The 110,578-nt window shown below is 72.7% G+C and carries 101 protein-coding genes and 2 pseudogenes (1 of these 103 cut by a window edge); 56 read left to right on the top strand and 47 right to left on the bottom strand.

Going from position 1 to position 110,578, the window contains the following annotated elements:
- The 7 genes from VFE82_RS09590 to VFE82_RS09620 all read left to right on the top strand — a co-directional run.
- Positions 1-547 (top strand): tripartite tricarboxylate transporter permease (locus VFE82_RS09590; RefSeq protein WP_325000082.1); only part of this gene is annotated, 547 nt, incomplete at its 5' end.
- A gap of 368 nt (positions 548-915) precedes the next feature.
- Positions 916-1,377 carry a cache domain-containing protein gene (locus VFE82_RS09595; RefSeq protein ID WP_325000083.1) on the top strand — a complete coding sequence of 154 codons (462 nt, stop codon included), beginning with the start codon at positions 916-918 and terminating at the stop codon, positions 1,375-1,377.
- Positions 1,378-1,411: 34 nt separating this feature from the next.
- Positions 1,412-2,971 carry a methyl-accepting chemotaxis protein gene (locus tag VFE82_RS09600; RefSeq protein WP_325000084.1) on the top strand — a complete coding sequence of 520 codons (1,560 nt, stop codon included), beginning with the start codon at positions 1,412-1,414 and terminating at the stop codon, positions 2,969-2,971.
- Positions 2,972-3,133: 162 nt separating this feature from the next.
- Positions 3,134-3,811 carry a response regulator transcription factor gene (locus VFE82_RS09605; protein ID WP_325000085.1) on the top strand — a complete coding sequence of 226 codons (678 nt, stop codon included), beginning with the start codon at positions 3,134-3,136 and terminating at the stop codon, positions 3,809-3,811.
- On the top strand, positions 3,798-5,204 hold the full coding sequence (locus VFE82_RS09610; protein WP_325000086.1) for a sensor histidine kinase: 1,407 nt from the start codon (positions 3,798-3,800) through the stop codon (positions 5,202-5,204). The genes VFE82_RS09605 and VFE82_RS09610 overlap by 14 nt, the downstream gene beginning before the upstream one ends.
- A gap of 98 nt (positions 5,205-5,302) precedes the next feature.
- Positions 5,303-6,007 (top strand): TerC family protein, encoded by a 705-nt coding sequence (locus tag VFE82_RS09615; protein ID WP_325000087.1) that lies wholly within the window; start codon positions 5,303-5,305, stop codon positions 6,005-6,007.
- Positions 6,008-6,026: 19 nt separating this feature from the next.
- Positions 6,027-6,458 (top strand): universal stress protein, encoded by a 432-nt coding sequence (locus tag VFE82_RS09620; RefSeq protein WP_325000088.1) that lies wholly within the window; start codon positions 6,027-6,029, stop codon positions 6,456-6,458.
- 61 nt (positions 6,459-6,519) lie between these two features.
- Here VFE82_RS09620 and VFE82_RS09625 read toward each other — a convergent pair whose 3' ends face one another.
- The 6 genes from VFE82_RS09625 to VFE82_RS09650 form a co-directional block, all read right to left on the bottom strand.
- Positions 6,520-7,572 carry an aldo/keto reductase gene (locus VFE82_RS09625; RefSeq protein WP_325000089.1) on the bottom strand — a complete coding sequence of 351 codons (1,053 nt, stop codon included), beginning with the start codon at positions 7,570-7,572 and terminating at the stop codon, positions 6,520-6,522.
- Between the two features lie 120 nt (positions 7,573-7,692).
- Positions 7,693-8,940, bottom strand: coding sequence for a hypothetical protein (locus tag VFE82_RS09630; protein WP_325000090.1), 1,248 nt, complete (start codon positions 8,938-8,940; stop codon positions 7,693-7,695).
- A gap of 136 nt (positions 8,941-9,076) precedes the next feature.
- Positions 9,077-9,553 carry a Mut7-C RNAse domain-containing protein gene (locus VFE82_RS09635; protein WP_325000091.1) on the bottom strand — a complete coding sequence of 159 codons (477 nt, stop codon included), beginning with the start codon at positions 9,551-9,553 and terminating at the stop codon, positions 9,077-9,079.
- A gap of 19 nt (positions 9,554-9,572) precedes the next feature.
- On the bottom strand, positions 9,573-10,541 hold the full coding sequence (locus VFE82_RS09640; RefSeq protein WP_325000092.1) for a tripartite tricarboxylate transporter substrate binding protein: 969 nt from the start codon (positions 10,539-10,541) through the stop codon (positions 9,573-9,575).
- 66 nt (positions 10,542-10,607) lie between these two features.
- Positions 10,608-11,678 (bottom strand): tartrate dehydrogenase, encoded by a 1,071-nt coding sequence (locus VFE82_RS09645; protein WP_325000093.1) that lies wholly within the window; start codon positions 11,676-11,678, stop codon positions 10,608-10,610.
- Between the two features lie 115 nt (positions 11,679-11,793).
- The gene (locus VFE82_RS09650; protein WP_325000094.1) at positions 11,794-12,903 is read right to left on the bottom strand and encodes a hypothetical protein; all 1,110 of its coding nucleotides are present in this window, start codon (positions 12,901-12,903) and stop codon (positions 11,794-11,796) included.
- A gap of 80 nt (positions 12,904-12,983) precedes the next feature.
- Between VFE82_RS09650 and VFE82_RS09655 the strand changes: the two genes are divergently transcribed.
- The 7 genes from VFE82_RS09655 to VFE82_RS09685 all read left to right on the top strand — a co-directional run bounded on the left by VFE82_RS09655 (position 12,984) and on the right by VFE82_RS09685 (position 18,809).
- Positions 12,984-13,910 carry a LysR family transcriptional regulator gene (locus VFE82_RS09655; RefSeq protein ID WP_325000095.1) on the top strand — a complete coding sequence of 309 codons (927 nt, stop codon included), beginning with the start codon at positions 12,984-12,986 and terminating at the stop codon, positions 13,908-13,910.
- Positions 13,911-13,941: 31 nt separating this feature from the next.
- Complete coding sequence (locus tag VFE82_RS09660; RefSeq protein WP_325000096.1) at positions 13,942-15,108, top strand: mandelate racemase/muconate lactonizing enzyme family protein; 1,167 nt, start codon at positions 13,942-13,944, stop codon at positions 15,106-15,108.
- Positions 15,105-15,494, top strand: coding sequence for a hypothetical protein (locus VFE82_RS09665; protein ID WP_325000097.1), 390 nt, complete (start codon positions 15,105-15,107; stop codon positions 15,492-15,494). The genes VFE82_RS09660 and VFE82_RS09665 overlap by 4 nt, the downstream gene beginning before the upstream one ends.
- Before the next feature lie 15 nt (positions 15,495-15,509).
- Complete coding sequence (locus VFE82_RS09670) at positions 15,510-16,907, top strand: hypothetical protein (protein WP_325000098.1); 1,398 nt, start codon at positions 15,510-15,512, stop codon at positions 16,905-16,907.
- 197 nt (positions 16,908-17,104) lie between these two features.
- Positions 17,105-17,446 carry a four-helix bundle copper-binding protein gene (locus tag VFE82_RS09675; protein WP_325000099.1) on the top strand — a complete coding sequence of 114 codons (342 nt, stop codon included), beginning with the start codon at positions 17,105-17,107 and terminating at the stop codon, positions 17,444-17,446.
- Positions 17,443-17,736 (top strand): hypothetical protein, encoded by a 294-nt coding sequence (locus tag VFE82_RS09680; RefSeq protein ID WP_325000100.1) that lies wholly within the window; start codon positions 17,443-17,445, stop codon positions 17,734-17,736. Before VFE82_RS09675 ends, VFE82_RS09680 begins: the two co-directional genes overlap by 4 nt.
- Positions 17,737-17,834: 98 nt before the next feature.
- On the top strand, positions 17,835-18,809 hold the full coding sequence (locus VFE82_RS09685) for a tripartite tricarboxylate transporter substrate binding protein (RefSeq protein ID WP_325000101.1): 975 nt from the start codon (positions 17,835-17,837) through the stop codon (positions 18,807-18,809).
- A gap of 19 nt (positions 18,810-18,828) precedes the next feature.
- Here VFE82_RS09685 and VFE82_RS09690 read toward each other — a convergent pair whose 3' ends face one another.
- A complete protein-coding gene (locus VFE82_RS09690) occupies positions 18,829-19,908 on the bottom strand; it encodes a hypothetical protein (protein ID WP_325000102.1) in 1,080 nt (359 codons plus the stop codon).
- 200 nt (positions 19,909-20,108) lie between these two features.
- Between VFE82_RS09690 and VFE82_RS09695 the strand changes: the two genes are divergently transcribed.
- Positions 20,109-20,966 (top strand): hypothetical protein, encoded by an 858-nt coding sequence (locus VFE82_RS09695; RefSeq protein WP_325000103.1) that lies wholly within the window; start codon positions 20,109-20,111, stop codon positions 20,964-20,966.
- Positions 20,953-21,297 (top strand): hypothetical protein, encoded by a 345-nt coding sequence (locus VFE82_RS09700; protein ID WP_325000104.1) that lies wholly within the window; start codon positions 20,953-20,955, stop codon positions 21,295-21,297. The genes VFE82_RS09695 and VFE82_RS09700 overlap by 14 nt, the downstream gene beginning before the upstream one ends.
- An 8-nt stretch (positions 21,298-21,305) precedes the next feature.
- Here the strand turns inward: VFE82_RS09700 and VFE82_RS09705 are convergent, their stop codons facing one another.
- The 4 genes from VFE82_RS09705 to VFE82_RS09720 all read right to left on the bottom strand — a co-directional run bounded on the left by VFE82_RS09705 (position 21,306) and on the right by VFE82_RS09720 (position 24,162).
- The gene (locus tag VFE82_RS09705) at positions 21,306-21,512 is read right to left on the bottom strand and encodes a hypothetical protein (RefSeq protein ID WP_325000105.1); all 207 of its coding nucleotides are present in this window, start codon (positions 21,510-21,512) and stop codon (positions 21,306-21,308) included.
- A complete protein-coding gene (locus VFE82_RS09710) occupies positions 21,512-22,240 on the bottom strand; it encodes a J domain-containing protein (RefSeq protein ID WP_325000106.1) in 729 nt (242 codons plus the stop codon). Before VFE82_RS09710 ends, VFE82_RS09705 begins: the two co-directional genes overlap by 1 nt.
- On the bottom strand, positions 22,237-22,815 hold the full coding sequence (locus VFE82_RS09715) for a hypothetical protein (protein ID WP_325000107.1): 579 nt from the start codon (positions 22,813-22,815) through the stop codon (positions 22,237-22,239). Before VFE82_RS09715 ends, VFE82_RS09710 begins: the two co-directional genes overlap by 4 nt.
- Positions 22,816-23,037: 222 nt before the next feature.
- Positions 23,038-24,162 carry a methyl-accepting chemotaxis protein gene (locus tag VFE82_RS09720; RefSeq protein WP_325000108.1) on the bottom strand — a complete coding sequence of 375 codons (1,125 nt, stop codon included), beginning with the start codon at positions 24,160-24,162 and terminating at the stop codon, positions 23,038-23,040.
- Positions 24,163-24,336: 174 nt separating this feature from the next.
- Between VFE82_RS09720 and VFE82_RS09725 the strand changes: the two genes are divergently transcribed.
- The 3 genes from VFE82_RS09725 to VFE82_RS09735 are packed head-to-tail and all read left to right on the top strand — an operon-like array spanning position 24,337 to position 27,247.
- Positions 24,337-25,911 (top strand): FAD-dependent monooxygenase, encoded by a 1,575-nt coding sequence (locus tag VFE82_RS09725; protein WP_325000109.1) that lies wholly within the window; start codon positions 24,337-24,339, stop codon positions 25,909-25,911.
- Complete coding sequence (locus VFE82_RS09730; RefSeq protein WP_325000110.1) at positions 25,908-26,114, top strand: hypothetical protein; 207 nt, start codon at positions 25,908-25,910, stop codon at positions 26,112-26,114. Before VFE82_RS09725 ends, VFE82_RS09730 begins: the two co-directional genes overlap by 4 nt.
- A gap of 56 nt (positions 26,115-26,170) precedes the next feature.
- Positions 26,171-27,247: a flavodoxin family protein gene (locus VFE82_RS09735; RefSeq protein ID WP_325000111.1), complete on the top strand. Its 1,077-nt coding sequence runs from the start codon at positions 26,171-26,173 to the stop codon at positions 27,245-27,247.
- A gap of 17 nt (positions 27,248-27,264) precedes the next feature.
- Here VFE82_RS09735 and VFE82_RS09740 read toward each other — a convergent pair whose 3' ends face one another.
- The 3 genes from VFE82_RS09740 to VFE82_RS09750 form a co-directional block, all read right to left on the bottom strand.
- Positions 27,265-28,101, bottom strand: coding sequence for a PPK2 family polyphosphate kinase (locus tag VFE82_RS09740; protein WP_325000112.1), 837 nt, complete (start codon positions 28,099-28,101; stop codon positions 27,265-27,267).
- An 81-nt stretch (positions 28,102-28,182) separates the two neighbouring features.
- A complete protein-coding gene (locus VFE82_RS09745) occupies positions 28,183-28,539 on the bottom strand; it encodes an AtuA-related protein (RefSeq protein WP_325000113.1) in 357 nt (118 codons plus the stop codon).
- A gap of 13 nt (positions 28,540-28,552) precedes the next feature.
- Entirely contained in the window at positions 28,553-29,893 is a 1,341-nt protein-coding gene (locus VFE82_RS09750) for an acyclic terpene utilization AtuA family protein (protein WP_325000114.1), read from the bottom strand.
- Positions 29,894-30,105: 212 nt separating this feature from the next.
- Between VFE82_RS09750 and VFE82_RS09755 the strand changes: the two genes are divergently transcribed.
- Positions 30,106-30,495, top strand: a complete 390-nt coding sequence (locus VFE82_RS09755) for a DUF192 domain-containing protein (protein WP_325000115.1) — start codon at positions 30,106-30,108, stop codon at positions 30,493-30,495.
- A 66-nt stretch (positions 30,496-30,561) separates the two neighbouring features.
- Here VFE82_RS09755 and VFE82_RS09760 read toward each other — a convergent pair whose 3' ends face one another.
- Positions 30,562-31,035: a DUF3237 domain-containing protein gene (locus VFE82_RS09760; RefSeq protein ID WP_325000116.1), complete on the bottom strand. Its 474-nt coding sequence runs from the start codon at positions 31,033-31,035 to the stop codon at positions 30,562-30,564.
- A gap of 238 nt (positions 31,036-31,273) precedes the next feature.
- Between VFE82_RS09760 and VFE82_RS09765 the strand changes: the two genes are divergently transcribed.
- On the top strand, positions 31,274-31,795 hold the full coding sequence (locus VFE82_RS09765) for an ankyrin repeat domain-containing protein (protein WP_325000117.1): 522 nt from the start codon (positions 31,274-31,276) through the stop codon (positions 31,793-31,795).
- Positions 31,796-31,811: 16 nt separating this feature from the next.
- Here the strand turns inward: VFE82_RS09765 and VFE82_RS09770 are convergent, their stop codons facing one another.
- Positions 31,812-32,654, bottom strand: a complete 843-nt coding sequence (locus tag VFE82_RS09770) for a hypothetical protein (protein WP_325000118.1) — start codon at positions 32,652-32,654, stop codon at positions 31,812-31,814.
- Between the two features lie 113 nt (positions 32,655-32,767).
- On the opposite strand from VFE82_RS09770, the gene VFE82_RS09775 reads away from it, so the two are divergent.
- A complete protein-coding gene (locus VFE82_RS09775) occupies positions 32,768-36,025 on the top strand; it encodes a DUF748 domain-containing protein (protein WP_325000119.1) in 3,258 nt (1,085 codons plus the stop codon).
- Positions 36,026-36,118: 93 nt separating this feature from the next.
- On the opposite strand, the gene VFE82_RS09780 is transcribed toward VFE82_RS09775, so the two are convergent.
- The 3 genes from VFE82_RS09780 to VFE82_RS09790 form a co-directional block, all read right to left on the bottom strand.
- Entirely contained in the window at positions 36,119-36,367 is a 249-nt protein-coding gene (locus VFE82_RS09780; protein ID WP_325000120.1) for a hypothetical protein, read from the bottom strand.
- Positions 36,368-36,482: 115 nt separating this feature from the next.
- On the bottom strand, positions 36,483-37,241 hold the full coding sequence (locus VFE82_RS09785) for a TraX family protein (RefSeq protein ID WP_325000121.1): 759 nt from the start codon (positions 37,239-37,241) through the stop codon (positions 36,483-36,485).
- A gap of 125 nt (positions 37,242-37,366) precedes the next feature.
- Entirely contained in the window at positions 37,367-38,335 is a 969-nt protein-coding gene (locus VFE82_RS09790) for a recombination-associated protein RdgC (RefSeq protein ID WP_325000122.1), read from the bottom strand.
- Positions 38,336-38,713: 378 nt separating this feature from the next.
- Between VFE82_RS09790 and VFE82_RS09795 the strand changes: the two genes are divergently transcribed.
- A complete protein-coding gene (locus VFE82_RS09795) occupies positions 38,714-39,160 on the top strand; it encodes a hypothetical protein (protein WP_325000123.1) in 447 nt (148 codons plus the stop codon).
- A gap of 132 nt (positions 39,161-39,292) precedes the next feature.
- Positions 39,293-39,526, top strand: a complete 234-nt coding sequence (locus VFE82_RS09800; protein WP_325000124.1) for a DUF2630 family protein — start codon at positions 39,293-39,295, stop codon at positions 39,524-39,526.
- 10 nt (positions 39,527-39,536) lie between these two features.
- Here the strand turns inward: VFE82_RS09800 and VFE82_RS09805 are convergent, their stop codons facing one another.
- A complete protein-coding gene (locus VFE82_RS09805) occupies positions 39,537-40,340 on the bottom strand; it encodes a metallophosphoesterase family protein (RefSeq protein ID WP_325000125.1) in 804 nt (267 codons plus the stop codon).
- Positions 40,341-40,605: 265 nt separating this feature from the next.
- On the opposite strand from VFE82_RS09805, the gene VFE82_RS09810 reads away from it, so the two are divergent.
- Positions 40,606-41,508, top strand: coding sequence for a nucleotidyltransferase (locus VFE82_RS09810; RefSeq protein ID WP_325000126.1), 903 nt, complete (start codon positions 40,606-40,608; stop codon positions 41,506-41,508).
- 44 nt (positions 41,509-41,552) lie between these two features.
- Here the strand turns inward: VFE82_RS09810 and VFE82_RS09815 are convergent, their stop codons facing one another.
- Positions 41,553-41,768 carry a hypothetical protein gene (locus VFE82_RS09815; RefSeq protein ID WP_325000127.1) on the bottom strand — a complete coding sequence of 72 codons (216 nt, stop codon included), beginning with the start codon at positions 41,766-41,768 and terminating at the stop codon, positions 41,553-41,555.
- Positions 41,769-41,921: 153 nt separating this feature from the next.
- On the opposite strand from VFE82_RS09815, the gene VFE82_RS09820 reads away from it, so the two are divergent.
- Genes VFE82_RS09820 through VFE82_RS09830 form a run of 3 tightly spaced genes read left to right on the top strand, consistent with a single transcriptional unit; the run spans position 41,922 to position 44,753 of the window.
- The gene (locus VFE82_RS09820) at positions 41,922-42,950 is read left to right on the top strand and encodes a TRAP transporter substrate-binding protein (RefSeq protein WP_325000128.1); all 1,029 of its coding nucleotides are present in this window, start codon (positions 41,922-41,924) and stop codon (positions 42,948-42,950) included.
- A complete protein-coding gene (locus VFE82_RS09825; protein ID WP_325000129.1) occupies positions 42,950-43,462 on the top strand; it encodes a TRAP transporter small permease in 513 nt (170 codons plus the stop codon). The genes VFE82_RS09820 and VFE82_RS09825 overlap by 1 nt, the downstream gene beginning before the upstream one ends.
- Positions 43,452-44,753 (top strand): TRAP transporter large permease, encoded by a 1,302-nt coding sequence (locus VFE82_RS09830; protein ID WP_325000130.1) that lies wholly within the window; start codon positions 43,452-43,454, stop codon positions 44,751-44,753. Before VFE82_RS09825 ends, VFE82_RS09830 begins: the two co-directional genes overlap by 11 nt.
- 19 nt (positions 44,754-44,772) lie before the next feature.
- Here VFE82_RS09830 and VFE82_RS09835 read toward each other — a convergent pair whose 3' ends face one another.
- The 3 genes from VFE82_RS09835 to VFE82_RS09845 all read right to left on the bottom strand — a co-directional run bounded on the left by VFE82_RS09835 (position 44,773) and on the right by VFE82_RS09845 (position 50,199).
- Positions 44,773-45,516, bottom strand: coding sequence for a hypothetical protein (locus tag VFE82_RS09835; RefSeq protein WP_325000131.1), 744 nt, complete (start codon positions 45,514-45,516; stop codon positions 44,773-44,775).
- Positions 45,517-45,529: 13 nt separating this feature from the next.
- Complete coding sequence (locus VFE82_RS09840; RefSeq protein ID WP_325000132.1) at positions 45,530-46,465, bottom strand: succinylglutamate desuccinylase/aspartoacylase domain-containing protein; 936 nt, start codon at positions 46,463-46,465, stop codon at positions 45,530-45,532.
- A gap of 206 nt (positions 46,466-46,671) precedes the next feature.
- Positions 46,672-50,199, bottom strand: coding sequence for a PAS domain S-box protein (locus VFE82_RS09845; RefSeq protein WP_325000133.1), 3,528 nt, complete (start codon positions 50,197-50,199; stop codon positions 46,672-46,674).
- A gap of 123 nt (positions 50,200-50,322) precedes the next feature.
- On the opposite strand from VFE82_RS09845, the gene VFE82_RS09850 reads away from it, so the two are divergent.
- Positions 50,323-51,753 carry a DHA2 family efflux MFS transporter permease subunit gene (locus VFE82_RS09850; protein ID WP_325000134.1) on the top strand — a complete coding sequence of 477 codons (1,431 nt, stop codon included), beginning with the start codon at positions 50,323-50,325 and terminating at the stop codon, positions 51,751-51,753.
- 21 nt (positions 51,754-51,774) lie between these two features.
- Here the strand turns inward: VFE82_RS09850 and VFE82_RS09855 are convergent, their stop codons facing one another.
- Together VFE82_RS09855 and VFE82_RS09860 are read right to left on the bottom strand one after the other, a co-directional pair.
- Positions 51,775-52,113, bottom strand: coding sequence for a hypothetical protein (locus VFE82_RS09855; protein WP_325000135.1), 339 nt, complete (start codon positions 52,111-52,113; stop codon positions 51,775-51,777).
- Between the two features lie 119 nt (positions 52,114-52,232).
- Entirely contained in the window at positions 52,233-53,273 is a 1,041-nt protein-coding gene (locus VFE82_RS09860) for an AraC family transcriptional regulator (RefSeq protein WP_325000136.1), read from the bottom strand.
- A 171-nt stretch (positions 53,274-53,444) separates the two neighbouring features.
- Between VFE82_RS09860 and VFE82_RS09865 the strand changes: the two genes are divergently transcribed.
- The 6 genes and pseudogenes from VFE82_RS09865 to VFE82_RS09890 all read left to right on the top strand — a co-directional run bounded on the left by VFE82_RS09865 (position 53,445) and on the right by VFE82_RS09890 (position 60,667).
- Positions 53,445-55,073 carry a carboxyl transferase domain-containing protein gene (locus tag VFE82_RS09865; RefSeq protein ID WP_325000137.1) on the top strand — a complete coding sequence of 543 codons (1,629 nt, stop codon included), beginning with the start codon at positions 53,445-53,447 and terminating at the stop codon, positions 55,071-55,073.
- 7 nt (positions 55,074-55,080) lie between these two features.
- A pseudogene (locus VFE82_RS09870) lies at positions 55,081-56,221 on the top strand (acyl-CoA dehydrogenase family protein).
- Between the two features lie 260 nt (positions 56,222-56,481).
- A pseudogene (locus tag VFE82_RS09875) lies at positions 56,482-57,096 on the top strand (dienelactone hydrolase family protein); the annotation flags it as partial.
- 1 nt (position 57,097) lies between these two features.
- Entirely contained in the window at positions 57,098-57,886 is a 789-nt protein-coding gene (locus tag VFE82_RS09880) for an enoyl-CoA hydratase/isomerase family protein (protein WP_325000139.1), read from the top strand.
- Positions 57,887-57,904: 18 nt separating this feature from the next.
- Positions 57,905-58,540, top strand: a complete 636-nt coding sequence (locus VFE82_RS09885; RefSeq protein ID WP_325000140.1) for a DUF4126 domain-containing protein — start codon at positions 57,905-57,907, stop codon at positions 58,538-58,540.
- A gap of 141 nt (positions 58,541-58,681) precedes the next feature.
- Complete coding sequence (locus VFE82_RS09890; RefSeq protein WP_325000141.1) at positions 58,682-60,667, top strand: acetyl/propionyl/methylcrotonyl-CoA carboxylase subunit alpha; 1,986 nt, start codon at positions 58,682-58,684, stop codon at positions 60,665-60,667.
- Positions 60,668-60,676: 9 nt separating this feature from the next.
- On the opposite strand, the gene VFE82_RS09895 is transcribed toward VFE82_RS09890, so the two are convergent.
- Positions 60,677-63,136, bottom strand: coding sequence for a patatin-like phospholipase family protein (locus tag VFE82_RS09895; protein ID WP_325000142.1), 2,460 nt, complete (start codon positions 63,134-63,136; stop codon positions 60,677-60,679).
- 74 nt (positions 63,137-63,210) lie between these two features.
- Between VFE82_RS09895 and VFE82_RS09900 the strand changes: the two genes are divergently transcribed.
- From VFE82_RS09900 to VFE82_RS09945, 10 genes are all read left to right on the top strand, one after another.
- A complete protein-coding gene (locus VFE82_RS09900) occupies positions 63,211-64,131 on the top strand; it encodes a glyoxylate/hydroxypyruvate reductase A (protein WP_325000143.1) in 921 nt (306 codons plus the stop codon).
- Between the two features lie 19 nt (positions 64,132-64,150).
- The gene (locus tag VFE82_RS09905; protein WP_325000144.1) at positions 64,151-65,059 is read left to right on the top strand and encodes a hydroxymethylglutaryl-CoA lyase; all 909 of its coding nucleotides are present in this window, start codon (positions 64,151-64,153) and stop codon (positions 65,057-65,059) included.
- 142 nt (positions 65,060-65,201) lie between these two features.
- On the top strand, positions 65,202-65,708 hold the full coding sequence (locus VFE82_RS09910; RefSeq protein WP_325000145.1) for a YbaK/EbsC family protein: 507 nt from the start codon (positions 65,202-65,204) through the stop codon (positions 65,706-65,708).
- A complete protein-coding gene (locus VFE82_RS09915) occupies positions 65,705-65,959 on the top strand; it encodes a DUF1289 domain-containing protein (RefSeq protein ID WP_414708748.1) in 255 nt (84 codons plus the stop codon). The genes VFE82_RS09910 and VFE82_RS09915 overlap by 4 nt, the downstream gene beginning before the upstream one ends.
- Complete coding sequence (locus tag VFE82_RS09920) at positions 65,956-66,588, top strand: 2-hydroxychromene-2-carboxylate isomerase (protein ID WP_325000146.1); 633 nt, start codon at positions 65,956-65,958, stop codon at positions 66,586-66,588. Before VFE82_RS09915 ends, VFE82_RS09920 begins: the two co-directional genes overlap by 4 nt.
- A 207-nt stretch (positions 66,589-66,795) precedes the next feature.
- A complete protein-coding gene (locus VFE82_RS09925) occupies positions 66,796-68,487 on the top strand; it encodes an MFS transporter (protein WP_325000147.1) in 1,692 nt (563 codons plus the stop codon).
- Positions 68,488-68,571: 84 nt separating this feature from the next.
- Positions 68,572-68,772 (top strand): hypothetical protein, encoded by a 201-nt coding sequence (locus VFE82_RS09930; protein ID WP_325000148.1) that lies wholly within the window; start codon positions 68,572-68,574, stop codon positions 68,770-68,772.
- A gap of 349 nt (positions 68,773-69,121) precedes the next feature.
- A complete protein-coding gene (gene uvrA / locus VFE82_RS09935) occupies positions 69,122-74,980 on the top strand; it encodes an excinuclease ABC subunit UvrA (RefSeq protein WP_325000149.1) in 5,859 nt (1,952 codons plus the stop codon).
- A gap of 133 nt (positions 74,981-75,113) precedes the next feature.
- A complete protein-coding gene (locus VFE82_RS09940; RefSeq protein WP_325000150.1) occupies positions 75,114-76,085 on the top strand; it encodes a tripartite tricarboxylate transporter substrate binding protein in 972 nt (323 codons plus the stop codon).
- Positions 76,086-76,231: 146 nt separating this feature from the next.
- Entirely contained in the window at positions 76,232-76,993 is a 762-nt protein-coding gene (locus tag VFE82_RS09945) for a gamma-glutamyl-gamma-aminobutyrate hydrolase family protein (protein WP_325000151.1), read from the top strand.
- 140 nt (positions 76,994-77,133) lie between these two features.
- Here VFE82_RS09945 and VFE82_RS09950 read toward each other — a convergent pair whose 3' ends face one another.
- Positions 77,134-77,469 (bottom strand): hypothetical protein, encoded by a 336-nt coding sequence (locus VFE82_RS09950; protein WP_325000152.1) that lies wholly within the window; start codon positions 77,467-77,469, stop codon positions 77,134-77,136.
- Between the two features lie 284 nt (positions 77,470-77,753).
- Between VFE82_RS09950 and VFE82_RS09955 the strand changes: the two genes are divergently transcribed.
- Entirely contained in the window at positions 77,754-78,248 is a 495-nt protein-coding gene (locus tag VFE82_RS09955; protein ID WP_325000153.1) for a hypothetical protein, read from the top strand.
- 168 nt (positions 78,249-78,416) lie between these two features.
- Entirely contained in the window at positions 78,417-78,782 is a 366-nt protein-coding gene (locus VFE82_RS09960) for a hypothetical protein (RefSeq protein WP_325000154.1), read from the top strand.
- A gap of 21 nt (positions 78,783-78,803) precedes the next feature.
- Here VFE82_RS09960 and VFE82_RS09965 read toward each other — a convergent pair whose 3' ends face one another.
- The 12 genes from VFE82_RS09965 to VFE82_RS10020 form a co-directional block, all read right to left on the bottom strand.
- A complete protein-coding gene (locus VFE82_RS09965; protein WP_325000155.1) occupies positions 78,804-79,811 on the bottom strand; it encodes a cytochrome-c peroxidase in 1,008 nt (335 codons plus the stop codon).
- 305 nt (positions 79,812-80,116) lie between these two features.
- Positions 80,117-81,406, bottom strand: a complete 1,290-nt coding sequence (locus tag VFE82_RS09970) for a biosynthetic peptidoglycan transglycosylase (RefSeq protein WP_325000156.1) — start codon at positions 81,404-81,406, stop codon at positions 80,117-80,119.
- Positions 81,403-81,948, bottom strand: a complete 546-nt coding sequence (locus VFE82_RS09975; protein WP_325000157.1) for a hypothetical protein — start codon at positions 81,946-81,948, stop codon at positions 81,403-81,405. Before VFE82_RS09975 ends, VFE82_RS09970 begins: the two co-directional genes overlap by 4 nt.
- Positions 81,941-82,786: an exosortase Q gene (gene xrtQ / locus VFE82_RS09980; protein ID WP_325000158.1), complete on the bottom strand. Its 846-nt coding sequence runs from the start codon at positions 82,784-82,786 to the stop codon at positions 81,941-81,943. Before xrtQ ends, VFE82_RS09975 begins: the two co-directional genes overlap by 8 nt.
- Positions 82,787-82,802: 16 nt before the next feature.
- On the bottom strand, positions 82,803-84,842 hold the full coding sequence (locus tag VFE82_RS09985) for a VIT domain-containing protein (RefSeq protein ID WP_325000159.1): 2,040 nt from the start codon (positions 84,840-84,842) through the stop codon (positions 82,803-82,805).
- A gap of 108 nt (positions 84,843-84,950) precedes the next feature.
- On the bottom strand, positions 84,951-86,387 hold the full coding sequence (gene creC / locus VFE82_RS09990) for a two-component system sensor histidine kinase CreC (RefSeq protein WP_325000485.1): 1,437 nt from the start codon (positions 86,385-86,387) through the stop codon (positions 84,951-84,953).
- Positions 86,387-87,106: a two-component system response regulator CreB gene (creB, locus tag VFE82_RS09995; protein WP_325000160.1), complete on the bottom strand. Its 720-nt coding sequence runs from the start codon at positions 87,104-87,106 to the stop codon at positions 86,387-86,389. The genes creC and creB overlap by 1 nt, the downstream gene beginning before the upstream one ends.
- Positions 87,107-87,614: 508 nt before the next feature.
- Positions 87,615-87,830, bottom strand: coding sequence for a hypothetical protein (locus VFE82_RS10000; protein ID WP_325000161.1), 216 nt, complete (start codon positions 87,828-87,830; stop codon positions 87,615-87,617).
- A 187-nt stretch (positions 87,831-88,017) separates the two neighbouring features.
- Positions 88,018-88,857, bottom strand: a complete 840-nt coding sequence (locus tag VFE82_RS10005) for a DUF2894 domain-containing protein (protein ID WP_325000162.1) — start codon at positions 88,855-88,857, stop codon at positions 88,018-88,020.
- Positions 88,850-89,554 carry an OmpA family protein gene (locus VFE82_RS10010; protein ID WP_414708749.1) on the bottom strand — a complete coding sequence of 235 codons (705 nt, stop codon included), beginning with the start codon at positions 89,552-89,554 and terminating at the stop codon, positions 88,850-88,852. Before VFE82_RS10010 ends, VFE82_RS10005 begins: the two co-directional genes overlap by 8 nt.
- Complete coding sequence (locus VFE82_RS10015) at positions 89,554-91,725, bottom strand: DUF802 domain-containing protein (RefSeq protein WP_325000164.1); 2,172 nt, start codon at positions 91,723-91,725, stop codon at positions 89,554-89,556. The genes VFE82_RS10010 and VFE82_RS10015 overlap by 1 nt, the downstream gene beginning before the upstream one ends.
- A complete protein-coding gene (locus VFE82_RS10020) occupies positions 91,722-92,477 on the bottom strand; it encodes a DUF3348 family protein (protein ID WP_325000165.1) in 756 nt (251 codons plus the stop codon). The genes VFE82_RS10015 and VFE82_RS10020 overlap by 4 nt, the downstream gene beginning before the upstream one ends.
- A gap of 971 nt (positions 92,478-93,448) precedes the next feature.
- Here VFE82_RS10020 and VFE82_RS10025 point away from each other — a divergent pair.
- Both VFE82_RS10025 and VFE82_RS10030 read left to right on the top strand, forming a co-directional pair.
- Positions 93,449-94,402, top strand: coding sequence for a glycosyl hydrolase family 18 protein (locus VFE82_RS10025; RefSeq protein ID WP_325000166.1), 954 nt, complete (start codon positions 93,449-93,451; stop codon positions 94,400-94,402).
- Positions 94,403-94,630: 228 nt separating this feature from the next.
- Positions 94,631-95,008 (top strand): nuclear transport factor 2 family protein, encoded by a 378-nt coding sequence (locus tag VFE82_RS10030; protein ID WP_325000167.1) that lies wholly within the window; start codon positions 94,631-94,633, stop codon positions 95,006-95,008.
- Between the two features lie 43 nt (positions 95,009-95,051).
- Here VFE82_RS10030 and VFE82_RS10035 read toward each other — a convergent pair whose 3' ends face one another.
- A complete protein-coding gene (locus VFE82_RS10035; protein WP_325000168.1) occupies positions 95,052-96,506 on the bottom strand; it encodes a PLP-dependent aminotransferase family protein in 1,455 nt (484 codons plus the stop codon).
- Complete coding sequence (locus VFE82_RS10040) at positions 96,506-97,093, bottom strand: LysE family translocator (RefSeq protein WP_325000169.1); 588 nt, start codon at positions 97,091-97,093, stop codon at positions 96,506-96,508. The genes VFE82_RS10035 and VFE82_RS10040 overlap by 1 nt, the downstream gene beginning before the upstream one ends.
- 147 nt (positions 97,094-97,240) lie before the next feature.
- Between VFE82_RS10040 and VFE82_RS10045 the strand changes: the two genes are divergently transcribed.
- The 4 genes from VFE82_RS10045 to VFE82_RS10060 all read left to right on the top strand — a co-directional run bounded on the left by VFE82_RS10045 (position 97,241) and on the right by VFE82_RS10060 (position 102,131).
- The gene (locus VFE82_RS10045) at positions 97,241-97,825 is read left to right on the top strand and encodes a flavin reductase family protein (protein ID WP_325000170.1); all 585 of its coding nucleotides are present in this window, start codon (positions 97,241-97,243) and stop codon (positions 97,823-97,825) included.
- Between the two features lie 461 nt (positions 97,826-98,286).
- Positions 98,287-100,182 (top strand): ABC transporter ATP-binding protein, encoded by a 1,896-nt coding sequence (locus VFE82_RS10050; RefSeq protein WP_325000171.1) that lies wholly within the window; start codon positions 98,287-98,289, stop codon positions 100,180-100,182.
- Between the two features lie 67 nt (positions 100,183-100,249).
- The gene (locus tag VFE82_RS10055; RefSeq protein WP_325000172.1) at positions 100,250-101,248 is read left to right on the top strand and encodes a TRAP transporter substrate-binding protein; all 999 of its coding nucleotides are present in this window, start codon (positions 100,250-100,252) and stop codon (positions 101,246-101,248) included.
- A 7-nt stretch (positions 101,249-101,255) separates the two neighbouring features.
- Positions 101,256-102,131: a shikimate dehydrogenase gene (locus tag VFE82_RS10060; protein ID WP_325000173.1), complete on the top strand. Its 876-nt coding sequence runs from the start codon at positions 101,256-101,258 to the stop codon at positions 102,129-102,131.
- A 36-nt stretch (positions 102,132-102,167) separates the two neighbouring features.
- On the opposite strand, the gene VFE82_RS10065 is transcribed toward VFE82_RS10060, so the two are convergent.
- On the bottom strand, positions 102,168-103,082 hold the full coding sequence (locus VFE82_RS10065; protein WP_325000174.1) for a LysR family transcriptional regulator: 915 nt from the start codon (positions 103,080-103,082) through the stop codon (positions 102,168-102,170).
- Between the two features lie 104 nt (positions 103,083-103,186).
- Between VFE82_RS10065 and VFE82_RS10070 the strand changes: the two genes are divergently transcribed.
- Complete coding sequence (locus VFE82_RS10070; protein ID WP_325000175.1) at positions 103,187-103,834, top strand: FMN-dependent NADH-azoreductase; 648 nt, start codon at positions 103,187-103,189, stop codon at positions 103,832-103,834.
- A gap of 33 nt (positions 103,835-103,867) precedes the next feature.
- On the opposite strand, the gene VFE82_RS10075 is transcribed toward VFE82_RS10070, so the two are convergent.
- The 3 genes from VFE82_RS10075 to VFE82_RS10085 all read right to left on the bottom strand — a co-directional run bounded on the left by VFE82_RS10075 (position 103,868) and on the right by VFE82_RS10085 (position 107,599).
- Positions 103,868-104,662, bottom strand: coding sequence for an HAD-IIB family hydrolase (locus VFE82_RS10075; protein ID WP_325000176.1), 795 nt, complete (start codon positions 104,660-104,662; stop codon positions 103,868-103,870).
- A 5-nt stretch (positions 104,663-104,667) separates the two neighbouring features.
- Complete coding sequence (locus VFE82_RS10080; protein ID WP_325000177.1) at positions 104,668-105,897, bottom strand: S41 family peptidase; 1,230 nt, start codon at positions 105,895-105,897, stop codon at positions 104,668-104,670.
- A 70-nt stretch (positions 105,898-105,967) separates the two neighbouring features.
- Positions 105,968-107,599: a peptide chain release factor 3 gene (locus VFE82_RS10085; protein ID WP_325000178.1), complete on the bottom strand. Its 1,632-nt coding sequence runs from the start codon at positions 107,597-107,599 to the stop codon at positions 105,968-105,970.
- An 83-nt stretch (positions 107,600-107,682) separates the two neighbouring features.
- Between VFE82_RS10085 and ligD the strand changes: the two genes are divergently transcribed.
- Positions 107,683-108,936, top strand: a complete 1,254-nt coding sequence (gene ligD / locus VFE82_RS10090; RefSeq protein WP_325000179.1) for a non-homologous end-joining DNA ligase — start codon at positions 107,683-107,685, stop codon at positions 108,934-108,936.
- Between the two features lie 35 nt (positions 108,937-108,971).
- Positions 108,972-110,183, top strand: a complete 1,212-nt coding sequence (locus VFE82_RS10095) for an MFS transporter (RefSeq protein ID WP_325000180.1) — start codon at positions 108,972-108,974, stop codon at positions 110,181-110,183.
- Here the strand turns inward: VFE82_RS10095 and VFE82_RS10100 are convergent.
- Positions 110,180-110,578: the 3' portion of an ATP-dependent DNA ligase gene (locus tag VFE82_RS10100; RefSeq protein ID WP_325000181.1), read on the bottom strand. The gene runs 702 nt beyond the window's last position; 399 of the gene's 1,101 nt are visible here — the last part of the coding sequence; its start codon lies off the right edge, out of view; its stop codon occupies positions 110,180-110,182. The genes VFE82_RS10095 and VFE82_RS10100 overlap by 4 nt on opposite strands.

A 110,578-nucleotide genomic window follows, 5' to 3' on the forward strand; every position in this document is an offset into this window, starting at 1 on the left:
GACGCTGGGCATCCCGCCCAACGCCGTGATGGCGCTGATGGTGGGCGCCATGACCATCCACAACATCCAGCCCGGGCCGCAGGTCATGACCAGCAACCCGCAGCTGTTCTGGGGCCTGATCGCCTCGATGTGGATCGGCAATGCGATGCTGATCATCCTGAACCTGCCCCTGATCGGCATGTGGATCAAGCTGCTGACCGTGCCCTACCGCTGGCTGTTCCCGTCCATCGTGCTGTTCTGCGCGATCGGCGTGTACTCCACGAACAACAACGTCTTCGACATCTGGATGGTGGCCATCTTCGGCATCGTCGGCTACGGCTTCATCAAGCTCGGTTGCGAGCCGGCGCCGCTGCTGCTGGGCTTCATCCTGGGCCCGATGATGGAGGAGAACCTGCGGCGCGCGCTGCTGCTCTCGCGCGGCGACTGGGGCGTGCTGGTCACCCGGCCGCTGTCCGCCAGCCTGCTGGCCGCGGCGGCGGCGCTGGTGGTGATCGTGGCGCTGCCCTCGATCAAGGCCAAGCGCGAGGAAGCCTTCGTGGAGGACTGACCGGGGACGGGCGGGGCGTCGCGCACGCTGGACGCCGCACCGATGCTGGCAAGGCCGGGCCGAGCGCCCGGCCTTTTTGCGTCTGGAGCGAAGGCAAGGTGAGCGGCGCAGGCCTGCCTGCGCGACCGGGCCGCGCCGCGACGGGGGTGAGCCTGTCTCATCGCCGGATGAGCGCGCCGAAAGCGGCCCTGTTCGGCGCACCGCCGCAGCAGATTGGCCGGCACCATCGGACGGCCTCGTCGTGGCGCGGGCGCGATGCCCCTCGCCGGCCAGGCGCGATCCGGCGCTCAAGCTTTGCCCGGGCCGCCCGAAAAACCCGGCAGGCGCCTTGGCGCCGATCCCCTTCAACCTCTCAATCCATCGATCCCATGCATTCGTTCCACCGCTATGCCGCCGCCGTCGTGACGGTCGCGTGCCTCGTCGCGCCCGCCATCGCCCAGGAGCGCGCCAACAAGGAAGAGGCCACCACCATGGCCAACGCCGCCTTCGAGCACATCAAGAAGGTCGGCACCGAGAAGGCCTACAAGGACTTCACCACCGACAAGGCCGCCTGGACCAAGAAGGACCTGTACGTGATGGTCTACGACAGCAAGGGCGTCGCGCTGGCGCACGGCGGCAACGACAAGCTGGTGGGCAAGGACATGTCCGCCGTGAAGGACCCGAACGGCAAGCCCGTCATCGGCGGGCTGCTGCAGAAGGCCACGTCCGGCGGCGGCTGGTACGACTACGACTGGCCCGATCCCATCTCCAAGAAGATGATGGGCAAGTCCACCTACGCCATCAAGCAGCCCAACGGCGAAGGCTTCATCGGCGTCGGCATCTACCGCTGACGCGGGCCGGCCAGGAAACGCATCGAGGCGCGCCATGGGCAATTTCCTTCGCAACACTTCCATCGGCCTGAAGGTGTCGCTGGCACCGGCGTTCGCCATCGTGTGCCTGGTCATCGTGGCGGCGGTCGGCTGGTTCGCCAACCGCGCCTCGGGTGCCGACCTGCAGGCCATCGGCGTGGGCGGCATGAAGCGCATCGTCAATGCGCAGTCGTTCGCCCGCGAGATGACCGAGCTGCACCAGCAGGTCTACCAGAGCCTGACCTGGGAGGCCATCGGCCACCGGCCGGAGAAGATCAAGGAACTCGACGACCTCGTGCTGCAACGCCTGAAGTCGTTCGAGGCCGGGGTCAAGGCCGCCGCCGGGGCGCCGCAGCAGTCGCCCGAACAGGCGCAGACGCTGGCCGAGCTGGCCCGCGAGTTCGGGGCCTACGCCAAGAGCGTGCGCGACACGCTGGACATCAAGTCGGCGGGCGTCGCCACGGCGACCAGCTTCGTGGTCACCATGGACGACCAGTTCCGCAGCAGCCAGGCGCTGCTGAAGAAGTTCGTCGAGCGCGAGCAGCAGCGCAACGCCGCCCTGGTCGCCGCTTCCGGCGCCGCCGCCATGCGCAACAGCCTGGTGATCGCGGGCACCACGCTGGTGGCGCTGCTGCTGGCGGGCGGCCTGTCGTGGGTGTTCGCGCGCGCGATCAGCCAGCCGCTGGGCGAGGCGGCACAGCTGGCCGGGCAACTGGCGCAGGGCGACCTGACCCGCGACGCGGCCGACGTGTCGTCCGATGCGACCGGCCGCGTTCTGGCGGCGCTGGGCGAAGTCTCGCGCGGGTTGACCGGCATCGTCGTCGACATCCGCCGCACGGCCGAGGAGATCAACACGGCCGCCGGCGAGATCGCCAGCGGCAACACCGACCTGTCCTCGCGCACCGAGAGCACGGCGTCGGCCCTGCAGCAGACCGCCGCGGCGGTCGAACAGCTGTCGACCACCATCCGCCTGAGCGCCGAGAACGCCCGTGAAGCCAACACCATGGCCCACGACGCGTCGGCCGTGGCACGCGAAGGTGGCGCCATGGTGGCGGACGTCGTGCAGACGATGGACGCGATCAACGCGCAGGCCAAGAAGATCGGCGAGATCATCGGCACCATCGACGCGATCGCGTTCCAGACCAACATCCTCGCGCTGAACGCGGCGGTGGAGGCGGCGCGCGCCGGCGAGCAGGGCCGCGGCTTCAGCGTGGTCGCCAGCGAGGTTCGCACCCTCGCACAACGCAGCGCGGAGGCGGCCCGGGAGATCCGCGGCCTGATCCGCTCCTCGGTCGAACAGATCGACGCCGGCGCCGGCAAGGTGCAGGTCGCCGGCCAGACCATGGGCCGCATCGTCTCGGCCATCGAACGGGTCGCGAGCACGGTGGACGACATCTCGCGCGCTGCCACGGAACAGGCCGCCGGCATCGCGCAGGTGAACCAGAGCGTGTCGGCCATGGACGAGTCGACCCAGCAGAACGCGGCGATGGTCGAGCAGGCGAACGCGGCGACCGAGTCGCTGCGCAGCCAGGCCGAACGCCTGGTGCACATGCTGACGCGGTTCCGCACGGCCTGAGCGGCCGGCCCCGACCAGGCGCCCCGCGGGGCGCTTTTTTTTGGGTTGGCGGGGGCGGCAGGCGGGATCGCGGTGCGGCTGCAGGCCCGCGCCACCGGCAGGACGGCCCAGGGATGCGGGCCCCTGTCCGGCAGAATGGCGTGCTGCCCGCCTTCCACTCCCATGCGCATCCTCCTGGCCGAAGACGACAAGGTGCTCGCCGACGCGCTCGGCCGGGCGCTCATGCGGTCGGCCTATGCGGTCGACGTGGCCGCCACCGGCGACGAGGCCGACCGGGCGCTGCTGTCGGCCACCTACGACCTCGCCATCCTCGACATCGACCTGCCCGGGCTCTCCGGCCTGGAGGTGCTGCGCCGCCTGCGCGCGCGCCGCGCGCTGACGCCGGTGCTGATCCTCACCGCGATGGACGCGCTGGCCGACCGCGTCGCGGGGCTCGATGCGGGCGCCGACGACTACCTCACCAAGCCGTTCGACCTGCCCGAACTCGAGGCCCGCGTGCGCGCGCAGCTGCGGCGCGGCGCCGCCGCCGTCTCGCCGGTGCTGCACCACGGCAAGCTGCAGCTGGACACCGTGGGCCGGCGCGTCTCGTACGAGGGCCGGCCGATCGAGCTGTCGGCGCGCGAGCTGGCGGTGCTGGAGCTGCTGCTGCTGCGCGCGGGCCGCGTGGTGAGCAAGGAGAACATCGTCAACCACCTGTACGGCTGGGGCGACGAGGTGGGCCTGAACGCGATCGAGGTCTACGTCTACCGGATCCGCAAGAAGCTCGAGCCGCTCGGCTGCGAGATCCGCACGGTGCGCGGCATGGGCTACCTGATGGAGCGCAGCCATGGCGAGGGCTGAGCCCCGCCTGAAGTCCGCGCTCGTCGCCGGCCTGCTCGGTCCGCTGGTGGCCCTGCTGGTGCTGGACACCGCCATCGGCTGGTGGACCGCCGACCGGCTGGCCGACCAGGCCTACGACCGCGGCCTGCACGAGATCGCCCGCGAAGTGGCGCTGCATGTGCACGGCGGGCCCGCCGGTCCGCGGCTGGACCTGTCGCCGGCGGCGGAGCAGGCGCTGCTGGTGGACCAGGACGACCGCCTGGCGCTGCGGGTCTGGGACGGCGTCGGTCGGTCGCTGGGCGGCCACCCGGACCTGGCGCCACCGCCGCGGCCGCCGGTCAATGGCACGCCGCTGTTCTATTCGCACCGCCTCGGCGAGGACCCGGTGCGCGTCGCCGTCTCCTGGCTCCCCTACCAGGGCGCCGGGCCATCGCAGCGCATCCTGGTGCAGGTGGCCGAGACCCTGAACAAGCGGCGGCGCCTCACCTGGGAGATCGTGGCCAGCCTGCTGGCGGCGCAGGTGCTGCTGATCGCCATGGCCTGCGCCGCGGTGTACTGGGCGGTCGGCCACGGGCTGCGCCCGCTGGAGGCGATCGGCCGGGGGCTCGCGCGGCGTTCGCACCAGGATCTCAGCCCGCTGGACCCCGGGCCGGTGCCGCTGGAGGTGCGGCCACTGGTGGAGGAGGTCAACGCGCTGATGCTGCGGCTCGGTGGCGCGCTGGAGGCGCAGAACCGCTTCGTGGCCGATGCGGCGCACCAGCTGAAGACACCGGTCGCCGGGCTGAAGGCGCAGATCGACCTGGCGCTCGGTGAGAACGACCCGGCACGCGTGCGCCACAGCCTCGCGCAGCTGTATGTCAGCGCCGAGCGGCTGTCGCGCCTGGTGCAGCAGCTGCTGGCGCTGGCGCGCAACGAGCCCGGCGCGGCGTCGGCGGTGCGGTTGCAGGCCGTGGACCTGGAGGCGTTCGCCCTGGAGATCTGCATGGAATGGGCGCCGCAGGCGCTGCGCCGCTCGATCGACCTCGGGTTCGAGGGGCAGGAGCGACCCTCGCTGATCGACGCCGACCCCGACCGCCTGCGCGATCTGATCAACAACCTGATCGACAACGCCGTGCGCTACAGCCAGGAGGGCGGGCGCGTGACCGTCAAGGTGCAGGCGGGCGGCGACGAACGCATCCTGTCGATCAGCGACGACGGGCCGACCATCCCGCCGCAGGAACGCACGCGGGTGTTCGAGCGCTTCCACCGGCTGCTGGGCGGCAAGGCCGACGGCAGCGGGCTGGGGCTGGCGATCGTCAGCGAGATCGCGGCACTGCACGGCGCCCGCATCACGCTGGAGGACGATGCCGACGGCACCGGCAACACCTTCACCGTGCACTTCCCGCCGCCCGAGGGCGCAGCGACCGCCGCGTAAGCCTGGCGACAGCCGGGCGACAAGGAGCCGACAGCGGCTCTTCCTATCCTCGTGGACGCCGGGGGCACTGGGCTCCCGATCACGAGGAGACATCCCCCATGGACTTCCTGTCCACATCGACCTTCTGGATCGCGCTGCTGCAGATCATCATGATCAACATCGTGCTGAGCGGCGACAACGCGGTGGTGATCGCGCTGGCCTGCCGCTCGCTGCCGCCGCAGCAGCAGAAGAAGGCCATCATGTTCGGCAGCGTGGGCGCCATCGTGCTGCGCCTGGTGCTGACCTTCTTCGCGGTGTACCTGCTGACGCTGCCTTACCTCAAGCTGATCGGCGCGGCGCTGCTGCTGTGGATCGGCATCGGCCTGCTCAAGGGCGAGGACGACGAGGAGGAGCTGCAGGGCCACTCCAGCCTGGCCGCCGCGATCAAGACCATCGTGATCGCCGACCTGGTGATGAGCCTGGACAACGTGATCGGCGTGGCGGCCGCCGCCAAGGGCGACATCGTGCTGCTGGTCGTCGGTCTGGTCATCAGCATCCCGCTGATCATCTTCGGCAGCACCATCATCCTCAAGCTGATGTCGCGCTTCCCGATCATCATCACCATCGGCGCCGGGCTGCTGGGCTGGGTGGCCGGCGAGATGGCGCTGTCCGATCCGTCGATCAAGGCCTGGGCGGCCGAGCAGCACGTGCTGCACTGGGCCGCGCCGATCGCCGGCGCCCTGATCGTGATCGCCCTGGGCAAGTGGCTGGCCGCGAAGGCGGCCGGCGCGGGCGACGCCACGGCGGCCAAGGCGCACTCCTGACGCACAGCGGGTGACGGCCGTGGGTCAATTGCTCGTCCCCCTCGACGGCAGCATCGCCCAGCGCGAGCGCGCGCTGGCCGAGGCGATCCGCCTGCACCGCCACGAGGCCGCCGGCATCTGCCTGCTCAGCGTGCAGCCGCCGGTGAATGGCCACGTGGCCGGCTACTTCAGCCCGTCCGAGCTGGAGCGGCTGCAGCGCGACGCCGGCCGCGAAGAACTCGCGCCGGCCGAGACCCTGCTCGAGGCCGCGGGCGTGCCGTTCCGGTCGCTGGTGCGCACCGGCCGCCGGGCCGAGACCATCGCCCGCACGGCCCAGGAACTGGCCTGCGATCGCATCCTGCTCGATGCCGCGCAGGGCGACACCGGCCGCCGCTGGCTGGGATCGGTGGCCCAGCAGGTGCGCCACATCCTGCAGTCGCAGCACCTGGGGCGTTTCGTCACGGTCGTCTGAGGCCGCGACCGTCCGCCCCTCGGCCGGGCCACGCCCGGCCGTTCTGCTGGCGCGTGCGACGTCAGCGACCCGCGGCCGACTCGGCCAGCTGGCGCCGGCGCGCCTCACCCTGGCGCTCCAGCATCCAGCCGGGGTACTCGGCGGGCAGGCGGCTGGCGGCGTCGATCGCCTGCAGCTCCTCGGCCGACAGGCGGACCTCGACGGCGCCCAGGTTGTCGGCCAGCTGCTCCGGCCGCTTGGCGCCCACGATCACGCTGGTGACCTGCGGCTGGTGCAGCAGCCAGGCCAGCGCGACCTGTGCGACCGAGACCCCCCGGGACTGGGCGATCGGCCGCATCGCATCCACGCAATCCCAGGCCCGGTCCTTCTCGACCGGCGGGAAGTCGAAGGTGGTGCGGCGGCCGCCGGCCTCGGGGCCGCCCGGCTCGCGCCCGTACTTGCCGCTCAGCAGTCCGCCGGCGAGCGGGCTCCACACCATCAGGCCCAGCCCTTCGCTGCGCAGCATGGGGATGAGCTCGCGCTCGAGGTCGCGGCCCGCCACGGTGTAGTAGGCCTGCAGCGATTCGAACCGGGCCAGCCCCAGCCGCTCGGCGATGCCCAGGGCCTTGACGATCTGCCAGGCCGCCCAGTTGGAAACCCCGACGTACCGCACGTGGCCGTGGCGCACCAGCTGGTCGAGCGCGCGGACGGTCTCCTCGAGCGGCGTTGCCGGATCGAACCCGTGGATCTGGTAGAGGTCGATGTGGTCCAGCTGCAGCCGCCGCAGGCTGGCCTTCACGCCGTCGAGGATGTGGCTGCGCGTCGCGCCGCGCGTGTTGGGCGCGGGACCGGTCTCGCCGAACACCTTGGTGGCCACCACCACCTGCTCGCGCGGGACCTTCAGGTTGCGCAGCGCCTGGCCGGTGATCTCCTCCGAGACGCCGCCCGCGTACACGTCGGCGGTGTCGATGAAGTTGACGCCGGCGTCCAGCGCCTGGCCGACCAGCCGTTCGGCCTCGGCCTGCTGCAGCCGGCCGATCTGGCCCCACATGCCGTCGCTGCCGCCGAAGGTCATGGTGCCCAGGCAGAGCTGGGAGACGAACAGGCCGGTGCGGCCGAGCGGGTGGTAGCGCATGGGATCCTCGCGTGCAGAAGGACAGGCACTCTAGCCGCTTCGTCGCGGCGCTGCCTGCCGGGCTGCGGCGCGCCCCGGCGGCCCGCCAGGCGCATCGACCGACCAGAACAGACCTGCAGCCTACCAGCGGGCCGCCATCGAACCGGCCGAGAAGCGCGGGTCGCGGGTCACTGCGCCCATGTCGACGAACTCCATCTGCGACAGCGGGATGGCCCCCAGCTGGCGGAACGTGTTCTCGTCCCAGGCCGCGCTGGGCTCGCCCTGGATGTAGAAGTCCTCGCCGATGTCGGCGACGTACAGGCCGTACTGCTTGGCGGCCCTGGCGATGGCCTTGGCCTGGGTGGTCCAGTTGTCGGGGATCGCGAAGTCGGCGCGCAGGCGCAGCACCGAGCCGAACGGGATCCCGCCCGCGTTGGCGCTGCCCGCACCATGGCGCGCCGGCCACACGTAGCCGTTGGACAGCACCGCGTCGCGGAAGGTCACCCGCAGCGCGTGCCGGATCTCGCCGCTGGACGCCTCGGCCGCCTTGGCCAGGAACGGCGTGATCGGCAGGCCGGCCGCATCGGCCGCGGTCCAGCTGGCCGGCCGCAGGTCGAGCGACTTCATGTCCCAGGCGGCGGTGGCCATGGCGTACCACTGGCCGGAGAGCTTGAACGTGGCGTAGCCTTCCCACAGGCGGCAGGCACCCTGCTCGACCACCAGCACGTGGTGGTCGCCGCAGGTGTTGGGGTCGTTGCAGGTGCCGCCCTCGTTGAGCAGGTTGGTGCGCGGGAACGGGAAGCGGCGCTGGCCGGCGGCCACGTTGCTGCAGCCGCGCGCGATCCCGTAGCCGTTGCCGTTGTCCACCGCGCAGTCGCTCTCGTGCGGATAGCCGACGTTGCTGCTCACGCCAGAGGCGCGGAAGTCGTACTGGAGCGTCGCCCAGTCGGTGGTGGCCGCGCTGCCGTCGACCACGTTCACGGGCATGCCGTAGTAGGCGTCGCGCCGGGTCGGGTCGGTGCCCAGCCACCAGTCCGCGTGGAACGGCCTGCTGCCGCCGATGCTGCCGATCCAGGCGGCGCTGCTGCCATGCGCCGGGAACCTGCTCGTGTCGTCGATGCGGGTGTTGAACACCGCCTGCGGCGGGAACATCTCGCAGTCGCCCAGGACGGTGGGCGCGGACGTGTCGGCTCCCGTGCCGTTGCCGCCACCGGTGCTGCCACCGGCACCGATCGTTCCGGCGCCCGCCAGGGTGGCGCCGGCCGCGACGCCGGTGTCACCGCCGGCCACGCCCGCGGCACCGCCGCCGCCGCCACCACAGGCCACCAGGCCGGCCGCCACCACCGCCGACCATGCCAGCGCGCCCAGCGCGATTCGTTGCTTGCCCATCCGTCACCTCCTGCTCAGCAGTAAACAAGGTGCGGATTCTTGGGTGCCTCAGCCGTTTACAACCGTTGCCATGTGCAAAGTGGTGGCGGCTCACTTACAGCTGAGCTTGTGCTGGGCGGGGGTGCGTGGCCGCCCTTCACGGCAGCCAGCCGGGCAGGGCGCGCGCCAGCGCCTCGCGCATGCGCCTCGCATGCGAGCCGGGCCAGTAGACGCGGCCGCAGCCCGGGCAGCTGCGCGCGGGACCGGGCAGGTCGCGCACGTCGGGCGGCAGCAAACCGTCGCGCTCTTCGCGCGACAACGGTGGCGACAGCAGCGTGTTGCACACGGTGCACCGGGTGAACAGCTCGGCCGGTGCCGGCAGCTGCAGCGCGGCGACCACCTGGGCCAGTTGCTGCAGCGGCGCGTCGTGCACGATCTCCAGCGCCTGCCGGGGGCGCAGCTCGCGCAGCAGGAGCCGGTCGCGCGTGAGCAGGATGCGCTGCTCCTGGTCCGCCAGCCGCACCAGCGCGTCGTCGGGCAGCTGCGGATCGAGCCGGGTGTCGTGCCCGAGCACGCGCAGCCAGCGTGCCAGCCGGGCCAGCATCGCGTCCGCGGTGAAGCGGGGCGGCGTCACCGCAGCCAGGTGCGAACGGCTACTTCTTGCCCAGGCCCATGCGGGCGGCGCCTTCGGTGTACAGCTTGGACTTCTCGGCCATGAAGGCGTCCATCTGCTCGACGCCCACGTTGACCAGCTCGAAGCCGGACTTGGCGGCCAGCTCCTGCATCTCGGGCTCGTTGTTCATCGCCAGCCACATGTCCGAGATGCGCTTGCGCGCCTCGGGCGGGGTGGACTTGGGCATGCCGATGCCGCGGTAGGCACCATCGACCCAGTCGACCCCGAGCTCCTTGAAGGTGGGCACGTCTGGCATCAGCGGGTGGCGCTTGTCCATCGCCACGGCGAGCGGGCGCACCCCCTTGTCCTTGTTGGCGATCGCGAACGGCGTGTACGTCATCGCGCCGTCGACCTGTCCGCCGATGACCGAGGTGGCCAGGTCGCCGGTGCCCTTGAAGGGCACGTACAGGGTCTTGATGCCGAACGCGGCGTCCAGGCGTTCGTGCGCCGCATGGTTGGCCGAGTACTGCCCCGAGCCGGCCAGGCTCAGCTTGCCCGGGCTGGCTTTGGCGGCCTGCAGGAATTCCTGGAAGTTCCTGATCGGGCTCTTGGCGTTCACCACCAGGATGTCGGGCGTGAAGTGGAACCAGAACACCGGGACGATGTCGGCGGTCTTGTACTGCACGTCACCCTGGATCGGCTGGAACACGATGTGCGGCAGGTTGACGCCGACCACGTTGGCGCCGTCGCCCGGCAGCTGGTTCATCTGCGTCCACATCAGCGCGCCGCCCGCGCCCGCCTTGTACTGGATCACCGTCTCGATGGCCGGGCACTTCTTCTTGAGCACCAGCTGCTGGTGGCGCGCCGAGAGGTCGGACTCGCCTCCGGGCGGAAACGCCTGCCAGTACTGCACGTTCCTGTCGGGGCAGGGCGGCGAGGGCGCGGCGGCCTGCGCGACACCCAACGGGACGGCCAGCGCGAGGCCGGCCAGGGCGAACAGCTTTCTCATCGTGTGTCTCCTGTGGTTCTTCGAGTGGCCGCCAGCGACGGCCGCAGCGACGCTTGTCGCAGATCTTCAGGCGTTCAGCAATCGGTGGCACACCGCATCGGTCACCTGGGCGGTGGTGGCCGTGCCGCCGAGGTCGCGCGTGTGCAGCTGCGCATCGGCGGTGACGGCTTCGATCGCACGCATCAGCCGCCGGGCGGCGTCGCGCTCGCCCAGGTGCTCGAGCAGCATCACGCAGCTCCAGAACGTGCCGACCGGGTTGGCCAGGCCCTTGCCCATGATGTCGAAGGCCGAGCCGTGGATGGGCTCGAACATGCTGGGGAAGCGGCGCTCGGGATCGATGTTGCCGGTGGGCGCGATGCCCAGGCTGCCGGCCAGCGCGGCCGCCAGGTCGCTCAGGATGTCGGCGTGTAGGTTGGTGGCCACCAGGGTGTCGAGCGAGGCCGGCCGGTTGACCATGCGCGCGGTGCAGGCGTCCACCAGCTCCTTGTCCCACGCCACGTCGGGGAACTCGCGGCTGACCTGCAGCGCGATCTCGTCCCACATCACCATCGCATGGCGCTGCGCGTTGGACTTGGTGACCACGGTCAGCTGGCGCCGCGGGCGGGACTGCGCCAGCCGGAAGGCGAAGCGCATGATGCGCTCGACCCCGGCGCGGGTCATCATGCTCACGTCGGTGGCCACCTCGATCGGATGGCCCTGGTGCGCGCGGCCGCCGACGCCGGCGTACTCGCCCTCGGAGTTCTCGCGCACGATCACCCAGTCGAGGTCCTTCGGCGCACAGCGCTTGAGCGGCCCGTCGATCCCGGGCAGGATGCGCGTGGGCCGCACGTTGGCGTACTGGTCGAAGCCCTGGCAGATCTTCAGCCGCAGGCCCCACAGGGTCACGTGGTCGGGAATGTCGGGATCGCCGGCCGAGCCGAACAGGATGGCGTCCTGGCCGCGCAGTTGCTCCAGCCCGTCGGCCGGCATCATCTCGCCGTGGGCGCGGTACCAGTCGCCGCCCCAGCCGAAGCTCTGGAACTCGAAGGTCAGGCCGGCCTGCGCCGCGGCCAGCGCCTGCAGCGCCTGCTGCCCGGCGGGCACCACTTCCTTGCCGATCCCGTCACCGGGGATGCAGGCGATCTTGTAGGTCGTCATGGGTCGTCTCTCGGGATTGCACGATGGCGATCCCGCACTCTAGGCCCGTGCGACGGAAAAGATGGCCCCCCAGGGCAAGGCATTCTTCACCGTGCGGTGAAGAATGCCGTGGCGCTCAGATCGCCAGATTCATGTCGACGTCGAGCCCGGACTTGCGCATCTCGCGCGCGAGCAGCAGGCGCCACAGGTCGCCGCCATCCATGGGCTGCACGCGCACGATGCCCTGCAGGTCCGGCGCGACGGTGGGCTGCCCCTGCACCAGGAACAGCACGCGGTTGCGGGCGAACACGCCGAACAGGAAGCCGATCTCCAGCAGCGTCTCGGTCGTGAGGCCGGCGCCGGGCGCCAGCCCGGTGGAAGGCAGCAGCACGATGGCGAAGTCGGCGCCGCGCACGCCCTCGAGGCGGTCGATCCGGGCGGAGTCGTCGCTGACGGGGGCTTCGGAGCCGACCACGGTGGTCTGGAACCCGAGCTGCGTCACGAACTTGGACACCACGGCGCTCGCGGTGTCCCCCAGGCTGCTGACGATGGCGACACGGCGGCCGGGAGCCGCGGAGGGGGAGGCGTGGGAGGTGGGCATGGACGGCTTGTGGGACTTGGTGGTCGCCGGCGCCGGGGTCGGGGCCGGGGTGGGGGTCCGCACCGGCGTGGACGCCGGCGCGGGAGCGGAGTGCCTGCCCGCCGGCGGGCGTGCCGGCGGCGCGGGTGGCGGTTCGACCGCGACCTCGGCTTCAGGTGCGGGCTCCGGTTCCGGTTCCGGCTCGGGCCCGGGCCCGGGCCCGGGCTCGGGCTCGGGCTCGGGCTCAGGTGCAGGTGCAGGTGCAGGTGCAGGTGCAGGTGCAGGCTTCTTCGACGCCGCTGCCGGCGCGGCGCTGCCGCGTTCGAGCCGGTCGCTCAGCAGCTTCTTGACCGCGTTCAGGTTGATGATCGCGTTGTCCACGGCCTTCTTCAGGCTCTCCTGCAACTCCTCCACCGTGTAGCGGTCGCCGAAGCTGGTGTCCAGCGAGGAGGCGAGCGACACCTGGTGCTGCTTGTACTCGAGCGAGTCGGCGCCCAGCACGTCGGACAAGGTGGTGTTGATGCGCTGTTGCAGCCCGTCCAGCCGCTGGTCCCAGCGGTCCTGGATGCCGGAGAGGTCGGCGGTCCGAACCTCCTTGACGAGCCGGGTGATCCTGTCGATGGACGCTTCGAGGGCGTCTCTGTCTGCGCGCGAACCGGTGGCCATTCATACTCCCTGCGGCGATCCGCCACTGTAGCGTTTCCGCGGCCGAGCCAGAATGCGCGATCGCCACGTTTGTCCGCGCCATGTCGCCGTCCGTCCACGCCGCCTCCGCCGAGATGCACTTTTTCAGCCTGCTCGTGCGCAGCGGCAGCCTGTCGGCGGCGGCACGCGAGCTGCAGGTCACGCCGCCGGCGGTGAGCAAGCGGCTCGCGCAGCTGGAGCAGCACCTGGGCGTGCGGCTGCTGCGGCGCACCACGCGCCGCATGGGCCTGACGGCGGAAGGTGAGGCCTACCTGGCCGATGCCCGGCGCATCCTGGCCGAGATCGAGGACCTGGAGCGGCGGCTCAGGGGCGCCAGCGAGCAGCCGGCCGGCCTGCTGCGGGTCAATGCCACGCTGGGTTTCGGCCGCATGCACGTGGCGCCGTTGATCGCCTCGTTCGTGCGCGGCCATCCGCAGGTCGAGGTGCAGCTGCAGCTGTCGGCCAACCCGCCGCCGCTGACGCAGGATGCCTTCGACGTCTGCGTGCGCTTCGGCGAGCCGCCCGATGCGCGCGTGGTGGCGCGGCTGCTCGCGCCCAACCGCCGGCTGCTGTGCGCCTCGCCGGGCTACCTGCAACGCCACGGCGTCCCGCGCACGCCCGCCGACCTGGCGCGGCACCAGACCATCGGCATCCGCCAGGGCGACGAGGGCTCGGGCGTGTGGCGGCTGCGCTCGGGCCGGCGCAGCGAGACGGTCAAGGTGCATGGCGGCTTGTCCACCAACGACGGGGAGATCGCGGTGCAGTGGGCGCTGGCCGGCCACGGCATCGTGATGCGCGCCGAATGGGACGTGGCCCGCTACCTGCAAAGCGGCCCGCTGCGCGAGGTGCTGCCGGCCTGGCAGACGCCGCCGGCCGACATCCACGCGGTGTGCCCGGTCGAGCTGCAGTCGGCGGCCCGCGTGCGCGCCTTCATCGACCACCTGGCGGCGCACTTCGGCCAGGCCGGTGTTGGGACGGATCGGCGATGATGGCGGGCTCCTCCATCGTCGCACGCAGTCCATGAAGATCATCGACATCCGCGAGAAGACCTGCCCGATCAGCTCGCCGATCCGCAACGCGTACATCGACTTCAGCAAGATGACGCTCAGCCTGGTGGCGGTCGTGACCGACCAGGTGCGCCACGGCAGGCCGGTCATCGGCTACGGCTTCAACTCCAACGGCCGCTACGGCCAGGGCCAGCTGATGCGCGAGCGGTTCATCCCCCGCATCCTGGAGGCTGCGCCCGAGTCGCTGCTGGATGACGCCGGCACCAACCTCGATCCGCACCGCATCTGGGCGACCATGTTCAGGAACGAGAAGCCGGGTGGCCACGGCGAGCGTTCGGTGGCGATCGGCACCATCGACATGGCCGTGTGGGACGCCGTCGCCAAGATCGCCGACCAGCCGCTGTACCAGCTGCTGGCCGACCGCTACGGCGACGGCAGGCCGAACCGCAAGGTGTTCGTCTACGCGGCGGGCGGCTACTACTACCCGGGCAAGGACGACGCCCAGCTCAAGGACGAGATGCGCAGGTACCTCGACCGCGGCTACACGGTGGTCAAGATGAAGATCGGCGGCGCCTCGCTCGACGAGGACCTGCGCCGCATCGACTCGGTGCTGTCCATCCTGCAGGACGGCCAGCGCCTGTGCGTCGATGCCAACGGCCGCTTCGACCTGGACACCGCGATCGCGTACGCCAAGGCCCTGTCGCGCTACGACCTGTTCTGGTACGAGGAGGCCGGCGACCCGCTCGACTACGAGCTGCAGGCCACGCTGCGCAACTACTACGCCAACCCGATGGCGACCGGCGAGAACCTGTTCTCGATGCAGGACGCGCGCAACCTGATCCGCTATGGCGGCATGCGGGCCGACCGGGACTGGCTGCAGTTCGATTGCGCCCTGAGCTACGGGCTGGTGGAGTACCTGCGAACGCTCGACATGCTGCGCCAGCATGGCTGGTCGCCCAGCCGCTGCATCCCGCACGGCGGCCACCAGATGTCGCTGGCCATCGCGGCGGGCCTGGGCCTGGGCGGCAACGAGTCCTATCCCGACCTGTTCCAGCCGTTCGGCGGCTTCCCCGACGGCGTGAAGGTCGAGGGCAGCCACGTCACCCTGCCCGAGCTGCCCGGCATCGGCTTCGAGGGCAAGTCGGACCTGATCCGCGAGATGCGGTCGCTGGCGCAATGAGCACGCCGCTGCTGGGCGCCGACGACCTGCGCCGGCTCGGCGCCGAGCGCGCCGCGGGTGGGCGCTGCCCGTGCTGCGGCGGCCTGGTCTGCCCCGGCTGGGAGACGCTGCCCGGGGGCTTCGACAGCGGCGTGCTGCGGCTGGTCGGCACCTTGCGCGACCCGCAGGTGGACGAACCGACGCTGGCGGAACACCACCCGGGCGGCACGCGCACCTGGTCGGCCGACGCGCCGATCGCGCCGGCCTTCCACCCGTACAACCGCAGCGACGTGCTGCAGTGCATGGCGTGCCGCCGGGCCTTCCTGCGCTGGACCGAATACGGCGGCTACTACCGCGAGGACCGCATCCGCGAGATCGACCCGCGGCTCGTCGCCGACGCGGGCTGAGGCCGGCCGCGCCGCATGCAGGCCTGCCGGACCGCCGACCAGCTGCTGCGCACGGCGCTGGCCGCCACCCCCCGGCGGCACCGGCTGCCCCCGCTGGCCGGCGTCGGCGCAGGTCCGCTGGCCGCCGAGGCGGACTGGGCGCTGGCGCAGGCGCTCGAGGCGGCCCGCCTTGCCCTGCTGGCGGGCAGCGCACCGGCCGAGGGGACGCGGGAGCAGTTCCTGGCCGCGCTGGCCGCCCTGGTGCGCGCCGGCGTGGCGGGGCCGCAGCCTGATGCGGCCCTGCAGGCCGCCGTGCTGCGTGCCCACGATCCCGACGTGGCCGAGCATGCGCGGCTCGCCGCCCGCGCCGTGGCGGACCGGCGCGAGCTGCGGGCCACCATCGACGCGGTCGCGCATCCGGCCCGGCTGCCGCAGCCCGGCCACGGCCCGACCGCGGACACCGCGCGCGAACTCCATGGCCTGGCGCGCAGCGGCGACTGGCCGGGCCTGCGCGCTGCGGCGCAGCGGCTCCGGTCGCAGCCGCCCTCGCCGGACGCTGCCGCGCTGGTGGGGCTCGGCGAGCGCCTGCTGGCCGCGCCCGGCCTGCACCGGCTGGAGCGTGGCGCCGCGCTGCGCACGCACCCGGCGGTCCAGCGCTACCTCGCCCTGTGCGGGCCGGCGGCCGGCACCCCGGAGGCGGCGCGCGACGGCCGCGTGGCGGGCGCACGCGGCCGCGCCGCCGAAGCGGCCACGGCCGAGGCCTTCGAGGCCATCGCGAACGTGCTGCGGCGGCGCGTCGGCGGTGCGCTGCGCGTCGTGCGCGGCCTGCGCACGCCCGCCGACTGGCCCGGCGAGCGGGCCCGGGCCAAGGACGAGTGGGACGTGGCCCTGCTGTGCGAGGACGCAGAGTGCGCGTGCAACCTGCTCCTGCTCGCGGAGGCCAAGGCATCGCCTTCCGCGGTGGCGGCCGACCTGCCGCGGCTCCTGCGCGGCCTGGACCAGCTGTCCCGCGCGGCCGCCGGCACCCGCCACCCGTTCGAGTGCCTGGAGGGCGTGGTGGCCCTGCGCGGCGAGTCGTTGCAGGCCCTTGCGCCGGTTGGCGCAAGGCCGCCCGCGCAGGTGGTCTACAGCTGCCTGGCCGACCCCGAGCCACGCCCGCGCGTGCTGTCCGTTGCCAGCCGGGCGATCCTCTGGACCGAGCCGGCCAGCCTGGCCTATGCCGACCGGCTGCAGCGTGGGGACACGCCTGCCGCCGACGTGCTGCGGCCGGTCTGGGACGACCTGTTGCACGCGCCGCGGCTGCGCGCGGTGCTGGAGCAGGGCGCGCTGGCGCGGACCGCGCACGAAGCCCTCGTCCATCCGCACGATCTGCTCGCCGCCCTCGAGGCCCTCGGCCCGGGCTCGGCCAGCCCGGCGGGCGGGGTGGAGGCCTAGCGCGCCCCGGGGCCGGCGGGCTGGCGGGCTGCCCCGGTCCGGCCGTGCGCGACCGTCAGGTGCAGGGGGCGCGGTGGCGTCCGACAGAACCGCCGCGACCGCCCTTCCAGAATGGGCCGCAGCGGCCTGCTGCGCGGCGTCACCCGGCCGCGCTGGACTCGCAGGACCCGCTCGACGCCGACCTTCCGGAGACTGCCATGGCCAAGGACCCGCTCGCCCGCTACCTCGATTGCATCGCCGCCTGCAATGCCTGCGCGGTCGCCTGCCAGCACTGCGCCGCTTCCTGCCTGCAGGAGCCGGACGTGAAGACGATGGCCCGCTGCATCGCGCTCGACATGGATTGCGCCCGGCTGTGCGAGGTGTCGGTCGCGCTGATGGCAGGCGCCAGCGAGCTGGCGCCCGACCTGTGCCGCGTCTGCGCGAAGGCCTGCCGCGCCTGTGCCGAGGAGTGCGCCAGGCACGACATGGACCATTGCCAGCAGTGCGCCGAGGCTTGCCGGCGCTGCGTCCAGGCGTGCGAGACGGTGGCGGCCGGATGATCGTCGTCTACTGGCTGGAGGCGCCGGCCGGCCTGCCCGGCCAGGCGCGGCACCGGGTCTTCCCGCCGCAGGCCCTGGGCGAGGCGCTGCAGTTCGCCGAGGTGCTGCGCCGCCGCCGTCGCGACGGCGAGCCGCTCAGCCACGTCAGCCTGCAGTCGGAGCTTCCCGAGTCGGTGGGCGAGGCTGGCGTGGCCGGGCCATCCGCCGACTACGCGCACTACAAGCGGCGCCTCGACCCCTCGGTCCCGCTCGGCCGCCCCTCGGGGCCGGCCGCGCCCGACGGCGGCTGAGCCAGGCTTTCCCCTCGCGCGAAGCCAGCCGACGCCAGCCGCGAAGGGCCGGCCGCCGGGTGCCGATAGACTTCCGGCGCCGACAAACAGGAGACACCATGCAATTCGCCCCCCGCTGGCTGGCCGTGCTGGCCGCCGCCGCCCTCATGCCGCTCGCCGCCCAGGCCCAGGCACCGGCCTATCCCGCCAAGCCCGTGAAGGTGATCGTGCCGTTCGCCCCCGGCAGCGCCACCGACCAGATCACCCGGGCTTTCACCACCAAGGTGTCCGAAGCGCTGGGCCAGCCGTTCGTGGTGGACAACAAGCCCGGCGCCAACGGCATGCTGGGCGCCGACGCGGTGGCCAAGGCCCCGGCCGACGGCTACACGCTGCTGTTCGGGACCAACAGCACCAACGCCGCGCTCAAGAGCCTGATGAAGAAGCTGCCGTACGACCAGGACACGGCGTTCGCCCCGGTCGCCTACCTCGGCCAGGTCCCGCTGATCGTGGCCGTCAACAACGACGTGCCCGCCAAGACGCTGCGCGAGCTGGTGGCCATGGCCAAGGCCAAGCCCGGGTCGGTGACCTTCGCCAGCGCCAGCACCTCGCAGCTGGTGTCGACCGAGATGCTGGCCAGCATGGCCGGCGTGCAGATGACCAACGTGCCGTACAAGAGCGGCCCCGCCGCCATGACCGACCTGATCGGCGGCCAGGTGATGATGTTCACCGCCGACTTCGCGGTGATGCTGCCGCAGGTGCAGGGCGGCAAGGTGCGCGGCCTGGCCGTGACCTCGGCCAAGCGCTCGCCGGCCGTGCCCAACCTGCCGACCGTGAACGAGGCGCTGGGCCTGAAGGACTACGAACTGATCGCCTACTTCGCCGCGTTCGCGCCGGCGGGCACGCCGCCGGAGGTGATCCGCAAGCTGAACGAGGCGATCAACGCGGCCGCCAACAGCAAGGACATCCAGGAGAAGTTCGCGCCGATCGGCTTCACGGTCGAGCCGGGCACCCCCGAGGCCCTGGCCCAGCGCACGCGCACCGAAACGGCCAAGTGGGCCAAGGCGATCCGCGACGCGAAGATCGAGCCGCAGTGAGCGGCGCGGCGGCCGGCGCTCAGCGCTGGCCGTCGTCCAGCGGGACGGCGAACACCACGGCGGCGCGGCGCAGCGGCTGCGGTCCTTCGCGCCACGAGTAGTCGAGCGACAGCGTGCTCTTGCGCAGCACCGGCATCTTGGCGGCCAGCCCCATCACCGCGGCCGGGGTCGTGGTGTCCCAGGTGGTCTGCTGGGCGTAGCTGAGGTCGGCGGTGACGCGGCCGGCCAGCGGGACGCTGGCGCCGGCGCGCACCTGGCTGCGCGGATGCAGTTCGCCGCCCGCGGCCGCCATCGGCGTGAAGCCGCGCTCGTAGGCGTCCCAGGTCAGGGTCCAGGTCGCACCCGACGTGCTGCGGACGACCCCCATTCCCCAGCGCAGGCCGCTCTCGTCCGCCGTGTTCGACTGCGCCACCACCGCCTGCAGGGAACCGCCCGGGCCGAGGCCGCTGCTCAGTTCCAGGCCCTGGGCCTGGCGGGTGTCGGTCCATTCGGTGCGGACCTCGGCCGTGAGGCCCGCGGTGACGCCGGCCCGGTAGGCCGCGGCCGCGTAGTTCTCGCCGTACTCGCCCTCGGCCGCGTTCCAGCCGCTGCGCACCCGCCCCATCTCGACCTCGTAGTCGCTCGCGCCCGGAGCCAGCTGGGTGGCCGCCACCGGCTTGCGGGCGGCGTCGATCGGCGCCGTGGGATCGGTGCGCAGCGACAGCGGCCGGCCGAAGCGCAGGCCGCCCAGGCGCACCGGGCGGCTCCAGCCGCCGCCGCTGGCGACGGTGTCGCCGAGCACCACGGTGCGCAGCGGACCGGGGGCCTGGAGCTGCCAGCGTGTCTCCAGCCGCGTCAGGGTGCGCTCGCCATTTGGGTCGATCCGGACACTGCTGCGCAGCTCGCCGGCCGGCACCGCCGCCACGCCTTCGAGCCGCCCGGGCCCGGCCTGCGTCGCGTCCGCCGGTTCGTACTGGACCTGCAGGCCAGGGGTGGCGACCACGGTGCCGTTGGGCACGTGGGGTGGCGGGCTGGACGACGGCAGCAGTTCGCCGGCCGTGAAGGCCGCGCAGGGACCGGCAGCGAAGGGCAGCAGCAGCAGGAGGGACCGGGCATGCATGAGCACGATGGAACTCATCCTAGCGACGCGGCTCAGCCGTGCACATCTCAGCCGTCCAGGCGACGTAACGGACTGTTGAACGTGACGGATGTCGCACGGCTGTGCCAGGGCCGGGCACCTGCCAGCTGACCGCCGGCCTACACGGGTTTGCGGCGTCGGCTCCCTGTCGCGGCCTGGCCGGGCCCGTACGCTGCGCCGCCATGCCCTGCTTCCAGCGCCGCGCCCCGTGGCGGGTTGCGGCCCTTCCCGCGGTCCTGCTCGCCTGTCACGTGTGGACGGCGGGCGGGCTGCACGCGCAGGAGCGTGCAGCCGACGAGCTGCCAGCCGTGACCATCCGCGCGCCGCGTGAGGCCGAACCGCAGGTCGAGAAGTCGTACCGCCGGATGGTGCGGGGCCTGGACTTGTTCGAACGCGAGCGCCACCTGGCGCCGGCGGGCGAGCTGCGCTTCCGGCTGCTGCCGCGCCGGCGCGACACGGATCTGCGCGGCCTGGCCCTGCACGTGCTCGGCGCGCGCACCGAGATCCCGCTGGCGATCGCGCCTGACCAGACCTTCGCGTTGCCGCGCGACCAGCAGGCCTGGCGCGAGAACGCGCTCGTCACGCCGGACCGCCGCGCCCGCACGCTGACCTGGCGCGCCGAGGTGCGCACGCCCGGGCTGCCGCCCGGAACGCGGCGCCTGGGCGACCTGCGGCTGGAGTGCCGGGTCGGGATGGAGGCCGGGCTGGTGTCCGAGAGCCCCTCGTGGATCGCGCAGGTGGTCAGCCAGCTGGCGAACGCGTCGTCGTACTGCGAGCGGGCGGACAACCGCTACCTGTTCTTCGCGCCGCGGGCGCTGTTCGGCGTGACGCTGGTCGACGGCGCGCGGCGCGAGACCCTGCCGGTCGCGCGGCTCTATGCCGCGGCGATCGGCGAGCCCCGGCTGGCCGACGTGCTGCCGGCCTGCGACTGCGAGGTGCTGCTCGACCGGGCCTACTTCCTGCCGCTGGCGGACGGCCGCTGGTCCGACGACACGCGGGTGGAGTTCGAGTTCATGGAGGACGCCGGTGCGCCGCCCTGAACTGTGGTTGGTGGCCGGGCTGCTGCTGGCCGGCTGCGCCGTGCCGCCGGTCGTGTCGCCCCGCCCGCAGCCGATGTTCCGCGAGCCCACCATGTCGCTGGACGCTGCGCAGGCGGCGGTCGCGGTCGGACGCAGCAGCCGGCAGGACGTGGCGGCCCTGCTGGGGCCGGCCGAGGTGCTGCGGTTCGACAACGGCTACGAGGTGTGGGCGTACCGCGACCGGCGCCCTCGCAAGGCGGGCGCCGGCGCGGAGCTGGTCATCCTGTTCGCCCCGTCGGGGCTGGTGCACAAGGTGCGGTCCCGGCCCGCCGACGCGCCGGAGCAGCCCTGAGCGCCGCACTACTCGTCGCGCAGGCCGCCCTTGTAGAAGCTCCAGACGGTGCCGTCGTGCAGGTAGAAGCAGCCGTCGAAGCACGCGTCCTTGCCCGGGAAGAACTCGCGCCACGCCTTGGGGACCAGCCGCTCGAGCTGCTCGTCCGAGAGCTCCTCGAACTCCTGCGGGGTGATGGCGGAGCCGGCCCGCAGGCGGCGGCGCGGGCCTTCCATCAGCAGTCCGGACGGCGGTAGTTGAGCATGCACAGGTTGCGCACCCGCTGGCGGTCGTCGGCCGCGCGGCGCTGCGCTTCGTAGTAGTTGCGGCGGTCCTCGGCCGAGGCCGCGGCATCCTGGCGCTGCGACTCGTAGGCGGCGGCGCGGCGGGCGTTGGCAGCGGCCGCCTCGACGTTGGCGCTCATGTACGCCTGCTGGGCCGCGATCGCGCGGCTCTCCTGGGCGAACCGGCGCTCGGCCGCCTCCGCCTGGGCCTGCGCCTGGCGCTGCTGGTCCTCGATCCGGCGCGCCTCGGCCGCACGCTCCTGCTCCTGCTTCAGGCGCAGCTCGGCCGCCGCCTTCTCGGCCGCGGCGGCTTCGGCGCGGCGCTCGGCATTGCGCCAGCTCAGCGCACCACCCGCAGCGAACAGCACCAGCAGCACGATGACCGTCATCTTGAGCATCGACGGCCCCGGCTCCTCCACCACTTCCACCCGGGTGCGCACCGGCGCAGCCCCGGGGCGGCCGGCCACCGGCTGGGACAGCTTGCGGTCGTGGGCGGCGCGCTGCTCGGGATCGCGCAGCACCTGCCAGGCGGTGCGGACCTCGTTCAGGCGCTCGGCCGCGTCGCCGGCGGCAGCGATGCGCTCGGGCGTGTAGAACGCCCGCGCCGTGGCATAGGCCTGCTCGATCTCGTCTGTCGAGGCGTTGGCCGGCACGCCCAGGACGACATAGGCCGACTTCATCGCATCCCCGCCCGTGCCGCGGCCGCGCGGGCCGCCGCTGCGTCGGAGCGCCGGCGCGCGGCCTCGATGCGGGCGTCGTAGCCGGCGCGCAGCGGAACGTAGTGGTAGGCGCCGGGGGCGCCGGCCGCCGCGATCTCGCGCTCGGTGGGCACGCCGGCGCGGCGCTTGGCGTCCATGCACTGGACCTCGAGTTCGCCCTGCGCGTGGGCGGGGGTGCCCTGCACTTCGCGCAGCACGATCAGTTCGTCCCGCGCCGCGCCCTTGTTGAGCCGGGCGCCGGGGCCCTGCTCGAAGTCGGGCTGGACCCGCTCGACCGTGTCCCCATCGTGCAGGCGGCGCCAGAACGGCATCAGGCCGGCCGCCTGCAACGCGCAGTCGCGGTCCGTGTCGGCGCGCACCTGCGGCACGTCGAAGCGGCCGGCGGCGCGCGAGTAGCGCTTCTGCACGGTCTCATCGGCGCAGGGGCGGTCCTGGTAGGTCGCCCCGCACCGGAACATCTGGTGCTGGGCTGCCGCCGATCCGGCAATGCACAGCCCGGCCGCCAGGGCGGCCCCTCGGGCCCACACGTTGGCCATCATTTCCCTCCTCGTGTCGTCTGCGGCGGCGCGGCGCGCCGTGCGGGAAGGCCATCTGGGTGGCAAGCTCTGGACGGCCGGCGCGTGTCGCGCCCTTCCACTGGCTGGCAGTCTAAGCCGGGCCTGCGCCGGCCGGCCCGCTGGCGGGCGGCCGCCACCCCGCAGTGCGGCAAGAACGCAACAGAATGTTGCAGAGGCCGCCCGGGAGGCCGACCCGGTCCATCAATGGAAGTGGGCGACCGCTGCTGCGAGGGTGGCCGACCGGTCCTTCAGCAGGCCGGCCTGGCGCAGTGCCTCGTCGACCATCTGCGCGTTGCGCCGGGTGATGCCATCCAGCGCCTCGACCGACTGGGCGATCTGGTCCAGCCCCGAGCTCTGCTCGGCGCTGGCGCCGGAGATGCGGCTCATGCGCTCGGCCATGTGGCGCACGCCGTCGACCACGCCGGTCATGCCGCCGCCGGCGGTGCGGATGTCGCGCACGCCGCTGTCGACCTGGCCGGCCGCCGCGGTGATCAGTTCGCGGATGCGGCCCGACTCCTCCGAGCAGCGCATGGCCAGCCGCCGCACCTCGCCGGCCACGACCGCGAAGCCGCGGCCCTGTTCGCCGGCGCGCGCGGCTTCCACGGCCGCATTGAGCGCCAGCAGGTTGGTCTGGAAGGCCAGTCCGTCGATCACCCCGACCATCTCGCGCATGCGGTGGGCATCGGCCTGGATCGCCGCCACCGTGGTCACGGCCTGTTCCATCGAGCGGCCGCCGGCTTCGGCGGTCTCGCGCACCCGGGCCGCCTGGCCGTCGGCTTCGGCGGCATGCTGGGCGTTCTCCTGCACCGTGCCGGCCAGCTGCTTCACGCCGGCGGCGGTCTGCTGCAGGCTCGCGGCCTGCTGCTCCGTGCGGCGCGCCAGCTGCTCGCAGCTTGCGGCCAGCTCGCGCCCGGCCTGCTCCACCAGGGCGGCGTCGGCGCGCACCACCGACACCACCGACGCGAGCCCCCCGGCCATGCGGGCGACGCTGCGCCCCAGCAGCGCGATCTCGTCGCGTCCCTCGGGCGGACGCGAGGCCTTCAGGTCCCCGCGCTCGATGCGCTCCATCTCCAGCACCAGCGCCCGCAGCCCGCCGATGAAGCCGACGCAGAAGGCGAGCGCCAGCCAGGCCCAGGCGACCAGCAGCACGGCGCCGGCCACCAGCGCCGGCGCGCGCGAGGCGCCGCCGGTGGCCAGGCCGACGGCCAGCGCGGCGGCGCCGCCGACGAACAGCGAGCCGAGCAGCAGGAGCTTGGCCGGCAGGGTGAGGGCGCGCAGCAGGCGCAGCGCGGGTTGGAGCAGGGGCAGGGACGGAGTCGACGGCATGGGCATTCCTCGACGGCCGAGCTTAGGCGGGCGCGGCGGCGCGGCATGGGCGGATCACGCCCGGGAAAGCGGCGCTTCTCGCCCGCCAGCAGGTTGACCTGGATCAAGCGCGCCGGGGCTGCCGCGATGTAGGCGCCGCCGCGGCGGCATCGCTGGCCGCGCGATACTCGGCCGATGCCCCCCCTCGCGCTTCCCTCCCGCGTGCCGGTGCTCATCGCCGGCGGCGGCCCCGTCGGCCTGACCTGCGCCGCGCTGCTGGCGCGCCGCGGCATCGCCTCGCTGGTGGTCGAGGCCGATCCGTCCTATTGCACCGGCAGCCGCGCGATCTGCATCTCGCGCCGCTCGCTGGAGATCCTCGGCTGGGCCGGGGCGGAGGCCGCCATGCGCGCGCGGTCGCTACCCTGGACCGGCGGCCGCAGCTTCTGGCGCGACCGCGAGGTGCTGCATTTCGAGATGCCGCACGAGCCGGCGCAGCGGTTCGCGCCGATGGTGAACATCCAGCAGTACCACGTCGAGCGCTTCGTGCACGAGGCGCTGGCCGGCAGCCCGGCCCAGGTCGCCTGGGAGCACCGGGTGGCGCACGTCGCGCCGGGGCCGGCGGGTGTGCGGGTGCGCGTGGACGGTCCGCAGGGCAGCCGCGAGGTGCAGGCCGACTGGCTGGTGGCCTGCGACGGCGGCCGCAGCACCGTGCGCGAGCAGCTCGGGCTGGCGTTGCAGGGCACGCAGTACGAAGGCCGCTACGTGATCGTCGACATCGAGCAGAAGACCCGGCGGCCCGTCGAGCGGCTGGCCTGGTTCGACCCGCCGTCCAACCCGGGCTCCACCCTTCTGATGCACCGGCAGCCGGACGACGTCTGGCGCATCGACTACCAGCTGCGCGAGGGCGAGGATCCGGAGGCGGCGCTCGCGCCGCAGAGCATCGTGCCGCGCATCCAGAGCCACCTGGACATGATCGGCGAGCACGAGCCCTGGCGGCTGCTCTGGTCCTCGATGTACAACGCCAAGTGCCTGACCCTGCCGTCCTACCGCCACGGCCGGGTGCTGTTCGCCGGCGACGCGGCCCACCTGGTGCCGATCTTCGGGGTGCGCGGCCTGAACTCCGGGCTGGACGATGCCGCCAACCTCGCCTGGAAGCTGGCCCTGGTGCTGCAAGGCCGTGCCGTGGAGGGGCTGCTCGACAGCTATTCGGCCGAGCGCGTGCAGGCCACCCACGAGAACCTGGCCTACGGCGCCAAGAGCACCGAGTTCATGGCGCCGCCCGACTTCGCATTCGCCTTGATGCGCGAGGCCACCTTGCGCCTGGCGCTGGACGAGCCGCGGGTGCGCCCGCTGATCAACCCGCGCCAGTCGGCGCCCATCGCGTACGGGGAGTCGCCGCTGAACGGACCGCAGCACGGCGCATGGGACTCGGACACGGCGGCGCCGGGCCGCCCGGCGCCCGAGGCGCTGCTGCGTGGCCCGACCGGCAACTTCCACCTGACGCAGCGCTTCGGCGAGGGCTTCACCGCACTGGTCTTCGATGCGGCCGCCGGGCCGGCGCGGCTGGAGGCGGCCGGCGCCTGGTCGCTGCTGCGCATCGGTCCCGAGGCCGATCCGCTGGGACAGGCCCGCCAGCGCTACGGCGTGCCCGACGGCGCTGGGCCGCGGCTGGTGGTGGTGCGGCCCGACGGCTACGTGTTCGGCCGCTGGGACCGGGGCGACCTCGGTGCGGCGCAGGATGAACTGAGGGGCAGGGGAGTGCAGCCATGAACGACCAGGACCTGGACCTCGCGTACACCGCCGTGTGCAAGGCGCTCGGCGAGGTGGGCCAGCCGCAGGCCGAGCGCTTCCTCGCCATGCTGTGCATGGCGCTGCTGGTGCGCTGCGAGCGTGCCGAGGACGTGCTGCCGGTGATCGAGTCGGTGCGCCGGCGCTGCCGGGACGACGGTGACGAGGCAGCGGCCCAGCCATAGGTGCATCGCGGCCGGGCAGACCAACGCGACGGCAAGCGGTCCCTACACTGGTCCGCGTGACCACCGTGCGCAAAGGCCAGGCAGCGCCGAAGCTGCCCCGCGACCAGTTCCGTGCCCGCTTCCTGCAGGCCTTCCATGACCCGGCCTACCAGGCCGAATCGGCCGCGATCGAGCGGCTGGAGGCGATCGCCTGGGACGCCTACCAGCAGGGCCGCAAGGCACCGGTCACCGTCAAGGCAGGCCCCGGCTACGCCGATCCGGATTACGACCTTTCGGTCGAGTGGCGCGACGCCAGCGAGCGGCTCCAGGCCGCGCAGCAGCGCTGGGAGCGTCGCGACACGCCCGATCGCCTGCTGCTGGTGTGCTGTTCGTCGCGCAACGACGGCACCTGCCCGGGCGAGATGTCCAAGACCTTCCGCCTGACCCAGCTGGCGCGCCAGACCATCGCGCACGAGGCCCCCGGCACCGAGGTCGACGTGCTCGATCTCAGCCGGCTCAACTCCGACTACGACCTGCACATCCATCCCTGCAAGGGCTGCGCGTCCACCGCCATGCCGCTGTGCCACTGGCCGTGCAGCTGCTACCCCAACCATGCGGAGCGGCAGACCGGCGACTGGATGAACGAGATCTTCGAGCGCTGGGTCGCCGCGCACGGGGTGATCCTGCTCACGCCGGTCTACTGGTACCAGGTCCCCAGCCCGCTCAAGCTGATGATGGACCGCATGGTGTGCGCCGATGGCGGCAATCCGGATCCCACGACCACCCACGGCAAGAAGGCCGACGAGGCCAAGGCGATGGAGCTGGCGGGCTGGGACTATCCCAAGCACCTGGCCGGGCGCATGTACGGCGTGGTGGTGCACGGCGATGTGGCCGGCATCGAAGGCGTGCGGCGCTCGCTGTCCGACTGGCTCGACTGGATGGGCCTGCACGATGCCGGCGTGCATTCGCGGCTGGACCGCTTCATCGGCTACTACGAGCCGTACGCGAACAGCCACGACACGCTCGATGCCGACGGGGCGATGCAGGAAGAGGTGCGCAACGTGGCGCGCGCCGTGCTGCGCGGCGTGCAGGACCTGCGCGCCGGCCGCTTCCATCCGCCCGACTGCCGCCTGCAGCGTCCGCGCCCCAAGTGAGTGGGGGCGCGTGCGCGTCACGCCACGCGCACGCCGCGCAGGTCGTCGGGCAGCGGCGGGAACCGCAGGTCGAGGGACTCCAGGGTCGACTTCAGCACCGTCGCCACCATCAGGTTGCGGTGGACCTTGCTGTCGGCGGGCACCACGATCCACGGCGCCCAGGGCGTGCCGGTGGCCGCCAGGGCGGCCTGGTAGGCGCGCTGGTAGTCGTCCCAGCGCTCGCGCGCGGCCAGGTCGGCCGGGTCGAACTTCCAGGCCTTCTGGGGATCGTCCAGGCGGGCCTGCAGGCGCTCGCGCTGCTCGTCGCGCGAGATGTGCAGCATGAACTTCAGCACCACCGTGCCGGTCTCGGCGAGCAGGCGCTCGAAGTCGTTGATCTGGGCCAGGCGCTGCCGCAACCCGTCGCCGTCGAGATCGCCGTTCACCACCGGCACCAGCACGTCCTCGTAGTGGCTGCGGTTGAAGACCACGATCTCGCCCGACGACGGCACCGCGGCATGGATGCGCCACAGGAAGTCGTGCGCGCGTTCCACCTCGTTCGGCGCCTTCCAGCCGGCCGTGCGCACGCCCAGCGGGCTCATCCGGCCGAAGACGTGGCGCAGGGTGCCGTCCTTGCCGCTGGTGTCGGTGCCCTGCAGGACCACCAGCAGCTTGCGGCGGCGGTCCGCCCAGAAGCGGTTCTGCAGCGCGTCCAGCTCGACCGCGAGCGACTCCACGGCGGCGCGGTCGTCGCCCTTCCTGCCGCTGGAGCAGGGCTTGTCGCCGGGGTCGATGGCCGACAGCTCGAAGGCGCGGGCGGGGTCGGCGTGCACGAAGGGCGCGAGATGGGCGGGGACGTGGGGGGCGTCGGGCATGCAGGCTCCAGGGCAGTGCGCCAGTATTGGCCGAAACGGCGCGCCGTGGGCTGCTGCGCCGCGGCGGCCCGGCTCCCGGTATCAGGCCGTGCGCGTCGCGCCGGCGGCCACGGCGACGGCGTCGGGCACCGGGATCGTCATCTCCAGCAGATGGAACGAGAGCGCCTTGCCGTGCATGTCGAGGTTGAGCGAATCGTTGACGCCGCCGTCGAGCACGTCGTCCAGCACGAAGTTCATCGCGGCCAGCCGGGGCAGCAGGAAGCGCTGCACGCGGGTCGGCCGGCGGGCGGCGAAGTGCGCGGCGACGCGTTCGCAGGTCACTTGCTCGGCCAGCAGCGCGAAGTCCTGCTCGCGCGCGGCGATCAGCGAGATGTTCACCCGGTTGCCCTTGTCGCCCGTGCGGGCGTGGGCGATCTCGTAGAGGCGGATGTGCGGCATTCGGGGCTCCCGGTCAGGCGAAGGCATGGCGCGCGGGCAGCAGCTCGCGCGGGATGTAGCAGGCACGGTTGGACAGCCGCTGCCGGCGGGCGACACGCGCGCCGCCGCCGCCGGCCGGACCGCAGGTCCACAGCGCCGTCACTTCGCGCAGCAGGCGGTCGACCACCTCGACGCGCTCGTGGCGCCCGGCCACCCGCAGCCGGACGTCGGTCGCGCCGCCGGCCACGCTGGCGCGCAGCAGCCGGCCGCCGTCGTCGCCCAGGATGCTCAGCACGCCGATCAGGTCGAACCGCAGCGCGAGCTCGCGGCCCATGCGGCGCTCCAGCACTTCCATCGCAAGCCGCGCGCGCGCCTCGGCATTCGGTCCCGCGTACGAGATCTCGCCCTCGCCCAGCCAGCCGCCGTCGAAATAGGCGAGCACCTTGAGCGTCGCCGGGCGCGGGTGCCCCTTCACGCCCGACAGCCGCACCCGGTCGGGCCCGACCTGCTCGACCGTGGCGTCGGTGATGTCGGCCACCACGTCGGGCGTGAGATACGCGGCCGGGTCGTGCAGCTCGTAGAGCAGTTGCTCCTTGACGGTGCGGCAGTCGACCAGGCCCCCCGTGCGCGCGGCCTTGCCGATGGTGCAGCTGCCGTCCGCGGCGATCTCGGCGATCGGAAAGCCCACGCCCGCCAGGTCCGGCACGTCCTTGCGGCCCGGATCGGCGAAGTAGCCGCCGCTGACCTGCGCGCCGCACTCCAGCAGGTGGCCCGCCATGGTGCCGCCGGCGAGCGCGTCCCAGTCGTCGCGGCTCCAGCCGAAGTGCGCGATCGCCGGGCCGAGCACCAGCGAAGGATCCGCGACGCGGCCGGTGACCACCACCTGCGCGCCCTCGCGCAGCGCGGCGGCGATCTCGAATGCACCCTGGTAGGCGTTCGCGCAGACGAAGCGCTGCGCGTCGAAGCCGTCGTCCAGGTGACGGCGCACGAGCGCCCGGCCGGCCTCGTCGGACAGGTCGTCGCCCTGGACCACGGCCACGCGCGGGCGGGACAGGCCGAGCTCGGCCGCCAGGCCGTGGATTACCGCGGCGGCCGCCATCGGATGGGCCGCGCCGAAATTGCCGACGATGGGGATGCCGTGGCGCAGGCACTCGGCCAGCACCGGCCGCAGGTAGTGCAGCAGCAGCGGCTCGTAGCCCAGGTCGGGCTGGGCGCGCCGCACCAGCTGCTGGTGCGCGAGCGTGCGCTCGGCGAGGTTTTCGAAGATCAGTGCGGCGGGGCCGCCACGCTCGATCAGCGTGCGCACCACCGGCGCCGCGGCATCGGTGCGGTCGCCGGAGAAGCCGGCGCCGCAGCCGACGGCGAGGGTTTCCATGGAAGCTCTCCTTCAAGGCCCGGGCGCAGCGGGCGCCGGCGGGCGGGGTCAAGCGGAACGAGTCGCCATTGTGGGGTGTCGCGCGCCAGCCCGCCGCAGGCGCGTGGAGGCGCGCGAGCTGCGCCGTGCGCCTACACGCGCTTGCGGCCGCGCCGTGCAGGGCAGAGCCGCCGCGGTCCGCACAATGCCGCCACCACATCCTCTGGAGGACCATGAACCTCGTTCGTTGCCAGCTCGCCGCCGGCGAGCATCCCATCGAAGCCCGCGTCGCCCGCACCCCGGAGCAGCGTGCGCTCGGCCTGATGCACCGCGTGGAGATGGCGCCCAACGAGGGGATGCTGTTCGTGTGCGACGAGTGCGCGGTGCAGAAGTTCTGGATGAAGGACACGCCGGTCGCGCTGTCGATCGCCTTCCTCGAGGAGGACGGCACCATCGTCCACCTCGACGAGATGGAGCCGAATTCGCTCGAGACCTGCAGCTGCGACCAGCCGGTGCGCTACGTGCTGGAGATGCCGCAGGGCTGGTTCCGCGAGCGCGGCATCCGCGCGGGCACCCGCATCACCGGTCCGGTGTTCCTGCGGGCGCTGGCCACGGCCTCCTGACGGCCGGGCGACTACGGACGCAGCGGCGCGGCCCGGGTGTCCTCGCGGCAGCCCCGGGCAGTCCGCTCAGGCCAGCTGGAAGAACCGCATCTCGACCTGGTGCGGACGGCGCACGCCGGAGCCGACGAACAGGCGCTCGTTGACCCACTGCAGCGACGGCGCGCCGGTCTCCAGCGAGGGCAGGCAGCGGAAGTAGACCAGTGCCGGGTCGACCGCCTCGCCGCGCACCAGGCGCGCCGTGACCTCGGCCGCCGCGTGGCGGATCGCCCGGTTGTGCACGTAGATCCGGTCGCCTCCGTCGGTTTCCAGCACGTAGTGCGCCTGCAGCTCGGCCAGGGTGTCGCCGACCACCAGCTGCCAGTCCGCCCCGCCCGGCAGCACGCGCGCCGTCCAGCCATCGCCCCGGGCCTGTCCGCCGGTGATCGGGATCATGCGGCGCAGCCCGCGCGGCGTGCGGCCCACCTCGACCGGTGCGCCGACCAGTACGGCGAGCTCGGCGAAGAACGCCAGTTGCGGGACGGGAGCATCGGTCAGGTCCATGACGTCATCTTCGGCTGGAGGAAGGCCGAGGGTAGCGCGCCGCCGCCCCTGCCGTGGCTCGGCAGCGCGCGAGCAGTGCCGTCGCGGCGCACTGCCCGGCTGCCCGCATGAGCTCGACGGGGGCGACGTGCCGCGCCACCTCCGGGCCGGATCGCAGGAGGCGGCATCGACCGACAGCGGCGCGCCGGCGATCGCGGTCTGATCGCCCAACGGCCCACGGCGGGCCGCAGGACAACTGATGAGCCAAGACCCCACCCTCCGCGACCGGCCGGTGCTCGACGCGGAGACCCTGCGCATGGCACGGCAGGTCTTCCAGTGGGTGCGCGCCGGCGACGTGGCCGCCCTGCAGCCCTTGCTGGACCAGGGGCTGCCGCCCAACCTGCGCAACGAGAACGGCGACAGCCTGCTGATGCTGGCCTGCTACCACGGCCATGCCGCGCTGGCCGCGGCCTTGCTGCGCGCCGGCGGCGATGCGGACCTGGCCAACGACCGGGGCCAGACCCCGCTGGCCGGTGCGGCATTCAAGGGGCATCTGGAGGTGGTGCGCACGCTGCTCGACCATGGCGTCGACGTCGACGGGCAGGGCCCCGACGGCCGCACCGCGCTGATGACGGCCGCGATGTTCAACCGGCTCGACATCATCGAGCTGCTGCTGGCGCGCGGCGCCCAGCCGGCCCACCGCGATGCTGCCGGCATGAACGCCGCCGAGGCGGCCCAGCGGATGGGAGCGGAAGAGGCGGCGGCGCGGCTGCGCGCCTGAGGGCCGGCGCGGCCGGCTAGCGCGAATCGGCCGTCCGTTGGCCGTGGTACGCCTGCACGGTGTCCCAGGCGACGGTCTGCAGGTGGCGTGCCACCGCCGGGTCGAGGCCGGCGGTGTAGGCCGAGCCGACCGGCGACTGCCGGAACAGCGACGCGTAGGTCGTGCAGGCGGCCAGGTAGGTGCCTGCGAGGCTCGGGTGGCGCTTGTCCGGCGCGTACAGGTTGAGCTCGGGCCGGGCCGCCACCGACCGTGCGAAGGCCAGGCCGGCCGGGATGACGAAGGCCTCGTTGTCGTTGCCCGCCTGCGTGTACGCCTGCGCGAGTTCGTCCGTCATCGCGGGCACGTCCTGGTAGGCCCAGGACATGAAGAACACCGGCCTGGCGCCATGCTTGCGCACGGTGTCGGCGTGCCGCTTCGCGTACTCGCGGAACTTGCCCTTGAGCTGCGGATGCAGCGGGCACTGGCTGCAGTCCATCAGGATGGCCAGGTCGAACAGCCGCTCGCCGGGCTTGTTGAAGACCACGTTGTTCGCCGCGTCGAAGGAGTAGGTGCCGACGGCGTCGGGCCGGAAGTACGAGTCCACGTCGTGCCAGTCGAAGCCCGAGCCGCTGATGGTCACGGACGTCGCGCGGTGGCGAAAGCCCCCCATGCCGGCGAGCACCAGCTGGTTCACGTGGCCATGCAAGCTGTTGTTGTAATAGAAAAAGCTGTTGCCGATGTAGAGCGACGAGGCGGGCCGGTCGATGCCCGTCGTCAGCACCTTGGGCCGGGTCTGGGCGCCTGCGCCGACGCCGAGCGCAAGGCCCAGCGCGAGCGCGAGCAGGCCGCGCAGCAACACGCGTGCGGGATGGACGTTCATGGGTTTGTCTCCTGTCGAGGTCTTGTTGACGATCGGCCGCATCCGCTGGTGCGGTCCGCCCGGACTTGCGGTCTGTCACCGTCCGGCGACGGTGCGCTGGCTATCCTGCCCCGATGCGGACGAGGTGGCAATGGTGGGCGTCGATGGCGGTGGTCCTGCTGGCCGTCTATGCCGTCGCCGGCTTCTGGGGTGTGCCCGCCCTGCTGCAGTGGCAGGTGCCCCGGCTCGCGGCGGCATGGCTGGAGCGTCCGGCATCGGTGGGCGAGGTGCGCTTCAACCCGTTCACGCTGCGCCTGCAGGTGCGGCAGCTGCAGCTGGCCGAAGCCGACGGACGACCGCTGGCGGCGGTCGGCGAGCTGGTGGCGGATCTGGACTGGCGGTCCCTGTGGCACCGGGCTTGGACGCTGCGGCAGTTGCACGTCGATGCGCCGCAGGTCCGTCTCGCGGTCGCGCCGGATGGCCGTTTCAACGTCGCGGACCTGGTGGCGACGCTGCGCCGCCACCGCCCGCCGTCCGGGGTCGACGGCGCCGGCCTGCCACGCGTGGTGGTGGAGGACCTGGCGCTCACGCGCGGCCGGCTCGCGTGGGACGACCAGCGCGCCGGCTACCGGGACGAGCTGGCGCCGATCGACCTGCGCTTCAGCCGCTTCAGCACGCTCCCCGACGAGAGCCAGTCGTACACGCTCACCGCCGAGGCGGGCGGCGGGGGCCGCCTGCGCTGGCGCGGCGAGGCGTCGCTCGCGCCGCTGCAGGGCCGCGGCGAGGTGACCATCGAAGGCCTGCCGCTGCGCTCGCTCGGCGCCTACCTGCAGCGCCAGGTCGGCGCGACCTTCGAGGACGGCCGCCTCTCGGCCACGCTGCCCTACCGCTTCGCGCAGGATCAGGGCCGCTGGGCGCTGCGGTTGGAAGGCGCCCGGGCCGCGGTGGAGGCGCTGGCGCTGGCGCCGGCCGGCAGCCGCAAGCGCATCGCCTCGTTGTCGCACCTGGCGCTGGAGGGCGTCGCCGCCGACCTGCTGCGGCGCGAGGGGACGATCGCGCGCGTGCGGCTGGCCGATGGCCGCCTGGACCTGCGGCGCGACGCGAACGGCTCGGTCGATGTGGCGGCGCTGCTGGCGCCGCGCGGCCCCGCGGCGGCCCCGGCCGGCCAGGCTGCCGCGCCCGCCCAGCCCTGGACGCTGGAGGTGCAGCGCATCGAGCTCGAACGGCTGGCCGTGCACGCGCTCGACGAATCGGCGCAGCCGCCGGTGGCCCTGGCGGTCGGCCGTCTGGATGCGGCGGCGGCGCTCGCTGCGTCCGGGGGCGCGGGGCCGACCGTGTGGCGGCTGGCACGCGGCGCGCTCCAGGCCGACGGGATCGCCGTCTCGCAGGAAGGCCGGCCGCCGCTGACGCTGGCGCGCGCGGCCGCCAGCGGCGTCAGCGTCGACATGCGGGAGCGCCGCGCGAGCCTCGATCGCGTCGCGCTGGAAGGCGGCCGGTGGCGGGTGCTGCGCGACGCACAGGGCCGGCTCGACCTGCAGTCGCTGCTGGCGCGTGCCGCGGGCACCACGCCGGAGACGGCGCCGCGCCAGCCGATCTCCGTGGATCCGGCTGCCATCAAGCCGTGGTCGCTGCGCGCGGGCGAGGTGGCCGTGGGGGGCGCGGCGGTGGATGTCGAGGACCAGGTCAGCGGGCTGCGGGCGCAGGTGCAGGACCTGGCGCTGCGGCTGGAGGACGTGGGCACCGATCCGGCGCGGCCGATCCGCTTCGAGGCCAGCCTGCGCCTGCGCGAGGGCGGCGAGCTCGCGTTGCGCGGCACCGGCACGCCCGGCACGCGCGCGCTGCAGGCCGACCTGCAGTTGCGGCAGCTGGCGCTGCCGGTCGCGCAGCCGCTGCTGGCGCGTCACCTGCGCCTGAAGCTGGTGGCCGGCACGCTCGGCGCGCAGGGCCGGATCGAGGCGGCGCTGCCGGTGGGCAAGCCGCCCGTGCTGCGGTACGCCGGCAGCATGGCGGTCGATGGCCTGCGGCTGGACGAGATGGACGGCCGCGCGGACGACGCCCGGGCGGCCACCGGCGAGGCGTTCGCCGTGCAGGTGCGCCGGCTGCGCCTGCAGGACGCCCGCCTGGACTTCCAGGACCGCAGCCTGCGACCGCAGTTCGGCGCCCGGATCTTCGCGCTCAACGGCGTCGTCACCGGCGTGTCGTCGGCCCGCGACGCGCGCAGCCGGCTGGAGCTGGACGGCCGCGTGGACGACGCCGGGCTCGCGCGCATCCGCGGCGCGCTCAACCCGTTCTCGCCGCGCGACAGCACCGACGTCAACGTCGTCTTCCGCAACGTCGACCTGGTGCCGGCTTCGCCGTACGCGATGAAGTTCGCCGGCTACCGCATCGCCGAAGGGCGGATCTCGCTGGACCTGCGCTACCGGCTGCGCGACAGCCGGCTGGAAGGGGACAACCACGTCGTGATCGAGCGGCTCACGCTCGGCGAGCGCGTCGAGAGCCCGGACGCGCTGCAGCTGCCGCTGGAGCTGGCCATCGCGGTGCTGAAGGACGCCAGGGGCCGCATCGACCTGGGCGTGCCGGTGAGCGGCGACCTGAACGATCCGCAGTTCAACTACGGTGCCGTCCTGTGGAAGGCGATCGGCAACGTGCTCGCGCGCGTGGTGGCCTCGCCGTTGCGTGCGCTCGGCAACCTGCTGGGCGTCGGGGGCGAGCAGCTGGACGCGATCGCGTTCGATGCCGGCAGCGCGCGCCTGCTGCCGCCGGAGCGCGAGAAGCTGCGCCAGGTTGCGGGCCTGCTGGGCCGGCGTGAGGCACTGCGGCTGTCGGTGCCGGGCCGCTACGACGAGGCTGCCGACGGCGCCGCGCTGCGGTCGTCTGCGCTGCGCGGCGAGATCGTGCGGCGCGCCGGCCTGCGGCTGGAGCCGGGCGAGTCGCCGGGCCCGCTGGACGTCCACGACGGCGCCGTGCGCGCCGCCCTGCGCGGGCTCTTCACCGAACGTTTCGGCGAGCCCGCGCTGGACCAGGCGCGCCGCGCGGCCGAGAACCGGCGGCCGGCGGGAGAGGCCAGCGGCGCGGCGGGCGCACCGGTGCCGGTGTGGCGGCGCATCCGCAACCACGTGCAGGGCGAGCCGCAGGTGGCCGACGCGGTCGGCTTCTACCGGGACCTGCAGCGGCGCCTGGAGCAGGCCCAGCCCCTGGCGCAGGATGCGCTGCCAGCGCTGGCAGCGCAGCGCGCGCAGGCCATCGCGTCGGCGCTGCGGCAGGACGGCGTGGCCGGCGAGCGCGTCGCGGTGGCGCCGCCCGAGGGTGCGGCGGCGCCCGCCGGCGACACGGGCGGCCCCGCCGCGCGCAGGTCGGTGGCGGTGACCCTGCAGCTGGCGACGGCGCGCTGACGCCGCTGGCCGGGGCCGGGTGGGCCGACGGCCCGCTGGCGCGCGCCGGGTGCGCGAACGCCCCGCTGGCGCGTGCCGGGTGCGGACGGCCGCTCAGCGCTGGATGCCGCCGCCGATCGGGGTCCAGCGCATCACGTTGCTCATCGTGTGGCGGCCGTGCGCCGCACGGGCGACCAGCGTGGCGCCGAGGAAGGTGCCCAGCGTGCGCACCGCCAGCGACGGGTGCTTGCGGGTGAGCAGCCAGGCGGCGATGCCGCCGGCCAGGTCGACCCAGTGCTCGCCCGGGAAGAGCGGATGGGGGTCATCGAAACGCTTGATCGTGTCCGGTTTTTCGACGTTCATCGCGAGGCATCCTTGAAGCAGCTGCGACGCTAACCGGCTCGGCCGGCCCGGCGTGCCGCCGCCGCGGCCTTCCGCGTGTCGGACAGTTCCGATCGGCACGGGCCGGGCGCTCTCGTCAGCTCCAGGGCAGCGCGACGCCGGAGTTCCTGAGCCACCCGATGACGGCCAGGTGCACCGGGTACCCGACGTAGAACAGGGCCGGCCAGCGCGGTGCCGACACCGGCAGGGCCCGCGCGAGCAGGACGACGGGAACGGCGGCAAGCGTGCCAAGCAGTCCCCACAGTCCGCCGTACTGCGCGTTCAGCCAGGCCGTGCACAGGAAGAGCAGCGCCGCCGGCAGGGCCAGGCCGGGCCGGGTGCACGCCAGGAACACGGCGGGCACCAGCAGCACGCCGCCGGTGCCGAATTCGGCGAACTGGCCGGCCGCGCCCGCGACCACGCAGCCCAGCAGGCGCGGCAGGACGGGGCCGCCCGCCTCGAGCACCCACACGATGGCGACGCCGAGCGCCAGGGTGGCCAGCACGTTCACCATCGCCGGCTGGCCGCGCGCCCAGACCGAGGGCAGCACCGCGACGGCCCCCCATAGCACGAGCTTGCGCGTCGTGCGCGACGCCCGCGCCGACCGGTCGCCCGGCCGGGCCAGGTTCATGCCGAGCACGCCGGCGAACAGCGGGAAGGCCAGCCGCCCCGCGGCGAACACCCAGGTCTCCTGGCCGATGCCCAGCAGGTGGCGGCCCAGGTGGTCGACCAGCATCGAGGCAAGCGCGATCCACTTGAGCGCCTCCAGCTGTCCGCTGCGGAAACCCAGCGGCGCAGCCCCGGTGCCCCCGGCGTGGACGGGGATGGGCAGCGGGGGATCGGGTGCCAGGTGCACCCTGCCACTCTAGGGCCTGGGCCGGCCGGGCGGGCGGGCCGCTACGGCTTGTTGCCGCCGGCCACCGCCCGGCCCGGCGGCTGGTTCCGCGGGGGCCGGTGCGGGTGGCGTGCCGCGCGTGCAGCTCAGGCCGCGACCGCCACCTCGGCAGGGGCGGGCGCCGGCGCCGGCGCCAGGGTCGGTGCCTCGCCGTGCGCCAGCTCGCCGCCGAGCGAGGCCAGCAGGTCGGGCAGCAGCGCCGACAGCTCGCCGGTGGCGATCGCCACGTCGGCATCGAATCCGTCCTCGCCCTTGGGTGCATCGTCGACGTCGCGGATGTCGATCTTGCGGATGCCCAGGTGCTCGGTGAGCACGAACGAGACCTTGTCGTTCCAGGTCATCGCCAGCTGGGTGGGCAGCTTGCCCTCCTGGATGTGCTGGCCGATCTCGTCCAGCTCCAGGCTGTGGCGGGCGTAGCGCACCACCGACTTCTCCTCGCCCGGCTTCTTCAGTTCGAGGTCGCGGTCGATGGTGAAGCCGGCCGGTGCCTCGCGGGTGGTCAGCCACTCGCCCATCGCGGTGGCCGGGGACGTGGCCGTGTTGAGCGGTGCGAGCGGCATGACGTGCCCCAGTTCGGCCATCAGGTCGACCAGCGGCTTGAGCACCGGCTCGGCGGCCTTGAGGCTGCCCGCGGACACCACCAGTGCGCGGTTCTCCAGGTCGATCCACAGCGAATGCGAGCCACGCTTGCTGAACGCGCGCGGCAGGAAGCTGTGCACGATCTCTTCCTTGATCTCGTTCTTCTCCTTGCGGCCGGGCTTGCGGCCCCGCTCCTGCTCGATCTTGCGGCAGCGCTCCTCCAGTTCGGCGCGCACCGCACCGCCGGGCACCGCCTTGCGCTCGACCATCAGCTTCAGGATCCACTGGCCGCCGACGATCTCGACCAGGGCGCCGTGCTCCTTCCCGCGCGGCGGCACCCAGCCGGCCGAGTGCTCCTGCGTGGGCTGGCAGGGGACGAAGGCCAGGCGCTGGAGCTCGGCGTCCAGCCGGTCGAATGCCGGCGGGGTCCATTCCGGGCCGATGCGGTAGACGACGATGTTCTTGAACAGGGGCATGCGAACTGCGAAATGGATGAGATGCGGGGCTCGCATTCTGCCCCCGCGGCCGGGCGGTCCGGTCGCTGGTTCATCCTGTTTCCTGTGGCGCGTGAAATCCGGCGCGCGGCTGTCGCCGGTCGCACCCCGGACCTTGACAGGCGGCCGCGGCTGGGGCCCCGGCGCGATCCGAACTGCCGCAGCCTGCCGCCGAGCCTCGACGTCGGGCAGGCGCGCCGCCGGCACCGTCATCGGCACCGCCGTCCACGGCAGCCGCGGCGGCCGCTGGACGCCTGGCGTCGGCCCCCGCCCGACGAACGCGCCGGGCGCCGTCCTACGGGTTGCGCAAATGGGAACAAAGAACATCGTTCCATGAGACCACGGTTCCAGGAGACGGCCATGCAGACATCGACAGGCACACGGGTTCGGAACGCGGCGTGGAGCGCGGCGCTGGCGACGGCACTGGCGCTGGCCGTGCCGCAGGCTGGCGCGGCCAAGCAGGCGGACAAGCCCGCCGCCAAAGCCACCGTCGTCAAGGGCGGGGGCAAGGCAGCGGCCAAGGGCAAGCCGGCAGCCAAGCCGCGCACGGCGGCGCGCAGCGCCAAGCTCGCCAAGGACAAGCCGGTGCGTGCCGGTGTCCGCGGCGCGGCACCGGGCCGCCCCGGCGGCAAGCGGGCGCCGGCCGTGACCGCGCGGCGGTCCACCGGCACCCTCGGTGCGGCCGCCGCGCCGGCGCAGGAGACCGCCTGGCAGTCGCTGCCGCCCAGCCGGTTCTATCCGAACGGGATCCCGGAGCTGCGGCCCGAGTTCCTGTACCCGCTGCCGCAGGAGACCCGCCAGCAGTGACCGCCACCGGCCGCGCCGGAACCGCCCGCCACGACGGCGGATCGCGCACCGGCTCGTGCGGCCGCGCGGTGCAGCCCCACGGAACCCCGGGCCGGGCGTAGGATGGCCGGCCCCGCCCGCAGGAGAGTTCCCATGGACGACAAGACCATCCTCGACCACATCTCACAGCTCGTCGACGAGGAGCACCAGCTGCTCGCGTCCGGCGCCGATCCCGAGCAGACGGCCGAGCGCCTGCGGCACGTGACCGAACAGCTCGACCAGGCCTGGGACCTGCTGCGTCAGCGACGCGCCCGCCGCGAATTCGGGCAGGACCCGGACGGCGCCACCGTGCGCGACGTCGGCACCGTCGAGAACTACGAGCAGTAGGGGTCGCGCATCACGCGATGGTGGGCGCCCGGGGCTGCGCCACCGCGGCGTCGGTGTCGCCCGCCGGCGGGGCGGCCTCGCGCGGGACCTCGAACAGGCGGAAGGGCGGCTGCCCGGGGCGTGCGCGCTGCAGCAGCGGCTTGGCCACGTTGAACACCGGCACCCCGTTGATCGTCTTGCCTTCGGGCGCCCCGCGGTGCGCGTGCCCGTGGAAGACGGCATCCACCGGATAGCGCAGCAGCGGCTCCTCCAGCCGGCTGCTGCCGAGGAACGGGAAGATCTCGACCGGTTCGCCGGCCACCGTGCCGGCGATTGGCGAGTAGTGCAGCAACGCGATGCGGCGCGGCGTGCGCAGCTTCGCCAGCGCGGACTCCAGCTTCATCGCCTCGTGCAGCGCCTCCTGCACGAACTGCTTGATGGCCGGCTCGCCCCAGGCGCCCAGCGAGCCGCGCCCGAACCCGCCGGCGAAGCCCTTGACCCCCGCGATGCCGACGCCCTCGATCTCGCAGGCCTCGCCATCGAGCACCCGCACGCCGGCGCGGGTGAGGGCGTTGCACACGACCTCGGGCGTGCCGGACTCGAAGTCGTGGTTGCCCAGCACGGCGACGATCGGCACCGAGACGGCGCCGAGTTCCTCGACCAGCACGCGCGCCTCCTCCGCCGTGCCGTAGTCGGTGAGATCGCCGCACAGCAGCAGCGCGTCGGCCGCCTCCGAGGCCTGTGCGAAGAACGAGCGCAGGCTGCCGGCGGAATCCTTGTTGACGTGGATGTCGCCGACGGCGGCGAAGCGGACATGGGTGCCGGACTTGGCCATCGGTCAGGCTCCCGCCAGGCGCCGTGCAAGGAGGGCGGGGCACGGCCGGGGGGCCGCCGGAAGGCGAAGGGCGCGAGCGGGCATGGAGGCGATGGCTGGAGATGGAGTGTCCATCCTGCCCGGCCGGGCGCATCCGGCGCATCGGCCATCCGCCGTCGGGGGCTGTAGGCATCGGCTGACGCGGTCGGGGTCGGTCGTCCTCGTGCCCGGCCGCACGCCTGCCGCTACGCTGAGGTGTCCGTCGTCCCAGGGGCCTTGCGATCTCATGAACTCCGCCCATCTCGCGCCGTCCCTCGAGGACGAGGTGCCACCCGACACGGCGGCGTTCTACAGCCGCGCACTGCGGCTGCTGGTCGACGCCGGCGTGCCGTTCCTGGTGGGCGGCGCGTTCGCGCACGCGTGCTTCACCGGCATCCGCCGCTCGACCAAGGACCTGGACCTGTTCATCCGCCGCGAGCACTACGAGCGGGTCGCTGCCCTGATGCAGGCCCAGGGCTGGCGCGCAGAGCTCACCTATCCCCATTGGCTGGCCAAGGTCTACGCCGGCGAGGACTTCATCGACCTGATCTTCAACTCGGGCAACGGCGTCACGCCGGTCGACGACCGCTGGTTCCGCGACAACGCACAGGCCGACGTGCTGGGCGTGCCGGTGCTGATCGCCAACGCCGAGGACTCGCTGCTGTCCAAGGCTTTCATCATGGAGCGCGAGCGCTACGACGGCGCCGACATCGCGCACCTGCTGCAGGCGAACGCGGAGCAGATGGACTGGCGCGGCCTGCTGGACCGGTTCGGGGCGCACTGGCGCGTGCTGCTGGCGCACCTGACCCTGTTCGGGTTCATCTACCCGGGCGAGCGGCACCGCGTGCCGGCCTGGCTGATGGAGCAGCTGGTCGCACGCCTGGCGGCCGAGACGCGGCAGCCGCCTGCCGCCGACGCACGCGTGTGCGCGGGGACCCTGCTGTCGCGCGAGCAGTACCTGTTCGACGTGCAGCGCCTGGGTTACGTGGACGGGCGCCTCACGCCCGCCAGCACGATGACGCCCGAAGACGTCGCCGGCTGGACCGAGGCGATTCCGGACCGGCAGGCCGACGCGGCCGCCGCACCCGCGGCGGCCACGCCACCGGTGGCGCACGCGGCTGGGGCCGCCGGGGGCGCCCCGCAGGCCTGACCCTCGCCGCCTCCGGCCGGGGGCGGCGTCGGACGCGCGGACGCTCAGGCGTGCGGGACCGCCGCCAGGTCCCAAGCGCCTTCGGCATCCTCGCGCAGGATGTACGCGCCCTCGGCGGTGTCGACCTTCCACCACTGGTGCTCGCGGCCGTACCAGCGGTCGACGACCGCCTGCACCGCCACCGGGCGGCTGCCGAACCACACCACCTGCGGCGTCCGTTCGCCGGCCGGCGACAGCCGGCAATCCACTCGCAGCTCCATGGCGCCAGCTTAGGCGGCGGTGCGCGGCCGCGCAGCCGGTGCGCACGATGACCGCGGCGGGTGCCGGGGCGCACGGGAAAACACCGTTCCGGGCGCGGCGCGACCGCGTCAACATGCAGTTTGGTTCGTGTTCATAACCAAAAGGAGACCGCCTTGACCTCTCGCGCCGCCTCGTTCCTGAAGTTCCTCGCACCGGTCGCGCTGGCTGCCGCCGCCGTGTCCTCGCCGGCGCAGGACAAGCCGGTCGAACTGAAGTTCGCGCACTGGCTGCCGCCCACGCATTCGCTGGCCAAGACGGGCTTCGAGCCCTGGGCCAGGTCGGTGGAGGCCGCCTCCAAGGGCACCATCAAGGTGGCGCTGTTCCCCGCGCAGCAGCTGGGCAAGGCCGCCGACCACTACGACATGGCACGCGACGGCATCGCCGACGTGACCTGGGCCAACCCCGGCTACCAGGCCGGGCGCTTCCCGCTGATCGCCGCCGGCGAGCTGCCGTTCCTGGTGGGCAAGCCCGGCCCCGGCTCGGCCGCGCTCGACGCCTGGTACCGCAAGTACGCGGCCGCCGAGATGAAGGACGTCAAGCTGTGCTTCGCCCACCTGCACGTCGGCACGATGCACGCCAAGAAGCCGATCACCGAGCCGTCCCAGCTCAAGGGCATGAAGATCCGCTCGTCCAACGGCACCAACGCCGCCTTCATGTCGCTGCTGGGTGCCACCAACGTGCAGGTGTCGGCGCCGGAGGCGCGCGACGCGCTGGAGAAGGGCGTGGCCGACGCGCTGGCCTTCCCCTGGGACTCGGTCATCAGCTTCGGCATCGACAAGGCCGTGAAGTACCACAGCGACATGCGCATGTACGCGTCCGACTTCGCCTGGGTGATGAACAAGGGCTTCTACGACAAGCTCGGCCCGGCCCAGAAGAAGGTGATCGACGACCACTGCAGCAACGAGTGGGCGGCCCGGGTCGGTGCCGCCTGGGGCGACTTCGAGGACAGCGGCCAGGCCAAGCTGGAGAAGTCGCCGGGCCACACCATCGTCAAGGTCACGCCCGCCCAGATCGAGCTGTGGAAGAAGGCCGCCGAGCCGGTCTACACCCAGTGGGTGCAGAGCGTCGACAAGACCGGCGTGAACGGCCAGCAGGCCCTCTCGGAGCTGCGCAAGGAGCTCGAGGCCCGCAAGGCCAACTGATGCGGCGCGTGCTGTCGGCCACCGAGACGGTGGCCGCCCTGTTCCTGCTCGCCATCGCGCTGCTGACCGCGGGCAACGTGCTGCTGCGCGACCTGTTCAGCGTGCAGATCCCCGACTGGTTCGACGGCGCCCGCATGCTCCAGGGCATCGCGCTGTTCTGGGGCGTGGCACTGGCCACCTATTACGGCAGCCACATCGGGGTCGACCTGCTGTGGGAGCACCTGGGCGACCGCGGGCGCCGCTGGCTGGACCTGGCCGCCACGCTGATCGCGGCCGCCTTCCTGGCGCCGCTCGCCTGGATGGTGTGGGTGAAGGTCGCCGGCACCGGCACCCAGGGCACGATGGACCTGCGCCTGCCGCTGGTCTGGTTCTACGCGGTGGCCGCCCTGGGCGCCAGCGTGGCCGCGGTGCTGGCGGTGGTCCGCATCGTCCTTCTCTGGCGCGGTCGCGCCGACCTGCTGCAACCCGAAGCCCTGCCCAGCGAGGCGGAGCGGGAGTCCCATGGATCGTGATCTGGTCGCCCTGCTGGGCTTTGTCGGCATGTTCGGGCTGATGGCGCTGCGGGTGCCCATCGGCGTCGCGATGGGCATCGCCGGCGTGCTGGGGTTCTCGGCGCTGTCGGGGCTCAAGCCCGGGCTGAACCTGCTGGCCAACGTGCCGCTCTCGGTGGTCACCGACTACAACCTGAGCGTCATCCCGATGTTCATCCTCATGGGGTCGTTCGCGTCGCGGTCCGGCATGAGCCGCGAGCTGTTCCAGGCCGGCCGGGCCTGGCTGGGCCACCTGCGCGGCGGGCTGGCGATGGCCTCGGTGGCCGCGTGCGGCGGCTTCGCGGCCATCAACGGTTCCTCGGTCGCCACCGCCGCCACGATGGCGCAGGTGGCGCTGCCCGAGATGCGCCGCGCCGGCTACCACCCGGGCCTGTCCGCCGGCCTGGTGGCGGCCGGCGGCACGCTGGGCATCATGATCCCGCCCTCGGTGATCCTGGTGCTCTACGGGATCATGACCGAGACGGACATCAAGAAGCTGTTCGCCGCCGGCGTGATCCCCGGCCTGCTGGCGATCGCCTTCTACTTCCTGGTCGTGCAGCTGATCGGCTGGTTGCGGCCGGCGGCCATGCCGCGCGGGGAACTGCACAGCTGGCGCGAACGGTTCGCCTCCCTGCGCGACCTGTGGGCGGTGCTGCTGCTGTTCGCGTTCGTGCTGGGCGGCATCTACGGCGGCCTGTTCACCGTGGAGGAAGGCGCAGGCATCGGCGCGGCGGGCACGCTGGCCATCGGCGTGCTGCGCCGCAGGCTGGGCATCGCCGAGATCAAGGCGGCGCTGATCGACACCCTGCGGGTGTCGTCGGCCATCATGACCATCGTGATCGGCGCCTTCCTGTTCGGCTACTTCCTCACCATCACGCAGTTCACGCAGAAAGCGGTCGACCTGCTGGTGCACCTGCCGGTCGGGGCCTATGGCGTGCTCGCGCTGGTGATGGTGGGCTACTTCATCCTGGGCGCGGTGATGGACGAGCTGGCCATGATCCTGCTGACGGTGCCGGTGGTCTTCCCGGCCATGATGCAGCTGGGTTTCGACCCGGTGTGGTTCGGCGTGATCGTGGTGATGGCCGTGACCTTCGGCATGATCTGCCCGCCGGTCGGGATCAACGTGTTCGTGATCAACTCCATCGCGAGGGACATCACGCTCGGGCGCATCTACCAGGGCACCATGCCCTTCATCGCGGTCGACGTGCTGCGGCTGGTCATCCTGTGCGCGTTCCCGGCGCTGTCGCTGTGGCTGCCGGGGCACCTGCAGTAACGGCCCCCAGGCGCCTGCGTTAGCGCGCGGCGGGCTCGTCCGGGTCGGGCTGCAGCACCAGGCCGGCCCCCAGGCCCGCCGCGCCGCCGCCCGCGGCCGCTCCGCCGCCGCCACTCGCCCCGCCTCTTGCACCGCCCCGGTTCTCCGCACCGCCGGTGGCGCGGCCCGGGCCGCCCTCCTGGCGTGCTCCGCGGGGGCCGCCCCGCGTGCCGCCGCCGGCCGGCCGCGCGGGCCCCTGGCGCGGGATCTCCAGGCCGGGCAGGGGATCGAGGTCGAGCGCCTCGCGGATGAAGGTGCGCAGCGCGAACACCAGGTCGGCGGTCTCCACCGGCCGGCCGGCGACCAGGTCGTTGGCCGCGGCCACGGCCAGCCGCACCTGGTCCGCGGTGCCCAGCAGGATCACGTCCGACAACGCCGCTTCCACCGCGTCGCGGATGCGCCGGCGGCGCTCGGCGCCGGGGGGCTCGTGCCCGTCGGCGTCGTCGGCGCCGGGCGCCTCCTCGGCCAGGCGCTGGGCACGCACCAGGTCGCGCAGGTGGGTGGGATCGACCGCGAGCTCGCCGGTGAAGGAGCCGCCCAGCGTCTTGTAGGCGGCGATCAGCGTGCGCAGCCGCTCGTTGATCTGCCGGTTCTCGCGCTCGCGGCGGCGCTGCATGGTCTGCATCACCACCAGGCGCAGGCCCACCATGACCAGCGTCACCAGCACCAGGCCCAGCAGGGTGGTCAGCAGCGCCTGCCAGGAGCTGAAGTCGAGCGCACGCATGGGCCTGCGGCCGTCAGAGCTTCCGTGCCAGGTAGAAGCCTTCGCGGCCGGGGATCGGCACGCGCGCCGGCATCAGCACCGTGCAGTCCTCCGGCGCGTGCAACGCCGCGTCGCCGTCGGTGGCGACCAGCTCGCCGGCCGCGAAGGTCTCGAAGCCCACCAGCGGGCGTGTGAAGCGGAACTCCGGCGTGCGGATCACGTAGGTCTGCAGCAGTTCGTAGCGGCGCTGCGGCGTGCTGGTGGCCACGAGTTCGCGCTCGATCAGGCCGAAGTGCGCCAGGAAGTCCAGGGTGACCTCGACCGCCAGGTCGGCGGTGGCGCGCTTGAAGTGCTGGCCGCATTCGGCCACCAGCGCGACGCCGGCGTCGCTCGTGCCATCGCCATGGCGGCCGTGCTGGATCAGCGGCGTGCCGGAGCCGAGCCCCCGCGGCATCACCAGGTGCACCGACGGCCGGCCGATGGCCAGCGCTGCCTGCGCGTTGCGCGCGAACGCCGGGTAGACCCAGAACGGCTCCACGTCCTGCGAGGTGGAGTGCAGGTCGAGGATGTGGTCGGCGGCCGCCACCACCGGTCGCAGCTCGCGCGCGCGGCGCAGCTCGGGGCTGTCCTCGCCGCCTTCCAGCCACTCGGGCGACCACACGCGGTTGAGGTTGTGCACGAGCTGGCGGCTCTCGAACGGCCGGTCGGCGTCGAACGATTCGTAGGCGGCCACATTGGCGAAGCTCACCGTCAGCGTGCCGAGCAGCGGGCGCAGGCCCCGTTCGAGCACGTGGGTGGCGGCCACCATGCCGCAGATCTCGTTGCCGTGCGTGAGGGCGTTGACCAGCACGTGCGGGCCGGGCCGGCCGGAGTCGAACCGGTGCACGTAGGGGATGCCGGTGTTGCCCTGGCGGTAGGCGGACAGGTCGCGGGGAAGGACTTCAAGGACGGGGGAGATGTCGGCGGTCATCGGCCCATTCTGGCACTGCCGCGCAGCCGCCGCAGGCCTTCGCGCCGGTGCGCCGGGCCTGCCCCGCGCGGTGTCAGGCGCGGCTGCGCGCTCGCGACCACGCCGCCGCCACCGCAACCCGCTCACGGCTCACGGCTCACGGCTCACGGCTCACGGCTCACGGCTCACGGCTCACGGCTCACGGCTCACGGCTCACGGCTCACGGCTCACGGCCGCGAGGCCGCCGGTTCGCCGGCGAGCGCGGCGAGGCTCTGCTCGACCGCGTGCACGTCGACCGGCTTGGTCAGGTGCAGGTGGAAGCCCGCGGCCAGCGTCCGGGCCCGGTCCTCCTCGGTCCCGCGGCCGGTGAGCGCCACCAGGATGCCTGTCCAGCCCGGCAGCTGGCGCAGCCGGCTGGCGACCTCCAGTCCGTTCATGCCCGGCAGGCCCAGGTCGAGGAACACCAGCGCCGGCCGGTGCGCGGCGGCCAGCTCGAGAGCGGTGGGCCCGTCGCCGGCCAGGTGGGCCGCGTGGCCGGACATCTCGACCACCATGCCCAGCGTCTCGGCCGCATCCCGGTTGTCGTCGACGATCAGGACCGTGCGCCGCGGGCCCGCCGCGACGGGGCGGGTCCCGCCGGCATCGGGCGGGGGCTGCACCGGTGCCTGCACGCGGGGCAGCCAGACCAGGAAGCGGCTGCCGCTGCCCGGGCCGGCACTCTGCGCCTCGACGCGCCCGCCGTGCATCTCCACCAGCGAGCGCACCACGCTCAGGCCGATGCCGAGGCCGCCCTGCGCATGTTCCCGGTGCTGCTCGACCTGCACGAAGCGGTCGAACACCCCCGCGAGCTGCTCGGGCGGGATGCCGATGCCGTCGTCCTCCACGGTGACCAGCACGTCCGGCCCGTCGAGGGCCGCCGCCAGCCGGATGCTGCCGCCGGGCGGTGTGTACTTGGCCGCGTTGTTCAGCAGGTTGCAGACCACCTGCACGAGGCGCGTGATGTCGCCGTGCACCGACCAGTGCGGGTCGGCGCCGGTCCACACCAGCGTGTGTCCGTGGCCGTCCAGCAGCGGACGCGAGGCATCGACCGCGTGTTCCAGCAGCATCTGCACCCGCAGCGGCTCGCGCCGCAGCACCACCTTGCCCTGGCTGATGCGCGCGACATCGAGCAGTTCGTCCACCATGCGCACCATGTGGTCGATCTGCCGGTCCATGATCTGCCGCACGCGCTGTTCCTCCGGCGTGCCGCCGCCGCGCTGCAGCAGGCTCAGGCCGGTGCGCAGCGGCGCGAGCGGGTTGCGCAGCTCGTGCGCCAGGGTCCCCAGGAACTCGTCCTTCTGCCGGTTGGCGCGGCGCAGCGCATCCTGCGCATGCCAGGCCTCGGTGATGTCGCGCGTGACCCCCAGCACGTGGCCCACGCGGCCGTCCTCGTCGATCTCCGGCACCAGCCGGCTGGCATGGTGGCGCACGCCGGTCGCGTGCTCCATCTCGAACTGCATGCTGACCGGCCGCCGCTCCTCGAACACCTTGAGGATGGCGCGGTCCCACTGTTCGCAAAGCGCCCCCGGCATCCCGAGCTCGCGGTTGGTGCGGCCGAGGAACAGCGCCATCGGCAGCCCGGTCAGGCGCTCCAGCGCCGCGTTGACGAACACGTGCCGCAGCTGCGGGTCGAAGCGGGCGATCACGTCCGGCGAGTTGTCCGCCAGGCTGTGCAGCTCGCGCTCGCGCGCGAGCAGCCGGGCCTCGGCTTCCTTCAGCGCCTGGATGCTCTGCACGCTGCCGATCCAGCGCATCGGCAGTTCGTCCGACGCGCCGATGACCCGGGCATGGGCCTGGAACCACTCGTACGCACCATCGTGGCGGCGCAGCCGGTACTCGGCCGAGAAGCTGGTGCGGCTGCGCACCGCTTCGTTCCAGGCGCTGGCCACGCGCGGCGCATCGTCCGCGTGCAGCGAGCCGAGCCAGTCGCGTCCCAGGAGCCGCTGCGTCGGGACGCCGGTGTAGGCCTCCCACTGCATGCTGAGGTAGTCGCAGGTGCCGTCCGCGTCGGCCGTGAAGGCCATCCCCGGGAGCGACTCGAGCGTGCGCCGGTAGAACCGTTCGCTCTCGCGCAGCGCGGCAGCGACGCGCTTGCGGTCGGTGACGTCGACGCAGGCGCCGGTCATGGTCTCGGCCCGGCCGTTCGCATCCAGGAAGGTGCGGCCGCGGTCGTAGAGCCAGCGCACGGTGCCGTCCGGATGGACGGCGCGGAACTCCATCTCGAAATCGACACCCTCGTCGCGGCAGCGGGCGCACTGGGCGACCACGGCGGCCCGGTCGTCCGGATGGACCATCGCGACGAACTGCTCCAGGCTGTGGACCGCCTGGCCGGGCGCCAGCCCGAACAGCTTGTCGAGCGCCTTGTCCCACCACAGGCCGTCGGTGCGGATGTCCCAGCGGAAGGTGCCGGACCGGCTGGCCTCCAGGGCGACTTCCATCGCGAGCTTGGCCGTCCTGCGCTCCGAGATGTCGATCGCCGTGCCCAGCACGCGGACGCAGCGGCCCGCGTCGTCGAAGAAGGCGCGCCCGTTGGCCGCCACCCAGCGCACCAGGCCGTCGTCCCGGCCGACCGTGCGGTACTCGACGTCGTAGCGGGCCCGCCGCGCCGGATCCATCGCGGCGGCGAACGCCCGCGAGGTGGCCTCCAGGTCGTCCGGGTGCAGCCCGGCGAAGAAGTCGTCCAGCGTGACCGGCCCGTCGCCCGCGATACCGAACATGGCGCGCAGGCGCGGCGGCCAGTACAGGGTGCCGGCCCGCACGTCGACATCCCAGAAGCTCACTTCCGCGGCCTCGGTGGCCAGCCGCAGCTGCTCCTCCTTCTCGCGCAGCGCCTGCCGTGCGGCGTGCGCCTCGGTGACGTCGTGCCCTTCGCAGAAGATGCCGGTGACGCGCTGCTCGTCGTCGAGGACGGGGGCGAAGATGAAGTCGAGCACGAGCCGGCGCGGCTGCGGGTCGTCGGGAGTGCCGCGGAAGGTTCCCGGCACGCCGCGCGCCACGTGGCGCCGGCCCGTGAGGAAGACCTCGTCGAGCCGTTCGTAGAAGCCCTGGCCCTCGAGCTCGGGGAAGGCTTCGCGCACCGGCTTGCCGACCACGTCGGGCCGCGGGAACAGCTGCCGGTGGGCGGCGTTCGCGAACTCGAACACGTGCTGCGGCCCGCGGAAGGTGCAGATGAAGCCGGGCGACTGCTCGAACAGCCGCTGCAGCCGCTGCGCCTCGTCCTCGCGCCGGTGCGCCGCCTTCACGGTCGCGGTGGTCTCGACCGCTGCGCAGAAGATCCCGGCCACACGGCCGTCATCGTCGAGCAGCGGCGTGTGCGAGAAGCTGAAATAGCTGGTGCCGGGCTCGTCGCGGCCGGCCAGCTCGAACGGCATGTTCTCGAAGGATTGCGCCTCGCCGCGCAGGCAGGCCTGGGTGATCGGCCCGAGCGAGTCCCAGACCTCCTGCCAGACCTCGGCCATGGGGCGGCCCAGCGCGTGCGGGTGCTTGCGGCCGCAGATCGGGACGTGGGCGTCGTTGTAGAGCGAGACCAGCTGCGGCCCCCAGGCCACGTAGATCGGTTGGCGCGAGCGCAGCATCAGGCCCACGGCGGTCCGCAGCGACTGCGGCCAGGTGTGCGCAGGCCCGAGCGGAGTGGCGGCCCAGTCGTGCCCGCGCATCAATTCGCCCATCCGGCCCCCCTGCTGCAGGAAGGGTTCGGTGGCTGGGCGCGTGCTCATGCGGCATCATAGTTCGCGCCTACAGATGAGTTTCCGTCGCGACCGGCCGGTCGCACTGCCGGGTTGTCGATTCGACGGCGCTTCGTTCGTCGTGCCCCGCAACCCTCAACAACAAGGATCGACATGACTGCTTCCCGCAACCGCTGGTGGGCCCTGCTGGTGCTGTGCCTCGGCGTCCTGATGATCGTGCTGGACACGACGATCGTGAACGTGGCGCTGCCCTCCATCCGCAGCGATCTCGGCTTCAGCGAGACCACCCTCGTCTGGGTGGTCAACGCCTACATGCTGACCTTCGGTGGCTTCCTGCTGCTGGGCGGCCGGCTGGGCGACCTGTATGGTCACCGCCGCGTGTTCCTCGCCGGCATCGTGCTGTTCACGCTGGCGTCGCTGGCCTGCGGCCTGGCCCGTTCGCAACTCGTGCTGGTCGCCGCGCGGGCGGTGCAGGGCCTCGGCGGCGCGGTGGTGTCGGCCGTCGCGCTCTCGCTGATCATGAACCTGTTCACCGAGGCCGCCGAGCGCGCCAAGGCCATGGGCGTGTACGGCTTCGTCTGCGCCGGCGGTGGAAGCATCGGCGTGCTGCTGGGCGGGCTGCTCACCAGCGAGCTGAGCTGGCACTGGATCTTCCTGGTCAACCTGCCGATCGGCGCCGCGGTCTGCGCGCTGAGCCTGTGGCTGATTCCCGGCGGCGAACGCCAGGCCGGCGGACGCCTCGACTGGGCCGGTGCCGCCACGGTGACGCTGGGACTGGTGCTGGCGGTCTACGCGGTCGTCAACGGCAACGAGGCGGGCTGGGGATCGCCGCGCACGCTCGGGCTGCTGGGTGCCGCGGCGGTCCTGCTGGCGGCCTTCCTGGCGGTCGAGTCGCGGGTCGCGGCGCCGCTGGTGCCGCTGTCGCTGTTCCGCCTGCGCAACCTGGCAACCGCCAACGCCGTGGGCGTGCTGTGGGCGGCGGCGATGTTCGCCTGGTTCTTCATCTCGGCCTTGTACCTGCAGCTCGTGCTGGGCTACACGCCGATGCAGGTCGGGCTGGCGTTCCTGCCCGCCAACCTGATCATGGCGCTGTTCTCGCTGGGGCTGTCGGCGCGCATCGTGCTGCGCTTCGGGCTGCGCCTGCCGCTGGCAGGCGGGCTGCTGCTGGCCGCTGTTGGACTGGCCCTGTTCGCGCGGGCACCAGCCGGCGGCAGCTTCGCCGCCGACGTGCTGCCGGGCATGCTGCTGCTGGGACTCGGTGCGGGGATCGCGTTCAACCCGGTGCTGCTGGCCGCGATGAGCGACGTCGATCCAGCCGATGCCGGGCTCGCTTCGGGCGTGGTGAACACCTCCTTCATGATGGGCGGGTCGCTCGGCCTGGCCGTGCTGGCCAGCCTGGCCGCCGCCCGCACCCAGGGGCTGGCGATCGCGGGCGCCGCCGCACCGCAGGCGCTCAACGGGGGCTACCAGCTCGCGTTCGCGGTGGGCGCGCTGTTCGCGCTCGCAGCCGCCGGGTTCGGCGGGCTGCTGCTGCGCGAGCAGCGTCCGCCGGCGGGTGCTGCCGCGGCCCCGGGGCACGTCTGAGCGCCCCGGGTCGCGCGCGCCTCAGCCCGGGGGTGTGAACGTGCCGGCCCGGGCCGGCGCCAGGGGCTGGCCGGTCGCGTCATCGCTGAACACGAACGCCTCGCCACTGCGCAAGGTGCCGTCGGCGCCCACCACGCGCAGGTGGATGGACGGGGTCCGGTAGCCGGGGAGCGCGGGAATGCTCGTGTCGACCGACCACAGCACCACGTCGCCGCCGCCGGCCAGGCGCGCCGCGCCGGCGGCCAGGTCCGGCGGCTGCGGACCGGCGGCCGCGTCGACAAAGTCGCCGACCGTGCCGGCGGTCTGCGCCGCGTCGCCGGAGGTCGCGCGAGCCAGGTTGGCCGTGCCGGTCGTGTTCATGCTGCTTTCCGCGCCGATGCAAATGCATCATCGTCGGCAGGGTTGTCAGCAGGCTTCCCGACTTGCCAGACCGGTGCGCCAACGTGTCGGACGCGGCCGCACCGCCGCGGCGGGCGTCGTCACCCGGCCTCGCGGAAGTCCCCCGGGGTCACGCCGACGTGCAGCCGGAAGGCGCGGGCGAAGCTCTTGTCGTTGCGGAAGCCGACCGCCGCCGCGACCTGCTTGATCGGCTTGGCCGTGCGATAGAGCAGGTCCTTGGCGCGTTCCATCCGCACCTCGTCCTTCAGCTGCTGCAGGCTCGCGCCTTCCTCGCGCAACTGCCGGTGCAGCGTGCGGACCGACACGTGCAGCAGCACGGCGAGGTCCTGCGCGCTGTGGGCACGGCCGGGGTCGGCGGCGAGCGCCTGCCGCACCTGCGGCACCAGCAGCCGGTCGCGCCGGTACTGCAGCACCGTGAGCTGCAGCGCCCGGTGCCGCAGCAGCTGGCCGAGCGCCTTCTCGTCACGCCGCAGCGGCAGCGCCAGGTAGCGCGCATCGAAGCGGATGGCTGCGCCGGGCTGCCCGAACAGCAGCGGCCCGCCCGGGAACATGTGGGCATACGCCTCGGCATGCGGCGGCGCCGGGAACGGGAACAGCGCCCCGCGCAGCGGGATGCGCGAGTCCACGTACCAGCACGCCAGGCCGTGGATGTTGCGCAGGATGAAGGCGATGGCGAGTTCGCGCACCTCGGCCGCCAGCGGGCGCAGCTCGCGCAGCGTGACGGCGGCCACCGGCCCCGCCGTGGCCAGCTCCAGCCGGATGTCGTCGGTCAGCAGGCCGTGGTGCCGGCACCAGCGCCGCACCGCCGTGCCCAGGTCGGGCGCCCCGAGCGAGGCGCGCGCCAGCATGCCGTAGCTGCCCCAGGGCAGCCGGCGCCCGAACGCCCCCAGGCCCTCGTCGTCGAGCTCTTCCATGGCGGCTGCGGACAGTCGCTCCATCTGGCGCGCGGTCATCCTCGCCTGCGGCTGGCGCAGCTGCGCTGGCGTGATCTGTGCCAGGGCAAGTGCCTCGTCGGGGCTGCGGCCCCGGCGCCGGTACGCCGCCACGATCGCTTGGGCGAACGCCATCGGCGTGACCGCCGCCGGGGTCCTGGCGTGGGGCTCCTGGCGTGCGGCGGGCATCGCCTGGAGTGTGGCAGGATTTGCAACCCGCCGGGCAGACCCGGCGACGCGTTGCTGGCGTAGGCTTGGCCATCCGGCAGGGGGTCGCCGCTGCGCTGCGGCGCGGCAGTGCCGCTGCCGGGGCAGCGCCGCCCCGCGCGCGCCGGCCAGGTCCACCAGGAACATCGAGACATGCCCGTTCTGCAGACGCAACTCAATCCACGTTCGGCCGAGTTCCAGGCCAACGCGCAGGCCATGCGCGCGCTGGTCGACGACCTGCGGGCGCAGGTCGCCAAGGCCGCGGCCGGCGGCGGCGAGGCGGCGCGGGCCAAGCACACCGCGCGCGGCAAGCTGCTGCCGCGCGACCGCGTGCAGATGCTGCTGGACCCCGGCACGCCCTTCCTGGAGCTGGCGCCGCTGGCCGCGCACGACATGTACAACGGCGACGCACCCTGCGCCGGCCTCATCGCGGGCATCGGCCGGGTGAGCGGACGGGACGTGATGGTCGTGTGCAACGACGCCACGGTGAAGGGGGGGACCTACTACCCGATGACGGTCAAGAAGCACCTGCGGGCGCAGGAGGTGGCGATGCAGAACCGCCTGCCGTGCATCTACCTGGTGGACTCCGGCGGCGCGAACCTGCCCAACCAGGACGAGGTGTTCCCCGACCGTGACCATTTCGGCCGCATCTTCTACAACCAGGCCAACCTGTCGGCGCAGGGCATCGCCCAGATCGCCGTGGTGATGGGCTCGTGCACCGCCGGCGGCGCCTACGTGCCGGCGATGAGCGACGAGACCATCATCGTGAAGAACCAGGGGACCATCTTCCTGGGCGGGCCGCCGCTGGTGAAGGCCGCCACCGGCGAGGTGGTGAGCGCCGAGGACCTGGGCGGCGGGGACGTGCACACCCGTCTGTCCGGCGTGGCCGACCACCTGGCCCAGAACGACCTACACGCGCTGGCGCTGGCGCGCCAGGCGATCGCCACGCTCAACCGCGACAAGGTGCCGCCGGTGGCACTGCGCGAGCCGTGCCCCCCGAGGCACGATCCGGCCGAGCTGCACGGCGTGGTGCCGCAGGACGGCCGCAAGCCCTACGACGTGCGCGAGGTCATCGCGCGCATCGTCGACGGTTCCGAGTTCCACGAGTTCAAGTCGCGCTGGGGCGGCACGCCCGGCGGCGCGTCGACGACGCTGGTGTGCGGCTTCGGCCACATCGAGGGCATGCCGGTGGGGATCATCGGCAACAACGGCATCCTGTACAGCGAGTCGGCCCAGAAGGGTGCCCACTTCATCGAGCTGTGCTGCCAGCGCAAGGTGCCGCTGGTGTTCCTGCAGAACATCACCGGGTTCATGGTGGGTCGCAAGTACGAGACCGAGGGCATTGCGCGGCACGGCGCCAAGATGGTCACGGCGGTCGCCACCGCCAGCGTGCCCAAGTTCACCGTCATCATCGGCGGCAGCTTCGGCGCCGGCAACTACGGCATGTGCGGCCGCGCGTACTCGCCGCGCTTCCTCTGGATGTGGCCGAACGCGCGCATCTCCGTGATGGGCGGCGAGCAGGCCGCCAGCGTGCTGGCCACCGTCCGGCGCGATGGCATCGAGGCCAAGGGCGGCAGCTGGTCGGCGCAGGAAGAAGCCGCCTTCAAGCAGCCGCTGCTGGACCAGTTCGCCCACCAGTCGCACCCCTACTACGCCACCGCGCGCCTGTGGGACGACGGGGTGATCGACCCGGCCGACACCCGCCGCGTGCTGGCGCTCGGCCTGTCGGCCGCGCTGAACGCGCCGATCGGCGAGCCGAAGTTCGGCGTGTTCCGGATGTAGCACGGCCATGGCCGACGTCGCGATCTACGACACCCCCGAGCACGAGGCCCTGCGCGAGCAGGTGGCGCGCTTCCTGGCGCGCGAGGTCGAGCCGCACGCCGCCGCGTGGGAGGAGCAGGGCTTCGTGCCGCGCGAGGTGCTGCGGCGCATGGGGCAGGCCGGCTTCTTCGGCCTGCTGTACGAGGACACGTACGGCGGCGCCGGGGCCGATGCGCTGACCAACCTGGTGTTCGCCGAGGCCCTGTCGCAATCGACCTATGCGGGCTTCGTGATCACGGTGCTGGTCCACACGGACATGGCCAGCCCGCACCTGCACCATGCCGGCAGCCCGGCGCAGAAGGAGCGCTACCTGCGCCGCGTCATCGCCGGCGAGCTGATCACCGCCGTGGGCATCACCGAGCCGGACGCCGGCTCCGACGTGGCGGGGATCCGCACCCGGGCCCGGCGCGATGGCGACCACTGGGTGCTCGACGGCCGCAAGCTCTTCATCACGAACGGCGTGCACGGCGACCTGTTCTTCATCGCCGCCAAGACCGGCCCGGGCAGGCGCGAGATGTCGATGTTCATCGTGGAGAAGGGCACGCCCGGCTTCTCGGTGGGCCGCGCGCTGAAGAAGACCGGATGGCTGTCGAGCGACACGGCCGAGCTGGTGCTGGACCAGGTGCGCGTGCCGGCCGCCAACCTGCTGGGCGCCGAGGGGCAGGGCTTCTACTCGGTGATGAAGAACTTCCAGACCGAGCGCATCGCCCTCGCGGCCATGGCGGTCGGCCATTGCCAGCAGGCCCTGAAGCTCACGCTCGACTTCGTGCGGCAGCGGCAGGCCTTCGGGGGACCGCTGTGGAACCAGCAGACCATCCGCCAGCGGCTGTCGATGCTCGATGCCAGGACGCGCGCGGCGCGCGCCTTCCTCTACCACTGTGCCTGGCGGGTGACGCAGGGGCCACGACATCGTGCAGGACGTGTCCATGCTCAAGGCGCTGACCGGCGAGCTGGTCAACGAGGTGGTGCAGACCTGCCAGCAGTTCCATGGCGGCATGGGCTACATGCGCGAGATGCCGATCGAGCGCCTGTGGCGCGACGCCCGCATCCTGGCCATTGGCGGCGGCGCCACCGAGGTCATGCTGGAAGAAGTGGCCAAGAGGTACTGAGCATGCGCGACGTCCTCCTCCTGCTGCTGTGCGCGGCCGCGACGCTGGCGCAGGCCCGCATCCGCGAAGAACAAGTCGACCTGCCGGTGCGCGTGGTCGACGGCTTCGGCAAGACGATCGAGCACCCGATCAAGGTCACGGTCTGGTCGGACGATGCCAACCCGCAGCCCGCGCCGGTGCTGGTGCTCAACCACGGCCGGGCGCCGGGTGCCCCGGAGCGCGCGGCGCTCGGACGGGCCCGCTACGGCGACGCGTCGCGCTGGTTCGTGCAGCGCGGCTTCATCGTCGCGGTGCCGACGCGGATGGGCTACGGCGTGTCGGGTGGCCCGGACGCGGAAGACACCGGCAGCTGCTCCAACAAGGTGTTCGCCCCAGGCTATGCCGTGGCGGCCCAGCAGACGCTGGCCGTGCTCGCCATGGTGCGCGAGCGCCCCGATGCCGCCGGGGACCGGGCCGTCGTCGTCGGCCAGTCGTTCGGCGGCGCCACCTCGGCCGCGGTGGCCGCGCAGAACCCGGCCGGCGTGCAGGCCGCGATCAACTTCGCGGGCGGCGGCGGCGGCAATCCCAAGACCCAGCCCGGCAACCCGTGCGCGCCGCACCGCATGGAAGCGCTGTACCGCGACTACGGCAGGACGGCCGCCATGCCCATGCTGTGGATCTACACCGAGAACGACCTGTACTTCGGCCCCAGGGTGCCGCGCGAGTGGCACCAGGCGTACACCGCCAGCGGCGCCAAGGCCGAGTTCGTGCAGTTCCCGCCGCACGGCGAGGATGGCCACTCGCTGTTCACCCGCTTTCCCGCCGTGTGGCAACCCAAGGTCGGCGAATTCCTGGATGCTGTCGGCTTTCCGGCTCCTGCCTCTAAGGCCCCCTGAGATGCAACACCTGCTGCTCGACACCACCGCCGGCGTGACCACCGTGACGCTCAACCGCCCCGACGTGCGCAACGCCTTCAACGACGAGCTCATCGCCGAGCTGTCCGCCGTCGTGCTCGAGCTGGGCCGGCGGCCCGAAGTGCGCTGCATCGTGCTGGCCGGCAGCGGCCCCGCGTTCTGCGCCGGCGCCGACCTGAACTGGATGCGGAGCGTGGCGGGCTACACCCGCGAGCAGAACCTGGAGGACGCCGCCGGGCTGGCGCGCATGCTGGAGGTGCTGTACCGGTGCCCCAAGCCGACCGTCGCCCGGGTGCACGGCGACACCTACGCCGGCGGCACCGGGCTGGTGGCGGCCTGCGACATCGCCGTGTCGGTCGACACTGCGCACTACTGCCTGAGTGAAGTGCGGCTGGGGCTGATCCCGGCGACCATCAGCCCCTACGTGCTGCGCGCGATGGGCGCGCGGGCGGCGCACCGGTTCTTCCTCACGGCCGAACGCTTCAGCGCCGCCGAGGCGCACCGCATCGGCCTGGTGCACGAGGTCGTGGCGGCCGACCAGCTCGACGCGCGCATGCACGACATCACGGCCTCGCTGGTGAGCGCGGGGCCGGAGGCCGTCAAGGCCTGCAAGCAGCTGCTGCACGACGTCGCCGGCCAGGAGATCACGGCCGGCCTGGTGCGGCGCACAGTCGAAGGCATCGCGGACATCCGCACCAGCGACGAGGGCCGCGAGGGCATCCGGTCCTTCCTCGACAAGCGCAAGCCGGCCTGGGTGCTGCCGCCGGCATGACGCGCCGCGAGAACCGGCATGGACCGCATCCCCGAACTCCTCGACGCACCGCAGCTGCTGGCGCTGGCCGGCGCGCTGGGCTGGGCCAGCGGCTTTCGCCTCTATGCCGCCGTGTTCCTCACCGGACTGGCCGGCGCGATGGGCTGGTTCGAGCTGCCGCCGGGCCTGCAGGTGCTGCAGCACCCGGGCGTGCTCGCCGCCAGCGGCTTCATGCTGTTCGTCGAATTCTTCGCCGACAAGATTCCCTACGTCGACTCGATCTGGGACGCGGTGCACACGGTGGTGCGCATCCCCGCGGGCGCGGCGCTCGCCGCCGGCGCCCTGGGCGCCAACGATGCGGCCATGGGCTGGATCGCCGCGCTGGTTGGCGGCAGCCTGGCCGCCACCAGCCACGCGACCAAGCTGACGACCCGTGCGGCCGTGAACACCTCGCCCGAGCCGTTCTCCAACTGGACGGTGTCGCTGTTCGAAGACGGCCTGGTCGTCTTCCTGCTGTGGCTGGCAGCCACCCACCCGGCGCTCTTCACCGTCGTGCTGGTCGTCAGCGTGCTGGTGGCCGCGGTGCTGCTGGTGGTGCTGGTGAAGTTCCTGCGCGTGGTGCTGCGGGGGCTGCTCGATTTCTTCGAGGGGCGACGGTTGCCCCGGGAGCTCTAGGAACGATGTTCGACAAGATCCTGATCGCGAACCGCGGCGCGCGCCTGCGCGGGAGCGTGCCCATGTGCGCAGGCGCACGTGGGCATGCGCCAGTTCGCATGGCACGCGCAGCGTGCGAGGCGATTGCGCCGCGGAGCCACCATGTTTGACAAGATCCTCATCGCGAACCGCGGCGAAATCGCCTGCCGGGTGGCCGCCACGGCGCGGCGCCTGGCCATCCGGACCGTCGCCGTGTACTCGGATGCCGACGCCCAGGCCAAGCATGTCGCCGCCTGCGACCAGGCCGTGCACATCGGCGGCAGCGCGCCCAAGGACAGCTACCTGCGCTGGGACCGCATCATCGAGGCCGCCCGCGCCACGGGTGCGCAGGCGATCCATCCCGGCTACGGCTTCCTCAGCGAGAACGAGGAGTTCGCGCAGGCCTGCGCCGACGCCGGCCTGGTGTTCATCGGGCCGCCGCCGGCCGCCATCCAGGCCATGGGCCTGAAGGCCGAGTCCAAGCGGCTGATGGAACAGGCCGGCGTGCCGCTGGTGCCGGGCTACCACGGCAGCGACCAGGACCCGGCACTGCTGCGGCGGGAGGCCGATCGCATCGGTTATCCCGTGCTGATCAAGGCCAGCGCCGGCGGCGGCGGCAAGGGCATGCGCGCCGTCGAGCGCCCGCAGGACTTCGAGGCGGCCCTGGCATCGTGCAAGCGCGAGGCGAAAAACAGCTTCGGCGACGACGCCGTGCTGATCGAGAAGTACGTCCAGCGGCCCCGCCACATCGAGATCCAGGTGTTCGGCGACACGCAGGGGAACTGCCTCTGGCTCTTCGAGCGCGACTGCTCGGTGCAGCGGCGCCACCAGAAGGTGCTGGAGGAGGCGCCCGCGCCCGGAATGACACCTGCGCTGCGCCGGCAGATGGGCGAGGCGGCGGTGGCGGCGGCACGCGCGGTCGGCTACGTCGGCGCGGGCACCGTCGAATTCATCGTCGAGCAGCGGCCCGAGGGGATGGAGTTCTTCTTCATGGAGATGAACACCCGGCTGCAGGTGGAGCACCCCGTGACCGAGGCGATCACCGGGCTCGACCTGGTCGAGTGGCAGCTGCGGGTGGCCGCCGGCCAGCCGCTGCCGCTGCAGCAGGACGAGCTGCGCCTGCACGGCCACGCGATCGAGGCCCGCATCTGCGCCGAAAGCCCCGACAACAACTTCCTGCCGGCCACCGGCCGGCTGCAGGTCTACCGCAAGCCGGACGCGACGGCCTTCGTGCCGTCCGCCGTGCGGGTGGACGACGGCGTGCGCGAAGGCGACGAGATCTCGCCCTACTACGACTCGATGATCGCCAAGCTCATCGTCCACGGCGACACCCGCGAGCAGGCGCTGGCCCGGCTGGACGAAGCCCTGGCGGCGACCCGCATCGTCGGCCTGGCGACGAACGTGCAGTTCCTGCGCCACGTGGTGCGCAGCCGCTCGTTCGCGCAGGCCGACCTGGACACCGCGCTCATCCAGCGCGAGCAGGCCGCCTTGTTCCAGCAGGAGCCGGTGGGCCTGCCGCTGGCCGCGGCGGCCGCGGTCGCCTCGACCCTGCTGGCCGAGCGCCGGCTGGAAGGCGCCGATCCGTTCAGCCGCCGCGACGGCTGGCGCGCGCACGGCGAGGCTGCCCGCCGGTTCGCCTTCGAGTTCGGCGGGCAGCCGCAGCGGGCCGAGCTCACCTACCTGCACGACGGCGCGCTGCAGCTGGCGGTCGGTGACGCCAGCGGCCCGCTGCAGTTCCGGGAACAGGCCGACGGCATCGAGGTCCGGTTCGCGGGGCAGCGCACGGTGGTCCAGGTGCATGCCCAGGGCGAGGTCGACCACGTGTTCACGCCGCAGGGCGCGACGCGGATCGTCGCGGTCGACCTGCTGGCGCATGCGGGCGAGGGCGAGGTCGAGGGCGGCCGGCTGACCGCGCCCATGCCGGGCAAGGTGGTCTCGTTCGCGGTGAAGGCGGGCGACGCCGTGAAGAAGGGCCAGGCCCTGGCCGTGATGGAGGCGATGAAGATGGAGCACACCATCGCCGCGCCGGCCGACGGCACGGTGGCCGAGCTGCTCTATGCGCCGGGCGACCAGGTGGCCGAAGGCGCGGAGCTGCTCAAGCTGACGTGACGGAACGGCTCAGCCGTGCGCGGTGCCGGACACGGCTTCGCGCGCGGCCGGGGCGCTGGCCCGGACCCGGCGCGCCAGTGCTTCAAGGCCCGCCTCATCGAGCTGCAGGCCCTCGATCCAGCCCAGCTGGTGGTAGGCCTCCCATTGCGCCTCGTCGAAGAACTGGTCGCCGGTCGACTGCTGCGGGAACACCGCCTCGCGCGCGGCGTAGCGCTCCAGCTCCAGCGGCATGTCGGGCAGGCGCGCCGGCTTGACCACCACCAGCAGGCCGGGTGGATGGTCGTCGTACCGGAGCGCGGCCAGCGCGAAGCAGCGGCCCGGCAGGCCGGCAGCCAGCTGCGCCGGGGTCCCGGCGCGCCGGAGCAGCGGGGCCGCCTCGGGCACCAGGAGGTCCGCGGGGTCCAGGAACTCGATGCGGGTGGCATGGTCGATCAGGGCCTTGCGGGCCAGGTTCTCCAGGTCGCCCAGCAGGTGGTCCGGGTCGGCCCCGCAGTCGGCGACAACCACCACGTCGGCCCGTCGCTTGAGCAGCGGATAGACGCCCGTGTTCTCGAAGTGGCCGCCGTCCGAGAGGTACCAGGCCGCGCTGTTCAGGCCCGGAAAGCGCGCCAGCAGTTCGGACAGCAGGGCGGTGGGCTTCGGGAGCCAGCGACCGATGGCGCCCAGGAAGCGGTCGAACCGGGGCGTGCCGTGCAACTGCTGGCGTGGCGCGGGTTCGCGCAGGCGGCGCGTCCACCAGCCCAGGCGCAGTCCGCTCAGGAACAGCAGGGCGGCGACGCCGGGCGCGGTGCGCGAGCCCATGCCGGTGCCGGCAGCAGCGCCCGAGACGGCGATCCACTGCGACAGGGTGCCCAGGGCGCCCACCACCTCGCTGCGGCGCGCCTCGGTCAGCACCGGCGGCTCCTGGGTCCCGATCTCCACGCCGAGCGCGCTGACCGTCAGCGCGATGCCCTTGCGGTCGGCGCTGTAGGTGCCGTTGCGGTCGTCCACCGTCTGGTTGATGCAGCAGTTGATCAGGTGGATCGGACCGCCGTGCCGGTGCGGCAGGTAGTCCGCCAGCGGCACGTCGTCGCGCTCCAGGGCGTCGTTCAGCCGCACGGCCGGATGGGCGTCGCGCGAGGTGCTCAGCACCGACCCTTCGAAGCGCGGGCGCTCGCCGCCGGCGCTGGCCCGGCCGGCGTTGCCCACCGAGACGTAGGCGCGCAGGATCCGGGCACGGTAGAAGTTGTGCAGCGACGAGTGGTTGAGCACCTGCAGGCCCTGGCCGGTCCAGAGCACCCAGCCCGCGCACAGGGCCAGCACCACGCCCCAGACCGGCACCGCGAGGCCGGCGACGGCTTCGTGCACGGCGTACTGCAGCAACGTCAGCCAGAACAGCACGACGGCCACCAGGAACAGCAGGCCGGCGACATTGACCCAGGCCAGCGCGTCCAGCCGCCGGCCGGCCAGGCGCGGCTTCAGGCGCTGCGCCACCGGGTGCAGCAGGCGGACGACGGTGCCGGTCGCGGCCACCAGGCCCAGCAGCGACACCGACCAGCCGGGCCGGCCCGCGGCCCAGCCTGCCAGCGCCCGCGAGGCGAGGTCCAGGGCCCCGGCGGCCAGCAGCACCAGGGTGACCACGAGCGCGCGCGACAGCCGCCGGGTGGCGTTGAGGCGGGACTTGGCCAGCGCCTCTTCCGGCGGGAGGGCCAGCAGGAGCGGCCAGGCCAGCACCGGGCCGGCGAGGATGGCGACCCCGCACCACTGCAGCCCGCGGAACAGCGCCCCGAGCGGGGTGGTTGGCAGGGCTTCGCGCCACAGCACGTGGGCCAGGAAGCCGGCAGCGCCCGCGAGGACCGCGGCGACCACGAAGGTGAGCACGTCGTCGCGCTCCGGGCGCGTGCGGCACCCCCAGTACCGGTACATCTCGGCGCTGGCCCAGGCCAGCACCGGCAGGACCAGCCACCACCAGAACGAGCCCCAGGCCGCGTGCAGCCGGGCGGCATCGGCCAGGCCGGCCACCGGCGCCAGGACCGCCGGCGCGAGCAGCACGCCGCCGAACAGGAGGAACAGCAGGCCGGCTTCCACGTTGGACGACAGGGCACCGCGCAGCATGCCGGCGACGGCGAAGGCCAGGTCGCGCATGCCGGCGGGCGTGAGGTAGCGGCCGTTGTTGCGCAGCCAGTGCAGCAGCAGCGTGCGCTCGCTCGCCAGCTTGTCCTGCACGACGGCCGCGCCCTGGCCCGGCTGGTAGAGACGGCCGAGCGCCGCGCCGATGTAGCCGCCGCCGGAGACGGTGGAGAGGTAGTCGAAGCGTTGCAGCGCGCGGCGCGCCGCCAGCGCGCGCAGCAGGCCGAAGCAGAAGGTGGCGCTGCGGATGCCGCCGCCCGAGAGCGCCAGGCCCCAGACCGGCGCGTCGCCGTCGATGCCGCAGTGCGCGCGGCGCTGCCGGATCGCCTCGGTGTCCGGCCGTTCCCGCTTGAAGTCCATGCCATCACCTCCTGCCGCCACGCTACGCCCCCGGCTCGGCCGGTGTCAACGGGCGGATGTGGTAGACATCTCCCATGCGAATCCTCTTTTCTGCAACGGCCACCAAGGCCGCACCCTGGGTCAGCGGCCTGCAGGCCGCGCTGCCGGAGGCCGAGGTGGCCGAGTGGGCGCCCGGCGCCCCGCAAGCCGACCACGCGGTGGTCTGGGCGCCGCCCCAGCAGCTGCTGGACGAGCAGCCGGCGCTGCAAGGCCTGTTCAACATCGGCGCCGGCGTCGATGCGCTGATGAAGCTGCGCATCCCGCCGCAGACCCGGGTGGTGCGGCTGGACGACGCCGGCATGTCGGTGCAGATGGCCGAATTCGTCTGCCATGCGGTGATCCGGCATTTCCGCGAGCTCGATGCCTACGAGCAGGACATCGCGCAGGGCCGCTGGTCCTATCGCAAGCCGCGGCTGCGCAGCGAGTTCACCATCGGCATCATGGGCCTGGGCGTGCTCGGGGCCCGGGTGGCCCAGGCCCTGCAGCAGTTCGAGTTCCCGGTGCTCGGCTGGAGCCGCTCGCCCAAGGCGCTGCCCGGCGTGCGCTGCTACGCCGGCCAGGCGCAGTTCGGCGACTTCCTGGCCGCCAGCCGGGTGCTGGTGTGCCTGTTGCCGCTGACGCCCGACACCGAGAACATCCTCGACCGCGACACGCTGGGCCGGCTGCCGGCCGGCGGCTACCTCATCAACGTGGCGCGCGGCGCCCATCTGGTCGAGGCCGACCTGCTCGCGCTGCTCGACAGCGGTCACCTGGCCGGCGCCACCATCGACGTGCTGCGCGAGGAGCCGCCGCCCGCCGCGCATCCGTTCTGGCGCCATCCGAAGATCGCGCTGACGCCGCACACCTCGGCGCGGACGCTGCGCGAGGAGAGCATCGCCCAGATCGCCGGCAAGATCCGCGCGATGGCCCGCGGAGAACCCGTGGCCGGCGTGGTCGACCGCTCGCGTGGATACTGAGGGCCGAGGAACGCACACCATGCAATTGCCAATCCGAGTCAAGCTCGTCGACGTCGGCCCGCGCGACGGTCTTCAGAACGAGAAGGGCCACGTGCCGGCCGAGGTCAAGATCGGCCTGGTGCACCGCCTGCAGGAGGCCGGCCTGACCGAGATCGAGGTCACCAGTTTCGTCTCGCCCAAGTGGGTGCCGCAGATGGCCGACGCCGCCGAGGTGATGGCGGGCATCCACCGCAAGCCCGGCGTGCGCTACTCCGTGCTGACCCCGAACCTGAAGGGCTTCGAGGCCGCGCTGCCTTCGCGGCCCGACGAGATCGTGGTCTTCGGCGCCGCCAGCGAGGCCTTCAGCCGCAAGAACATCAATTGCTCGATCGCCGAGAGCATCGAGCGGTTCGCGCCCGTGGTCGAGGGCGCGCGGGCCAAGGGCATCGCCGTGCGCGGCGCGATCTCCACCGCCGTCGGCTGTCCCTACGAGGGCGACGTGGCACCCGACCGGGTGGAGCTGGTCGCCCGCCTGATGAAGGAGATCGGCGTGCAGCACGTCGGCGTGGCGGACACCATCGGCGTGGGCACGCCGCGCAAGGTCCAGGCCGCGATGGAGGCCGCGCTGCGGCACTACGGCCTGGACGAGGTGTCCGGCCACTTCCACGACACCTACGGCCAGGCCCTGGGCAACACGCTGGCCTGCCTGGAGATGGGGGTGTGGCAGTTCGACACCTCCTCGGCGGGGCTGGGCGGCTGCCCCTACGCCAAGGGCGCCACCGGCAACGTGGCGACCGAGGACGTGGTCTACATGCTGCACGGCATGGGCATCGACACCGGCATCGACCTCGACAAGCTGATCGACGCCGGCAAGTTCATCAGCGACTTCCTGCAACGCCCGCCCAATTCGCGGGCGTCCACGGCGATCCTGAACAAGCGCGCCGGCTGAGGACCGGGCCCGTGGCGGGCCGCGTGTTCCCCGGTGTCGTGGCGCACGCGCCTGGGCACGCACCGCCGCGGACGATGGCCCTGCGGCGCACGGCGGCGACCCGGACGCGGGGCGGGTCGCGATGGGTCGCGATAATCGCGCCATGTGCGGTGCCGAACTCCATCCCCTGCCGGAAGGCGTGCAGCGCGTCGCCCGCGTGCTGCAGGACCTGGGGCATCCCCATTCCCCCGTGATGCTCGACGATGCGGCGCGCACCGCGCAGCAGGCGGCCGACGCGCTCGGCGTGCGGCTCGGGCAGATCGCCAAGAGCATCGTCTTTCGCCGCAGGTCGGACGAGGCGGCGGTGCTGGTGGTCACCTCGGGCGACCGCCGCGTGGACGAGAAGAAGGTCGACGCCCTGGTCGGCGAGACCGGGCGCGCCGATGCCGGGTTCGTCAAGAGCCGCACCGGCTATTCCATCGGCGGCGTGTCGCCGGTGGGGCACGCGCAGCCACCGGTGGTGCTGATCGACCGCGAGCTGTTCCGCTTCGACGAGATCTGGGCCGCGGCCGGGCACCCGCACGGGGTGTTCAAGCTGCGGCCGCAGGACCTCGAACGGCTCACCGGCGGCGCGCCGGTGGCCGACGTGGTGCAGGAGCCGCCGGCGTGAGCGACTGGGGCGCGCTCGTGCTCCAGCGGCTCCAGGGCGAGATCGCTGCCCTGGCCCCCGGAGAACCGGTGCCCACGCCGTGCAACTCGGTGTGCCGCATCGATCCGGCTACCGGCTGGTGCGAGGGCTGCCTGCGCACCCTGGACGAGATCGCCGCCTGGCGCAGCCTGGACGGCGAGGCCCGGCTGGCGGTGTGGCGCGAACTGGGCGGGCGGGCAGAGCGGCCCGCAGGCGGCGGAGGTCCCGCATGAAGCGCATCACCTTCTGGTTCGACGTCATCTCGCCCTACGCCTACCTGGCGTTCGAGCAGTTGCCGCAGGCGCTGCAGGGGCACAGCTGCAGTGTCGAGTACCGGCCGGTGCTGTTCGCCGGGCTGCTGCGGCACCATGGCCAGCTGGGTCCGGCCGAGATCCCGGGCAAGCGCGAGTGGACCTACCGTCAGGCGCTCTGGCAGGCGCACGCGCACGGCATCCCGATGCAGATGCCGCCCACCCATCCCTTCAACCCGCTGCCGCTGTTGCGGCTGGCGCTGGCCTGCGGGCCCAACCGCCACGTGTGCGAGCGTGTGCTGCGGCATGTCTGGCGCGGCGGCGCCGACGCGGCCGATCCGGCCCGGCTCGCGGCGTTGCAGGCCGAGCTCGCGCCGGCCCGGGAGCCGGGCTCGGACGAGGTGAAGGAGGCGCTGAAGGACGCCACCACGCAGGCGATCGCCGCCGGCGTGTTCGGCGTCCCCACCCTGGTGGTGGACGGCCGCCTGTTCTGGGGCTTCGATGCGCTGCCGATGCTGCGCGCCCACCTGGAGCGCGATCCCTGGTTCGACACCGCCTGGGACGCTGGCGCGCAGGCCGCCGCCGTTGCGGTCCGTCCCGCGCGCGGCTGAGTTGTTGGCGCCGGCCGGCCCCGGCGCAGGCCCACCGGTCTCGATTCGCCACATGGTGAAACGCCAGCTGCGGGTTTCACCTTAAATCGTCAGAGCCCCGCAAGTTTGGTGCAAGCCTCTGTTGGTTTGACGAAAGCGCGCGGTCAGAGCGCTCTCCAAGAATGCACGACACGGGCCCATTCCGGGCACCGCATTTGGAGACAAGACATGGCAACTGCAACTGCTGCGGCGGGCGCGCCCGCCCGGCCGATGACGGGCGAGGAGAAGAAGGTCATCTTCGCCTCGTCGCTCGGCACGGTGTTCGAGTGGTACGACTTCTACCTGTACGGATCCCTGGCCGCGATCATCGCGAAGCAGTTCTTCGCCGGCCTGGACCCGACCTCGGCGTACATCTTCGCGCTGCTGGCCTTCGCGGCAGGCTTCCTGGTGCGGCCCTTCGGCGCGCTGGTGTTCGGCCGGCTGGGCGACATGATCGGCCGCAAGTACACCTTCCTGGTCACCATCCTGATCATGGGCGCGTCGACGTTCATCGTCGGCCTGCTGCCCGGCTACGCCTCCATCGGCATCGCGGCCCCGATCATCCTGATCGGCCTGCGGCTGCTGCAGGGGCTGGCGCTCGGTGGCGAGTACGGCGGTGCGGCCACCTACGTGGCCGAGCACGCACCGCACGGCAAGCGCGGCGCGTACACCGCCTGGATCCAGACCACCGCCACCCTGGGCCTGTTCCTGTCGCTGCTCGTCATCCTAGGCGTGCGCAACGCGATGGGCGAGAAGGACTTCGGCGACTGGGGTTGGCGCATCCCGTTCCTGGTCTCCATCCTCCTGCTGGCCATCTCGGTCTGGATTCGACTGTCGCTGAGCGAATCGCCGGCATTCCAGCGCATGAAGTCGGAAGGCAAGACCTCCAAGGCGCCGCTGGCCGAATCGTTCGGCCAGTGGAAGAACCTGAAGATCGTGATCCTGGCGCTGGTGGGCCTGACCGCCGGCCAGGCCGTGGTCTGGTACTGCGGCCAGTTCTACGCGCTGTTCTTCATGACGACCATCGCCAAGGTGGACGTGACCACGGCCAACCTGCTGATCGCCGCCTCGCTGCTGATCGGCACGCCGTTCTTCATCGTCTTCGGCGCGCTGTCCGACCGCATCGGCCGCAAGCCGATCATCATGGCGGGCTGCCTGCTGGCCGCGCTGACCTACTTCACGGTGTTCCCGATGCTGCTGAAGTACTCCAACCCGGCCCTGGTCGAAGCCCAGCAGAAGTCGGTGGTCACCGTCACGGCCGATCCGAAGGAGTGCTCGTTCCAGGGCAGCCCGATCGCCCGCGAGATCGACTTCCGCACCTCGTGCGACATCGCCAAGCGCGCGCTCACGCAGGCCTACATCCCGTACGAGAACAAGGCGGGTGCCCCCGGCCAGCCGGCCACCATCACCATCGGCGACAAGGTCCTGACCGCCCCGGCGGCCACGCTGAACGAGGCCCGCCACGGCTTCTCCGCCGAGAGCACCAAGGCGCTGGGCGAGTTCCGCAAGAACCTGGGCGACGCCTCCAAGGCCGCCGGCCTGACCCAGGCCGCCGAGCCGGCCAAGATGAACAAGCCGATGGTGCTGCTGATCCTGGTCTACCTGGTGATCCTGGTGACCATGGTCTACGGCCCGATCGCCGCCATGCTGGTGGAGATGTTCCCGACCCGCATCCGCTACACCTCGATGAGCCTGCCCTACCACGTGGGCAACGGCTGGTTCGGCGGCCTGCTGCCCACCACCGCGTTCGCGATGGTGGCTGCCACCGGCGACATCTTCTACGGTCTGTGGTACCCGGTGATCGTCGCGGCCGCCACCTTCGTGATCGGCATGCTGTTCATCCGCGAGACCAAGGACGTGGACATCTACGCCCGCGACTGACGCGCGCGTGACGGAACGTCACTGAAAAGCCTGCGGCGGCAACGCCGCGGGCTTTTTGTTGACTGTCCATCGGGAGTGCCTTGCATGTGGAAGATCGTCGTCGGGTTCATCGTGTTCGCCGCCATCGCGCTGTTCGTCATCTTCAAGGCCGGTGACCAGGTCGACATGGGCGGCGAGAAGCACGGGGTCGACAGCAGCCATGCGCCGGCGCCCGCCGCCTCGGCGGCTGCCGCGCCTGCCGCGCCGGCGCCGGCCACCGCTCCGGCCGCTTCCGCCGGCAGGTGAGCCGCGCGCCGCGGCTGCGGCGCATCGTCCCTCACTGCTGCGCGGCTGCGGCCGCGGTGGCGAAGACGCGCCGCACGAGGGCGGCGGGGGTCGGCTCGTCCCGGCGTGCGGCGCCATGGGAGGACCGCTGCACGCTGCACGCTGCACGCTGCGCCTGCCGCGCCGAGCCGCGCCGAGCCGCGCGTCAGACGCCGCGCACTGGTCGGGTTGCGCGTTTCCCGTGACGAAGTTCCCGTTCGAGGCGCGCTGTCGGGCGTCTGCGAGGCATTAGTTCCGCAATAACCCGTGGCCGAGCTCGCCGGCGGGCGATCCCTAGAATCTTCCGCCTTCCACGACAAGAACCGGCCGTATGACCCAGGGATTGATCCGCATTCGCGGCGCCAGGCAGCACAACCTCAAGAACCTCGACCTCGACCTGCGCACCGGCGAACTGACGGTGGTCACCGGCCCCAGCGGCTCGGGCAAGTCGAGCCTGGTGTTCGACACGCTCTACGCCGAGGGCCAGCGCCGCTACGTCGAGACCTTCTCGGCCTACGCCCGGCAGTTCCTGGACCGCATGGACAAGCCCGCGGTCGACCGCGTCGACGGCGTGCCGCCGGCGATCGCGATCGACCAGACCAACCCGGTGCGCTCCTCGCGCTCGACGGTCGGCACCATGACGGAGCTGAACGACCACCTGAAGCTGCTGTTCGCCCGCGCGGCCGAGCTGTTCGATCGCAAGACCGCGCGGCGCGTGCGGCACGACACCCCCGAGACCATTTACGCGGAGCTGATGCGCCGCACCGGCCCGGCCGACCCGCGGCTGGTGATGACATTCCCCGTCGAACTGCCGGCCGGCACCACCGGCGAGGAAGTCGAGCAGTGGCTCGCGGCCAGCGGCTTCACCCGCGTGCAGGCCGAGCGCGAGGTGGCCACGCCCACCGGCCCGCGCAAGGTGCTCGACGTGGTGGCCGACCGCTTCCGCATCCAGGGGGTGGAGAAGGCGCGCGCGGTCGAGGCGATCGAGGTCGCGCTCAAGCGCGGCGCCGGCCGCATGGCGGTGTATGCCACCACACCCGACGACGCATCGGGCGCGGCGCCCGGGGAGCCGGGCGCCGGCGGGGTCGAGGTCTGGAAGTTCTCCACCGGCCTGCACTGCCCGGACAGCGACATCCGCTACGCCGACCCGATTCCCTCGATGTTCTCGTTCAACTCGGCCGTCGGCGCGTGCGAGGCTTGCCGCGGCTTCGGGCGGGTGATCGGGGTCGACTGGGGCCTGGTGATCCCGAACGACAAGCTCACGCTGCGCGCCGGCGCCATCAAGACCATCCAGACGCCGGCCTGGTCCGAAGCGCAGGACGACCTGATGCGGCATGCCGAGGCGGCGGGCATCCCGCGGGACACGCCGTGGTCCAAGCTCACGCCCGAGCACAAGCACTGGGTGATCCACGGCACGCCCAACTACAAGGAAGGCAACTGGAACAAGCAGTGGTACGGCATCAAGCGCTTCTTCGAGTACCTGGAGAGCAAGGCCTACAAGATGCACATCCGGGTGCTGCTGTCCAAGTACCGCAGCTACACGCCGTGCGAGACCTGCGGCGGCGCGCGCCTGAAGCCTGAAAGCCTGCTGTGGCGGCTGGGATCCAAGGCCGACGCCGACGCGGTGCTGGCGCCGGCCCGCCGCTTCATGCCGGTGGGCGTGGACTGGTCGCGCGAGCAGCTCGAGGCGCTGCCGGGGCTGTCGCTGCACGACCTGATGCTCATGCCGATCGACCGGCTGCGGGCCTTCTTCGCGCGGCTGCAGCCCGAGGCGGGTGGCGCCACGCCGGACGGCGAGCACCAGGCGCTGAAGCTGCTGTTCGAGGAGATCACGACCCGCCTGAAGTACCTGGTCGATGTCGGCATCGGCTACCTCACGCTGGACCGCCAGAGCCGCACCCTCTCGGGCGGCGAGGTGCAGCGGATCAACCTCACGACCGCCCTGGGCACCTCGCTGGTGAACACGCTGTTCGTGCTGGACGAGCCGAGCATCGGGCTGCACCCGCGCGACATCCACCGCATCACCGAGGCGATGAAGCGCCTGCGCGACGCGGGCAACACGCTGGTGGTGGTGGAGCACGACCCCGCCGTGATGCTCGCGGCCGACCGCATGATCGACATGGGCCCGGGCCCGGGCGAGAAGGGCGGCGAGATCGTCTTCGACGGCACCACCGACGCCCTGCGTGGCGCCGACACGCTGACCGGCGCCTATCTCGGCGGGCGCAAGCACGTGGGCATGGGCTTCAAGCGCGCGGTGACGCCCGCGACGCCGCGGCTGGTGCTCGAAGGCGCGTGCGAGCACAACCTGAAGAACGTTTCGGTCGAGTTCCCGCTGCAGCGCCTGGTCTGCGTGACCGGGGTGTCCGGCTCGGGCAAGTCCAGCCTGATCCAGGACATCCTGGCGCCGGCGCTGCTGCGCCACTTCGGCCGCGCCACCGAGACGCCGGGGCACCACGAGCGGCTGCTCGGGGCCGACCACCTGGGCGACGTGGTGTTCGTCGACCAGTCGCCGATCGGCAAGACGGCGCGCTCCAACCCGGTGAGCTACGTCGGCGCCTGGGACGCGGTCCGCGAGATCTTCGCCACCAGCGCGCTGGCCCGCCAGCGCGGCTACACCGGCGCCAAGTTCAGCTTCAACAGCGGCGATGGCCGCTGCCCCACCTGCGGCGGCTCGGGCTTCGAGCACGTCGAGATGCAGTTCCTGTCCGACGTCTACCTGCGCTGCCCCGACTGCGACGGCAAGCGCTACCGCGCCGAGATCCTGGAGGTCACGATCGAGCGGCAGGCGATCGGCGCAGTGCGCCCGCGCACGCTGAACGTCGCCGACGTGCTGGAACTCACCGTGAGCGAGGCCGCGGCGCTGTTCGCCGGCGACCGCGACGTGATCCGCGCCCTGCAGCCGATCGTCGACGTCGGCTTGGAGTACGTGAAGCTGGGCCAGCCGGTGCCCACGCTGTCGGGCGGCGAGTCGCAGCGCCTGAAGCTGGCCGGCTTCCTGGCCGAGGCGGCGAAGTCGGCGTCGATGTCGCGCCAGGGGCTGGCGCGCAAGGGAACCCTGTTCCTGTTCGACGAACCCACCACCGGGCTGCACTTCGACGACATCGCCAAGCTGATGCGGGCGTTGCGCAAGCTGCTGGAAGCCGGGCACTCGCTGATCGTCATCGAGCACAACCTGGACGTGATCCGCGCGGCCGACTGGCTGGTCGACCTCGGGCCCGAAGGCGGCGACGCCGGCGGCCTGCTGGTCGCCGAGGGCGCGCCCGAGGACGTGAAGCAGCATCCCACCTCGCACACCGCCAAGGCGCTGCGCGACTACGACTCGGCGCTGGGCGCAGGGCCGGCCAGGGCCGAGGAGGGCCGCCCGCTGCAGTCGGTGGTGCGGGCGCCGCGCACCGAGGCGATCGAGATCGTCAACGCGCACGAGCACAACCTGAAGAACCTGTCGGTCTCGATCCCGCACAACCGGTTCAGCGTGATCACCGGCGTGTCGGGCTCGGGCAAGTCGACCCTCGCCTTCGACATCCTGTTCAACGAGGGCCAGCGCCGCTACCTCGAGTCGCTCAACGCCTATGCGCGCAGCATCGTGCAGCCGGCCGGGCGACCGGAGGTGGACGCGGTGTACGGCATCCCGCCGACCGTGGCCATCGAGCAGCGGCTCTCGCGCGGCGGGCGCAAGTCCACCGTGGGCACGACCACCGAAGTCTGGCATTTCCTGCGGCTGCTGTACGTCAAGCTGGGCGTGCAGCACTGCGTGAAGGACGGGGCCGAGGTGCGGCCGCAGACGCCGGACAGCATCGCGGCGCAGATCCTCAAGCGCTACCGCGGGCAGCACGTGGGGCTGCTGGCGCCGCTGGTGGTCAACCGCAAGGGCGTGTACACCGAGCTGGCCGACTGGGCACGGCCGCGCGGTTACAGCCACCTGCGCGTCGACGGCAACTTCCTGCCGACCACCGGCTTCCCGCGCATCGACCGGTTCAAGGAGCACACCATCGAGCTGCCGGTGTGCGACCTGGACGTGACGCCGGCCAACGAGGACCTGCTGCGCCGCAAGCTGGCCGAGGCACTGGAGCACGGCAAGGGCGTGCTGCACGTGCTGGCGCCACTCGACGGCCTGCGCGACGCCTTCGCGGGCGGGGCGGACAAGCACCACCACATCGGCCAGGTCGAGGTGTTCTCCACCCGCCGCGCCTGTCCGGTGTGCAGCACCAGCTACGCCGAGCTCGACCCGCGCCTGTTCTCCTACAACAGCAAGCACGGCTGGTGCCCGCATTGCGTGGGCACCGGCGTCAAGCTCACGCGCGAGCAGCGCAAGGCCTTCGACGACACGGTGCAGGCCGACGACACCAAGGGGCGCGAGCAGACCTTCGCCGAGCCGGAGGTCGAGGACCTCACCGACGAGGTCTGCCCGGTGTGCGAGGGCACGCGCCTGAACGAGCAGGCCCGCGCGGTCAAGTTCGCCAACCTGGGCATCGACGAGATCGCCTCGCTGTCGGTCGGCGACGTGCGCCGCTGGATCGAGCGCCTGCAGGCGCAAGGCGTGCTCAGCGCGCGCGAGCAGGGCATCGCGCGCGACCTGATCCCCGAGATCCGCAGCCGGCTGGAGTTCCTGGAGGAGGTGGGCCTGGGCTACCTCACGCTCGACCGCGGCGCGCCCACGCTCTCGGGCGGCGAGGCGCAGCGCATCCGGCTGGCCGCGCAGCTCGGCTCCAACCTGCAGGGCGTGTGCTACGTGCTGGACGAGCCCACCATCGGCCTGCACGCGCGCGACAACCAGATCCTGCTGAACGCGCTGCACAAGCTGGGCGGCAAGGGCAACACGCTGGTGGTGGTGGAGCACGACGAGGACACCATCCGGCGCGCCGACCACATCATCGACATCGGCCCGAGCGCGGGCAAGCGGGGCGGCCGCGTCATCGCACAGGGCACGGCGGCGGACATCACCGGCAGCGCGGAATCGCTCACCGGCCGCTACCTGCTGCACGCGATGAAGCACCCGCTGCAGCCGCGGCGCGTGGTGGGCGGCGAGCCCGACGCGCCGGTCGCGATCGCGTCCGCGCTGCCGCCGTCCAAGGCGGCCCGGCGCCGCGCCGCGAATGCGCCGGCTCCGGTCGCGCAGGCGCCGGCGCCGCGCTTCCTGACACTGGCCGGCGCCGACCTGCACAACCTGCGCAAGGTCGACGTCAGCGTGCCGCTCGGCCGCCTGGTGGCGGTCACCGGCGTCTCGGGTTCGGGCAAGTCGACCCTGGCGCGCGACGTGCTGCTGCACAACGTGCAGGCGGCGGTGCAGCAGCGCAGCACCAAGGCCGGCCGCGAGGCGGACGAGCGGGGCCGGCACCCGGTGTGGAGCGGCTGCGAGGCGCTCGACGGCTACCAGGGCATCGACCGCGTGCTCGAGGTCGACCAGACGCCGATCGGCAAGACGCCGCGTTCCTGCCCGGCCACCTACATCGGCTTCTGGGACACCATCCGCCGGCTGTTCGCCGACACGCTGGAGGCCAAGGCGCGCGGCTACGGCCCGGGCCGGTTCTCGTTCAACACCGGCGAGGGCCGTTGCCCGACCTGCGAGGGACAGGGCGTGCGCACCATCGCCATGAGCTTCCTGCCGGACGTGAAGGTGCCGTGCGAGTCGTGCCACGGCGCCCGCTTCAACCCGGAGACGCTGGCCGTCACCTGGCGCGGCAAGAGCATCGGCGACGTGCTGCAGATGGAGGTCGACGAGGCGGTGGAGTTCTTCGCCTCCATGCCCAGCATCGGCCATCCGCTGCAGCTGCTCAAGGACGTGGGCCTGGGCTACCTCACACTGGGCCAGCCCTCGCCCACGCTGTCGGGGGGCGAGGCGCAGCGGATCAAGCTGGTGACCGAGCTGTCCAAGGTGCGCGACGACGTCACGCGGCGCGGGCAGAAGCCGCCGCACACGCTGTACGTGCTGGACGAGCCGACGGTGGGCCTGCACATGGCGGACGTCGAGAAGCTGATCCGCGTGCTGCACCGGCTGGTGGACGGCGGCCACAGCGTGGTGGTGATCGAGCACGACCTGGACGTGATCGCCGAGGCGGACTGGATCATCGACCTGGGGCCCGAGGGCGGCAACGCCGGCGGCCAGGTGGTGGCCAGCGCGCCGCCCGAGGAGGTGGTGCGGCTGCGCACCCACACCGGCGTGGCGCTGCAGCCCGTGCTCGAGCGAGCATGACGGCTGAGTTTGCTGGCAGCAGGCTGACTTCGATCACCAAGGCGACAACGAATAGGTGATTCCCGATTGAGCGCGAGCGCAGGAAGCGGTCCAATCGGGGGTTGCCAAGCACTCACACAGAACAGGAGATCCGATGCGCCGTCGCCACCTCGTCCAGCTCGCCGCCGCCGCCGTGGCCAGCCCCGTGCTGCCCGCCCTCGCGCAGGGCGCCTCGAACTTCCCGAACAAGCCGATCCGGCTGCTGGTGGCCTTCCCGGCCGGCGGCCCGACCGACATCACCATGCGCACGCTGGCCGACAACGCCGGCAAGATCCTCGGCCAGCCGGTGATCGTGGAGAACAAGCCGGGCGCCGGCGGCACGCTGCCGGCCCAGCAGCTGCAGAGCTCGGCCCCCGACGGTTACACCCTGGCACAAACGCCGCTGGGTGTGTTCCGCCTGCCCTACACGACCAAGATCAACTGGGATCCGGTCAAGGACATCACCTACGTGATCAACCTGACCGGATACGCGTTCGGCATCGTGGTCCCCACCGACAGCCCGATCAAGAGCTGGAAGGACTTCGTCGCCTACGCGAAGGCCAACCCCGGCAAGCTCAGCTACGGTTCCACCGGCACGCTGACCAGCCCGCACCTGACCACCGAGCTGATCGCGCAGCAGCTGGGCATCCAGCTGAACCACATCCCGTACAAGGGCAGCGCCGAACTCGCGCAGGCCATCACCGGCGGCCACCTGATGGCCGCCGCCGACTCCACCGGCTTCGCGCCGCTGGTGCAGGCCGGCAAGCTGCGCGTGCTGAACACCTGGGGCGACAAGCGCCTGGACAAGTTCCCCGACGCGCCGACGCTCAAGGAACTGGGCCTGAACATCGTGCAGAACTCGCCGTTCGGCCTGGCCGCGCCGCGCGGCACGCCGCCGGACGTGGTGGCGAAGCTGCACGACGCGTTCAAGAGGGCGATGGAAGACCCGGCCTACGTGCAGGCTCTCGGCCGCTACGACATGCTGCCGATGTACATGAGCTCGGCGGCCTACACCAAGTTCGCGCAGGACACCTTCGCGACCGAGAAGGCGCTGGTCGAGAAGCTCGGCCTGGGCAAGCCGAACTGAACACGGCGGGCCGCATCGCGCGGTCCGCGTCCGTGCCGGGGGCCGCAGGCGAGGCGGCCGGCCCGGCTGCCCAGCCGAAGCCGTCTGACGCCGCATGCCGCAGCAGCGGCAATGGCCGCGTCCGGACCGCACGGCACAATGGTTCGATGCCAGTGCACAAGCCGCTCGTCTGGCTCCCCGCCTGCCACCGTCACCTCGACCTGTCGGACCCGGGTGGCTACACGGTGCTGGCCGACCGCTACGCGGCTGCGGTCTGCGAGCTCGGGCTGCAGCCAGTGCTGTTCCCGATGGCCGGCGCCGCCGACATCCCGGACCTGCTGCCCCTGGTCGACGGCGTCCTGCTGACCGGTTCGCCGTCGAACGTCGAGGCCACCCACTACGGCGGCACGCGCCTCGAGACCGACCTGATCGATCCGCGCCGCGACGCGCTCACGATGAACCTGGTGCGTGCCGCCCTGGCGGGCGGCACGCCGCTGTTCGGCGTCTGCCGCGGCCTGCAGGAGATGAACGTGGCGCTGGGCGGCACGCTCTACCAGCGCGTCCACGCGGAACAGGGGCTGATGGACCACCGCGAGCCGGAAGGCGAGGACCTGGAGAAGCAGTTCGCCGAACGGCACGAGGTGCTGCTGGCGCCCGGCAGCGCCTTCGCCCAGTGGGCGGGCGGCACCCGGGCCCAGGTGAACTCGCTCCATGGGCAGGGCATCCGCAAGCTCGGCGACAGGCTGGTCGCCGAGGCCCACGCGCCCGACGGCCTGGTCGAGGGTGTGCGGGTGGTGCATGCCTCGGCCTTCGCGTTCGGCGTGCAGTGGCATCCCGAATGGCACCACGCGCGGCATCCGTTCTACGCCCGCACGCTGGAGGCCTTCGCGCAGGCCTGCCGCGAACATGGCCGCCGGCGGCTGTCGTGAGCCCGCGCTGAACGTGGCGTCGGGCGGCCGCATGGGCCCATCGTGCAGTCGCTGCGCAGCGCCTGGATGCGGCCCCGGGGGGCTGCATCCAGGCGGCAAAGGAGGACGGGCGGCGTGGCCGCCCGGATCACCTGGGGAACTCAGCCCATCTGGATCTGCTTCTTCAGGCTGGAGATCTCGTCGTGGGCCCGCTGCACGGCCTGCTGGGTCTGCGGATCGACATTGCCGGCGGTGCGGCAGGCCTGCACGGCCTGGTCGCCGGTCTGCTCCAGCTGCATCACCTGCTGCTTCAGGCCATCCTGGCCCATCTGCTGCTGGGCGTTGGCCGATTGCTGGGCCTGGCGCGCCTGCTGGTGCAGCGTCTCCACGGTCCGGCGCAGTTCGTCCGGGGCCGAACCGACCTGCACGGCGCGCTTGGCCTCGTCGGCGCATTGTTCGATGCGGTTGATGCTCTGCTTCAAGTCTTCCGTCTGCATGTGTGCTCCTGGTTGGGCGCCCGCACCTCGCGGGCGAGCCGTCATTACAGGCACGCGGACCCGCGCCTGGTGCCGGACAGTCGCACCGGCCGCTTGTCATCGTGATCCGACGCGGCCGTGCACGCGTGGCGTCGCAGCGGCAGAGCCGGCGTGCGCACGCGCGGCCCGTGCCGGCGACGCCGGGTGAGAACCGGGTCGCACTGGTGTTTCGTTCCTCCGACACCGCTGCTTGTCCGACCATCGTCCGCGCGCGCGCGGCAAGCTCATCCGTCTAGACTCGGACGATGGTCACTGATCTGCGCGCGGAGCTGGAGAGGATTCGTGAAGCCCACGGCACGGCGCACCCGTCGGCCCGGTTCCGTCTGATCAAGCAGCGGCTGGCCCGGGCCGAAGCGGAAGCGGGTCCGGTGCGCCTGACGGCGACGCTGGCGGCCGTGGAGGCGCTGGCCCGCTCGCTGGTCGTGCACGCACCGGGCCGGCCCAAGGCGTCGGCCGGCATCCGCTACGGACAGGCGCGTTCGGTCGGTCCGCTGGAGCTGGTGCAGGAGGTGCTGCGCCTCCACGGCCAGCCCGATCCCGCTGCCTGCCTGGGCGCACAGACCTGGGAACGCTTCGGGCTGGCCGACCAGTGCCGCGACCTCGCCGTGCACGAATGCACCGACGTGGCCGAGGCGCACTATCCCGAGCTGATCGAGGCGACGGACAAGGTGCTGGAATCGCTGGTCGAGGTCGCGGGGCTGCCGCGCCTGATCCCCGAGCGGCCGGCCGCGCTGTCCTGAACGCGGGTGGCATCCGCGGGCAGCCCGACGACACTGTCGACCTCGCTGTTCCGCATCGCGGTTTGACACGACGGCCGTGACGGCGGGCGCCGCCAAGCGCCCGCGCGCGCGCCGGCACCGCGCGGTCCGTTCCCATGCGGGAGCGATCCCTGGTGCATGCTTGCCGGCATGGAACTGCTCTATCTCGACTTCGACTTCAGCGACGAGGCGTCCGGCGCCGGCAGCTTCGATGCCATGGCGTCGGTGGCCCCGCCGCGGCTGCCTGCGCTGCTGGCCGAGGTGGGCGCGGTCCTGCGCTGGGCCGCCCGCACGTTCGGCGCCGCGGGCGCGCTGCACGAGGACGGCGAATGGGACTACGAGCTGCAGGCGGTCGCCGAGCCCGGCACGCCGCTGGAGATCCGGCACGACCCGGCGGCCGGCGCGGTGTCCCTGGCGGCCGCCGTTCCCGCGCCGCTGACGACGCTGACGCTCACGCTGGTCGGCACGGCCGCCTTCTGCGACGCGTTCCGGCAGGCTTTCGGCGTGCAGGACTGAAGCCTGCCCCACCGGCCGCGCTCAGCGCTTTTCCAGCTGCTTGCCGGTCAGCGACCTCAGGAAGGCCTCGATCGACTGCCGGTCGTCGGCGGGGATCTCGCGCCCGAGCTGGTGGCGCCCCATCAGCAGGATGGCTTCGTCCAGCGTCTCGACGGCGCCGTCGTGGAAGTAGGGCGCGGTCAGGGCCACGTTGCGCAACGGCGCGACGCGGAACACCTGCAGGTCCTCCTCCTTCTTCGTGACCAGCAGCCGGCCCTTGTCGACGTCGACCATCGCGCCGCGGCCCTTCCTGGCGCGGTCGCCGAAGTAGTCGCCGAACAGGCCGAACTTCATGAAGCTGTTGCCGCCCACGTTGATGCCGGCGTGGCAGCCGATGCAGCCATGCTCCTTGAACTTGGCGTAGCCGGCCTTCTCCTGCGGCGAGAGGGCGCGCTCGTCGCCCCTGAGCCAGTCGTCGAAGCGCGAGGGCGTCACGAGCGACTTCTCGAAGCTGACGATCGCGTCGGCCGCGTTCTTCTGCGTCACCGGCGCGTCGCCGCCGTAGACGGCGCGGAACTCGGCGGCCATCGCCGCGTCGTCGGCCAGCAGCCTGACCACCTGACCCCAGTCGTGAGCCATGGTGTCGGCATTGCCGACCGAGCCGGCAATCTGCGCATCGAGGTCCTTGGTGCGGCCGGTCCAGTTCAGGCCCGAGGTGTTGTAGCGCACGTTCAGCAGCGTGGGCGAATTGAGCTCGCGCAGCTTGCCGAAGGCACCGACGGAATGCCGGCGCGGGTCGGCGCGGCCGGCGTCGGGCAGGTGGCACGACTGGCAGGACACCTTGCCGTCCCCGGACAAGCGCGTGTCGGCAAAGAGCTTCTCGCCCAGCCGCGCCCTGGCCGGGTCGACATCGGTCACGGCCTCCGGCAGCGGTTCGATCGGCTCGGCGCGCCGGGTGCCCTGGGCGATGCCGCCGTGCACCGCCGCGGCGAGCAGCAGGCCGAGGGCGGGCACTGCCCGCCGGCGGCGGGTGAAGGTCCTGGGGTTCATCTCGGCTCTCCTGTGGTCCTGGCGCGCCGCCGCGGAGGTCAACGCCGACCTTCCGAGGTCCCGGACCCACCATAGGCGCAGTCCGCGCTGGGGTCAACCGTGCGTGACCGGGTGCTGCTGCGGCCCACGCGTCGCTCCGGACTGCTGGGCTCTGGAGCCCTCCTGGCCAACGGATCGGACAGACGCGGCACAGCTCGACCCCGCAGCCCGGCAATGCGGCGCGGGTCGGAGCGGGCCGGCGGCGGCTCGCACCCGGGGCTTGGCGGGGCGGGGCGGCCTGCTGCCAACCTTGCAGGAGGGCGGCTTCAGTTCGCGGCCCCGGCCGGCAGCGGCGCGTCGCCTTGCTCGGCGCGTGGGCCGGGCTCCGCCCAGCGCGGGGTCCAGTCCTGCGTGGCCAGCGCCTCGGCCAGCGCCAGCTTCGCGTCGCGCGGCATGCCGCGCAGCCGCAGCGCCACCCACTGGGCGCGTGCCAGGTTGATCTGGCCGGTGGCGGCCCAGCGCTGGGCCTCCTGCGCCGGGTTGTGCAGCATGGCCGCCAGCCAGCTGGCCTGGCCCGCGGTGAGTTCGTGGGCGCGGACGCCGAAGTAGTGCAGTGCCGCCGCCTCCGCGCCGCAGACGCCGTGGCCCCACGGGGCGTTGTCCAGGTACAGACGCAGGATGCGCGCCTTGCCCAGGGTGCGTTCCAGCTCCACCGCGTAGAGCAGCTCGCGCAGCTTGCGCAGTGGGCTGCGCTCCTCGCCGGCGACCAGCAGCTTGGCAAGCTGCTGCGACAGCGTGCTGGCGCCGCGCTCGATGCGCCCGGCCTGCTCGTTGCGGGCCAGCGCGGCGGCGACTTCCTGCAGGTCGTAGCCGGGATGCTCGAAGAACCGCTGGTCTTCCGCGGCCACCACGGCGCGCGCCAGCCAGCTGTCGGGACGCAGGCGCGCCGGGCGGCGGCTGCACGTGCTGCGTGCGCCCGCCAGCGCCTCGGTGCCCAGGCCTGCCACCTGGAAGCCTTCCAGCCGCGGCACCACGGCCAGGGAGCCGCCCGGCAGCGAGAACCTCGCCTGCAACGCCAGCTGCCCCTCGATGCGGGCGCGCCCCACTTCGCGGAGGTCGCGCGCGAACAGGGCGTACACGTCGGCCACCGGCGTGACGGGCAGGTCGAGCCGCAGCCGCAGGCCGCCGTCGGCCAGCTCGCCCTGCCAGCGGCCGCCCACCGTGCCGGCGCTGAACTCGCCGGACAGCCGGTCGGCGAGCCGGCGTGCGGTGAGGTCGACCTCCTCCAGCTGCAGCCGGTCGCGGCCGAGCCCGGGCGCCTGGAGCACGCAGGGCGCGCAGCGCACGTGGAGCGCCCCGTCCACCCAGACGAAGTGCAGCCTGCCGTGGCGGCTGTCGAGGGTGCGTCCGTGCAGCAGCGGCCCGCCCCACCACGAGGTGGCCAGGCGCACGGCCGACGGCACGCCGGCCTGGAAGCGCAGCGGCCCCCAGCCGACGGGCACGGCCCATTCGCCCGGCAGCGGCGCGAGCACGGTGCGCAGCAGCAGCCAGCCGCCCAGTGCCGCGACCAGCAGCGCGGCCAGCAGCCCCGCCAGCACCAGCAGCACGGTCCTCACAGCGGCCCCGCGACGGTGAAGGCCTGCCAGGGACCGTGCGACTGGCCGAGCACTGCCGCCCAGTACCACGACGACGCATCGGTGAAGCCGCGGCCATCGGCATCGACGATGCGTTCGCACACGCGCTGTCGGCGTCCCTGGCGCTCGACCTCGAAGCAGCGCCAGGTCGCGCCGTCGCGGTCGAGCTGCAGGCGCTGCTCGCCCACGCGCCAGCCCAGGCCCTGGTAGCAGTCGGCGGCGGGATGCAGCATGCGGGTGGGCCGCAGCACGGTGCGCAGGATCAGCACCTCGCGGCCATCGGTCAGGCGCGCCAGCGAGCCGGGGAACTGGCGCGCGAACCGCGCTTCCACTTCCGACAGCGCCAGCGGCCGCAAGGGCTGGCCGTTCCACTGCGCCGGCAGCTCCGGCGCGGCAGCCGGGGCGGGCGCTTCGGCCGCGGCCATGCCCCAGGTGCGCCAGCTGCCCCAGGCCAGGCAGGCCGGCAGCAGCAGTGCCCAGGCCAGCTTGTGCAGCACGCGGTGGCAGAAGGTGTTCTCAAGCATCGCGTGCCTCCCGCGGAGCGTGCATGACCCAGGCGATGGCGGCGCAGACCAGGGCCAGCACCAACAGGCCGACGGCCTCGTGCCCCCCGCGGGGCAGGGGGCGGCCGCCGGCCTCGAAGGCGACCAGGACCGTGTTGCGCACCACGTTGCCGGCCAGCACCAGCGCGCTCACCGCCGGCAGCCGCGCCAGGAACGACGCATCCCGGCGGCCGGTCCACAGGGCCACCACGCAGGCGGTGAATTCACCGAGCCACAGCATCTGCACGCCCGAGCAGGGCGCATCGACGATCACCAGCCGCCCGTCCACGCGCAGGCTGGCCCCGGTGCGCTCCGCGATGAAGAACGGCGCCAGCAGCCAGCGGCTGGCCTCGGCGGTGACCAGCCGCAGGGGATAGCCGGCGTAGAACTGCAGCGACGCGAGCAGCGGCAGCGACAGCACCGACAGCCCCAGCACTGGCGTGCTGGCCACCCGCGACGGCAGGAAGGCCGCGAGTGCCGCTCCCATCGCGAGCAGCCCGGGCAGGGCGGCGACCAGCGGCGGGCACCGGCCCAGGGCGGCGGTGGAGAGCACCGCCCCCGCGAGCGCCAGGGCCAGCCACCCCAGGCGCGGCGTGGACCGCAGGGACGCGCGCCAGCACCAGCCGACCGCCAGCAGCGCGGCCAGTGCGACGATGCCCAGCGGGTCGTCGGAGCCGTCCAGCAGGCGCCGGCCCATCCACGTCCAGGTGGGCAGCAGGGTGGCGGCCAGCAGCCCCAGCCAGAACAGCGGCGGGGTGCGATCCAGGTAAATGCCGAGCGCGACGAAGCGCGGCAGAGCGAGCAGGCGCTGGTGCAGCATGGGGCCTCCGGCCACGTCAGGCGGTGTAGCGGCCGGCCCGCTGGCGCCGGGCGCGCCGTGCCAGCATCACCAGCACCGAGCCCACGACGAGCACCGCGCCCCAGGTGGCCGGCTCGGGCGTGCCCGGCACTTCGGCCCCGACCGCCAGGTTGCTCACGCCCTGCGGCATCGGCGAGGGCTGGTCCACCGGGGTGCTGCCGTCCGGGCCGGGGTGGCGCACCACGGTGTCAACGGCCAGGAAGCTGGTGTACTGGGTCAGCAGGCCGTAGCCCAGGCCCAGCGCGGTGATCTGCTGGCGCAGCCCGTCGCCGCCCTCCAGGGCTTCCTGGTCGGTCAGGCGGGCGATGCGGTGGCGGGCCCACAGGTGGCGCAGGGCGGCGGCGTCCTGCGCGACGTGCGGGCCCACCGGGATCGCCTCCCGGTGCGGCCCGGCGGCGGTCATGCCCTCGACGACGACCTGGCCGCGGGCGTCCCCGCGCCACTTGCCGAACACCAGCACCGGGCGTTCGCCGAGCACGTCGGGCAGCTGCTGCGGCTCCACGTCGTAGACGTCCAGGCCCTCGAAGCGCGCGCGGACGCTGGTCAGCACCGGCGACTCGACCATCCGGCGAAAGCGCGCTGCTTCCTGCGGCGCCTGCGCGGCGTCGGTGATGACGAACGGCTCGCCCATCCCGGCGCGGGCCAGGCCCTCGATCAGGTGCCGGTTGACCGAACTGCCGATGCCGAAGGCGAACACGCTCGCGTCGGACAGGTGGCGGCGCACCAGCTCGAAGGCCTCGCGCTCGACGGTGACGTAGCCGTCGGTGACGACCACCACGGTGCGGGCCAGGTCCGCCGGGCGCGGCTCGGCGTACACGCGGCGCAGCGCCGGGATCAGCTCGGTGCTGCCGCCGCCGCGGAAGTTCTCGATGGTGCGGATCGCCTGCTCGATGTTGGCGCCGGTCGCCGGCACGGACTGCGGGGCCAGGAAGCGGTTGCTGCCGGAGAACAGGAGCACGTTGAACCGGTCGCTGGGCTTGAGCCCGCCGATCAGGTTGCGCAGCATCGCTTTGGCGGTGTCCAGCGGGAAGCCGTGCATCGATCCGGAGATGTCGACCACGAAGATGTATTCGCGCGGGCTGATGGCCGCCGGCGCCACGTGCTTGGGCGGCTCGACCATCGCGAGGAAGAAGTTCTCCTCGGGTCCGCGGTAGAGCATGACGCCGGACTCGATCCGGTCGCCGGCCAGCCGGTAGTCGAGGATGAAGTCGCGGTTGTCGGCCGGGCCGGATCCGGCCAGCGCCACGCCGGCGCGCTGCTCGCCCTCGCCGGTCACTTCCACGCGGTGCGTCGGCGAGCGCAGCTCCTTGATGCCGATCGGGCTGCTCAGCGCCACCCTGAGATCGAACGCCGCCGCGCCGGGCACGCCGGCGGGCAGCACGGGCTGCGCCACCCAGGTCGCGCCGGCCTGCTGCGACTGCGGGCTGTTGTAGCGCGGGCCCACCACCGTCGGGAACACGAACTGGTAGTTGCCGGCCTGCGGCAGCAGCAGCTCGGTGTAGCGCAGCTCCACCTTGACCTCGTCGCCCGGGAGGATGTTGGCCACGTTCATCTGGAACACGTTGGGCAGGTGCTGCTCCAGCAGCGCGGCGGTCCGGCCCTCGGTGCGCGCCTGGTCGAATTCGACGCGGGCCTGCTGCTTCTCGCGGATGCGCGCCGTGATCAGCCGGTCGGCCACGCGCACGTTCATGCCGGAGACGGCCGCCCGGGTCGAGCCCGGGAAGACGTAGCGCGCGTCGATGGCGCGCCGGCCCTCGTTGCGGTAGTGCTGCGTGACGGTCACGTCGGCGATCACGCCGCTGATGCGCACGTCCACCTGCGTGGACTTCAGCGGCAGCCGGTCCAGGCCGGGGTCGTCGCTGGCGACGAAGAAGTAGGGGCTCTCGGTGCGGGCGCGCCCGGGCGCGTCCTGGGCCTGGGCGGGGGAGAAGGCGAGCAGGCAGGCGGCGGCCGTGCCGGCGGCGGTGACCACAAGCCAGCGCAGGACGCCGTGGCGGGGCTGGAAGGAGGGCTGCATCGTGGATCCTGGGGCGGTGCGACAGTGCACGGGCCAGAGGATCGCGAGCCGGCGAGAACGCCGTTGGAAGCCTGCGCGAGGCCTGCGTGAAGCCTGTGTGAAGCCGGCTCAGCCCGCCGCCAGCGGCAGCGCGAACCGGGCCACCGCGCCGCCCTCGGCCGCGTTGGCCAGACCGATGCGGCCGTGGTGCAGCGAGGCGATCTCGCGCACGAAGGGCAGGCCGAGGCCGGTGCTCTTCTTGTGCGAGTGCGGCCGGGCCAGCGAGTAGAACTTCTCGAACACCTTGTCCTGGGCGTAGTCGGGGATGCCGGGGCCCTGGTCGGCGACCTCGACCACCGCATCGCGGCGGCCGCGCCGCAGGCTCACCCGCACCTGGCCGCCGGCCGGGGAGAAGTCGATCGCGTTGTCCAGGAGGTTGCTCACCGCGCGCCGCAGCAGGAACGGGTCGCCTTCGACCATGGCCTCCTCGTGCAGGTCCAGGCGCACCTGCACCTGGCGCGGCGCCGCGGCGGCGGCTGCGGCGGCGACCACTTCGTCCAGCAGCGGCCCCAGGCGCACCGGCTGCACCTGCTCCAGGGTCCGGCGGGTCTCCAGCGCGGTGAGCTCCATCATGCGGTCCACCAGCTCCTGGATGCGTCGGGTCTCGCGCGTGATGTTGTCCAGGAAGCGCTGGCGCTGCGCCGGCGCCATGCCGGGTTCCTGCAGCAGTTCCGCCGCACCGCGGATGGCCGACAGCGGGCTCTTCACCTCGTGGGTCAGCGTCTGCACGTAGTCGGCCACGTAGCTGCGGCCGGCCAGCGTGTCGCGCATCTCGTCGTAGGCGGCGCCGATCACCCCCAACGCGCGCCGGCCCAGCCGCGGCAGGTTCAACCGCCGCTGCGCCCGCACGTAGCGCACGTAGTCGGCCACCAGGCCGAACGGCCGCACCAGCCACACCGACACGATCACGGCCAGCAGTAGCACGGCGACCGCGGAGTAGAGCCCGACGTAGAGCGTCTTGCGACGGGCCGCCTGCACGAACTGGCCGAAGCTCTGGACCGGCTTGCCGACCGACACCGCGCCGACGATCTCGTTGCCGTGGTGCACCGGCGCGCCGACGTACATCACCGAGGTGAGCGGGTCTTCCTCGACGTCGGGCGTGGTGCGCGCGCCGTACTCCCCGCGCAGGGCCAGCCGCACGTCGCGCCACTGCGAGAAGTCCGCGCCGGCCATGCGGCCCTGCGAGTCGTACAGCACGCGGCCGGCGCGGTCGGTCACATACAGGCGCAGCTCCACCTTGTGCTTGACGACGCTGAAGATGCGGGCCTCGAACTGGCGTGCGTGCACCGAGCGGAACAGCGGTTCGAGCCGGGCCGTGTCGATCGCGCCCCCCCGCACGTCCTGCTCCACCAGGCTGGCCATCACGTGCGCGGTCTCCACCAGCGATTCCTCGGCCGACTCGCGGTAGCGCGGGTCCAGGTCGGCGAGCACCCGGTACAGCAGGAACGCGATGCCCGCCGCGTAGATCAGCAGGATGCCGACGAAGATGCGGTTGCGCTTGCTGATCACGGCGCGGGCGGCAGCTCTTCGCTCAGTGCGTAGCCGGTGCCGCGCAGGGTGCGGATCGGCTCCAGCCGCGGAGCCACCGCCTTGAGCTTGGCGCGCAGGGTCTTGATGTGGGCGTCGACGGTGCGGTCGAAGCTGCCGCTGCCGTCGTCCCAGACCTGGTCGAGCAGTTCGTCGCGGGTGAACACGCGGCCCGGCTTGTGCGCCAGCACGCGCAGGATGCCGAACTCGTAGCGCGAGAGCTCCAGCAGGTGGCCGTAGTAGCGGATCTGCCGCTTCTCCAGGTCCACGGTCAGCGGGGCGGGTGGCGCCGGCGGCTGCGTGGCGGCGGCCGGGGGGCGCCCGCTGCGTCGCAGGATCGAGCGCACCCGCGCCACCAGCTCGCGCGGCGAGAACGGCTTGGCAATGTAGTCGTCGGCCCCCAGCTCCAGGCCGACCACGCGGTCGATCTCGTCGCTGCGCGCAGTGAGGAACAGCATCGGGACCTGCGCCCCGCCGGGCAGGGCCTGCAGCTGCTTGAACAGCTCGAAGCCGTGCAGGTCGGGCAGGCCGACATCGAGGATGGCGAGCGCTGGCGCCCGCGCGGCGAACTCGCGCAGCGCCTGCTGCGCCGTCGCGCACCAGACCGGCTCGAAACCGTCGGTGGACAGCACGTACTGGATGGTGTCGGCGATGCCCGATTCGTCCTCGACGACCAGGATGCGCGGCTTGCTCGGCATGCAGCCATTCTCGCCTGAGCCAGCCGCGCGGGCGGCGCAGTCCCTGCCGACGGAGGCTCGCCCGTCGGGCACGGCGGAGAAGATCGGTTCGCAGGTGCGCTCGCCCGTGTCCCTCGACTCCGACCCTGCCGCAGGACGGTCAGCGCGTGATGGACGTCAAGTCCGCGCCCTTCCAGCAGCAGATGCGCGAGGCGGTGGCGCACGGCGAGGCCGGGCGTCCGGTGCCCAGGGGTCGAGGCGTTCGGCCTCCTCGACCCGAACAGCGCCGCCTGGGTGCAGGCCAGGAGGACGCCGCAGCCCACCGCCTTCGCCCTGCAGCCGATCGCCGGAGGAGTCCGGCCATGACGTCATGGCCGACGCGCCGCAGCGGCTGGCACAGAGCGTGGAAGTGTCGGCCTGACCCACGCGGCAGCCTGCGGCCAGGCATGGTGCCGGGCCGCAGGTGGCGCGGTGGAGAAAGTCGTGAAAGCGCGCGAAGCGCCGCCGGGCGAGACCGGGGGCAGGGGGGTCAGCTGACGCTGAGATCGCCCATCGCGAACACCGAGACCGGGATGCGGCCGGCCAGTTGCTCGGGCGTCTGGAACAGCCAGCCCAGGCGTTCCTGTTCGGCCTGTGCGGCCTTGCGTTCCTGGGCGAGTTCCTTGGAAGTCAGCTCGTCCTCGTCTTCGATCAGGATGTGAATCTCGTTGCCGACCACCGTGGCGGCGCGTTGTCTCTTTGCCATGGGCCCGATTTTCGCGCATCGAGGCCGATCGGTGGTGCGGTTCACGCATGTCCCCAGGGGTGTTCCGTCGCGCTTGACAGTGCCGGCGCGGGCTGCGCACCCATGACGGGCGGCGCAGCCCGCGCCGGTCCGGGCCCCCGGGGCCCACCTCCGTGTGCCTTGCACGGCGCAAGGCCGGCCGTGGCCCTCAGGCCTTCCTGGCCCGGCGGGGGCGCGCCGGCGGGTCGGACGGGCCAGCCTTGTCGGCCTTGCCGGCCCGGGTTCGGCCGCTCCTGCCCTGCGGCGCAGCGGCGGCTGCGGCCGCGGGCCGGGCGCCGGCCTGCTCGAGCCAGTGCAGGGATTCCACCTGCGCTACGAAGCGCCGCAGGTAGTCGGGCGACAGCTCCTGCATGAGGGCCAGCGACTGCAGCACCAGCACGTGCGAATTGAGTGGCCCGGCCTGGGCCGGCCGGCGCGACACCGCCTGCTCGACGCGCTCCAGCGTGCGGCGGCTGGACCAGGCGCGGCGGAAGCGGCGGGCGCTGGAGAGCTCCTCGGGATCGCGTTCCTGCGACCCGACCGGGCCGTCGTCTTCGGCCACGAGGCGGGCCTGCGCGGCGCTGCGCAGGTCCTGGGACAGCTGCGCCAGCGCCGCCAACGGGGCGCTCATCCCGGTCTGGGCCTGGGCCCGGGCCCGGACCGCGAGCCGGCGCAGGCCGCGTTCGTCGCCGGCCGCCTGGATGGCGCGCAGTTCGCGGGCCATCCGGGGATGCCGCTCGGCCAGCGGCCGGGCCTGCTCGGCGAGCGCCTGCCGGGCCTGCGCCAGCCGTTCGGCGTAGGCGGCCAGGCCCTGGTGCAGCTTGTCCTGCAGCAACCGCCGCACCGGCTCGGGCTGGCCGGCCAGCCGGTCGGCCAGCGCCTCCAGGAACCGGAAGCGCGGCGGGTCGAGCCGCCAGGCGTCTTCGCTGCGCCACGCCGCGAGCTGCGCGTGGCAGGCCTGGAGCCCGTCCGCCGGCGCGGACGTCGGGTCCAGCGTTGGCTCACCCATGCGGACGGTCCGGATTGGCGGAGGGAACCGGGGCCGCGGCGGGCGGCGCCGCGCTGCCGGGCGCCCTGGCGCCCGACGAGCGCGGCACCGGCGCCATCTCGACGCGCCGGTTGCGGGCCCGGCCTTCTTCGCTGGCGTTGGATGCCACCGGCTGCTCGGCACCGAACGCCGCGGCGAACACCTGCGAGCCCGGCATCCCTTCCTCGATCAGCGCCCGCGTGACCGTCAGCGCGCGCTGGGCCGACAGCTCCAGGTTGTCGGCGAAGCGCTGGTTGCCCTGCTGGATCGGCTTGTCGTCGGTGAAGCCGCTGACCATCAGCATCTCGCTGCGCTCACCCAGGTACACCTGCAGCGGTTGGACCAGGCTGCGCAGCAGCAGCCGCCCGTCCGGGCGCAACTGGTCGGAGTTCACCGGGAAGAGCACGCTGCCGCTGATGCCGATGCGCCCGTTGTCCAGCGTCACCCGGCCGCTGGCCAGCGGCACGGCCAGCGCCTTCTCCAGCGCCATCCGCCGCTGCTCCTCGACGCGCCGCTTCTCGACCTCGGCTTTCAGGCTCGCCACCAGGTCCATCTGGACCACCAGCACGCCGACCAGCACCAGCACGAACGCGCCCAGCAGGCCGGCCATCAGGTCGCCGAAGACGGCCCAGACCGGCGCCACCTGCTGGCCGCCGTCGTCGACGTCGTCCAGCTCCATCACGCACGGCCCCCGTGGACCAGGGCGACCGGCTTGGCCTGCAGCTGGCGCAGGTGGTCCACCAGGCCCTGCTGCGAGGCGATGCTCAGGTCGATCACCTCGCGCGCCTGCGCCACGTAGTAGGCCAGCTGCTCGTCGCTGCGCGCGGTGGAGCGCTGCACCGAGGCCTCCAGCTGCTGCAGGCTCTCCAGCAGCTTGTCGTTGCCCTGCTGGAAGGTCTCCACGCTGCGGCCGAAGGCTTCGCCCAGGCTCGACAGCTCGATCGCGCTCGCGGTGGCCTGGGCCACCAGTCCCTCGGCCTGGCCGGCCTGCGCCTGCAGCGCCTGCGCGAAACGGCTTGCCGCCTGCTCGAGGACCGACGAGGCCGAGCCCACCAGCGCCTCGACCGCCGCCCGCTGCTCGCCCGCGGCCTGCGTCACCGACCCGAGCAGCGCGCCCAGCTTGTCCAGCAGCAGGGTCCTCTCGGCCAGCGCCAGGTTGTCGCGTTCGGCCACGCGGCTCATCTCCTCGCGCAGCTGCGCGAGCACGCCGGCCGCGGCCTCGGGCACCTCGGATGCGGTGCGCAGCAGGCGCGTGATCGGCGCCTCCAGGGCGGCGCCGAGCGTCGCCAGGTGCCGCGTGACGGCCTCCTGCAGCTCGCCGAGACGCTCGACGGCGGCCTGGCCGCGCGAGCCCTCTTCCTGCCGCAGCGCCGCCAGTTCGGTGCGCCAGAGCCCGGCCAGCTGGTCCATCCGGGCGCCGTGCTGCGCGACCCAGCGCGATTCGGTCTCGATCCGGGTGCCCACCAGCGCTTCCGAGCGCTCCAGCAGCTGGCCGACCTGCTCCAGGGTGCGCGAGGCCTGCTCGCCCGCGGTCCGGCTGATGTCGGTGGCGGTCTTCTCGAGCGCCAGCCGCAGGGCCTGCTGGTGGGCCAGGGTCTCGTTGCCGACCCGTTGCCACTGGCCCTCCAGGCCGGCGGCCATTGCCTGCAGGGCCTGCGTCCAGTCCTGCAGGCGCTGCCGGTCCGCCTCGGCCTGCTCGGCGCGCGAGCGGGCCAGGTTGTCGTCGACGGACGCCAGGAGCGCGGCGCTGCGCTGCTCGAACACCTCGCCGAAGGACGCCAGCGACTGCCCGAGGCGGCCGGCGAGCGCGTCGCTGGTGCGCGCGTGGTCTTGCAGGGCCGATTGCCAGGTCTGCGCCACGCTGCGGGCCGTCGCGTCGAACTGCCGCGAGAGCGCCTCGACCTGGCCGCGCGCGACGTCGTCCAGCCGTGCATGCAGCCGTTGCGAGTCCTGCACCACCTGCGCCATGGCCGATGCCACCACGGGCTGCAGGCTGTCGCCCGCGGCCCGGGCGCCCGCCGCCAGGCTGTCCTGCAGCGCGGTGCCCACCTGGCGCGCCAGTTCGGTGTAGGCGCGCGTCACGTCCTGCTGGAGCCGCTCGTTGCGCCCCAGCAGCTGCTCGTCCAGCTGCTGGCTGCGCCGCTCGATGCGCTCCATCATGGACTCCAGCTTGTCGACCACCGCGGGCAGGGCGCCGGCCTGCGCCTGCAGCACGCGCAGCGTCTCCTGCCGCTGGTGCACCAGGGAGAAGGGCCGCAAGGCACTGGCGATGCGGGTGTCCAGCAGCCGCGAGGCCTCCAGCCGCTCGCGGCGGCTGATGGCCGACATCAGGCCCAGCATGGCCGAAGCCGCCACACCGGCCACCGAGGTGCCGAACGACAGGCCCAGGCCCTTGATCGGTTCGGCCAGCGCCGAGCGGATCGCCTGCAGGTCGGTCGAGCCTTCCAGCGCGAACACCGCACCCTTGAAGGTGACCACCATCCCGAGGAAGGTGCCCAGCATGCCGAGCATCACCAGCAGCCCCACCAGGTAGGGCGTGAGGGCCGGGCCGGGCAGCGCGCCGCGTTCTCCCTCGGTGCGCAGCCGCACGGCCTGGCGCAGGGCCGGGGGCACCCGGTCCAGCCACTCGCCGAGGCCGGCCAGCGGCTGGGGGATGTTCTCGAGCGCCGAGGCCAGGCCGGCGGTGGCCGCCCGGAACTGCCGCAGTTCGAAGGCGCCGAGCAGGTAGGTCGCGGCGATCAGGGCCGTCATCGCCAGGGCGAGCCAGCTGGTGCCGACGAAACCCGCTCCCACCCATGCGATGGCCAGCAGGCCGGTGGCGAAGGCCAATCCGAAGAAGCGATTGCTCATGTCCGATCCGTCGATTCGTTGTTCAGTGCCTCGACCAGGCCGACCACCGGCTCCAGTCGCAGCTCCAGTTCGGCCAGCAGGGTCTGCCGCCAGTCCTGGTCGAAGGTGTCCAGCCATCCGCCGGGCGCGCGCCAGCGCGCCGGGTCGTCCGGCTGCCCGCTCGCCTCCAGGGCGCGGCGGTGCGCCTGCCGCAGGTGCTCGAACCGGCGCTCGGTCATGGCCGCCGCGGCGGGCAGCAGCAGCTGCTCGCGGCGGGACAGCACCTGTTCCAGCACCGCGTCCAGCGCGGCCAGCTGGCGCAGGCGGGGCGAGGCATGGCCGATCGCCTGCCGCACGTGGTCGCGCAGGGCGCCGACCATCTGCTCCATCTGCCGCTGCAATTCGAGGTGGCGCCGCCGGTACGGCGCATGCGTGCTGCCCGGCTCGCCGGGGCCGGCATGCTCGGCCAGCGGGTCCTGTGCGATCGCATGGGCCAGCGCGCCGCGCACCCGCTGCACATCCTCGCCGACCGCGTTCGGGCGCAGCGGCCGCACCGGGGACGGCCGCGCCGATCCCGCGCCGATCGCGCGGATGGACTGGTGCGCTGCCTGCAGCTCGATGGCGTCGAAGGCGTTGAGCCACAGGCTCAGCCGCTCGGCGAAGTCCATCCCGGCCGCCGCGTCCGCGCAGCTGCCTGCTGCCTCCCCCGCGGGCAGGGCGCTCCAGTCCGCGAGCAGGCGGACGAGTCTCGAACTGGTGAAGCTGCTGCGCAAGAACACTGTCCTCGGCGCCGGGGGCGCCATCCAAATTCCAACGCCGGGCTGGGCGTTCCGCTCCGCCGGTTGTCCGCAGGCACTGCAGCGCGGCCCCTGCGTCCTCCCAGCCGGTGGTGCCCGGCAGCCTGCCAGCGCAGGGTGCATCGGGCATCGGCCGTCGGCCGATGCCGCCGCCCTTCGGGGGAGGGCGGCCGCACGGGCCCGTATTAGAAACGATCCGAAGCCACGGTCGGGCTCACACGGCCGCGCTGAAACGATCAGCTACGCCTGCGTGCAGGGCCGGCGCCTTCTCGGGTGCCCTGCGTTGCGTGGATGCGCCACTCGGCCGAACTAGTGGGCGGCGGCCGGTCCGCACGCGCCGCGCCGGGCGGCGGAGGCCGGCTGCGCGCGGCGTCGTCGTGAGAGGGCGCTGCAGGCCTGAGCCCGCGCGCGGCGCACGGGCGGGACGCCGACGGCTGTGTCGGGCTCGCATCGCCCGCCTCAGCCGCAACGGACCCTGCCTGGGCTCCCGACCGGGGACTGCGCTTCGCGGCCGAACTCGCGTCGGCATGGCGCCGATGGCCCCCGAAATCCCTTGCTGATGAGCTTCGCTGCCGGCGATTTGCGGCTGTTCGTGTAGGACAACACCCCATGAATGCGTAACGACCTGCTGAGCAAGCCATTCGACCGGCCGCCGGAATGTCGGTCCTGAACAACGCGCGTTCCAAGCTGAGCGGCCGGGAGTTGTGAAGCACCTCACGAACGGCAGCCGTTATGTCGAGTTACCTCTGTCGGCGTTTTCCTACAAGCCCATCTGTTTTGGATGACACAGTCCGGGCTCCTGCTGAACTTCGACGGCACCACAGCCGGTCCTGTTCCGCCAGCGGTCGGCTCAGCCACCGCGGCCATTCGAAGGCTCAGCTCATCTGTCAACCGCCCAGGGCTGTCCCCGTGACGCCCGGCTCTCGAATTCGAACGGAACGCTGATCATGAAACGACGTCTTTTCCTCTCCGGCTCTGCTGGTGCTGTGCTCGCCCTGGTGGGTTGTGGCGGTGGTGGCGGCGGTGGCGCCGGCGCGGAGACCACGGCCTCCGGCGTCTCGACCGGCGCGAGCTTCGCGCAGGCCGTCTCGAGGGGCCCGGCCAGCGCCGGCGCTGGCACGGGACCGCTGCCGGCCAGGATGCTGGCCTGCTACTACACCGGCTGGGACCGCAGCTTCGCGCTCACCGACGTGCCGCTCGACTTCAGCGTCGTCTACCTCTTCAACGCGGAAAACGGCGGCACCAACAACGGCGACGGCTCGTGGTACTGGTCGTATGGCGCGAACATCAGCACGGCGCAGATCCAGGAAGTCCGCGCGCGCGGCCAGAAGGTCGTGCTGACCGTCGGCGGCGCGGGCCAGGGCTTCAACTACACCAACCGCGCGCAGTCGACCAACTGCGTCAACTCGATCCAGGCGATCATCGCCTCGATGGGCGGCATCGACGGCATCGACTTCAACAACTACGAGGCCGGCATCGGCACCGACCCGGGCGAGATGATCTGGATCGCCCAGCAGCTGATCGCCGCCTACGGTCCCGACTTCATCATCACCACGCCACCCCAGCCCAACGCCGGCGCCGATCTGTCGCTGTGCCAGGCGATGGCCAACGCGGGCGTGCTGACCTACGCGGCGCCGCAGTTCTACGACTGGTCGGGCTTCAACGAGCCGGGCTACATCAGCAGCCGCATCCAGGAGTGGGCCGCTGCGCTCGGCCCGGACAAGATCATGCTGGGCCTGTCGGCCAACTACGCCAACGGCCCCTCGATGGGCGACTGCCTGCGGGAGTGGAGCGCGGCGGCCGCGGCGCACCCGCAGCTGCGCGGCACCTTCTGCTGGAACGCGCAATCGAACCTGGCGGGCGGCAATGCCTGGGGTTCGGCCATGAAGTCGATGCTCTGAGGACGCAGGGGCGGGCCGCCGTCGCCCGCCCGCAGCCGAGCGGCTTCGGTCCGTCCCGATGCCGGACGCGATGGCCGGCAGGAGATCCCGGTGTGGTCCCGGAGTTCCGCCGGTGACATCGATCCCCCGCGCCCGCAGCCGCCGGGTGGCGGCGCCATCACCTGCGACGTCATCGACCCGCGGCCGGCCGGCCCGCACGATGGGGCTTCCACTTCACGGGAGATGACGATGCACGATGCCACCGAACGCCTGGTCGATGCCCACCTGGCCGCCTGCTGCGAGCCCGACGCGGCCCGCCGCGGCGAGGCGGTGCGCCGGCTCTGGCACCCGGAGGGACGCCTGGTCGATCCGCCGCTTGCCGCGTTCGGCCACGCCGGCATCGCGGACCAGGCCGGGACGCTGCTGGCGCAGTGTCCTGGCCACCGGTTCGTGCGCACGACGGCGGTGGACCGGCACCACGAGTTCGCCCGCTACGGCTGGAGTCTGGTCGACCCCGCGGGACGCCAGGTGCTGGAGGGCGTGGATGTCCTGCAGCTCGATGTCGACGGCCGGATCGCCCGCGTGGTGGGCTTCTTCGGCGCACAGCCCGCGCCGCTCGGCGCCTGAGCCCGGTGCCCCGGCCGCCCGTTCCGGGCGCGGACCACGCCTCTCAGGCGGCCTGCGCGCGGCGCAGCGCGGCCTGGGAGATGGCGTGCGCGGACAGGCGCCCACGCAGGTAGTCGGCCAGCCGCACGTGCTGGCTGAATGCGGCGTTGAACCGGATGTGCGGGTCGTCGGCGCCGTCGGCGCGGAACGCGGCGCCGCGCATCAGCACGATGCGCTCGCGGTAGGCGTCGCGCACCAGCTCGTCGACGTCGACGCCGGCGGGCAGGCGGCCCCACAGGAACAGGCCGGCCTCGCCGGGATGGTCGAGCAGCACGCCGGCCGCCGCCAGCTGCCGGGTGGCGGCGGCCGTGGCCGCGGCGATCCTGCGCTGCAGCCGGTCGATGTGCTTGCGCCAGCGGCCGGTGGCCAGCAGTTCCAGCAGCACCAGCTCGTTCAGCGCGCCGGTGGTCAGCACCGTGTAGATCTTCTGGCGCATCAGCAGCCGCAGCAGGTCCGGCTGCGCGGCGATGTAGCCCATGCGCAGCGCCGGGCTCACCGCCTTGCAGAAGCTGGAGCAGTAGATCACGCGGTCCAGCCCCGACAGCTGCGCCAGCCGGGTCGGGTGGCCGGGGTGGAAGTGGCCGTGGGTGTCGTCCTCGACCACCAGCAGGCCGAACTGGTGGGCCAGCAGCAGCACCCGGTGCAGGTTGGCGGGGCTGGCGCTCCAGCCGGTCGGGTTGTGCACCGCGCTCTGCAGGAACAGCAGCTTCGGACGGTGCTCGCGGCAGGCCGTCTCGAGCTGGGCCAGGTCCAGACCGTCGTGCCGGCGCTCCACCGGGACCACCAGCACGCCCGCATCGCGCAGGCGTCCGAACATGAGGAAGTAGCCGGGGTTCTCGACCAGCACGGTGTCGCCCGGCTGCAGGAACGCCCGGCACACCAGGTCGATCGCGTGGGTCGCGCCCCAGGTCGTGAGCAGCCGGCTGGCATCGACCGGCATGCCCTGCGAGCGCATCAGCATCGCGATGCGCTCGCGCAGCTGCGGCATCCCCTGCGGCGGGCAGCGGGCGGCCAGGCCGGCGTCGTGGCGGGCGAGGGCACGCTGCACGATGGACGCCGGGATGCCGTCCTGCAGCCAGGCCGGCGGCAGCACTCCGCTGCTGGCCAGCAGCACGCCGGCGCGCTGGTCGTTGGCCTGCTGGGCCAGCCAGACGGGTTCCTGTTCCTCGCCGGCTTCCAGCCACGTGGTCTGCGGCATCGCCGCCCCCGCCTCGGCGACCACGTAACCCGTCGTCCCGCGCGACTCGGCCAGGCCGCCCGCCACCAGGCGGTCGTAGGCCGCGACCACGGTGTTCGGGCTCACCCCCAGGTGGGCCGCGAGCTGGCGGATCGACATCAGCCGCGTGCCGGCGAGCAGGCCGCCACCCTCGATCGCGCTGCGCAGCCGGTCCTCGATCTGGTCGGCCAGCGGCACGACCGACTGGCGGTCCAGGGGCGGCAGGGCCGGGAAGGTCGGCATCACAGCAGGAGGGACAGGGCCAGCAGCGCGAGCATGGCCGCCATGATGGCATTGAAGGCCCGACGGCGGCGCGGGTCCTGCAGCGCGCGGCGGATGGCCACGCCGAACAGCGCCCACATCGACACGCAGGGAAAACCGATCGCGAAGCCGACCATGCTGACCAGCAAGGCGCCCTGCAGGGCCGGCAGCCCGGCGGGCATGAAGAGGGAGGCGAGCGTGGCCGCCTTCATCCAGCTTTTCGGATTCACCGCCTGGAACAGGGCGCCCTCGCGCCAGGTGAGCGGCCGCGCCGACCCCTGCTCGCCGGGCGCGGCACCGGCCAGCCGCCAGGCCAGGTACAGCAGGTACGCCGCGCCGGTCACCTTCAGCACGGCGTGCAGCACCGGATAGGCCGAGAACAGCATGCCCAGCCCCAGGCAGGTGGCGAACGTCTGCACCGCGCCGCCCGCGTTGATGCCCAGGATGTGGGGCAGCGTGCCGCGGTAGCCGAAGTTCGCGCCCGAGGCCGTGAGCATCACGTTGTTCGGCCCGGGGGTGCTCGACATCAGGAAGCAGTAGGTCGCCAGCGGCAGCAGATCGTTCAGCATGCGGCCAGCGTAGGCAGATCGCGGCGCGGGCGGAAGGCACAGTGGGGCCGCCGGCGCGATGCACTGTGTCAGTGGCGCGGCAGGCACAGGCGCCCACCCGCGTCGCGGCCTGCGCACAATCGGCGCAGCATCTCTCCCGTTGCCGCCATGCCCGACCTCAGCCATTTCGACCCTGTCGACCTCCCGCACGCCAGCCGCCTGGTCAACCACGGGCCGACCGTGCTGGTGACCAGCGCGCACGGGGGACGTGCCAACGTCATGGCCGCCGCCTGGTCGATGCCGGTCGAGTTCACCCCGCCGCGCATCGCCGTCGTCATCGACAAGCGGACCTGGACCCGGGAGCTCGTGCTGGCCAGCGGCGCGTTCGGCCTCTGCGTGCCAGGCGCCGCGCTGGTGGACCTGACCCACGCCGTCGGCAGCTGCAGCGGGCGCGCGGTGGACAAGATCGCGCGCCATGGCATCGCGACCCGTCCCGGCCCGGTGCTCGGCGTGCCGGTGATCGAGGCCGGCTGCGCGGCCTGGCTGGAGTGCCGCCTCATCCGCGAGCCGCACACCGAGGACGCCTACGACACCTGCTTCGGCGAGGTGGTGGCCGCGGCGGCCGACCGGCGGATCTTCGCCGGCGGGCACTGGACCTTCCGGGACGACAACGCGGCCCTGCAGACCATCCACCACCTCGGCGGCGGCCACTTCGTGCGCGCCGGCGGCACCCTGCGGGCGGCGCCACTCTAGCCCCCGCTGCGAATGCGCCCGTCCACGCCTGCCGTCCTGCCGCCAGCTGGAGACCCGGCTGCCCCGTGACCGGCACGCAGGGCCATGCCGACAAGGCCCGGTGCTCGTCGCGCGCGACGAGGCGGCCCGCTTCGAGGACAAGCACCGGGCCGCCTGCCATCTCTTTGCGCCGGCGCCGGGGACCCGCCGCGACGGCTGAACCGGCGGCCTGACCGCTCGCCGCCTGAACCGCCTGCCTGGCGGCGCCCACGGCACGGTGGCGGGCCGCGGCCGGCCGCCTCCCGGTCGATCCCGGAGCGCCCGCCCAGGCCACGGCGACGCGAAATAACGACGCCCACGTGAAGACTGCCTGCCGGCCAGGGCCGGTGAGCGAAACCCCTAAGCCGGTATTCCATGGATGAGCTCGAATCGCCGGACCACTGATCCCGTGCGTCCGGCCTGCCCGGCGCGGCCACCCCGCCATGTTCGTCTCCGATTGTCCGACCGCCGACACCAGCCGCCCGGGCCTGCTCGAACGCCTGCTCGGGGCGGTTCCCGAGCGCGCGCCGCTGCGCCGGGCCCTTGCCACGGCGGCGCGGGCCGTGCCCTGGCTGCGCGGGTTCGAGCGGCCGATCGCCGGTGTGCTGGGACTGGCGCTGCTGCTCGCCGCGGCCGGCGCCCTGGCGCCCCTGGCGGTGATGCGGCTGGTGGACACGCTCGGCCACGTGGCCGCGGCGCAGCTGGCGCGCCCGGGCGCCCTGGCCCCCGAAGCCGGGCACACGATCCTGCTGGCGCTCGCCCTGGTGGCGGCCGCGGAGCTGGCCCAGGTCGGCCTGTCGCGGCTGCTGGAGACGCGCAGCTGGCGGGTGCGGCTGGACCTCGATTTCGCCTTGCGCCAGCGCGTCACGGCGCGACTGCACCAGCTGCCGCTGGCCTGGCACCAGCAGCAGACGGTGGGCGGCACGGTCAGCCGCGTCAACACCGCCGTCAACGGCTTCGTCACCGCGGTGGGCGAGCTGGCCTTCAAGGCCCTGCCGGCCATCGCCTACCTGGGCCTGGCACTGGCCGCCCTGCTGCAGCTCGACTGGCGCCTGGCGCTGGCGGTGTGCGTGTTGGCCCCGCTGCCGGCCCTGATCGGCATGCGCGCCGCGCCGGAGCAGACGCAGCGTGACCGCACGCTGCTGGCCCACTGGACCGCGACTTTCGGCCGCTGGACCGAGGTGCTGGGCGGGATGCGGACCGTCAAGGGCTTCGCGATGGAGCAGGCCGAGGAGCGCCGTTTCCTCGACGCGGTGGCACAGGGCAATGCCCAGGTGATCCGCGGCGCGCAGCGCGATGCCCGCACCAGCGCGCTGCAGGGGCTTTCCGCCGCCGCGGCCCGGCTGGCCGTCGCGGCGCTCGGCGCCTGGCTGGTGCTGCGCGGGCACGGCACCGTGGGCACGCTGGTCGCCGCGCTGCAGTACGTGGGCGGCCTGTTCGGCCCGATCCAGGGACTGACCAACGTCTACGCCACCGTGCGCCGCGCCAGCGTGTCGCTGGAGGCAGTCTCCTCGATCCTGGACGCGCCCGATCCGCTGGCCGACGCGCCCGGTGCGCGCGACCTCCAGGCGGTGCGCGGCGCCGTGGCCTTCGAGTCGGTGTCGTTCGACTACGGCGACGGCCGCCCGGTGCTGCGCGACGTGACGCTGACGGTGGCGCCCGGCGAGACCGTGGCGCTGGTCGGCCCGAGCGGCTGCGGCAAGACCACGCTGGTCTCGCTGCTCGAGCGCCTGCACGCGCCGACCACCGGCCGGGTGCTGGTCGACGGCATCGACGTGCGCGGCTGCACCCAGCGGTCGCTGCGCCGCCAGGTGGGCACGGTGATGCAGGACGTGCACCTGTTCCACGACACCATCCTGGCCAACATCACCTACGGCTGCCCCGGCGCGACGCGCGAGCAGGCCGAGGCGGCGGCCCGCGCGGCCAACGCCCACGAGTTCATCGAGCGCCTCGCCAACGGCTACGACACGGTCGTGGGCGAGCGCGGCGCGGGCCTCTCGGGTGGCCAGAAGCAGCGCATCGCGATCGCCCGGGCCCTGCTGAAGGATCCGCCGATCCTGGTGCTGGACGAGGCGACCAGCGCCCTGGACAACGAGAGCGAGGCGCTGGTGCAGGCCGCCCTGCGGCGGCTGACGCGCGGGCGCACCACCCTGGTGGTGGCGCACCGTCTGTCGACCGTGGTCGACGCCGACCGGATCGTGGTGCTGCGCGGCGGACGCATCGACGCGGTGGGGACGCACGCCGAACTGCTGGCCCAGGGCGGCTACTACGCGCGCCTGTTCGCGCAGCACGCGCGCGGCGCGGGCGGGCCCGCCACCCTGGCATTGGCCGAGGCGTAGCGCCGTCCGCCGGCGGGCAGCTGCGGCGCACCGGTACCATCCGGGCTCCGACCCCCAGGAGCCCGGCATGCGTCGTCCCCTTCTCACCTGGCTGCTCACCGGCGTGCTCGTCGCCGCCACTGCTGGCGCCTCTGCCCAGGAGCGCACCCTCAAGCTCGGCCTGCAGAACCCCAAGGGCCATCCGGCCGTGATGGGCGCCGAGCGCTTCGCCGAGATCGTGGCGGCGAAGTCGGCCGGCCGCCTGAAGGTCAACCTGTTCCCCGGCGGCGTGCTGGGCAGCGACGCACAGACGGTGTCGGCGGTGCAGGGTGGCACGGTCGAGATGACCGTGCTCAATTCGGGCATCCTGGCCAGCCAGGTCAAGGAGTTCGCGGTCTACGACTTCCCGTTCCTGTTTGCCAACTCGCAGGAAGCCGACGCGGTGGTCGACGGCCCGTTCGGCCGCAGCCTGCACGCCAGGCTCGCCGACAAGGGCATCGTCGGCCTGGCGTACTGGGAGCTGGGCTTTCGCAGCCTCACCAACAGCCGCCGGCCGATCCACAAGGTCGAGGACATCGCCGGGCTGAAGCTGCGCGTCATCCCGAACCCGATCAACATCGACTGGGTGAAGGCGCTCGACGCGAACCCGACGCCGCTGGCCTTCACCGAGCTGTATGCCGCGCTCGAGCAGCGTGCCGTCGACGGCCAGGAGAACCCCGTCAGCGTGATCCTGGCCAACCGGTTCGCCGAGGTGCAGAAGCACCTGGCCCTGACCAACCACCAGTACAACCCGCAATCGGTGATCGTCAGCAAGCGCTTCTGGGACACGCTCGCGCCGGCCGACCGGCAGCTGCTGCAGGAGGCTGCCGTCGAGGCCGGCCGCTACCAGCGCCAGATGTCGCGCGAACAGGCGGCCAGCATGCTGGCGCAGTTGAAGCAGGCCGGCATGGAGGTGACCGAGCTGGTGCCCGCCGAACGCGCCCGGCTGCGCGAGAAGATGAAGCCGGTGATCGACAAGCACGCGGCCAGCGTCGGCGAGGCCACCGTGCGCGAGCTGATGGCCGAGCTGGCCAAGGCGCGCAAGTAGCAGCGCCGTGACCCCGCAAGACCGCAAGCTGCTGGTCGGCCTCATCGGCGCCGGCATCCAGCTGTCGCTGTCGCCGGCGATGCACGAGGAAGAGGCGCGCCGGCAGGGCCTGCGCCTGCACTACCAGCTGATCGACCTGGACCGCGGCGGCGGGTCGCCCGGCGAGCTGCCGATGCTGCTGCGGGCCGCCCGCCTGATGGACTTCGCCGGCCTGAACATCACCTTCCCCTGCAAGCAGGCGGTGCTGCCGCTGCTGGACGGCCTGTCGGACGAAGCGGCCGAGATGGGGGCGGTGAACACGGTCGTCCTGCGCGATGGCCGGCTGTTCGGGGACAACACCGACGGCTGGGGCTGGGCCTGGGGCTTGCGCCGCGCGCTGCCCGACGCCGACCTCGGCTGCCCGGTGCTGCTGGGGGCCGGCGGGGCAGGGTCGGCCATCGCCTGGTCGCTGCTGCGGCTGGGCGCCACGCGGCTGCGCATCGTCGACCCGGAGCCGGCCCGCGTCCAGTCCCTGGCGCAGGCGCTCGGTCGGCGGTTCCCGGGCCGCATCGAGACCTTCGAGGCCGCCGAAGCCGCCCTCGCGGGCGCGACCGGACTGGTCCACGCCACCCCGACCGGCATGGCCAAGCTGCCGGGGATGGCACTGCCGGCGGGGCTGCTGCGGCCATCGCTCTGGGTCTCGGAAGTGGTCTATTTCCCGCTCGAGACCGAACTGCTGCGAACCGCGCGCGCGCTCGGCTGCCGCACGGTCGACGGCGGCACGATGGCGGTCGGGCAGGCGATCAAGGCTTTCGAGCTGTTCACGGGACGGGCGGCCGATCCGCAGGCGATGGAAAGCCATTTCCGCCGGCTGGTGGCACAGCGCCCGCCCCATCGCGGGTGACCCGCCGCCGCGCGTGCGCAGCCGGGTCGCGGGGGGTCACTGCGGGCAGTCCACGCCTTCGCTGGTCGCGTGTTCGCCCAGGTAGTCGAGGAAGCGCCGCACGGCCGGGGTCAGGCCGCGCCGCGAAGGGAACACCGCGTGCATCACGCCGGCCGGCGGCGCCCAGCCCTCCAGCGCCTGGACGATGGTGCCCTCGCGCAGTTCGCGCCGGCACAGGTACTCGGGCAGCACGGTGATGCCCAGTCCCTGCAGGACCGCGAACTTGAGGGTGAGCAGGTCATCGGCCGTGTAGCGCGGGCGGTGCTGCAGCTCGAACGTCGCCCGCTGCGGCCCCTGCAGCAGCCAGCTCGCGCGGCCATCGGTCGCCGACATCGCCACCGTCGGCAACCCGCGCAGGTCTTCCGGCTTGCCGGGCACGCCCACGCGCCCCAGCAGCGACGGGCTGGCGAGCAGCAGGGTGCGGCTGCTGCCCAGGTTCTTGACCACCAGGCTGCCGCTCGCCTCGAGCGTGGGGCGCACCCGCAGCGCCACGTCGATGCCGTCCTGCACCAGGTCGACTACGCGGTTGGTCACCTCCATCTCCAGCCGCACCAGCGGATGCCGTTCCAGGAACGCGGGCAGCAGCGGACCGATGGTGGTCTGGGCCAGCGTCACCGGGCAGGTCACGCGCAGGGTGCCACGCGGTTCGGTCTGGACCTGGGCCACTGCTTCCTCGGCCGCTTCGGCCTGTTCGCGCAGGGCGACGCAGTGCCGGTGGTACAGCTCGCCGGCCTGGGTCAGCGACAGCTTGCGGGTGGTGCGGTGCAGCAGCCGCACACCCAGCCGGGCTTCCAGTTCGGCGACGCGCCGCGAGACCTTGGACTTGGGAACGCCCAGCGCGCGGCCCGCCGCCGCGAAGCCGCCGTGGTCCACCACCTCGGCGAAATAGAGCATGTCGTTCAGGTCCTGCATGCGCCCAATTGTCCCACTGGCAGGACGAAGCTTCCCGAAAATGCTGGCTTATCAGCGATTCGAATCGTTGGAAGAATCATTCCACCGACAAACGAGGAAGCGCCATGAAACTCCTGCACATCGATTCCAGCCCGCTGGGCCAGCAATCCGTCTCGCGCCAGCTCACCGCCCGGGTGGTCCGCGACTGGGTGGCGGCGCACCCGGGCACCCAGGTCGAGCACCTCGACCTGGTGGTGCAGGCGCCGCGCCACCTGGACATGGACTCGCTGGGTTTCCGGCTCGGCATCGATGCGGCGGGCCTGACCGATGCCCAGCGGCGCGAGAACGAGATCAGCGAGCGGCTGGTCAGCCAGTTCCTGGCGGCCGACGTCGTGGTGGTCGGCGCCCCGATGTACAACTTCTCGGTTCCGAGCCAGCTCAAGGCCTGGATCGACCGGGTGGCGCAGGCCGGCCGCACCTTCCGCTACACCGAAGCGGGCCCGCGCGGCCTGGCCGGCGGCAAGAAGGTGATCGTCGTGTCGACCCGCGGTGGCGCCTACGCGGCCAACCCGGGCCTGGCCGCGCTGGACCACCAGGAAAGCTACCTGCGGGCGGTGTTCGGCTTCTTCGGCATCGACGACGTCTCCATCGTGCGGGCCGAAGGCCTGGCGATGGGCGATGCTGCCAAGGCGAAGGCCTTGGCCGGCGCCGAAGCCGGGATCGGATCGCTGCTGGCACCGCCGGCCAATGAGCCCGGCCGTCTCGCGGCCTGAGCGCCGGCGCCAGCCGGCCGGCCGGGCGCCCGGCTAGGGCCGGCGGGCGGCCAGGATCGCGTCGGCCACTTCGGCGAACCCGGCCCCGCGTTCGCCGGCCGTGACATAGCGGGGCACGTGCGACAGCTGGTCGGCAAAGCGCCGGATGTTGGCGACCCCCACGCTGTGCGGGAAGTGTTCGAACATGAGCACGTCGTTGGTGGAGTCGCCCACGTAGACCCACCGGTCCAGCTGGGCATCGAGCTCGGCGCCGAGCAGCTCGCGCGCGATCCAGCGCGCGCCCTCGCGCTTGTTGTGGGCGCCGTACCAGCCGTTGACGTGGATCGAGCTGACCGTGGCCGTCATGCCTTCCGCACGCATCAGCGCCACCACGGCGTCGATGGACTGCTGGGGCAGCGACGTGAATTCGCTGTGGTCGATCGCGATGTCGGTCTCGCGGCCGGCGCTGTCCTCCGCCCGCCGGGCGCCCGGGATCTCGCGCTCGATGCGCGCCAGCACGGCGCGCATGCGGGCCGCGTTGGCCCCCCGCGTCGCGGCGTCCTGCTGGTAGTGCTTGCGCACCCCGCCGTCGGCCCCGTGGACCAGGGCAACGGCGCCGTTCTCCGCCACGATCGCGTCGACCGGCCAGCGGCTGGCGAACGGCTCGCTCCAGCCGACCGGCCGGCCGGTGATCGGGATGACGTGCAGCCCGGCGCGCCGCAGTCGGCCGAGCGCGTCCAGCGCGTCGGCGGTGATCGCGCCCTCGCTGGTGAGGGTGTCGTCGATGTCGGTGAAGACGCCCGTGATGCCGCGCCGGGCAGCGGCCGGCCACTCGCGCAGCGGTTGCATCCGGTTCACTGCAGGCGGTGGCCGTTCCAGCCGGGCTGGTACATCGCCGAGTCGAGCGGCGGGGCCCCCGGGCGGTCGAACATCGAGCCGGTGCTGCCGGCATGCAGCTGGACGCCGGTGGTGCCGGCCGGGCAGCTGCCCGTGTCGACGTGGTGGAGCGCCGCCGCCAGCAAGGGCTCGCTGCTGGCGCCCAGCGGCGTGGTGTAGTTCTCGGCGACGCGGCACTGCACCGGGAAGCCCGACGCGTAGTCGCCGAAGCCCTGCGCGTTGTAGACCTGGAATTCGATGGCGAACATGGATTGCCCGCAATTGTCCTTCCGGTGGAAGCCGTACGGCTTGCCGCAGGTGCGGTCGCCGACCAGCACCACCTGCACGCCGATGCCGCGCAGGCCGTTGATGATGGATTCGCTGGCCGAGCAGGTCAGGCGCGAGGTGAGGATGTACACGCGCGGCAGGCCCAGCTGCGGCAGCGCCGTTCCGCGGCCGAAGCGGGTTTCGCCGACCAGCGTGCGGGGGCTGAACCAGAATGTGCCGTTGGCACTGTCGGCATCGCGCTTGTCGTTGTAGCGCACGCTCTCGAACACCTGGCCGTCGCTGGTGGGGCCGGCCACCATCGACGCCGCGGCCTGCGCCACGTACAGGAAGCCGCCCGGGTTGTAGCGCATGTCCAGCACCAGGTCCTGCACGCCGGCGTTGCGCAGCGTCGTGAAGGCGCCGATCAGGGCGTCCTGCGCGCCCTGCGAATGGTCGTTGAACAGGACGTAGCCCACCTTGCGACCGCTGCCGCTGGCGAGCGTCTTGACCAGGGGCACGGGACTGCTGGCCGGGGCCGACCAGCCGCCGCCACTGGCGCTGGTGGTGCCCTGCATGGCGTCGGCCGCCGTGGTCGTCATCAGCACGCTGAAGCGATCCTTGGCCTGGCCGGTGGCGTCGGGCGAGCGCACCAGCAGCGCGTCGAAGTAGCCTGGCACGGTCGGATAGCCGGACGCCTCGACGTCGCGGATCTCCCCGTACCAGAGGTAGGTCTCGTTCAGGTAGCTGCGCACCCAGCGCTTCTGGCCTTCGGGGGTGCAGATGTTCGCCAGGGTCGAGGAGGCCGCCAGGCTGGTGATGCTGCCGACGGGTGTCGCGCCGGCATCCGCACCGCCGCCGCCACCGCCGCAGGCGGTCAGGAACAGGGCGGCGGAGGCTCCAGCCAGGCAGGCTGCACGGCGCAGCGGAACAACGAAGGACACGGCGAACTCCACAATGGAGCGCCGATTATTGCTGGGCTAATTCGGCAGCCCAGCGGCGAAAAGCGCCGGTTCAGCTCTGCAATTCGAGTCCGGCGTGTTCGCGCAACAGGTGGAAGTGGATCTTGGGGAATCGTTCCTGCGCCAGCCGCACGTCGTAGGGCGAAGTGCAAAGAAATGCCAGGGCATTGGCGGCATCCAGCGCCATCCGTTGCGGATACGCGTCGGTGAAGGCGCGCAGTTCCTGCGGCGTGTCGGCCGTGATCCAGCGCGCGCCCGTGTACTGGCAACCCTCGAGGCGGATGTCCGCGTCGTACTCGGCCTTCAGCCGGTGCTGCACCACCTCGAACTGCAGCTGGCCGACCGCGCCCAGCAGCATGGCGCCGCCGGCCTGCGGACGGAAGACCTGGATCGCGCCTTCCTCGCCCAGCTGGGCCAGGCCCTGCTGCAGCTGCTTGGTGCGCAGCGGGTTCTTCAGCAGCACCGTCATGAACAGCTCGGGCGCGAAGAACGGCAACCCGGTGAACTGCAGGTTGGCGCCGTCGGTGATGGTGTCGCCCAGCTGCACGCCGCCGTGGGTGGTGAAGCCGATGATGTCGCCGGCGTAGGCTTCATCGACCGCTTCCCGGCGCTGCGACAGGAACGTCACCACCGAGGTCGGCCGCAGTTCCTTGCCGGTGCGTTGCACCTTGAGCTTCATGCCCGGGGTGTACTTGCCCGAGGCCATCCGCACGAAGGCGATGCGGTCGCGGTGGTTGGCGTCCATGTTGGCCTGCACCTTGAACACCACGCCGGCGAAGGCCGCGTCGGCCGGGTCGATGGTCTTCTCGACGGGCTGGCGGTTGACCACCAGCGAGCTCTTGCGCGGCTGCGGCGCGGGCGCCAGGTCGACCAGCGCGTCCAGCACTTCCATCACCCCGAAGTTGTTGACGCCGGAGCCGAAGAACACCGGCGTTTGCCGAGCGTCCAGGAAGGCCTGCTGGTCCCACTCGGGCGACGCACCCGCGGCCAGCTCCATGCTCTCGGCGGCGGCGTCGTACTCGCCGCCGAAACGGGCGCGCAGCGTGCCGGCATCCGACAGCGGGATGCTCTCGAAGTCCTGCGGCCGGCGCTCGCTGCCCGACTCGAACACCGTCATCGCCCCGGAGCGCAGGTTCATGATGCCGCCGAAGCTCTTGCCCTTGCCCACCGGCCAGGTCATCGGCACGCAGGGCATGCCCAGCTCGCGCTCGACCTCGTCGAGGATGTCCAGCGGCTCGCGCACCTCGCGGTCCATCTTGTTGACGAAGGTGATGATGGGCGTGTTGCGCTGGCGGCAGACCTCGATCAGGCGCCGGGTCTGCGCTTCCACGCCGTTGGCGGCGTCGATCACCATCAGCGCGGAGTCGACCGCGGTCAGCACGCGGTAGGTGTCTTCCGAGAAGTCCTTGTGGCCCGGCGTGTCCAGCAGGTTGATCACGTGGTCGCGGTAGAGCATCTGCATCACCGACGAGGCCACCGAGATGCCGCGCTGCTTCTCGATCTCCATCCAGTCGGACGTCGCGTGGCGCGACGCCTTGCGGCCCTTGACCGCGCCGGCGATCTGGATCGCGCCGGAGAACAGCAGCAGCTTTTCCGTCAGCGTGGTCTTGCCCGCGTCGGGGTGGGAGATGATGGCGAAGGTGCGGCGGCGCCGGGTTTCGGCGGCAAAGGGCGAGGCGGACAAGGACAGGGACTCCGGGCGGGCCGATGAGCTGCAAAGCGTTGCAGCCGGCCCCGTATTGTCGCCGAAGGGTGTAGGCTGACCCGATGGCAGAGGCATCGACCGGAGACGTGCTGCGGGTGGACGGCCACGAGGTCGTGGTGAGCCATCCGGACAAGCTGCTGTTCCCGGCGGCCGGCCTCACCAAGCTGGACCTGGTGAACTACTACGTCGCGGTGGCCGAGGGCGCGCTGCGGGGCGCTGGCGGCCGTCCCTGCGTGCTGGTGCGCTACCCGGCCGGCGTGGACGGCGAGTTCTTCTTCCAGAAGCGCGCACCGGCCGGGCGCCCGGACTGGGTCGAGGTGAGCACCATCCGGTTCCCCTCCGGCCGGACCGCCGAGGAGGTGGTGCCGCGCAGCGCCGCCACGCTGGCCTGGATGGCCAACCTGGGCTGCATCGAGCTGCACCCGCACCCGGTGCGCGCCGACGACCTGGACCACCCCGACGAACTGCGGGTCGACCTCGACCCGGTGCCCGGCGTGGCGTGGCCGCAGATCCGCGAGGTGGCGGCGATCGCGCGCGACGTGCTGGAGGAACACGGGCTGGTCGGCTGGCCCAAGACCTCGGGCTCGCGCGGCATCCACGTGCTGGTGCGCATCGAGCGCCGCTGGACCTTCGACCAGGTGCGCCGCGCCGCGCTGGCGCTGGCGCGCGAGGTCGAGCGGCGCGCGCCGCAGCTGGCCACCGCGCAGTGGTGGAAGGAAGAGCGCCACGGCGTCTTCGTCGACTACAACCAGAACGCCAAGGACCGCACCGTGGCGTCGGCGTACTCGGTGCGGCCGCGGCCGGACGCGCGGGTGTCGACGCCGCTCACCTGGGACGAGCTGCCGCTGTGCGATCCGGCCGACTTCACGCTCAGGACGGTGCCTGCACGGCTGCGCGCGCGGGGCGATCCGCACGCCGGGATCGACCGTGCCGCGGGGACGCTCGACTCCCTGCTCGAGCTGTCGGCCCGGCAGGAACGCGAGGGCCAGGGCGACGCGCCCTGGCCGCCGCACTACCGCAAGCAGGCCAGCGAGCCGCCGCGCGCGCCGCCTTCGACGCGCCGGAGTGCCGGCACTGCCGCCCCGGCGCCTGCCAAGCGCGTGCGCAAGCCCCTGGTGGAGATCGCGCGCGCCGACCGCGAGGCCGACGCGATCGCGGCGGCGGACCAGTGGAAGGCCCAGCACCCCAAGGCGGCGGAACACCTGGCACCGGCCGACGTGCTGGTCGACCGCATGCGCGGCAGTTCCTCGCTCTGGTACCGGGTGCGCATCAACCTGGAGCACGTGCCGGCGCCGCTGCGGCCCAAGGCTCGCTGACCCGTTCCCGGGCGCCGCGCGGCGGTCGCCGGACAATGGCGGCCGTGTCCCTGTTCCACCACCCCGCGTTCCTTCGCTTCTGGCTGGCCCGCCTGCTCGGCACCGGCGCCCAGCAGATGCTGATGCTGGCCATCGGCTGGCAGATGTACGGCCTGACCGGCAGCGCCTGGGATCTCGGCCTGGTCGGGCTGGCCCAGTTCGCGCCCTCGCTCGCCGCGGCGCTGCCCGCCGGGCATGCCGCCGACCGCTTCCACCGCGCCCGCCTGGTGCTGGCCTGCTACGCGCTGCAGGGCGCGGTCGCCTTGCTGCTGCTGGCCGCGACGCAGGGCGGGTGGGCGTCGCGCGGCGTGCTGCTCGGGCTGTCGCTGGTGCTGGGCGGCCTGCGTCCCTTCCAGATGGCCGCACAGCAGGCGCTGTTGCCGGCGCTGGTGCCGCCCGAGCTGCTGGCGCGGGCGATGGCGCTGGGCTCGGCCGGCATCCAGGCCGCGGTGATCGGCGGTCCGGCGCTGGCCGGGCTGCTGTTCGCCGGCGGCGTCGGCGTGGTGTACGGCACCTGCTTCGGCCTGTTCGCCGCCGGCTGCGTCGCGCTGGCCGCCGTGCGCTACGAGCACGCGCCGCCGGCGCGCGAGCCCCCCACGCTGGCCTCGCTGCTGGCCGGCGTGCGCTTCATCGGAGGCAACCGCGTGCTGCTGGGGGCGGTGTCGCTCGACCTGTTCGCCGTGCTGCTGGGCGGCGCGACGGCGCTGCTGCCGATCTTCGCCGCCGACATCCTGCACGTGGGTCCGACCGGCCTCGGCCTGCTGCGGTCCGCGCCGGCGGTCGGCGCGCTGGTGATGGCCGCGGCCCTGGCGCGCTGGCCGCTCGCGCGGCAGGTCGGCCGCAAGCTGCTGCTCGCCGTCGCCGTCTACGGCGCGTGCATGGTGGTGTTCGGCCTGTCGACCAGCTTCCTGCTGTCGCTGCTGGTGCTGGCGGTCTCCGGCGCGGCGGACATGGTCAGCGTCATCGTGCGGCAGACGCTGGCGCAGATCGAGACGCCCGATGCGATGCGCGGGCGGGTGGCGGCCGTGAACACGCTGTTCATCGGCGCCAGCAACCAGCTGGGCGAGTTCGAGTCGGGCGCGACTGCCGCGCTGATGGGGCCGGTGGGCTCGGTCGTGGCCGGCGGCTTCGGCACGCTCGTGGTGGCGGGCCTGTGGCTGCGGTGGTTCGGCGCGCTGGTGCGGCGCGACCGCTTCCAGGAGCCCTAGGCCTTGGCCTGCACCCGGGTGCCCTTGGCGCCGAACACCGCCTGCAGCTCGAACGCGGTGGTGACCTCCAGCTGGTCGTAGCGGCAGTCCTGCGGGGGCTTGTCGTCGCGCCAGCGCAGGAAGGTGGTGGCGTGGCGGAAGCGGTCGCCCTGCAGGTGGTCGTACTTCACCTCGCACACGCGCTCGGGCCGCAACGCCTCCCAGCTCAGGTCCTTGCCGCCGCTCCAGCGGCTCTTGGCGCCCGGCATGCGGTCGGCGTCGCCCGCGCTGGCCTGGGCCCAGTCGCGCCACGGATGGTCGGCCATCGCGTTCTCGCGCAGCGGCGCCAGCTCGGCCAGCAGCTCGCGCCGCGCGGCCAGGGTGAAGGACGAGGTCACGCCCACGTGCTGTAGCAC

The organism is Ramlibacter sp., assembly GCF_035655895.1.
Lineage (GTDB): Bacteria > Pseudomonadota > Gammaproteobacteria > Burkholderiales > Burkholderiaceae_C > Ramlibacter.

What these genes read in the sequence shown, in the direction of transcription:
- VFE82_RS09655 (WP_325000095.1), top strand. Translation starts at nt 12,984, where the DNA reads ATGTCGCCGTCCGTCCACGCCGCCTCCGCCGAGATGCACTTTTTCAGC.
- VFE82_RS09930 (WP_325000148.1), top strand. Translation starts at nt 68,572, where the DNA reads ATGTGGAAGATCGTCGTCGGGTTCATCGTGTTCGCCGCCATCGCGCTG.
- VFE82_RS09600 (WP_325000084.1), top strand. Translation starts at nt 1,412, where the DNA reads ATGGGCAATTTCCTTCGCAACACTTCCATCGGCCTGAAGGTGTCGCTG.
- VFE82_RS09650 (WP_325000094.1), bottom strand. Translation starts at nt 12,903, where the DNA reads ATGGCCACCGGTTCGCGCGCAGACAGAGACGCCCTCGAAGCGTCCATC.
- VFE82_RS09680 (WP_325000100.1), top strand. Translation starts at nt 17,443, where the DNA reads ATGATCGTCGTCTACTGGCTGGAGGCGCCGGCCGGCCTGCCCGGCCAG.
- VFE82_RS09955 (WP_325000153.1), top strand. Translation starts at nt 77,754, where the DNA reads ATGGTCACTGATCTGCGCGCGGAGCTGGAGAGGATTCGTGAAGCCCAC.
- VFE82_RS09835 (WP_325000131.1), bottom strand. Translation starts at nt 45,516, where the DNA reads ATGCGTGCGCTCGACTTCAGCTCCTGGCAGGCGCTGCTGACCACCCTG.
- VFE82_RS09880 (WP_325000139.1), top strand. Translation starts at nt 57,098, where the DNA reads ATGCAACACCTGCTGCTCGACACCACCGCCGGCGTGACCACCGTGACG.
- VFE82_RS09845 (WP_325000133.1), bottom strand. Translation starts at nt 50,199, where the DNA reads ATGAGCACGCGCCCAGCCACCGAACCCTTCCTGCAGCAGGGGGGCCGG.
- VFE82_RS10040 (WP_325000169.1), bottom strand. Translation starts at nt 97,093, where the DNA reads ATGCTGAACGATCTGCTGCCGCTGGCGACCTACTGCTTCCTGATGTCG.
- VFE82_RS09890 (WP_325000141.1), top strand. Translation starts at nt 58,682, where the DNA reads ATGTTTGACAAGATCCTCATCGCGAACCGCGGCGAAATCGCCTGCCGG.
- VFE82_RS09775 (WP_325000119.1), top strand. Translation starts at nt 32,768, where the DNA reads ATGCGGACGAGGTGGCAATGGTGGGCGTCGATGGCGGTGGTCCTGCTG.
- VFE82_RS09800 (WP_325000124.1), top strand. Translation starts at nt 39,293, where the DNA reads ATGGACGACAAGACCATCCTCGACCACATCTCACAGCTCGTCGACGAG.
- VFE82_RS09960 (WP_325000154.1), top strand. Translation starts at nt 78,417, where the DNA reads ATGGAACTGCTCTATCTCGACTTCGACTTCAGCGACGAGGCGTCCGGC.
- VFE82_RS10025 (WP_325000166.1), top strand. Translation starts at nt 93,449, where the DNA reads ATGAAACGACGTCTTTTCCTCTCCGGCTCTGCTGGTGCTGTGCTCGCC.
- VFE82_RS09715 (WP_325000107.1), bottom strand. Translation starts at nt 22,815, where the DNA reads ATGGCCAACGTGTGGGCCCGAGGGGCCGCCCTGGCGGCCGGGCTGTGC.
- VFE82_RS10075 (WP_325000176.1), bottom strand. Translation starts at nt 104,662, where the DNA reads ATGCAACCGCTGCGCGAGTGGCCGGCCGCTGCCCGGCGCGGCATCACG.
- VFE82_RS09675 (WP_325000099.1), top strand. Translation starts at nt 17,105, where the DNA reads ATGGCCAAGGACCCGCTCGCCCGCTACCTCGATTGCATCGCCGCCTGC.
- VFE82_RS09690 (WP_325000102.1), bottom strand. Translation starts at nt 19,908, where the DNA reads ATGCATGCCCGGTCCCTCCTGCTGCTGCTGCCCTTCGCTGCCGGTCCC.
- VFE82_RS09810 (WP_325000126.1), top strand. Translation starts at nt 40,606, where the DNA reads ATGAACTCCGCCCATCTCGCGCCGTCCCTCGAGGACGAGGTGCCACCC.
- VFE82_RS09780 (WP_325000120.1), bottom strand. Translation starts at nt 36,367, where the DNA reads ATGAACGTCGAAAAACCGGACACGATCAAGCGTTTCGATGACCCCCAT.
- VFE82_RS09750 (WP_325000114.1), bottom strand. Translation starts at nt 29,893, where the DNA reads ATGGAAACCCTCGCCGTCGGCTGCGGCGCCGGCTTCTCCGGCGACCGC.
- VFE82_RS09825 (WP_325000129.1), top strand. Translation starts at nt 42,950, where the DNA reads ATGCGGCGCGTGCTGTCGGCCACCGAGACGGTGGCCGCCCTGTTCCTG.
- VFE82_RS09605 (WP_325000085.1), top strand. Translation starts at nt 3,134, where the DNA reads ATGCGCATCCTCCTGGCCGAAGACGACAAGGTGCTCGCCGACGCGCTC.
- VFE82_RS09830 (WP_325000130.1), top strand. Translation starts at nt 43,452, where the DNA reads ATGGATCGTGATCTGGTCGCCCTGCTGGGCTTTGTCGGCATGTTCGGG.
- creB (WP_325000160.1), bottom strand. Translation starts at nt 87,106, where the DNA reads ATGCCGAGCAAGCCGCGCATCCTGGTCGTCGAGGACGAATCGGGCATC.
- VFE82_RS09965 (WP_325000155.1), bottom strand. Translation starts at nt 79,811, where the DNA reads ATGAACCCCAGGACCTTCACCCGCCGCCGGCGGGCAGTGCCCGCCCTC.
- VFE82_RS09975 (WP_325000157.1), bottom strand. Translation starts at nt 81,948, where the DNA reads ATGCTTGAGAACACCTTCTGCCACCGCGTGCTGCACAAGCTGGCCTGG.
- VFE82_RS09660 (WP_325000096.1), top strand. Translation starts at nt 13,942, where the DNA reads ATGAAGATCATCGACATCCGCGAGAAGACCTGCCCGATCAGCTCGCCG.
- xrtQ (WP_325000158.1), bottom strand. Translation starts at nt 82,786, where the DNA reads ATGCTGCACCAGCGCCTGCTCGCTCTGCCGCGCTTCGTCGCGCTCGGC.
- VFE82_RS10035 (WP_325000168.1), bottom strand. Translation starts at nt 96,506, where the DNA reads ATGCCGACCTTCCCGGCCCTGCCGCCCCTGGACCGCCAGTCGGTCGTG.
- VFE82_RS09760 (WP_325000116.1), bottom strand. Translation starts at nt 31,035, where the DNA reads ATGGACCTGACCGATGCTCCCGTCCCGCAACTGGCGTTCTTCGCCGAG.
- VFE82_RS09705 (WP_325000105.1), bottom strand. Translation starts at nt 21,512, where the DNA reads ATGGAAGGCCCGCGCCGCCGCCTGCGGGCCGGCTCCGCCATCACCCCG.
- VFE82_RS09790 (WP_325000122.1), bottom strand. Translation starts at nt 38,335, where the DNA reads ATGCCCCTGTTCAAGAACATCGTCGTCTACCGCATCGGCCCGGAATGG.
- VFE82_RS09805 (WP_325000125.1), bottom strand. Translation starts at nt 40,340, where the DNA reads ATGGCCAAGTCCGGCACCCATGTCCGCTTCGCCGCCGTCGGCGACATC.
- VFE82_RS09900 (WP_325000143.1), top strand. Translation starts at nt 63,211, where the DNA reads ATGCGAATCCTCTTTTCTGCAACGGCCACCAAGGCCGCACCCTGGGTC.
- VFE82_RS09685 (WP_325000101.1), top strand. Translation starts at nt 17,835, where the DNA reads ATGCAATTCGCCCCCCGCTGGCTGGCCGTGCTGGCCGCCGCCGCCCTC.
- VFE82_RS09630 (WP_325000090.1), bottom strand. Translation starts at nt 8,940, where the DNA reads ATGGGCAAGCAACGAATCGCGCTGGGCGCGCTGGCATGGTCGGCGGTG.
- VFE82_RS09925 (WP_325000147.1), top strand. Translation starts at nt 66,796, where the DNA reads ATGGCAACTGCAACTGCTGCGGCGGGCGCGCCCGCCCGGCCGATGACG.
- VFE82_RS09770 (WP_325000118.1), bottom strand. Translation starts at nt 32,654, where the DNA reads ATGAACGTCCATCCCGCACGCGTGTTGCTGCGCGGCCTGCTCGCGCTC.
- VFE82_RS09725 (WP_325000109.1), top strand. Translation starts at nt 24,337, where the DNA reads ATGCCCCCCCTCGCGCTTCCCTCCCGCGTGCCGGTGCTCATCGCCGGC.
- VFE82_RS09710 (WP_325000106.1), bottom strand. Translation starts at nt 22,240, where the DNA reads ATGAAGTCGGCCTATGTCGTCCTGGGCGTGCCGGCCAACGCCTCGACA.
- ligD (WP_325000179.1), top strand. Translation starts at nt 107,683, where the DNA reads ATGGCAGAGGCATCGACCGGAGACGTGCTGCGGGTGGACGGCCACGAG.
- VFE82_RS10005 (WP_325000162.1), bottom strand. Translation starts at nt 88,857, where the DNA reads ATGGGTGAGCCAACGCTGGACCCGACGTCCGCGCCGGCGGACGGGCTC.
- VFE82_RS09865 (WP_325000137.1), top strand. Translation starts at nt 53,445, where the DNA reads ATGCCCGTTCTGCAGACGCAACTCAATCCACGTTCGGCCGAGTTCCAG.
- VFE82_RS10095 (WP_325000180.1), top strand. Translation starts at nt 108,972, where the DNA reads ATGGCGGCCGTGTCCCTGTTCCACCACCCCGCGTTCCTTCGCTTCTGG.
- VFE82_RS09595 (WP_325000083.1), top strand. Translation starts at nt 916, where the DNA reads ATGCATTCGTTCCACCGCTATGCCGCCGCCGTCGTGACGGTCGCGTGC.
- VFE82_RS09950 (WP_325000152.1), bottom strand. Translation starts at nt 77,469, where the DNA reads ATGCAGACGGAAGACTTGAAGCAGAGCATCAACCGCATCGAACAATGC.
- VFE82_RS09815 (WP_325000127.1), bottom strand. Translation starts at nt 41,768, where the DNA reads ATGGAGCTGCGAGTGGATTGCCGGCTGTCGCCGGCCGGCGAACGGACG.
- VFE82_RS09850 (WP_325000134.1), top strand. Translation starts at nt 50,323, where the DNA reads ATGACTGCTTCCCGCAACCGCTGGTGGGCCCTGCTGGTGCTGTGCCTC.
- VFE82_RS09615 (WP_325000087.1), top strand. Translation starts at nt 5,303, where the DNA reads ATGGACTTCCTGTCCACATCGACCTTCTGGATCGCGCTGCTGCAGATC.
- VFE82_RS09905 (WP_325000144.1), top strand. Translation starts at nt 64,151, where the DNA reads ATGCAATTGCCAATCCGAGTCAAGCTCGTCGACGTCGGCCCGCGCGAC.
- VFE82_RS09885 (WP_325000140.1), top strand. Translation starts at nt 57,905, where the DNA reads ATGGACCGCATCCCCGAACTCCTCGACGCACCGCAGCTGCTGGCGCTG.
- VFE82_RS09765 (WP_325000117.1), top strand. Translation starts at nt 31,274, where the DNA reads ATGAGCCAAGACCCCACCCTCCGCGACCGGCCGGTGCTCGACGCGGAG.
- VFE82_RS09645 (WP_325000093.1), bottom strand. Translation starts at nt 11,678, where the DNA reads ATGACGACCTACAAGATCGCCTGCATCCCCGGTGACGGGATCGGCAAG.
- VFE82_RS09740 (WP_325000112.1), bottom strand. Translation starts at nt 28,101, where the DNA reads ATGCCCGACGCCCCCCACGTCCCCGCCCATCTCGCGCCCTTCGTGCAC.
- VFE82_RS09940 (WP_325000150.1), top strand. Translation starts at nt 75,114, where the DNA reads ATGCGCCGTCGCCACCTCGTCCAGCTCGCCGCCGCCGCCGTGGCCAGC.
- VFE82_RS10030 (WP_325000167.1), top strand. Translation starts at nt 94,631, where the DNA reads ATGCACGATGCCACCGAACGCCTGGTCGATGCCCACCTGGCCGCCTGC.
- VFE82_RS09610 (WP_325000086.1), top strand. Translation starts at nt 3,798, where the DNA reads ATGGCGAGGGCTGAGCCCCGCCTGAAGTCCGCGCTCGTCGCCGGCCTG.
- VFE82_RS09920 (WP_325000146.1), top strand. Translation starts at nt 65,956, where the DNA reads ATGAAGCGCATCACCTTCTGGTTCGACGTCATCTCGCCCTACGCCTAC.
- VFE82_RS09720 (WP_325000108.1), bottom strand. Translation starts at nt 24,162, where the DNA reads ATGCCGTCGACTCCGTCCCTGCCCCTGCTCCAACCCGCGCTGCGCCTG.
- VFE82_RS09665 (WP_325000097.1), top strand. Translation starts at nt 15,105, where the DNA reads ATGAGCACGCCGCTGCTGGGCGCCGACGACCTGCGCCGGCTCGGCGCC.
- VFE82_RS10045 (WP_325000170.1), top strand. Translation starts at nt 97,241, where the DNA reads ATGCCCGACCTCAGCCATTTCGACCCTGTCGACCTCCCGCACGCCAGC.
- VFE82_RS09670 (WP_325000098.1), top strand. Translation starts at nt 15,510, where the DNA reads ATGCAGGCCTGCCGGACCGCCGACCAGCTGCTGCGCACGGCGCTGGCC.
- VFE82_RS09895 (WP_325000142.1), bottom strand. Translation starts at nt 63,136, where the DNA reads ATGGACTTCAAGCGGGAACGGCCGGACACCGAGGCGATCCGGCAGCGC.
- VFE82_RS09840 (WP_325000132.1), bottom strand. Translation starts at nt 46,465, where the DNA reads ATGACCGCCGACATCTCCCCCGTCCTTGAAGTCCTTCCCCGCGACCTG.
- VFE82_RS09625 (WP_325000089.1), bottom strand. Translation starts at nt 7,572, where the DNA reads ATGCGCTACCACCCGCTCGGCCGCACCGGCCTGTTCGTCTCCCAGCTC.
- VFE82_RS10050 (WP_325000171.1), top strand. Translation starts at nt 98,287, where the DNA reads ATGTTCGTCTCCGATTGTCCGACCGCCGACACCAGCCGCCCGGGCCTG.
- VFE82_RS09730 (WP_325000110.1), top strand. Translation starts at nt 25,908, where the DNA reads ATGAACGACCAGGACCTGGACCTCGCGTACACCGCCGTGTGCAAGGCG.
- VFE82_RS10070 (WP_325000175.1), top strand. Translation starts at nt 103,187, where the DNA reads ATGAAACTCCTGCACATCGATTCCAGCCCGCTGGGCCAGCAATCCGTC.
- VFE82_RS09985 (WP_325000159.1), bottom strand. Translation starts at nt 84,842, where the DNA reads ATGCAGCCCTCCTTCCAGCCCCGCCACGGCGTCCTGCGCTGGCTTGTG.
- VFE82_RS10055 (WP_325000172.1), top strand. Translation starts at nt 100,250, where the DNA reads ATGCGTCGTCCCCTTCTCACCTGGCTGCTCACCGGCGTGCTCGTCGCC.
- VFE82_RS09945 (WP_325000151.1), top strand. Translation starts at nt 76,232, where the DNA reads ATGCCAGTGCACAAGCCGCTCGTCTGGCTCCCCGCCTGCCACCGTCAC.
- VFE82_RS10000 (WP_325000161.1), bottom strand. Translation starts at nt 87,830, where the DNA reads ATGGCAAAGAGACAACGCGCCGCCACGGTGGTCGGCAACGAGATTCAC.
- VFE82_RS09795 (WP_325000123.1), top strand. Translation starts at nt 38,714, where the DNA reads ATGCAGACATCGACAGGCACACGGGTTCGGAACGCGGCGTGGAGCGCG.
- VFE82_RS10015 (WP_325000164.1), bottom strand. Translation starts at nt 91,725, where the DNA reads ATGAGCAATCGCTTCTTCGGATTGGCCTTCGCCACCGGCCTGCTGGCC.
- uvrA (WP_325000149.1), top strand. Translation starts at nt 69,122, where the DNA reads ATGACCCAGGGATTGATCCGCATTCGCGGCGCCAGGCAGCACAACCTC.
- VFE82_RS09755 (WP_325000115.1), top strand. Translation starts at nt 30,106, where the DNA reads ATGAACCTCGTTCGTTGCCAGCTCGCCGCCGGCGAGCATCCCATCGAA.
- VFE82_RS09855 (WP_325000135.1), bottom strand. Translation starts at nt 52,113, where the DNA reads ATGAACACGACCGGCACGGCCAACCTGGCTCGCGCGACCTCCGGCGAC.
- VFE82_RS09745 (WP_325000113.1), bottom strand. Translation starts at nt 28,539, where the DNA reads ATGCCGCACATCCGCCTCTACGAGATCGCCCACGCCCGCACGGGCGAC.
- VFE82_RS09910 (WP_325000145.1), top strand. Translation starts at nt 65,202, where the DNA reads ATGTGCGGTGCCGAACTCCATCCCCTGCCGGAAGGCGTGCAGCGCGTC.
- VFE82_RS09695 (WP_325000103.1), top strand. Translation starts at nt 20,109, where the DNA reads ATGCCCTGCTTCCAGCGCCGCGCCCCGTGGCGGGTTGCGGCCCTTCCC.
- VFE82_RS10065 (WP_325000174.1), bottom strand. Translation starts at nt 103,082, where the DNA reads ATGCAGGACCTGAACGACATGCTCTATTTCGCCGAGGTGGTGGACCAC.
- VFE82_RS09640 (WP_325000092.1), bottom strand. Translation starts at nt 10,541, where the DNA reads ATGAGAAAGCTGTTCGCCCTGGCCGGCCTCGCGCTGGCCGTCCCGTTG.
- VFE82_RS09860 (WP_325000136.1), bottom strand. Translation starts at nt 53,273, where the DNA reads ATGCCCGCCGCACGCCAGGAGCCCCACGCCAGGACCCCGGCGGCGGTC.
- VFE82_RS10010 (WP_414708749.1), bottom strand. Translation starts at nt 89,554, where the DNA reads ATGGAGCTGGACGACGTCGACGACGGCGGCCAGCAGGTGGCGCCGGTC.